Origin of the sequence: Frigoribacterium sp. CG_9.8 (assembly GCF_015751965.1) — a bacterium.
Lineage (GTDB): Bacteria > Actinomycetota > Actinomycetes > Actinomycetales > Microbacteriaceae > Lacisediminihabitans.
Window position 1 is genome coordinate 1 of sequence record NZ_JADOVH010000001.1, and the last position, 111,953, is coordinate 111,953.

113 protein-coding genes, 4 tRNA genes and 2 pseudogenes are annotated in these 111,953 nt (G+C 63.6%); 83 read left to right on the top strand and 36 right to left on the bottom strand.

Features of this window, described 5'->3' with window-relative positions; genetic code table 11:
* The first annotated feature begins 317 nt into the window (after positions 1 to 317).
* Positions 318 to 620, top strand: coding sequence for a hypothetical protein (locus IWX88_RS00005; RefSeq protein WP_196826376.1), 303 nt, complete (start codon positions 318 to 320; stop codon positions 618 to 620).
* A 76-nt stretch (positions 621 to 696) separates the two neighbouring features.
* Here the strand turns inward: IWX88_RS00005 and IWX88_RS00010 are convergent, their stop codons facing one another.
* Positions 697 to 1,479: a winged helix-turn-helix domain-containing protein gene (locus tag IWX88_RS00010; protein WP_196826377.1), complete on the bottom strand. Its 783-nt coding sequence runs from the start codon at positions 1,477 to 1,479 to the stop codon at positions 697 to 699.
* 350 nt (positions 1,480 to 1,829) lie between these two features.
* Complete coding sequence (upp, locus tag IWX88_RS00015) at positions 1,830 to 2,462, bottom strand: uracil phosphoribosyltransferase (RefSeq protein ID WP_196826378.1); 633 nt, start codon at positions 2,460 to 2,462, stop codon at positions 1,830 to 1,832.
* 50 nt (positions 2,463 to 2,512) lie between these two features.
* Between upp and IWX88_RS00020 the strand changes: the two genes are divergently transcribed.
* Entirely contained in the window at positions 2,513 to 2,977 is a 465-nt protein-coding gene (locus IWX88_RS00020) for a nucleoside deaminase (protein ID WP_370568110.1), read from the top strand.
* A gap of 20 nt (positions 2,978 to 2,997) precedes the next feature.
* Here IWX88_RS00020 and IWX88_RS00025 read toward each other — a convergent pair whose 3' ends face one another.
* A complete protein-coding gene (locus IWX88_RS00025; RefSeq protein WP_196826379.1) occupies positions 2,998 to 3,684 on the bottom strand; it encodes a glutamine amidotransferase in 687 nt (228 codons plus the stop codon).
* Between the two features lie 2 nt (positions 3,685 to 3,686).
* A complete protein-coding gene (locus tag IWX88_RS00030; protein WP_196826380.1) occupies positions 3,687 to 4,649 on the bottom strand; it encodes a cation diffusion facilitator family transporter in 963 nt (320 codons plus the stop codon).
* A gap of 23 nt (positions 4,650 to 4,672) precedes the next feature.
* On the opposite strand from IWX88_RS00030, the gene proC reads away from it, so the two are divergent.
* Positions 4,673 to 5,497: a pyrroline-5-carboxylate reductase gene (gene proC / locus IWX88_RS00035; RefSeq protein ID WP_196826381.1), complete on the top strand. Its 825-nt coding sequence runs from the start codon at positions 4,673 to 4,675 to the stop codon at positions 5,495 to 5,497.
* Between the two features lie 108 nt (positions 5,498 to 5,605).
* On the opposite strand, the gene IWX88_RS00040 is transcribed toward proC, so the two are convergent.
* Both IWX88_RS00040 and IWX88_RS00045 read right to left on the bottom strand, forming a co-directional pair.
* On the bottom strand, positions 5,606 to 6,277 hold the full coding sequence (locus tag IWX88_RS00040) for a TrkA family potassium uptake protein (protein ID WP_196826382.1): 672 nt from the start codon (positions 6,275 to 6,277) through the stop codon (positions 5,606 to 5,608).
* A complete protein-coding gene (locus IWX88_RS00045; RefSeq protein ID WP_196826383.1) occupies positions 6,270 to 7,694 on the bottom strand; it encodes a TrkH family potassium uptake protein in 1,425 nt (474 codons plus the stop codon). The genes IWX88_RS00040 and IWX88_RS00045 overlap by 8 nt, the downstream gene beginning before the upstream one ends.
* Positions 7,695 to 7,753: 59 nt before the next feature.
* Here IWX88_RS00045 and IWX88_RS00050 point away from each other — a divergent pair, with 59 nt between their 5' ends.
* The 5 genes from IWX88_RS00050 to IWX88_RS00070 all read left to right on the top strand — a co-directional run bounded on the left by IWX88_RS00050 (position 7,754) and on the right by IWX88_RS00070 (position 9,679).
* Entirely contained in the window at positions 7,754 to 8,287 is a 534-nt protein-coding gene (locus IWX88_RS00050) for a helix-turn-helix transcriptional regulator (RefSeq protein ID WP_196826384.1), read from the top strand.
* A 219-nt stretch (positions 8,288 to 8,506) separates the two neighbouring features.
* Positions 8,507 to 8,701, top strand: a complete 195-nt coding sequence (locus tag IWX88_RS00055; RefSeq protein WP_196826385.1) for a helix-turn-helix domain-containing protein — start codon at positions 8,507 to 8,509, stop codon at positions 8,699 to 8,701.
* A 148-nt stretch (positions 8,702 to 8,849) separates the two neighbouring features.
* Positions 8,850 to 8,948, top strand: a complete 99-nt coding sequence (locus IWX88_RS00060) for a 30S ribosomal protein bS22 (RefSeq protein WP_003792170.1) — start codon at positions 8,850 to 8,852, stop codon at positions 8,946 to 8,948.
* Positions 8,949 to 9,109: 161 nt separating this feature from the next.
* Positions 9,110 to 9,376: a glutaredoxin family protein gene (locus IWX88_RS00065; RefSeq protein ID WP_196826386.1), complete on the top strand. Its 267-nt coding sequence runs from the start codon at positions 9,110 to 9,112 to the stop codon at positions 9,374 to 9,376.
* A gap of 3 nt (positions 9,377 to 9,379) precedes the next feature.
* Positions 9,380 to 9,679 (top strand): Dabb family protein, encoded by a 300-nt coding sequence (locus IWX88_RS00070; protein ID WP_196826387.1) that lies wholly within the window; start codon positions 9,380 to 9,382, stop codon positions 9,677 to 9,679.
* A gap of 50 nt (positions 9,680 to 9,729) precedes the next feature.
* Here the strand turns inward: IWX88_RS00070 and IWX88_RS00075 are convergent, their stop codons facing one another.
* On the bottom strand, positions 9,730 to 10,290 hold the full coding sequence (locus IWX88_RS00075; protein WP_196826388.1) for a hypothetical protein: 561 nt from the start codon (positions 10,288 to 10,290) through the stop codon (positions 9,730 to 9,732).
* Positions 10,291 to 10,570: 280 nt separating this feature from the next.
* Here IWX88_RS00075 and IWX88_RS00080 point away from each other — a divergent pair, with 280 nt between their 5' ends.
* The 5 genes from IWX88_RS00080 to ccsB are packed head-to-tail and all read left to right on the top strand — an operon-like array spanning position 10,571 to position 15,191.
* A complete protein-coding gene (locus IWX88_RS00080) occupies positions 10,571 to 11,209 on the top strand; it encodes a histidine phosphatase family protein (RefSeq protein WP_196826389.1) in 639 nt (212 codons plus the stop codon).
* Positions 11,206 to 11,802: a TlpA family protein disulfide reductase gene (locus IWX88_RS00085; protein ID WP_370568111.1), complete on the top strand. Its 597-nt coding sequence runs from the start codon at positions 11,206 to 11,208 to the stop codon at positions 11,800 to 11,802. Before IWX88_RS00080 ends, IWX88_RS00085 begins: the two co-directional genes overlap by 4 nt.
* Entirely contained in the window at positions 11,802 to 12,557 is a 756-nt protein-coding gene (locus IWX88_RS00090) for a cytochrome c biogenesis CcdA family protein (RefSeq protein ID WP_196826390.1), read from the top strand. The genes IWX88_RS00085 and IWX88_RS00090 overlap by 1 nt, the downstream gene beginning before the upstream one ends.
* Positions 12,541 to 14,226 carry a cytochrome c biogenesis protein ResB gene (locus tag IWX88_RS00095; protein ID WP_196826391.1) on the top strand — a complete coding sequence of 562 codons (1,686 nt, stop codon included), beginning with the start codon at positions 12,541 to 12,543 and terminating at the stop codon, positions 14,224 to 14,226. Before IWX88_RS00090 ends, IWX88_RS00095 begins: the two co-directional genes overlap by 17 nt.
* The gene (gene ccsB, locus IWX88_RS00100; RefSeq protein ID WP_370568172.1) at positions 14,226 to 15,191 is read left to right on the top strand and encodes a c-type cytochrome biogenesis protein CcsB; all 966 of its coding nucleotides are present in this window, start codon (positions 14,226 to 14,228) and stop codon (positions 15,189 to 15,191) included. The genes IWX88_RS00095 and ccsB overlap by 1 nt, the downstream gene beginning before the upstream one ends.
* Before the next feature lie 37 nt (positions 15,192 to 15,228).
* Here ccsB and IWX88_RS00105 read toward each other — a convergent pair whose 3' ends face one another.
* Both IWX88_RS00105 and IWX88_RS00110 read right to left on the bottom strand, forming a co-directional pair.
* Positions 15,229 to 15,762, bottom strand: coding sequence for a MarR family winged helix-turn-helix transcriptional regulator (locus IWX88_RS00105; protein ID WP_196826392.1), 534 nt, complete (start codon positions 15,760 to 15,762; stop codon positions 15,229 to 15,231).
* Between the two features lie 145 nt (positions 15,763 to 15,907).
* On the bottom strand, positions 15,908 to 16,891 hold the full coding sequence (locus IWX88_RS00110; protein WP_196826393.1) for an o-succinylbenzoate synthase: 984 nt from the start codon (positions 16,889 to 16,891) through the stop codon (positions 15,908 to 15,910).
* A 149-nt stretch (positions 16,892 to 17,040) separates the two neighbouring features.
* On the opposite strand from IWX88_RS00110, the gene IWX88_RS00115 reads away from it, so the two are divergent.
* From IWX88_RS00115 to IWX88_RS00130, 4 genes are all read left to right on the top strand, one after another.
* On the top strand, positions 17,041 to 17,325 hold the full coding sequence (locus tag IWX88_RS00115) for a Fe-S cluster assembly protein HesB (protein ID WP_196826394.1): 285 nt from the start codon (positions 17,041 to 17,043) through the stop codon (positions 17,323 to 17,325).
* A gap of 48 nt (positions 17,326 to 17,373) precedes the next feature.
* Positions 17,374 to 17,742: a hypothetical protein gene (locus tag IWX88_RS00120; protein WP_196826395.1), complete on the top strand. Its 369-nt coding sequence runs from the start codon at positions 17,374 to 17,376 to the stop codon at positions 17,740 to 17,742.
* Positions 17,739 to 18,911, top strand: coding sequence for an AMP-binding protein (locus IWX88_RS00125; RefSeq protein ID WP_196826396.1), 1,173 nt, complete (start codon positions 17,739 to 17,741; stop codon positions 18,909 to 18,911). Before IWX88_RS00120 ends, IWX88_RS00125 begins: the two co-directional genes overlap by 4 nt.
* Positions 18,912 to 18,984: 73 nt before the next feature.
* Positions 18,985 to 19,923: a 1,4-dihydroxy-2-naphthoate polyprenyltransferase gene (locus tag IWX88_RS00130; RefSeq protein ID WP_196827716.1), complete on the top strand. Its 939-nt coding sequence runs from the start codon at positions 18,985 to 18,987 to the stop codon at positions 19,921 to 19,923.
* Between the two features lie 39 nt (positions 19,924 to 19,962).
* Here IWX88_RS00130 and IWX88_RS00135 read toward each other — a convergent pair whose 3' ends face one another.
* Positions 19,963 to 20,229, bottom strand: a complete 267-nt coding sequence (locus tag IWX88_RS00135; RefSeq protein WP_370568112.1) for a DUF4229 domain-containing protein — start codon at positions 20,227 to 20,229, stop codon at positions 19,963 to 19,965.
* Between the two features lie 71 nt (positions 20,230 to 20,300).
* Between IWX88_RS00135 and IWX88_RS00140 the strand changes: the two genes are divergently transcribed.
* Genes IWX88_RS00140 through IWX88_RS00150 form a run of 3 tightly spaced genes read left to right on the top strand, consistent with a single transcriptional unit; the run spans position 20,301 to position 23,240 of the window.
* Positions 20,301 to 20,657, top strand: coding sequence for a PLDc N-terminal domain-containing protein (locus tag IWX88_RS00140; protein WP_196826398.1), 357 nt, complete (start codon positions 20,301 to 20,303; stop codon positions 20,655 to 20,657).
* Positions 20,658 to 20,707: 50 nt separating this feature from the next.
* Positions 20,708 to 22,357, top strand: coding sequence for a 2-succinyl-5-enolpyruvyl-6-hydroxy-3-cyclohexene-1-carboxylic-acid synthase (gene menD, locus IWX88_RS00145; RefSeq protein ID WP_196826399.1), 1,650 nt, complete (start codon positions 20,708 to 20,710; stop codon positions 22,355 to 22,357).
* A 31-nt stretch (positions 22,358 to 22,388) separates the two neighbouring features.
* On the top strand, positions 22,389 to 23,240 hold the full coding sequence (locus tag IWX88_RS00150) for a polyphosphate kinase 2 family protein (RefSeq protein ID WP_196826400.1): 852 nt from the start codon (positions 22,389 to 22,391) through the stop codon (positions 23,238 to 23,240).
* A gap of 6 nt (positions 23,241 to 23,246) precedes the next feature.
* Here the strand turns inward: IWX88_RS00150 and IWX88_RS00155 are convergent, their stop codons facing one another.
* Positions 23,247 to 24,473, bottom strand: a complete 1,227-nt coding sequence (locus IWX88_RS00155; RefSeq protein ID WP_196827718.1) for an isochorismate synthase MenF — start codon at positions 24,471 to 24,473, stop codon at positions 23,247 to 23,249.
* Between the two features lie 102 nt (positions 24,474 to 24,575).
* Between IWX88_RS00155 and IWX88_RS00160 the strand changes: the two genes are divergently transcribed.
* Genes IWX88_RS00160 through IWX88_RS00170 form a run of 3 tightly spaced genes read left to right on the top strand, consistent with a single transcriptional unit; the run spans position 24,576 to position 27,917 of the window.
* Entirely contained in the window at positions 24,576 to 25,388 is an 813-nt protein-coding gene (locus tag IWX88_RS00160; protein ID WP_370568113.1) for a class I SAM-dependent methyltransferase, read from the top strand.
* Between the two features lie 36 nt (positions 25,389 to 25,424).
* Positions 25,425 to 26,507 (top strand): polyprenyl synthetase family protein, encoded by a 1,083-nt coding sequence (locus tag IWX88_RS00165; protein ID WP_196826401.1) that lies wholly within the window; start codon positions 25,425 to 25,427, stop codon positions 26,505 to 26,507.
* Between the two features lie 57 nt (positions 26,508 to 26,564).
* On the top strand, positions 26,565 to 27,917 hold the full coding sequence (locus IWX88_RS00170) for an FAD-dependent oxidoreductase (RefSeq protein ID WP_196826402.1): 1,353 nt from the start codon (positions 26,565 to 26,567) through the stop codon (positions 27,915 to 27,917).
* A gap of 46 nt (positions 27,918 to 27,963) precedes the next feature.
* Here IWX88_RS00170 and cls read toward each other — a convergent pair whose 3' ends face one another.
* Positions 27,964 to 29,439, bottom strand: coding sequence for a cardiolipin synthase (cls, locus tag IWX88_RS00175; protein WP_196826403.1), 1,476 nt, complete (start codon positions 29,437 to 29,439; stop codon positions 27,964 to 27,966).
* Positions 29,440 to 29,460: 21 nt separating this feature from the next.
* Complete coding sequence (locus IWX88_RS00180) at positions 29,461 to 29,949, bottom strand: YajQ family cyclic di-GMP-binding protein (RefSeq protein ID WP_196826404.1); 489 nt, start codon at positions 29,947 to 29,949, stop codon at positions 29,461 to 29,463.
* A 41-nt stretch (positions 29,950 to 29,990) separates the two neighbouring features.
* Between IWX88_RS00180 and IWX88_RS00185 the strand changes: the two genes are divergently transcribed.
* From IWX88_RS00185 to IWX88_RS00200, 4 genes are all read left to right on the top strand, one after another.
* Entirely contained in the window at positions 29,991 to 30,761 is a 771-nt protein-coding gene (locus tag IWX88_RS00185) for a lytic transglycosylase domain-containing protein (RefSeq protein WP_196826405.1), read from the top strand.
* Between the two features lie 135 nt (positions 30,762 to 30,896).
* Positions 30,897 to 30,981: transfer RNA gene (locus tag IWX88_RS00190), tRNA-Tyr, on the top strand.
* Positions 30,982 to 31,250: 269 nt separating this feature from the next.
* Entirely contained in the window at positions 31,251 to 32,240 is a 990-nt protein-coding gene (locus tag IWX88_RS14130; protein ID WP_196826406.1) for a M23 family metallopeptidase, read from the top strand.
* A gap of 238 nt (positions 32,241 to 32,478) precedes the next feature.
* Complete coding sequence (locus IWX88_RS00200; protein ID WP_196826407.1) at positions 32,479 to 33,339, top strand: M23 family metallopeptidase; 861 nt, start codon at positions 32,479 to 32,481, stop codon at positions 33,337 to 33,339.
* A gap of 62 nt (positions 33,340 to 33,401) precedes the next feature.
* Here IWX88_RS00200 and IWX88_RS00205 read toward each other — a convergent pair whose 3' ends face one another.
* Positions 33,402 to 35,150, bottom strand: coding sequence for a glycoside hydrolase family 13 protein (locus tag IWX88_RS00205; RefSeq protein WP_196826408.1), 1,749 nt, complete (start codon positions 35,148 to 35,150; stop codon positions 33,402 to 33,404).
* 133 nt (positions 35,151 to 35,283) lie between these two features.
* Between IWX88_RS00205 and IWX88_RS00210 the strand changes: the two genes are divergently transcribed.
* Positions 35,284 to 35,355 (top strand) — tRNA-Thr (locus tag IWX88_RS00210).
* 26 nt (positions 35,356 to 35,381) lie between these two features.
* Positions 35,382 to 35,455, top strand: a tRNA-Met gene (locus tag IWX88_RS00215).
* On the opposite strand, the pseudogene IWX88_RS00220 reads toward IWX88_RS00215, so the two are convergent.
* Positions 35,415 to 35,717: pseudogene (locus IWX88_RS00220) on the bottom strand (tyrosine-type recombinase/integrase); the annotation flags it as partial. The gene IWX88_RS00215 and the pseudogene IWX88_RS00220 sit on opposite strands and share 41 nt — an antisense overlap.
* A gap of 91 nt (positions 35,718 to 35,808) precedes the next feature.
* Positions 35,809 to 37,097 (bottom strand): IS3 family transposase gene (locus tag IWX88_RS00225; protein ID WP_196826409.1). Its coding sequence is split into 2 segments (ribosomal slippage): positions 35,809 to 36,827 and positions 36,827 to 37,097, totalling 1,290 coding nucleotides; the frame shifts between segments, so codons are not numbered across the junction.
* Positions 37,098 to 37,281: 184 nt separating this feature from the next.
* Here IWX88_RS00225 and IWX88_RS00230 point away from each other — a divergent pair.
* From IWX88_RS00230 to IWX88_RS00270, 9 genes and pseudogenes are all read left to right on the top strand, one after another.
* Positions 37,282 to 37,587 (top strand): annotated as a pseudogene (locus IWX88_RS00230) (transposase); the annotation flags it as partial.
* A gap of 130 nt (positions 37,588 to 37,717) precedes the next feature.
* Complete coding sequence (locus IWX88_RS00235; RefSeq protein WP_196826410.1) at positions 37,718 to 38,029, top strand: rhodanese-like domain-containing protein; 312 nt, start codon at positions 37,718 to 37,720, stop codon at positions 38,027 to 38,029.
* A 103-nt stretch (positions 38,030 to 38,132) separates the two neighbouring features.
* Complete coding sequence (locus IWX88_RS00240) at positions 38,133 to 38,402, top strand: metal-sensitive transcriptional regulator (RefSeq protein ID WP_196826411.1); 270 nt, start codon at positions 38,133 to 38,135, stop codon at positions 38,400 to 38,402.
* A 284-nt stretch (positions 38,403 to 38,686) separates the two neighbouring features.
* Complete coding sequence (locus IWX88_RS00245) at positions 38,687 to 39,436, top strand: sulfite exporter TauE/SafE family protein (protein ID WP_370568114.1); 750 nt, start codon at positions 38,687 to 38,689, stop codon at positions 39,434 to 39,436.
* Between the two features lie 239 nt (positions 39,437 to 39,675).
* Complete coding sequence (locus IWX88_RS00250) at positions 39,676 to 39,939, top strand: SHOCT domain-containing protein (protein ID WP_231368704.1); 264 nt, start codon at positions 39,676 to 39,678, stop codon at positions 39,937 to 39,939.
* The gene (locus IWX88_RS00255) at positions 39,939 to 41,423 is read left to right on the top strand and encodes a multicopper oxidase family protein (protein WP_196826412.1); all 1,485 of its coding nucleotides are present in this window, start codon (positions 39,939 to 39,941) and stop codon (positions 41,421 to 41,423) included. The genes IWX88_RS00250 and IWX88_RS00255 overlap by 1 nt, the downstream gene beginning before the upstream one ends.
* A 55-nt stretch (positions 41,424 to 41,478) precedes the next feature.
* A complete protein-coding gene (locus tag IWX88_RS00260) occupies positions 41,479 to 41,889 on the top strand; it encodes a DUF302 domain-containing protein (protein ID WP_196826413.1) in 411 nt (136 codons plus the stop codon).
* A gap of 186 nt (positions 41,890 to 42,075) precedes the next feature.
* Positions 42,076 to 43,299 carry a low temperature requirement protein A gene (locus IWX88_RS00265; protein ID WP_196826414.1) on the top strand — a complete coding sequence of 408 codons (1,224 nt, stop codon included), beginning with the start codon at positions 42,076 to 42,078 and terminating at the stop codon, positions 43,297 to 43,299.
* Between the two features lie 180 nt (positions 43,300 to 43,479).
* A complete protein-coding gene (locus IWX88_RS00270) occupies positions 43,480 to 43,623 on the top strand; it encodes a GPGG-motif small membrane protein (RefSeq protein WP_196826415.1) in 144 nt (47 codons plus the stop codon).
* Between the two features lie 52 nt (positions 43,624 to 43,675).
* On the opposite strand, the gene IWX88_RS00275 is transcribed toward IWX88_RS00270, so the two are convergent.
* Positions 43,676 to 44,557, bottom strand: a complete 882-nt coding sequence (locus tag IWX88_RS00275; RefSeq protein WP_196826416.1) for a hypothetical protein — start codon at positions 44,555 to 44,557, stop codon at positions 43,676 to 43,678.
* Positions 44,558 to 45,021: 464 nt separating this feature from the next.
* On the opposite strand from IWX88_RS00275, the gene IWX88_RS00280 reads away from it, so the two are divergent.
* On the top strand, positions 45,022 to 46,569 hold the full coding sequence (locus IWX88_RS00280) for a S1 family peptidase (RefSeq protein ID WP_196826417.1): 1,548 nt from the start codon (positions 45,022 to 45,024) through the stop codon (positions 46,567 to 46,569).
* 81 nt (positions 46,570 to 46,650) lie between these two features.
* On the opposite strand, the gene IWX88_RS00285 is transcribed toward IWX88_RS00280, so the two are convergent.
* Positions 46,651 to 48,366: a dihydroxy-acid dehydratase gene (locus IWX88_RS00285; RefSeq protein ID WP_196826418.1), complete on the bottom strand. Its 1,716-nt coding sequence runs from the start codon at positions 48,364 to 48,366 to the stop codon at positions 46,651 to 46,653.
* 47 nt (positions 48,367 to 48,413) lie between these two features.
* Between IWX88_RS00285 and IWX88_RS00290 the strand changes: the two genes are divergently transcribed.
* From IWX88_RS00290 to IWX88_RS00310, 5 genes are read left to right on the top strand one after another with little or no spacing between them, the layout of a single operon-like run.
* Complete coding sequence (locus tag IWX88_RS00290) at positions 48,414 to 49,247, top strand: IclR family transcriptional regulator (protein WP_196826419.1); 834 nt, start codon at positions 48,414 to 48,416, stop codon at positions 49,245 to 49,247.
* Positions 49,244 to 50,167: an SMP-30/gluconolactonase/LRE family protein gene (locus IWX88_RS00295; protein WP_196826420.1), complete on the top strand. Its 924-nt coding sequence runs from the start codon at positions 49,244 to 49,246 to the stop codon at positions 50,165 to 50,167. The genes IWX88_RS00290 and IWX88_RS00295 overlap by 4 nt, the downstream gene beginning before the upstream one ends.
* Before the next feature lie 2 nt (positions 50,168 to 50,169).
* On the top strand, positions 50,170 to 51,030 hold the full coding sequence (locus tag IWX88_RS00300; protein WP_196826421.1) for a fumarylacetoacetate hydrolase family protein: 861 nt from the start codon (positions 50,170 to 50,172) through the stop codon (positions 51,028 to 51,030).
* On the top strand, positions 51,030 to 52,043 hold the full coding sequence (locus IWX88_RS00305) for a zinc-binding dehydrogenase (protein WP_196826422.1): 1,014 nt from the start codon (positions 51,030 to 51,032) through the stop codon (positions 52,041 to 52,043). Before IWX88_RS00300 ends, IWX88_RS00305 begins: the two co-directional genes overlap by 1 nt.
* A 14-nt stretch (positions 52,044 to 52,057) precedes the next feature.
* Complete coding sequence (locus tag IWX88_RS00310; RefSeq protein WP_196826423.1) at positions 52,058 to 52,810, top strand: SDR family NAD(P)-dependent oxidoreductase; 753 nt, start codon at positions 52,058 to 52,060, stop codon at positions 52,808 to 52,810.
* A gap of 151 nt (positions 52,811 to 52,961) precedes the next feature.
* On the opposite strand, the gene IWX88_RS00315 is transcribed toward IWX88_RS00310, so the two are convergent.
* Positions 52,962 to 54,701 (bottom strand): L-aspartate oxidase, encoded by a 1,740-nt coding sequence (locus IWX88_RS00315; protein WP_196826424.1) that lies wholly within the window; start codon positions 54,699 to 54,701, stop codon positions 52,962 to 52,964.
* Positions 54,702 to 54,873: 172 nt separating this feature from the next.
* Positions 54,874 to 56,853, bottom strand: coding sequence for an aconitate hydratase (locus tag IWX88_RS00320; RefSeq protein ID WP_196826425.1), 1,980 nt, complete (start codon positions 56,851 to 56,853; stop codon positions 54,874 to 54,876).
* Positions 56,854 to 57,065: 212 nt separating this feature from the next.
* On the opposite strand from IWX88_RS00320, the gene fdxA (IWX88_RS00325) reads away from it, so the two are divergent.
* Complete coding sequence (gene fdxA / locus IWX88_RS00325) at positions 57,066 to 57,389, top strand: ferredoxin (protein WP_196826426.1); 324 nt, start codon at positions 57,066 to 57,068, stop codon at positions 57,387 to 57,389.
* Positions 57,390 to 57,461: 72 nt separating this feature from the next.
* Here fdxA (IWX88_RS00325) and IWX88_RS00330 read toward each other — a convergent pair whose 3' ends face one another.
* The 4 genes from IWX88_RS00330 to mvaD form a co-directional block, all read right to left on the bottom strand.
* A complete protein-coding gene (locus IWX88_RS00330) occupies positions 57,462 to 57,794 on the bottom strand; it encodes a cupin domain-containing protein (protein ID WP_196826427.1) in 333 nt (110 codons plus the stop codon).
* Positions 57,795 to 57,930: 136 nt separating this feature from the next.
* Positions 57,931 to 60,255 (bottom strand): hydroxymethylglutaryl-CoA reductase, degradative, encoded by a 2,325-nt coding sequence (locus IWX88_RS00335; RefSeq protein ID WP_196826428.1) that lies wholly within the window; start codon positions 60,253 to 60,255, stop codon positions 57,931 to 57,933.
* 5 nt (positions 60,256 to 60,260) lie between these two features.
* Entirely contained in the window at positions 60,261 to 61,349 is a 1,089-nt protein-coding gene (locus IWX88_RS00340) for a mevalonate kinase (protein WP_196826429.1), read from the bottom strand.
* A complete protein-coding gene (gene mvaD / locus IWX88_RS00345; protein ID WP_196826430.1) occupies positions 61,349 to 62,362 on the bottom strand; it encodes a diphosphomevalonate decarboxylase in 1,014 nt (337 codons plus the stop codon). The genes IWX88_RS00340 and mvaD overlap by 1 nt, the downstream gene beginning before the upstream one ends.
* A 157-nt stretch (positions 62,363 to 62,519) precedes the next feature.
* On the opposite strand from mvaD, the gene IWX88_RS00350 reads away from it, so the two are divergent.
* Positions 62,520 to 63,977 (top strand): hypothetical protein, encoded by a 1,458-nt coding sequence (locus tag IWX88_RS00350; protein ID WP_231368705.1) that lies wholly within the window; start codon positions 62,520 to 62,522, stop codon positions 63,975 to 63,977.
* 20 nt (positions 63,978 to 63,997) lie between these two features.
* Here the strand turns inward: IWX88_RS00350 and IWX88_RS00355 are convergent, their stop codons facing one another.
* Both IWX88_RS00355 and IWX88_RS00360 read right to left on the bottom strand, forming a co-directional pair.
* A complete protein-coding gene (locus tag IWX88_RS00355; RefSeq protein WP_196826432.1) occupies positions 63,998 to 64,405 on the bottom strand; it encodes a hypothetical protein in 408 nt (135 codons plus the stop codon).
* 3 nt (positions 64,406 to 64,408) lie between these two features.
* Complete coding sequence (locus tag IWX88_RS00360) at positions 64,409 to 64,828, bottom strand: organic hydroperoxide resistance protein (protein WP_196826433.1); 420 nt, start codon at positions 64,826 to 64,828, stop codon at positions 64,409 to 64,411.
* 154 nt (positions 64,829 to 64,982) lie between these two features.
* Here IWX88_RS00360 and IWX88_RS00365 point away from each other — a divergent pair, with 154 nt between their 5' ends.
* The 11 genes from IWX88_RS00365 (at position 64,983) to IWX88_RS00415 (ending at position 76,053) form a co-directional block, all read left to right on the top strand.
* Complete coding sequence (locus tag IWX88_RS00365; protein ID WP_370568115.1) at positions 64,983 to 65,741, top strand: helix-turn-helix transcriptional regulator; 759 nt, start codon at positions 64,983 to 64,985, stop codon at positions 65,739 to 65,741.
* A 25-nt stretch (positions 65,742 to 65,766) separates the two neighbouring features.
* Complete coding sequence (locus tag IWX88_RS00370) at positions 65,767 to 67,167, top strand: cysteine desulfurase (protein ID WP_196827728.1); 1,401 nt, start codon at positions 65,767 to 65,769, stop codon at positions 67,165 to 67,167.
* Positions 67,164 to 67,484, top strand: a complete 321-nt coding sequence (gene fdxA / locus IWX88_RS00375) for a ferredoxin (RefSeq protein WP_196826434.1) — start codon at positions 67,164 to 67,166, stop codon at positions 67,482 to 67,484. Before IWX88_RS00370 ends, fdxA (IWX88_RS00375) begins: the two co-directional genes overlap by 4 nt.
* A gap of 108 nt (positions 67,485 to 67,592) precedes the next feature.
* Complete coding sequence (gene sufB / locus IWX88_RS00380) at positions 67,593 to 69,056, top strand: Fe-S cluster assembly protein SufB (protein WP_196826435.1); 1,464 nt, start codon at positions 67,593 to 67,595, stop codon at positions 69,054 to 69,056.
* The gene (sufC, locus tag IWX88_RS00385; protein ID WP_196826436.1) at positions 69,056 to 69,829 is read left to right on the top strand and encodes a Fe-S cluster assembly ATPase SufC; all 774 of its coding nucleotides are present in this window, start codon (positions 69,056 to 69,058) and stop codon (positions 69,827 to 69,829) included. The genes sufB and sufC overlap by 1 nt, the downstream gene beginning before the upstream one ends.
* Positions 69,826 to 71,163 carry a Fe-S cluster assembly protein SufD gene (sufD, locus tag IWX88_RS00390; protein ID WP_196826437.1) on the top strand — a complete coding sequence of 446 codons (1,338 nt, stop codon included), beginning with the start codon at positions 69,826 to 69,828 and terminating at the stop codon, positions 71,161 to 71,163. The genes sufC and sufD overlap by 4 nt, the downstream gene beginning before the upstream one ends.
* Before the next feature lie 23 nt (positions 71,164 to 71,186).
* Positions 71,187 to 71,642: a Fe-S cluster assembly sulfur transfer protein SufU gene (gene sufU, locus IWX88_RS00395; RefSeq protein WP_196826438.1), complete on the top strand. Its 456-nt coding sequence runs from the start codon at positions 71,187 to 71,189 to the stop codon at positions 71,640 to 71,642.
* 6 nt (positions 71,643 to 71,648) lie between these two features.
* Positions 71,649 to 72,200, top strand: coding sequence for a putative Fe-S cluster assembly protein SufT (sufT, locus tag IWX88_RS00400; protein WP_196826439.1), 552 nt, complete (start codon positions 71,649 to 71,651; stop codon positions 72,198 to 72,200).
* Between the two features lie 101 nt (positions 72,201 to 72,301).
* Positions 72,302 to 72,949, top strand: a complete 648-nt coding sequence (locus IWX88_RS00405) for a TetR/AcrR family transcriptional regulator (RefSeq protein WP_196826440.1) — start codon at positions 72,302 to 72,304, stop codon at positions 72,947 to 72,949.
* Between the two features lie 99 nt (positions 72,950 to 73,048).
* Positions 73,049 to 75,625, top strand: a complete 2,577-nt coding sequence (locus tag IWX88_RS00410) for an MMPL family transporter (RefSeq protein ID WP_196826441.1) — start codon at positions 73,049 to 73,051, stop codon at positions 75,623 to 75,625.
* 47 nt (positions 75,626 to 75,672) lie between these two features.
* Positions 75,673 to 76,053, top strand: a complete 381-nt coding sequence (locus IWX88_RS00415) for a DUF1801 domain-containing protein (protein WP_196826442.1) — start codon at positions 75,673 to 75,675, stop codon at positions 76,051 to 76,053.
* Between the two features lie 172 nt (positions 76,054 to 76,225).
* Here IWX88_RS00415 and fgd read toward each other — a convergent pair whose 3' ends face one another.
* Entirely contained in the window at positions 76,226 to 77,272 is a 1,047-nt protein-coding gene (gene fgd / locus IWX88_RS00420; protein WP_196826443.1) for a glucose-6-phosphate dehydrogenase (coenzyme-F420), read from the bottom strand.
* 118 nt (positions 77,273 to 77,390) lie between these two features.
* Between fgd and IWX88_RS00425 the strand changes: the two genes are divergently transcribed.
* Complete coding sequence (locus IWX88_RS00425) at positions 77,391 to 78,410, top strand: MBL fold metallo-hydrolase (protein ID WP_231368707.1); 1,020 nt, start codon at positions 77,391 to 77,393, stop codon at positions 78,408 to 78,410.
* A gap of 64 nt (positions 78,411 to 78,474) precedes the next feature.
* On the opposite strand, the gene IWX88_RS00430 is transcribed toward IWX88_RS00425, so the two are convergent.
* Positions 78,475 to 79,104, bottom strand: coding sequence for a C40 family peptidase (locus IWX88_RS00430; protein WP_196826444.1), 630 nt, complete (start codon positions 79,102 to 79,104; stop codon positions 78,475 to 78,477).
* Between the two features lie 531 nt (positions 79,105 to 79,635).
* On the opposite strand from IWX88_RS00430, the gene IWX88_RS00435 reads away from it, so the two are divergent.
* Genes IWX88_RS00435 through IWX88_RS00445 form a run of 3 tightly spaced genes read left to right on the top strand, consistent with a single transcriptional unit; the run spans position 79,636 to position 81,622 of the window.
* Positions 79,636 to 80,082: a MaoC family dehydratase N-terminal domain-containing protein gene (locus IWX88_RS00435; protein ID WP_196826445.1), complete on the top strand. Its 447-nt coding sequence runs from the start codon at positions 79,636 to 79,638 to the stop codon at positions 80,080 to 80,082.
* Entirely contained in the window at positions 80,079 to 80,498 is a 420-nt protein-coding gene (locus IWX88_RS00440; protein WP_196826446.1) for a MaoC/PaaZ C-terminal domain-containing protein, read from the top strand. The genes IWX88_RS00435 and IWX88_RS00440 overlap by 4 nt, the downstream gene beginning before the upstream one ends.
* Positions 80,499 to 80,500: 2 nt before the next feature.
* Positions 80,501 to 81,622 carry a UDP-N-acetylmuramate dehydrogenase gene (locus tag IWX88_RS00445; protein WP_196826447.1) on the top strand — a complete coding sequence of 374 codons (1,122 nt, stop codon included), beginning with the start codon at positions 80,501 to 80,503 and terminating at the stop codon, positions 81,620 to 81,622.
* 15 nt (positions 81,623 to 81,637) lie between these two features.
* Here IWX88_RS00445 and IWX88_RS14135 read toward each other — a convergent pair whose 3' ends face one another.
* The 5 genes from IWX88_RS14135 to IWX88_RS00470 all read right to left on the bottom strand — a co-directional run bounded on the left by IWX88_RS14135 (position 81,638) and on the right by IWX88_RS00470 (position 86,787).
* A complete protein-coding gene (locus IWX88_RS14135; RefSeq protein WP_196826448.1) occupies positions 81,638 to 82,402 on the bottom strand; it encodes a M23 family metallopeptidase in 765 nt (254 codons plus the stop codon).
* A gap of 191 nt (positions 82,403 to 82,593) precedes the next feature.
* On the bottom strand, positions 82,594 to 84,174 hold the full coding sequence (locus IWX88_RS00455; protein WP_370568173.1) for a phytoene desaturase family protein: 1,581 nt from the start codon (positions 84,172 to 84,174) through the stop codon (positions 82,594 to 82,596).
* The gene (locus IWX88_RS00460; RefSeq protein ID WP_196826450.1) at positions 84,090 to 84,932 is read right to left on the bottom strand and encodes a UbiA family prenyltransferase; all 843 of its coding nucleotides are present in this window, start codon (positions 84,930 to 84,932) and stop codon (positions 84,090 to 84,092) included. Before IWX88_RS00460 ends, IWX88_RS00455 begins: the two co-directional genes overlap by 85 nt.
* An 83-nt stretch (positions 84,933 to 85,015) precedes the next feature.
* Entirely contained in the window at positions 85,016 to 85,858 is an 843-nt protein-coding gene (locus tag IWX88_RS00465) for an ABC transporter permease (RefSeq protein ID WP_196826451.1), read from the bottom strand.
* Positions 85,855 to 86,787, bottom strand: a complete 933-nt coding sequence (locus IWX88_RS00470) for an ABC transporter ATP-binding protein (RefSeq protein WP_196826452.1) — start codon at positions 86,785 to 86,787, stop codon at positions 85,855 to 85,857. The genes IWX88_RS00465 and IWX88_RS00470 overlap by 4 nt, the downstream gene beginning before the upstream one ends.
* 213 nt (positions 86,788 to 87,000) lie before the next feature.
* Here IWX88_RS00470 and IWX88_RS00475 point away from each other — a divergent pair.
* The 3 genes from IWX88_RS00475 to nusG all read left to right on the top strand — a co-directional run bounded on the left by IWX88_RS00475 (position 87,001) and on the right by nusG (position 88,563).
* Positions 87,001 to 87,073: transfer RNA gene (locus IWX88_RS00475), tRNA-Trp, on the top strand.
* 55 nt (positions 87,074 to 87,128) lie between these two features.
* Positions 87,129 to 87,395 (top strand): preprotein translocase subunit SecE, encoded by a 267-nt coding sequence (gene secE, locus IWX88_RS00480; protein WP_196826453.1) that lies wholly within the window; start codon positions 87,129 to 87,131, stop codon positions 87,393 to 87,395.
* 115 nt (positions 87,396 to 87,510) lie between these two features.
* Positions 87,511 to 88,563 (top strand): transcription termination/antitermination protein NusG, encoded by a 1,053-nt coding sequence (gene nusG, locus IWX88_RS00485; protein WP_196826454.1) that lies wholly within the window; start codon positions 87,511 to 87,513, stop codon positions 88,561 to 88,563.
* 63 nt (positions 88,564 to 88,626) lie between these two features.
* Here nusG and IWX88_RS00490 read toward each other — a convergent pair whose 3' ends face one another.
* On the bottom strand, positions 88,627 to 89,886 hold the full coding sequence (locus tag IWX88_RS00490; RefSeq protein ID WP_196826455.1) for an HNH endonuclease signature motif containing protein: 1,260 nt from the start codon (positions 89,884 to 89,886) through the stop codon (positions 88,627 to 88,629).
* 136 nt (positions 89,887 to 90,022) lie between these two features.
* Between IWX88_RS00490 and rplK the strand changes: the two genes are divergently transcribed.
* The 4 genes from rplK (at position 90,023) to IWX88_RS00510 (ending at position 92,579) form a co-directional block, all read left to right on the top strand.
* On the top strand, positions 90,023 to 90,454 hold the full coding sequence (rplK, locus tag IWX88_RS00495; RefSeq protein WP_196826456.1) for a 50S ribosomal protein L11: 432 nt from the start codon (positions 90,023 to 90,025) through the stop codon (positions 90,452 to 90,454).
* Positions 90,454 to 91,143 carry a 50S ribosomal protein L1 gene (rplA, locus tag IWX88_RS00500; protein ID WP_196826457.1) on the top strand — a complete coding sequence of 230 codons (690 nt, stop codon included), beginning with the start codon at positions 90,454 to 90,456 and terminating at the stop codon, positions 91,141 to 91,143. Before rplK ends, rplA begins: the two co-directional genes overlap by 1 nt.
* 100 nt (positions 91,144 to 91,243) lie before the next feature.
* Positions 91,244 to 91,768, top strand: coding sequence for a GNAT family N-acetyltransferase (locus tag IWX88_RS00505; RefSeq protein WP_196826458.1), 525 nt, complete (start codon positions 91,244 to 91,246; stop codon positions 91,766 to 91,768).
* Positions 91,769 to 91,883: 115 nt separating this feature from the next.
* Positions 91,884 to 92,579 carry a DUF998 domain-containing protein gene (locus IWX88_RS00510; RefSeq protein ID WP_196826459.1) on the top strand — a complete coding sequence of 232 codons (696 nt, stop codon included), beginning with the start codon at positions 91,884 to 91,886 and terminating at the stop codon, positions 92,577 to 92,579.
* On the opposite strand, the gene IWX88_RS00515 is transcribed toward IWX88_RS00510, so the two are convergent.
* Positions 92,576 to 93,181, bottom strand: coding sequence for a YqaJ viral recombinase family protein (locus IWX88_RS00515; protein WP_196827732.1), 606 nt, complete (start codon positions 93,179 to 93,181; stop codon positions 92,576 to 92,578). The genes IWX88_RS00510 and IWX88_RS00515 overlap by 4 nt on opposite strands.
* A gap of 315 nt (positions 93,182 to 93,496) precedes the next feature.
* On the opposite strand from IWX88_RS00515, the gene IWX88_RS00520 reads away from it, so the two are divergent.
* From IWX88_RS00520 to rplL, 9 genes are all read left to right on the top strand, one after another.
* Positions 93,497 to 94,294 (top strand): sugar phosphate isomerase/epimerase family protein, encoded by a 798-nt coding sequence (locus IWX88_RS00520; protein ID WP_370568116.1) that lies wholly within the window; start codon positions 93,497 to 93,499, stop codon positions 94,292 to 94,294.
* Positions 94,291 to 95,391, top strand: a complete 1,101-nt coding sequence (locus tag IWX88_RS00525) for a Gfo/Idh/MocA family protein (protein ID WP_196826460.1) — start codon at positions 94,291 to 94,293, stop codon at positions 95,389 to 95,391. Before IWX88_RS00520 ends, IWX88_RS00525 begins: the two co-directional genes overlap by 4 nt.
* A 43-nt stretch (positions 95,392 to 95,434) precedes the next feature.
* Positions 95,435 to 96,568, top strand: coding sequence for a Gfo/Idh/MocA family protein (locus IWX88_RS00530; protein WP_196827736.1), 1,134 nt, complete (start codon positions 95,435 to 95,437; stop codon positions 96,566 to 96,568).
* Positions 96,565 to 97,581: a sugar phosphate isomerase/epimerase gene (locus IWX88_RS00535; protein ID WP_196826461.1), complete on the top strand. Its 1,017-nt coding sequence runs from the start codon at positions 96,565 to 96,567 to the stop codon at positions 97,579 to 97,581. The genes IWX88_RS00530 and IWX88_RS00535 overlap by 4 nt, the downstream gene beginning before the upstream one ends.
* A gap of 88 nt (positions 97,582 to 97,669) precedes the next feature.
* Positions 97,670 to 98,422, top strand: a complete 753-nt coding sequence (locus IWX88_RS00540) for a response regulator transcription factor (RefSeq protein ID WP_196826462.1) — start codon at positions 97,670 to 97,672, stop codon at positions 98,420 to 98,422.
* Positions 98,419 to 99,954 (top strand): HAMP domain-containing sensor histidine kinase, encoded by a 1,536-nt coding sequence (locus IWX88_RS00545; RefSeq protein ID WP_231368709.1) that lies wholly within the window; start codon positions 98,419 to 98,421, stop codon positions 99,952 to 99,954. Before IWX88_RS00540 ends, IWX88_RS00545 begins: the two co-directional genes overlap by 4 nt.
* A gap of 68 nt (positions 99,955 to 100,022) precedes the next feature.
* Positions 100,023 to 100,868, top strand: a complete 846-nt coding sequence (locus IWX88_RS00550) for an NAD(P)-dependent oxidoreductase (RefSeq protein ID WP_196826463.1) — start codon at positions 100,023 to 100,025, stop codon at positions 100,866 to 100,868.
* 440 nt (positions 100,869 to 101,308) lie between these two features.
* Positions 101,309 to 101,824 (top strand): 50S ribosomal protein L10, encoded by a 516-nt coding sequence (gene rplJ, locus IWX88_RS00555; RefSeq protein ID WP_196826464.1) that lies wholly within the window; start codon positions 101,309 to 101,311, stop codon positions 101,822 to 101,824.
* Positions 101,825 to 101,880: 56 nt separating this feature from the next.
* Entirely contained in the window at positions 101,881 to 102,264 is a 384-nt protein-coding gene (gene rplL / locus IWX88_RS00560) for a 50S ribosomal protein L7/L12 (protein ID WP_196826465.1), read from the top strand.
* Between the two features lie 138 nt (positions 102,265 to 102,402).
* On the opposite strand, the gene IWX88_RS00565 is transcribed toward rplL, so the two are convergent.
* Entirely contained in the window at positions 102,403 to 103,422 is a 1,020-nt protein-coding gene (locus IWX88_RS00565) for a LacI family DNA-binding transcriptional regulator (RefSeq protein WP_196826466.1), read from the bottom strand.
* Between the two features lie 307 nt (positions 103,423 to 103,729).
* Between IWX88_RS00565 and IWX88_RS00570 the strand changes: the two genes are divergently transcribed.
* From IWX88_RS00570 to IWX88_RS00595, 6 genes are all read left to right on the top strand, one after another.
* Positions 103,730 to 105,103, top strand: coding sequence for an ABC transporter substrate-binding protein (locus IWX88_RS00570; RefSeq protein ID WP_196826467.1), 1,374 nt, complete (start codon positions 103,730 to 103,732; stop codon positions 105,101 to 105,103).
* A 137-nt stretch (positions 105,104 to 105,240) separates the two neighbouring features.
* Positions 105,241 to 106,374 carry a carbohydrate ABC transporter permease gene (locus IWX88_RS00575; protein ID WP_196826468.1) on the top strand — a complete coding sequence of 378 codons (1,134 nt, stop codon included), beginning with the start codon at positions 105,241 to 105,243 and terminating at the stop codon, positions 106,372 to 106,374.
* Positions 106,371 to 107,348, top strand: coding sequence for a carbohydrate ABC transporter permease (locus IWX88_RS00580; RefSeq protein ID WP_196826469.1), 978 nt, complete (start codon positions 106,371 to 106,373; stop codon positions 107,346 to 107,348). The genes IWX88_RS00575 and IWX88_RS00580 overlap by 4 nt, the downstream gene beginning before the upstream one ends.
* 94 nt (positions 107,349 to 107,442) lie before the next feature.
* The gene (locus tag IWX88_RS00585; protein ID WP_370568174.1) at positions 107,443 to 109,314 is read left to right on the top strand and encodes an ABC transporter ATP-binding protein; all 1,872 of its coding nucleotides are present in this window, start codon (positions 107,443 to 107,445) and stop codon (positions 109,312 to 109,314) included.
* Positions 109,315 to 109,357: 43 nt separating this feature from the next.
* Positions 109,358 to 110,722 (top strand): cystathionine beta-synthase, encoded by a 1,365-nt coding sequence (locus tag IWX88_RS00590; protein ID WP_196826470.1) that lies wholly within the window; start codon positions 109,358 to 109,360, stop codon positions 110,720 to 110,722.
* Between the two features lie 58 nt (positions 110,723 to 110,780).
* Positions 110,781 to 111,932, top strand: coding sequence for a cystathionine gamma-synthase (locus tag IWX88_RS00595; protein ID WP_370568117.1), 1,152 nt, complete (start codon positions 110,781 to 110,783; stop codon positions 111,930 to 111,932).
* Positions 111,933 to 111,953 lie beyond the last annotated feature (21 nt).

Here is a 111,953-nt window from a genome sequence, read left to right on the forward strand (position 1 = left end):
CAAAACGCCAACCGAACAGCCAACGGCGAAACAGGTCTTGCCATCGAAAATACCCACTAGAACTCAGGGTGTTGCACTCACCACCTGAATTCGCCGCGCTTCGGTCGCAAGATCTTTGCCGGCCGCTATAAACCCGCGTATTTTCCTGGCGTATTGCTCATTGTTGCAATCTGAGGGCATAGCGTCACACGCTCACACCGACGGAGCGACGTTCGGGTGATCTTGGAAGCACCCAGTCGAAACCCGTTGAGCATCCGTGATCCCGTTTCACAATTGGGCTTGCAGTCTATTTACCTTCATGCGCGAGAATGAGGGTCATGTCCCAGAAAATCGATGCAGCGCTCAAGGATCTGATCAAGGCCCTCCGCAAGCACGCGGAGGCCGTCGGAGGCAGCCACGTCTCACTCAAAAGATCCCAGAGGACCGCGGCGAAATTGCAGATTGCCGCGTCGGCCTACGCCGCAGCAGTGTACTCCAGGACTGGGCTGGACAGTCCATTCAGCGACGTGGTTAGCCCCGGTTTGGAGAACGTGACGCTCAATTCCCTCCTTGCCGAGCGCGACTGGCTGGCGAGCCACTCGAAGAAGGCGAAACCCGACGCGCCAACGCCTGCCCTCTAACTCGCTCCCAGAGCAGTCCCACTGTGAGAACAGCCCGCGATCGTGTAGCGCAGCCCACCGTTAGTGCGGGTCAGTCTTAGAACAGATCGGGGCTCGGAGTTCCGGTGTGGCGGATGGCGACATCCGCATGCCGATCAAAACGGTAGCCCACCCCACGCACCGTGCGCACGATGTCTTCGTAGGCTCCGAGCTTCGAGCGCAAACGGCGAACGTGAACATCGATGGTGCGTTCGTTGGGGGTCTCGTCATCGCCCGCTGACCACAGTGATGAGATGAGCTCGGCGCGGTCGATGGTGCGGCCTTCACGAAGCACGAGATACTGCAACAGCTCGAACTCTTTATAGGTGACGGCAGCGGGTTCGTCATCGAGCACGACACGCTTGCGGGAGAGGTCGATCACCACACCCCCGCGGGTCTTTTCCGTCGGCTCGGGCTGCTGGCGATGCTTGGCCAGGGCAGAGGGATCCTGCAGCGCAAGCCGCACGACCTCCACATCACGCCCACCGGCACCCTGTGGTGCGAGTGCAACCGCGGCGTAGGTCTCGGAGGAGGGTACAAGATTCTTCGCGAGACCGCGCAGCGCCTCGACGATACTTCCGAGGTCGGTTCCTGCGGCCGCGGCCTTCAACTCGTCGACTCCCACGTACAGCACAAAGCCGCGTGCCTCGGTGCCTCCGGGAACGGCGCGGATGCGCACGGGAGCATCCGGCAGCGCGGCAGCGGGTGCTGCGGAGAGGGGTATTGCTCCTACGGGTGTGAGGCTGCGCCCAGAAGACGGGTGGTCGAGATCGATGGTTGCAAGAGACGTGGTTGCAAGAGACGTGGTTGCAAGAGACGTGGTTGCGAGAGACAGAGACATGGGTCGAGAATCCTTGAGAGGGGTGAAGGGCCTCTAATGATGAGGGTGTGATCCTTCGGGATACTTCAGGTGATGCACTACGGGGTGTCGCTCGCTATGAGGAGCGCACATCCGGGGATTCTCGACTCGTAACGAGCAGAATCCGACTCAGGGGTGGACCGTCAGGCACACATTCGACAACACGCCACCACGCTGGAGCATCCGGATGCCGCACGGGCGGCCGGAGCAAGCGTGGAGAACGACATATTCCAACTATCTGGCAGTGGTCGGCCAAAAGTCAAGCCAGCCCGCAGGATCCGCAGCTAGTTGTGCAGCAGGATCCGCAGCGAGATCTTCCGCTAGATGCGCAGCTAGACCAAACCGTAGAGGCGATCTCCTGCGTCTCCGAGGCCGGGCACGATGTACCCCAACTCGTTGAGCATGTCGTCAACCGCGCCGAGCACGATCGTCACCTCACGACCCTCCATCGCGGCCTCGACCGCGGCGAGACCCTCCGGTGCGGCAATGAGGCAGACCGCCGTGACATCCACCGCACCGCGGGCGAGCAGAAAGTTTATGGCCGCGATGAGCGAACCACCGGTGGCCAGCATCGGGTCGAGTACGAAGCACTGGCGGTTGGAGAGATCCTCGGGGAGGCGCTCGGCGTAGGTTGTGGGCTGCAGGGTCTCTTCGTCGCGCACCATCCCGAGAAAGCCGACTTCGGCCGTGGGGATCAGCTTGACCATGCCTTCGAGCATGCCGAGACCGGCTCGGAGAATAGGAACGACGAGTGGCCGTGGGTGGCTGATGGCGAGGCCGGTGGCGGTGGCAACTGGCGTCTGCACGGTCACTGTTTCGACCCGCACATTGCGGGTCGCCTCGTAGGCCAGCAGGGTCATGAGCTCTTCGGCGAGGGCCCGAAAGGTGGGTGACGGCGTGTTCTTATCACGCAGCACGGTGAGCTTGTGAGTGATGAGCGGGTGGTCGGCTACGTGTACTCGCATAGGCTTAATCTAGCCGAGGACCGAGCTGGGCGAGAGGAGTGTGTGCCGTGATGGCCGTGCCCGAGATTTATCGCACGCGGATGCTCGAGGCCCTCGCACACGCGACGCTGGCTCTCGAGCACGGTGATGTTCCCGTCGCGGCGCTCGTGCTCGACGCCTCCGGGGCTGTGATCGGAGCGGGGCGCAACGAGCGCGAGCTGCGCCAGGACCCGACAGCCCACGCCGAGATTCTGGCGCTGCAGTCCGCCGCTGCTGCAACAGGGGATTGGCATCTCACCAACACGACACTGATTGTGACCCTCGAGCCCTGTGCGATGTGCGCCGGGGCGATTCTGGCGGCGCGAGTGCCGGTGGTCGTTTTTGGAGCCTGGGATCCCAAAGCCGGCGCAGCCGGATCGGTTTACGACCTGCTTCGTGACCGGCGGATGCCGCACCGCGTGGAAGTGTATGCGGGCGTCGAACAAGAGCGGTGCGCTGCAATCCTGCTCGACTTCTTCGAGGGTAAGCGCGGCTGACGGCCCGCTACCGCAACCGGCTACAGGGCTCCAAGCCATTCGCTGAACATCGCAGCGGACGCCGCCTGCATCGCGCGCCCTTTCGTGAGGGCATCCCGGCGCAGGTCGTCGGGGTCAATCTCGAGTCCGGCCAGTTCGGGGAGCCCGTCGAGTACCCAGCGTTCGTGCATGTCGGCGGTGAGCTCCGGATGAAACTGAACCGCAAGCGCATAGTCGCCAAGAGCGAAGGCCTCATTGCTGTACGCGCTCGAACTCGCCAACCGTACTGCCCCGCTCGGCAGTGCGAAGGTGTCGCCGTGCCATTGCATCACCGGCACCCCGACAACATGCCTCAGCGGCGAGTCGAGGCCGGCTTCGGTCGGAGTCACTTCGCGGAACCCGATCTCTACGGTCGAACCCCTGCGCACAGTTTCACCGAGCGCCTCCGCCATCAGTTGCGCGCCGAGGCAGATACCGAGAGTGGGTCGTTCGGCCGTGAGTCGGTCGCGGAGATACTTCACCTCGTCGACGAGATAGGGATGCGCCTCCTTTTCGTAGACGCCCATATCGCCGCCGAGCACCACGACCAGATCCGGCTCCGGGTGATCGTGCAGTGACTCCGTCGCGACATCCACGTAGCGGATCTCGTAGCCGTGATCGCGCAGCACCGCCTCCAAATTGCCCAGATGTGCAATCTCAAGGTGCCGCAGAACAAGGGCGAGTGGCATGCTCAGTCCGCCGCTCGAATGATGATCGCCTCGGTCGAGGGGTTGCCCTCGCCGGGCGCGACGTAGACGTCGGGCTCGATATAGATGATCCGGGCGATGGGAACCTCGGCCCGCACGCGTGCCTCGAGGGAGTTGATTGCTGCCGCGACCTCCGCGAGCTTCATCTTCGTGGGAAAGGCGACCTTCGCTGCGACCAGCAACTCCTCCGGTCCGAGGTACAGGGTCTTCATGTGGATGAGGGACTCGACATCGGAATCGGCGTTGATCGCATCGCGGATCCGCTCCGTGTCACCGGCCGACGCCCCTTCGCCGACGAGCAGGCTCTTGGTCTCGATGCCGAGCACGATCGCCACAAGCACGAGCAACACTCCGATGCAGATGGTGCCGATCGCATCCCACACCCCGTTGCCGGTGATGATCGTCAGCATCACGCCGAGGAAGGCGAACACGAGGCCGGCGAGAGCGGCGACATCCTCCAACAGCACGACCGGGAGTTCGGGTGCCTTAGCGCGGCGGATAAAGGTGATCCAGCTGTCTTTACCGCGAACGCGATTTGACTCGCGCATCGCAGTGCGCAGCGAGAAGCCCTCGAGCACCATCGCGATGAGCAGCACGACAATGGGAATCCAGACGTTCTCGAGCGGGTGCGGATGCTGGATCTTATCCACGCCCTCGTAGAGCGAGAAGACACCGCCGACGGTGAACAGGATGATAGAGACGACGAAGGCGTAGACGTAGCGCTCTCGACCGAAGCCGAACGGATGGTCGGCATTCGCCCTCTTCTTCGAGACCCGACCCCCGCGCAGCAGCAGCACCTGGTTGCCGGTGTCTGCCAGGGAGTGCACTGCCTCACCGAGCATCGAGCTCGACCCGGAAACCGCCCAGGCAATGAACTTGGCCACGGCGATACCGAGGTTCGCGGTCAGTGCCGCGACAATCGCGCGATTACTGCCTTCGGTACTCATGCGCTCAATCCTAGGATGATGTGATGAGCACCCTTCCAACCATCGCGATTATCGGAGCCGGTTCGATGGGCGTGGCGATCCTCAGCGGACTGCTCGCACCTTCGGTCACCGTCGAGGGCGGCATCCGCGTCACCAATCGCACCGAGGCCAAGGCTGCGGCTCTGAGATCGGATACCGTCGCCTCGTATGCCCTCGAGAACGATCCTGGCGCGAATATCACTGCCGTCACCGGAGCGCGAATCGTGATCATCGGGGTCAAACCGGCGATGGTATCTGACCTGCTGCGCGAGATCGGCCCGGCGCTCGCCGAGGACGCCATCGTGGTGAGTGTGGCTGCCGGAGTGACCATCTCGACCATGGAGGCGTTGGTGGCACAGGTCGTGCTGAGAGCCATGCCGAACACGCCAGCCCTGGTGGGCAGGGGTGTCACCGGCGTCAGTCCGGGATCGCGCGCGACACCGGAGGATGTCGCACTCGCGCTCACCGTGTTCGATACGGTCGGGCAGGTGCTCGAGATCCCCGAGTCGAAGATCGACGCGCTCAGCACCATTTCGGGATCCGGCCCCGCCTACGTCTTCTACCTGATCGAGCAGTTGACCAAGACGGCGGTCGCACTCGGTTTCACCTGGCAGGAAGCCGCGACCATGGTAAACGGCACCTTCCTTGGTGCCGCCGAACTGCTCGAGGCATCCGGCGAGGAGCCCGCGGAGTTGCGCCGTCGAGTCACCAGTCCGAAGGGCACGACCGAGCGCGCGATCTGGGAACTCGAAAAGGCTGATCTCTCGGCCGTCTTCGACCGGGCAACGGCCGCGGCACTAGCGCGGGCCAAGGAGCTTGCTGCCGGGTAGGGCCCGCTGGTCGAGTAGCGCGGGTTGCCGCAGATATTGAAACCCGGCTGCGCGTATCGAACCCCGCCGCGCGTATCCAGCCCTCGCCGCGCGGTGCACGACCGCCCGCTAGGCCTGAAGGTTCGCGAAACGCTCGATGTTGGCCGAGTTGCCGCTCACGATGATGAGGTCCTGGTCGGAGACCACGGTGTCGGGAGTGGCATAGGTGAACTCCTGGCCGGGCGATTTCACGCCGACGACCGTGATCCGAAACTTTTTGCGCACACCTGACTCGGAGAGCGGAACACCCCGGATCGGCTGTGGCGGATGCATTTTCACGATCACAAAATCATCGTCGAATTCGATGAAGTCGAGCATCCGTCCGGAGACCAGGTGAGCGGCCCTTTCCCCGGCCTCGGCCTCCGGGAAGACCACGTGATGCGCTCCGATCCTCTGAAGAATTGTGCCGTGTGACTTGCTGATCGCCTTCGCCCAGATCTGCGGGATCCCCAGGTCCACCAGGTTTGCGGTTATCAAGACGCTGGCTTCGATCGAAGAGCCCACCGCGACGATCGCGATTGAAAAGTCCTGCGCTCCGATCTGCCGCAGCGCGTCGATGTTGCGGGCATCCGCCTGAACGGCGTGGGTCACGACCTCTGACCAGGTCTGCACGAGTTGAGCGTCGTCGTCGATCACGAGCACATCGCGATCAAGCCTCGTGAGTTCCCCGGCGGTCGCGGCGCCGAAGCGACCGAGTCCGATCACTAGCACGGCGGCGTCCGCCGCAATTGGATCAGCCAACGATGGGCCTCTCTTCCGCTCGGTGGAACAGCTGGCGACGGGTGCTCGCTGCGAGGGCTGCGGCGAGAGTCACTGTACCAACGCGCCCAAGGAACATCGTGGTTGCCAGCACATACACCGCTGAGTCCGGAAGGTTGGCGGTAAGCCCAGCGGAGAGGCCACAGGTGGCGAATGCGGAGACCACTTCGAACAGCACGAAGTCGAGGCGCTCCCCCGTGAGTTGAAGAACAACGATGGTGGCAATGGCGACAGTGGTGGCACCCCAGAGCAGCACACTCACGGCGATTCGCACCACGTCCGTCGGGATGCGGCGCTCGAATGCCTCGACTTCGCTTTTGCCGCGCGCTTCGGCGAAGGCAGCGAGGAACAATACCGCGAGGGTCGTCACTTTGATGCCGCCTGCGGTGGAGGCCGAGCCGCCTCCGATGAACATGAGAATGTCGGTGACGAGGAGGCTCGACCCGTTGAGCTCGCTGATGTCGATGGTCGCGAAGCCGCCCGACCGGGTCATCACCGAGAGGAAAAATGACTGAAGTATCCGCTGTCCGCCGTCAAGGCTGCCGAAGGTGCGTGGATTGCTGAACTCAAGCCCGAAATAGGTGGCGGCTCCGAGAACGAGAAGGATCCCGCTCGTGACCAGGGTGAGCTTGGCATGAAGGGACCAGCGCCGTGGTGTGCGAAGAGAGCGGGAGAGCACGTAGATCACCGGGAAGCCGATGCTGCCGAGCAGCACGCCGACCATGAGCACCCCGAGAAACCAGATGTCTTGTGCGTAAGGGGCGAGACCGGTCGCGATGGGAACGAAGCCGGTGTTGGTGAATGCCATCGCCGCAAAATAAATCGACTGCCAGATCGCGTCGGGGAGGGCGACCCCGCCGAGCAGAATGCGCGGAAGCAGCGCAAGTGCGATCACCGCTTCGATCACGAGCGTGCTGATGGCGACAGTGGCGAGCAACCCTCCGATCTCCCCCAGCCGCACGGCCTGCCCCTCGGCGACCGGGCCGCGCTGAATTCGTAGCGGATTACTGTCGCTCGCGGCCATCAGCTTCGCCCTCAAGCCGACCTTGCGGGAGATCACGAGCCCCAGGATGGACGCGAGAGTGAGCGCGCCGACGCCGCCGATCTGCACGCCAATAAGCACGACACCGTTGCCAAATACGCTCCAGTTCGTCGCCATATCCACCGTGGAGAGACCGGTGACGCAGATCACTGAGACCGCGGTGAATAACGCGTCGGCAAAACTGGTTCCGGATGGCGCGGCCGTAGCGATTGGCAGCGACAGCAGCAGCGTGAAGACGGCGATCAGCGCGATGAATACGCCAACGGCGAAGCGTGCGGGCGAGGCGAGAACGAATCTCCGAAAGGATCCGGAGGCTCCACCGAAGCGCACGCCGCGCTCATCCGATCTGGTGGCCATCGATCCCCTCGCAACAGGATGACATGGTACCCGTGTGCCGTGCCCGGTAGCCTGTTGGGATGGCTGATATTTTCGATGTCGTCGCCGATGCGACCCGACGTGACCTCCTCCAGGTGCTGCTCGACCGGTACACAGCTTCCGACATCACTCGCGGGCGGGCTAATGCAGGCGAGATCAGCGTCGGAGAGATCGTTGAGAAGCTCGGGCTGAGCCAGCCGACGGTGTCGAAGCACCTCAAGGTGCTGCGCGACCACGATCTGGTTACCGTGCGCGAGGAGGGCCAGCACCGCTATTACAGCCTCGACACCAGCCCGCTAGAAGATCTCGAGGACTGGCTCATTCCCTACCTCAGCGCGGATTTCGATAGTGGCAGCGATGACGGTTCGACGGTGTTTGCGGCGTGGTCGGGCGCGCAGGTGCCGAAGCCGTTCCGGCGCGCGGCAGAGACGCTGCAGCATCCCACTGATGCGGGCACTGCGATCGGTCGGCGAGCCGCCGAGGCGAGCATCCGACTGCAGGATGCCCAGCACGACCTCGAGCGCCGAGTGATCGAACCGATCAAGAAGAAGCTTGCACGGCAGAGCGATCGATAGGCGTGCGTTGGATAGGCGTGCATCCGATAGGCGTGCGTTCGATAGGCCGGTGTGCGTTGGGCGTGCGTTCGATAGGCGTGCGAAAAGGCGCCCGCCCGAACGGGGATGTTGCCAGCGAGTCACATTAGCCCCTACAGTTACCGCTTAGCACTCCAGTAACACAGGCGATCGAGTGTGTCTGTTCCCAATATCGCTGGAACCTGACAAGGAGTACCCGACATGGCACGCGATCTCTCTGAGGTGCGTTTTCTCACGGTGGCGGAAGTCGCCGACATGATGCGGGTCTCAAAAATGACGGTCTACCGGCTTGTGCACTCCGGAGAATTGCCTGCCATCCGCTTCGGTCGTTCCTTCCGGGTTCCGGAGTCCGCTGTCGTCGCAGCCATCGACACAACGATCTCCGACGTCGGATAGCCCGCTTTCGGCAGGGTTCGCTCTTCGCGCGGTGGCCTGCGATAGCCCGGTTAGCAGGGCGAGACCCGGGCGGCTAAGCTAACGGAAGGTATTTTTTCCGCGGTTCTGATTGGACCCGGTCGTCGTCCGAACAATAGTTGAGGTCTTTATGGGTTCAGTAATCAAGAAGCGTCGCAAGCGTATGGCGAAGAAGAAGCACCGCAAGCTGCTTCGTAAGACCCGTCACCAGCGCCGCAACAAGAAGTAGCGCCGCACCAAGATCCTCCCTCCGGCACCGCCTCGACCAGGGCGTTGCCGGAACACCAAGCGCCAAGCCCTCCAGCTTGGCTCTTCGTTTTTGCTCCTGGACGCAACGCAGTTCGCACGCACCCCATGCGCCGCACCAGACAACGCCGATACTGTTGTCAGGTGTCCACGGCAATCATCACCCTGATCGGCAAACCGGGCTGTCACCTGTGCGACGCAGCCCGCGAGACGATCACCGCTGTCGTGCAGCAGCTCGATTCCGAGGCATCCGCTCCCACCGTCACGGTGGAGGAGCTCTCGATCCTTGAAGATGCTGCCCTGCTTGATCGCTACGCGGACGAGATTCCGGTCGTGCTCATCAACGGGCGCGTGCACAATATCTGGCGCGTCGACCCCGCTCGATTGCGCGCCGCCCTAATGGAGGTCTAAAAAATGCTCATACACGTCGTCTCATGGAAGATCGCGGATGCCGCAGGTCCCGAAGGCCAGCAAAAGATCGCGTCGATCGTCGCGGGGCTCGAATCGCTGGTTGGCGCTGTGCCATCGATCCGCTCCTTGCGCGTCGGGCCGAGTGTCGTCACCGGCCCGAACCACTGGGATCTCGGCCTGGTCGTGGAATTTAACGACGAGGTGGGGCTCGAGGCCTACCAGGTTCACCCCGAGCACCAAAAAGTGGGGGCACAGATCCGCTTGCTGGTCAGCGGGCAGGCTGTGGTCGATTTCTTGGTTTAACGCTCTGGTCTGGCTTTCCCCGGGCTGGTGATGACCGGGCTAGCCACTGATCAGCGGTTCTTTGCAGCGGCTTCCGCTTCGAGGCGCGAATCGTAGACAGGCTCGTCCAGCACATACACGAGGTCTTCGTTGGGAGCCACGAGCAGTAGGTCGGTCTCTTCGTCTGCGGCCTGGAAGTCGGCTGACACCAGCAACTCCCGGTTGAGATGCACGGTGAGGATGCCGCTACCCGTCTCGAGTGACGCCACCTCGAGTGCGCTCACCGGCTTGCCGCCGGCCCGTTCGAGTAACGCAGAAACTGCGGCCCCCACCCCCGCACCCGCGGCGAGAAAAGCTTTTTCATCGATGACCGTGTAGTCGTAGCGGGTGCGCACGGTGAAGGTCAGCTCCTCCGCGTCATCCTCTTCCGCGTCATCCTCATCGTCGTAGAGATCGTCGAGTGCTTCGCCGTAGGCACCCACCGCCTCCCAGAGCTCGCGGTCGACCTCGACCGCAGCATCATCCTGGTCGGTGCCGGCGGCGAGTAGCGCGATGTGATTCTCGAGAATCGTCTGCAACTCCCGGCCGGCTTCGATCGCGGCCGCGCGGGGGTCAGGGGAGTCGTTGTTCATGGAGGTCACGGTACCAGTGCTCGAGGCGCACGGCGCGAATGCCTGCGGCGGGCCTTGGCGCCTGCGTGGCCTCGCCTCGACCTCGCGCCTCGACTGCGGCCATCCGCTGCCTGATTCCGGGCGATTGCGGACATTCCGGGCTGGCACGCCGGCCCGGAGTGACCGAACTGGCCCAGTATTGCAGCAGGCAGGCAGGCAGGCAGGCAGGCAGGCAGGCAGCAGCAGCAGCCCGACCCCCCTCACGGGAATCCCGCAGCACCGCAAAACGTAGAATAGAACAGTGGCTGCAACACTGATTCACCTCGTTCGGCATGGCGAGGTCTACAACCCGAAGGGCATTCTTTACGGGCGGCTTCCGGGCTACCATCTTTCGGAGCTCGGGCACCGGATGGCCGCGGCCGCGGCTGGCGAGCTCGCCGGGCATCCCATCACGGCCTTGTATGCCAGCCCATTGCAGCGCGCGCAGGAATCCGCCGCTCCCTGGAGCGCCTCATTCGGACTCGACATCGTCACCGATGAGCGCCTGATCGAGCCGACCAATCGGTTCGAAGGGGAGAAGTTCGAGTTCGGACCGGCCGTTCTCACCAAGCCGCGTGTCTGGCGCTGGGTGCTCAATCCCTGGAAGCCGAGCTGGGGCGAGCCCTACGTGAGCGTGATCGACCGCATGATGAGCGTGATCGGCGATGCCTGGAATGCCGCGGATGGCGGTGAGGTCGTCATGGTGAGCCATCAGATGCCCATCGTGATGGTGCAGCGATTCGTCGCCGGCGCCAAGCCATTCCACGACCCTCGCCACCGCCGCTGCCACCTGTCGAGCATCACAACGCTCCGCAAAGAGGGCGATCGTTTCGTGGAGGTCTGCTACCAGGATCCCGCTGCAGAACTGCTCGCCGCGTCAATCGACACAGGTGCCGTGTGAGAGCGCGCACAGCCATCGCACTGATCGCCGTAACACTCTCCGGGATACTCGTCCTGAGCGGCTGCTCAACCGATTCCCTCGCCAAGGACTACGGAAGTGGCGGCACCAATTTCACCGACAATTCGGGTCTCCCCGTGGTGATTTCTGCTGCCAAGCGCATCGCGGCCATCGATTTCACCGGCACGACAGTGGATGGCAAGACCCTCACGGCATCCGAGCCCCGCGGGCCGGTGACCGTCGTCAATTTCTGGTACGCGAACTGCGCGCCCTGTCGCGCCGAGGCACCTTTTCTGCAGGGGCTGTATGAGAAATACCAGGCCGACGGAGTGAAGTTCATCGGCGTCAACATCTTCGATCAGCCGGAAGGTGCGCTGTCGTTCGAGAAGAATTACGGGATCACCTATCCCTCGGTGATGGATGTCGACAGCGGTGCCGCGAGGATCGCCTTCGCCGGTGCGGTGGCCCCGACCGCCACTCCCACGACCTTCGTGCTGGATGCCAAGGGCCGCATCGCCGCCCGCATCGTCGGTCAGCTCGAATCGCAATCGATCCTGAACACGCTCATCTCCGACACGCTTGCCGAGAGCAAGTAATGGATATCCGCAATCTGATCCTGGACGGTAACCTCGCCCTCGCGCTGCCGATCGCGCTGCTGGCCGGCCTGGTCGCATTCGCGTCGCCGTGCGTGCTTCCTCTCGTGCCCGGGTATCTCGCCTACATCGGCGGATTCGCTGGCAGCGCGGAGAAGAATATCCGCGGTGCACGCCAGCGCGGGCGGCTACTCACGGGAGTTGCACTGTTCGTGCTCGGGTTCAGCGTCGTCTTCATCGCCCTCAATGTGGTGGCGGCGGCCGCTGGTGCCCTGCTGATTCCGTGGCTGGGGCTGATCACCCGCATCGCCGGCGGGCTGCTCATCCTGATGGGGCTCGTGTTCATCGGGCAGTTCACTTTCCTGCAGCGCGACTTCAAGCCGCAGTGGCGCACCACCACCGGTCTCGCCGGAGCGCCGCTGCTCGGCATCGTGTTCGGTCTCGGCTGGGCTCCGTGCATCGGTCCGACCCTCGCTGCGGTGCTCTCCTTCAGCATGGGGAGCGGAAATGCCTGGCGGGGAGTGCTGCTCGGTGTGGTCTACTGCATCGGCCTCGGTATCCCGTTCCTGCTCGTTGCGCTCGGTCTCAACTGGGTTACCGGCTCCGTCGCGTGGCTCAAGCGGCACATCCGGGTTATCAATATCGCGGGCGGTTCATTCCTGATCCTGATCGGACTGCTCATGGTCTCCGGCATCTGGCAGATTCTGATCAACCAGCTCCAGGGGGCGGTGATCGGCAACTTTGTCCCGGCCCTCTGATCACATCGACTCCCCGGCGCCCTCGACTCGCGAAAGCATCTCCCAGCCGAAGCTCGGCCCGATTGGCTACATCCGCTTCTTCTGGCGTCAGCTCACAAGCATGCGCACCGCGCTATTCCTGCTGCTGCTGCTTGCGATCGCCGCGGTGCCCGGATCTGTCTTTCCGCAGCGCAGCTCCGACCCTAACGGGGTGACTCAGTACTTCGCCAACAATGCGAGCGCGGCTCCCGTGCTCGACAAGCTCCAGCTCTTTGACGTCTACACCTCTGCCTGGTTCTCGGCCATCTACCTGCTCCTGTTCATCTCGTTGATCGGGTGTGTCATCCCGCGCACGATCCATCACGCGAAGGCGCTCACCTCGCCACCCCCGAAGACTCCGGCACGCCTCGAGCGGCTTGGTTCGTTCAGTGCCTTCGAAATCGAAGCGGATGCTGCTGGCTCGACCCTCACTTCGGCCTCTGCCGTCGATTCCGGCCGTGCGGTGCTGCGCAGGGCGGGATATCGGGTCAAGCTGTTTGACGGCCGAGGCCTCGATGGACCGGAGTTCTCCGCCTCCGCGGAGCGTGGATACCTGCGCGAGACCGGCAACTTGGTTTTCCACATCTCGCTGATCGGTATCCTCGTCGCCGTGGGAATCGGGGGCGGCGTCGGGTACACCGGCAATAAGGTGCTGGTTACCGGGCAGGCGTTTGCCAATGTGCGCCTCACCTTCGACTCCTTCACCAAGGGGCGGTTCTTCACCGACAGCGACCTGCAGCCCTACCGACTGAAACTCGATAAGTTCGCCGTGAACTACGAGGAGAAGAACCGCAACGCCCTCGGCCAGCCGATCGACTACACGGCCGACGTCACCACCTTCGATGCTTCGGGCACGGCGACCAAAGCGGTGATCAAGGTCAACGACCCGTTGCGCATCGGTGGCAACAATGTCTACCTCCTCGGAAACGGCTACGCCCCCTGGATCACCGTCAAGAATCCGGCGGGTAAGACCGTCTACTCCGAGCCGGTGCCCTTTCTCGCCCAGGACGCCAACCTCACCTCACTCGGCATCATCAAGGTGCCTGACGGACTCGCCTCCCAAGTGGGTATGCGGGCATTCTTCTACCCGACTGCGAATGAGAATGCGGATGGCGTGCTCGGCTCGGTCTACCCCGACCTGCGCAATCCAGTGCTTTCCCTCGTCGTGTTCACGGGGGATCTCGGCATCAATGCGGGCGTGCCCAAGTCTGTCTATGTGCTCGACACCGACAAGATGACGCCACTGGCTGGCCCAGGCACCGCCGACGGCACGATGGCACTTCGCTTGAAGCCGGGGGAGAGTGCGCAGATCCCCGGCGGCCTCGGATCCGTCACCTTCGAAAATAAGGCGCCAGCATCTGATGGCGCGGATCTGTCGCAGAGCGTGCAGCGCTTCGCCTCGTTTGACGTGCACCGCGATCCGACCCAGGGCTGGGTGCTGTTCTTCGCCATCACCGTGCTCGCTGGGCTGCTCACCTCGCTGTTCATCCCCCGCCGCCGCCTGTGGATCAAGGTGGTCGAGCTTGCAGGAGGCCGACTGCGGATCGAATACGCGGGCCTCGCTCGCGGGGAGGATCCGACCCTGGACGCTGCCGTCGCAGCCATCGCCCAGCGTCACTCACAGCAACTCGGGCTTAGGCTAAATTCGTGATATCCGCTGCCCTTGCGTCCTACTCCCTCACCGCGATCTACTCTGCGATGGGCGTCTACCTGTTCGCCTTTATCGCCTTCACCCTCGACCTGGCGAAGCGCTCTGCCGAGAGCCCGCTAGCGACCGTGAATTCCGCTGCGCGCGTGGGACAGATGACTCGGGTTGGGGGCACGGCAGTTCTCGATCGCGAACCTGTGGTCGCTGCTCCGCAGCGGGCCTCGAACCGGTTCGAGCGGGCTGCGTTTGCACTGACCATCCTCGGCTGGGTGCTTCATGTCATCGGCACAGTGCTGCGTGGTGTTGCAGCCAACCGTGTGCCGTGGGCCAACATGTTCGAGTTCTCGCTCACCGCATCCGCAATCATCGTCGGGGTCTTCATCGCCATTCAGGCGTGGCAGAACCTGCGCTTCCTCGGCGCATACATCACCGGCTTCTGCCTCATCGTGCTCGGCTTTGGCACCGTCGGCTTCTACGTGAACGTGGTGCCGCTTCCGCCGGCACTGCAGTCGTACTGGCTCGTGATCCACGTGTTCGTCGCGACTCTCGGCACGGCATTCTTCGCCATTGGCGCTGGCTTGTCCCTCGTGCAACTGATTCAAGCGCGCCGCGAGGCGAAGAGTATCGCAGGGCTCAAATTCCTGGATACGATGCCGGATGCCGAGAAGCTCGAGACGCTCGCCTACCGGGTGATCGTGGTCGGTTTCATATTCTGGACCTTCACCCTCATGGCTGGTGCCATCTGGGCCGAGCACGCCTGGGGACGCTACTGGGGATGGGACACGAAGGAGGTCTGGACCTTCATCATCTGGACCATCTTCGCCGGATACCTCCACGCACGGGCGACACGAGGCTGGCGCGGCGCGCGATCCGCCTACCTCGCCATCGTCGGTTTTGCCGCAGTGATGTTCAATTTCACCATCGTGAACCTGTTCTTCAAGGGCCTGCACGCCTATAGCGGACTGTAAACCGGGCTGTGAACCCGGGCCGAGCACTGCGGCCAGTTCAGTCGTCTGGGGCCAGTACAGCGGCGCAGACGGCAAGGTCAGTACGAAAGCGTGCACGGCGTTTGTCCGGTATCGCCGCGAGCATGCGCTTCTCGACAGAGCGGGTGACCACGTTGGCGGAGTTGAGAGCTTCGCGGCCCTCAGCGGTGAGCTTTGTCGGCAGCGCTCTGCCCTGTGGTGCGATTTCGGGCCGGGTCACCAACCCGCGATCCTGCAGCCCGCGCAGTACGAGGTTCATCGATTGTCGGCTTACGAATGCGCCTCTGGCGAGTTCGGAACTCGACAGTCCGGGGCTGCGCCCGAGCAGTTCGAGGCACGCATGCTGGGCAGTGGAGAGGTCGAGCGGCCGCAAAGCCTCGGCCATCGCACCGCGAAGCGATGCTGCCGCATGACGGAGGACGTAGGTCAATGCCTCGTCGAGCACTCCGATTTGGTGTGCACGAGCGTCAGACTTGTTCGGTGCGTCTTGTTCGGCGGCGGCAAGAGACTTGGCGTCGGAGTGACTTTTTGATTTCTTGCCGTGTTTTGCCATGTCAGCAGTCTGACACCATGGCCCGTTCCGGTCTAGAGGAGAGTCCTGTTAGCTGGGTGCCGGATGGGCGCGGTTCAGCATTGGCGGAGGGCGTTCACCCCGGTGGATGAAAACTGAGTTCAGTCCCCTTCTCGGCCGCTAAAAGCTAGGGTGCGCTCAGCAGTGCGAGGCAGCGCTCGAGGCGCGCATTCCACCACTGCACTCGATCGGCATCCGCGGCGAAGCGGTCGAGCAGGGCGGCATCCGGAGTCACCCGGCGCACATCCACGAGCCCGCGCTCGGCGACGAGCGAATCGATCATGATGTCCGAGCTGAGCAGACTCACCGTGGCAAGCCCGCAGTCGTAGGCCAGTTCGGGGATTGCGGCGGCAAGATGAGCGCCCATCGAGATGCCGACCGAAGTCTCGAGGGCGCTCGAGACGACGATGGGCAGGCGTGCAGCATCCACGATCCGCAGCGCGGCACGGATGCCTCCGAGCGGCTGTGCCTTGATCACCAGCAGGTCCGCGGCCTTCGCGGTCACGACTTCGAGCGGATCTGCGGCCTTGCGCACACTCTCATCGGCGGCAATCGGCAGCCCCATGTACTTGACTCGACTGCGGATGTCGGCGAGCTCATCCACTGTGGCGCACGGCTGTTCGACGTATTCCAGGTCGCTTGGGGCGAGGGCATGGATCGCGTGCTCCGCCTCATCCACATTCCACCCGCCGTTGGCATCCAACCGGATGCGCCCCTCCGGCCCGAGATACCGACGCGCGGCGGCGACCCTGGCGACATCATCGCTGAGTTGTTGCCCAGGCTCGGCGACTTTGACCTTGACAGTGCGGCAGCCGGGGAATCGGTCGAGGATCTCCCGCACGGCATCCGGAGCCACGGCGGGCAGGGTGGCATTCACCCGGATCTGGCTGCGAAAGAGCGCGGGCGCCTGGAGCCATCCGAAATCAATCGCCGCTGCCAGCCAGGCGGATGCTTCGGCATCACCGTATTCGAGGAACGGCGAGAATTCGGTCCAGCCAGCCGGACCCTCGAACAGCATCACCTCACGATGCTCAATGCCGCGAAACCGCTGGCGTAATGGCAGCGTGACGACACGTGCACAGGAGAGCATGTCAGGCAGCGTTGGCAACATGTCTCCAGTCTGTCGTAATGCGCGGCAATGACTGTGCTCGACTTTCCGGGAGGTGGGAGGACCCTCCGTGTCTGGGCGCGGGGGTTGTGCTCAGCACCGAAGTGCGGAAGCGTGGCCGACTTCCATTCGCACTATCGAAAGGACTTCTCATGCTTACACTCACCGATTCCGCGTCCACCGTTGTCAAGACGCTCATCGAGCGCACTCCTGATGCAGCGGATGCCGCGCTGCGCATCAGTGCCTCCGAGGCTGGCGCAACCGATCTATCGCTCGCTGTCGCAAACCAAGCCGAACCGAATGACACCGTGATCGAGAGCGCGGGTGCGAAGGTCTATCTCGAGCAGAACGCTGCACTGGTGCTTATCGACAAGGTGCTCGATGCCCAAATCGACGACGAAGGTTCTGTGCGTTTCTCCATCGACATTCAGAAGTAGCCTGCCGCCGCCGTCGTTTGAGCGAGCTGGCTCGATTAGCCTTAACCCATGTCACTGGACTCGGCTACGGTCTTTCCCGAGTCGTTGCGACCAGAGAGAGCTCGTTGGCCCTTACAGCGTGCCGGGATCTCGGGCCTACTGCTCGCACTCAGTGCCGTGCTGCTCGAAGTACTGGCAATCGGCATCGGCAGTGCTCGCACCAGTGCTGGCGGCAGTGGGACCGCGTGGATCACCGCCACGGTGATCGCTTGGGTGGTCATCAGCATGCAGGCCGTCTCATTCACGCTTGGCTCGGTCGCGATCTTCAGGGGTCGCGGCCAGGCCCGACGCTTCGGGGCTGCCGCCGTCCTGGTGAGCCTGCTCACCAATCCGCTGCTGTTGATTGCGCTGTTCTCGCTGCTGCGGGACACCCCATGAGCCGCGAGTTGAGGGTGATCCCAGACGCCGTTCCTGCCGCTGCGCTCGTCGCCATTCGGGAGGCTCTTGCAGGCGGGCCCGCGATCCTGCCAGGAAATCCGCGCACCTACCCTCCGCAGACCGGCCTTCCGCAGACCGGCCTTCCGCCCACCGTCGAACAGCGCGTCGCGGTTGTGATCGAGACAAGCGGGACAACCGGTGTGCCGAAACGCGTTGCGCTCAGCGCCGATGCGCTACTGGCAAGCGCCGCGGCATCCGAATCAGCCCTCGGCGGCCCCGGGCAGTGGATGCTCGCGCTGCCGACCCACTACATCGCCGGCATCAACGTGCTCGTGCGCTCGATCGCCGCGGGGTCTGAGCCGCTGTTTTTCGGCGGCGGCCGTTTTGACGCGATGGAGTTCGCCGCGGCATCCCGCGCGATGGATGCTCCACTGCGGTTCACCTCGCTGGTTCCTGCCCAACTCGCCAGACTCGTGGATGCCGCAGATGACGACCTCGACCTGCTCGCTGCGGTGCGGCGATTCGACCGCATCCTGGTGGGAGGTCAGGCCACCCCACCCGCTCTGATCGCGCGAGCCATCGAACTCGGTCTCAACGTCACGCGAACCTACGGATCAAGTGAGACGTGCGGAGGATGCGTCTACGACGGCATCCCGATCGGCACCGCAGTGGCACGCATCGTCGACGGGCAGGTCGAACTCGCCGGGCCAATGCTCGCCGAGGGTTACCTTGGCGATCCCGCTTTGACGGATGCCGCCTTCGTCGCACGAGACGGCGTGCGCTGGTACCGCACCGGTGACAGCGGCGAGGTCGTCGACGGAGTACTACGGGTGACCGGGCGGCTCGACAACGTGATCATCTCCGGAGGTGAGAAGGTGTCCCTTGATGCGATCGAACGGGTCGTTCGTGCCATCGACGGTCTTGCGGATGCCGTGGCCGTGAGATCCCCGAGCGGCGAGTGGGGGGAAGTGCCCGTGATCTTTACTTCCGGGCACGCAACCCTTGCCGAGGTGAAGGCGACCGTGGTCGCGGCCCTGGGGCGGGCATCCGCCCCGGTTGCCCTGGTGAGAGTGGAAAGCGTGCCCCAGTTACCCAACGGCAAACCCGACCGAAGGGCACTCACCGAATTCGCGGCAGCACGGGGTGGGCATCCCGGCACCGGTCGGTAGAATCGCACGCGTGGCTAACCCAGGAAGACCCGTCCAGAAGCGCGTCGATCCGCGCAGCGTGAATGACCGCAGCATGGGCAACGTCAGCACCAAGAGCGGTCGCCCGGGCGGCAAGCTGCCGAGGGTCGTTATTCGCAAGGCCACCGCTCGTGACTGGATCGGTGGGGCGCGGCTGCGAACACTCCCCTTGGCGATCGCGCCAGTTGCGCTCGGTACCGGTGCGGCGCAGCTTCTTTCGGACGGCGGCTGGCACTGGGTACGGGCACTGCTCGCCCTCGCCGTAGCAGTGTGTCTCCAGATCGGTGTCAACTTCGCCAACGACTATTCAGACGGGGTTCGCGGCACCGATAAGAATCGTGTTGGCCCCTCGCGGCTCACCGGGTCAGGCGCCGCCAGACCCCGCACCGTGCTCACCGTTGCGCTGGTCTTTTTCGCCCTCGGCGGGCTGGCCGGCCTCGCCTTGACGATCACAACGGGCTACTACTGGCTGCTCGCCGTTGGCGCGGTCAGCATCGTCGCCGCCTACCTCTACACCGGCGGCACTCGGCCCTATGGCTACAACGGTCTCGGCGAACTCTTCGTCTTCGTATTCTTCGGACTCGTCGCCACTGCCGGCACCACTTTCACCCAGGTGGGCACCGTCAATGTCGAGAGTTGGCTCGGAGCTGTCGCGGCCGGATTTTTCGCCTGCGCGGTGCTGATGGTCAACAACATCCGGGATATCGCCCAGGACACGCTCTCGGGCAAGCGCACCCTCGCGGTGCTCGTCGGCAATCGTGCCGCGCGCATCCTGTTCGCCGTCTTTGTCGCAATCCCGTATGTGATCCTGATCTTCTTCGCGATCTTCTACGTGAAAGCGCCGCTCGTGTACTTCTCGCTGCTGTCGGGGTTGCCCGCTGTCGTGATTACCCTCACCGGCAGGACCGCGCCCGAATTCATCCTCGCGCTCAAGCTCACAAGCTTCACCGCTCTGGTGTTCGGCGTGACGCTGGCTGCGGCGATCGCGTTCTAGGCACCACGATCAATGCGAAGGGGTGAAAAACGGATGGGATCAGCGCGGCTCGTCGAAACGATCGAGTGCCTCGTTCTCGACGTCGTTGTCGCGATCCCGGTCCTTGTTCGCCCGCAGATTGCCGATGCTGGTCGACACCGCCTCACGCTGCTTGCGCAGGAAGATGTACGACACGCAGAATCCGATAGCTGCCGCACCGATGGCCGACACGATCACGTTCAGCCCGGTCGACAGCAGTACTGCGAGCGCCACGGCGAAGGTGCCAACCCTGATGAGGGAGAAGACGATCCACTGGCGCGAGTACACGTTGTCAAGTCTAGGCATCTGCGCCTGAACGCTCATGCTCTGCTTGCAGGATCCCGGCTTAGGCTCTATACATGGCCAGGTTCTACGTGATACTCACAGTGCTTTTCGTGGCATTCACGATCTTCTCCCTCATCGATTGCATCCGCACCGAACAGTCTCGGGTGCGCGCGCTCCCGAAGGCCCTCTGGGCAGTGCTGATTGTGCTTCTGACTCCCTTCAGCGGCATCCTGTGGTTCGCCCTCGGCAAGGAGCGGTCGGGGCGAGCGCCGGTTTCGGCCTCCAGAGGTGGTGGGCCGAAAGCTCCGGATGACGACCCGGAATTCCTGCGCCAGCTGGGTGCGGACACCCAGCGCGATGAGCGCATCCGCGAGTTGGAAGCGCGTCTGGCCGAATTGGATGACGACCAAAACAACTCGACAAGCAAGTGAGCAGCCCGGCTGCTGACCAGGCTCCCGTCAGCACAGCCGCTGCTGGAGCGATGTCTGAAAGTAACGCCGCTACCTTGTTTTCGGTTGCCCTGATCGGTGAACTCATCGGCAGGGGTATGCGCGACATCGTGCTGTGTCCCGGTGCCCGGTCGCAAGCGCTCGCCTTGGCCGCCGCCGCCTGGGAGCACGACGGGCGGGTTCGACTTCGGGTGCGAATCGATGAGCGGGTCGCTGGCTTCCTTGCCCTCGGTATCGCCGTGGAGACCGGGCTTCCGGTCGCGATCATCACGACCTCGGGAACGGCAGTTGCCAACCTGCACCCCGCGGTGCTTGAAGCGCATCACTCCGGCGTTCCCCTCCTGCTACTGACTGCGGATCGCCCGGCCGAGCTTCGCGGCATCGGAGCCAACCAGACCACCGATCAGCTGGGAATCTTCGGAAGCTCGGTTGGTTGGGTGCGGGACGTGCCGCCGCCGGTGGATGTGTCTGGCGCAGAGTCGCTGGCGCGCGAGGCTTTCGCAGCCGCATCCGGTACGCCCGGCCCGGTGCAGCTCAACCTCGCGTTCCGTGAGCCACTGTCGGGAACTATCGAGGCACTTCCCCCGCTCCCGGTCTACGACATCACCGCGGGCTCGGCTCTTCCGCCACGTCAGATCGAGCACGCCCCGCACACGGTTGTCATAGCCGGGCATGACGCCGGCCCCGATGCGGAGGCCTTCGCGCGGTCGCTCGGGGTGCCGCTGCTCGCCGAGGTCTCGAGCGGATCGCATTACGGCCCGAACCTCGTCGTCGCCTATCGGCGGTTGCTCGACGACCCTGAGTTCGGCGGACTAATCGAGCGCGCGGTCGTGTTCGGACATCCCACGCTCAGTCGCCAGATACCAGCCATGCTCAGCCGCTCGAACGTGGTCGTGCACGTCGTGCGCGGTGTCACCGCTCACGCCTACAACCCCGGCCATCGTGCTGCGACCATCGATGAGTCAGTGGTCCATGACGGGGAATCAGACGAGTCCCCAGCCGCACGGGCATGGCTCGGCAGCTGGGTTCATGCCAGTCGCGGCATGCTCGCCCTCGAATTGGCACCGGCCTCGAACGTTCCAGAGCGTGCAGGGGATTTTGCTCGCGAACAGCTCGCCGTATTCCGGGAGCCGGTGACCCGACGCATGCTCGTGGAGGCAGTCTGGCGCGTGACCTGGCCACACGACCGGCTCGTGCTCGGGGCATCCCGGCTCATTCGTGAGGCAGACACCTATGTTTCGGGCAAGCGCATCCGCGTGCACGCCAACCGTGGGCTCGCAGGTATCGACGGAACAATTGCGACGGCCACCGGGATCGCACTTTCGAGCCAGGATGCCGAGGGCGGCGGCGCATCCGGAATCACCCGCGTGCTCGTTGGTGACCTGACCGCGCTGTACGACGTCGGTGCACTGCTGTTCGGCCGAGGCGAGGTGAGGCCGCGAATTCAGGTGGTGGTGGGCAACGACGGCGGTGGCACTATCTTCGACGGGCTCGATGTCGCCGCGACGGCTCCGGCAGTCTTCTTCGATCGGGTGCAATACACGCCGCAGTCTGTGGACCTGCGAGCGCTGGCGGCTGCGTACGGGTGGGAGTATCGTGTGGCGCGAAACCGGGGCGAGCTGGATGAGGCGCTCGCCGCGTCCGAGGCCCCGACGCTTGTCGAGGTGGTACTGCCTCGCTGAGTGTTGCAGACCCGCGAGTAGCATCTGGCCTATGGCGAAAACTGCATGGTCCGAGGATCCGGGAGCCCTCCTGAAAGTGGGTGCCGGTTTCTCGCTCGCGAGCGTCGATTCGTCGTCGACACCCGGTCTCGACTGCGACAAAGCCGGCGGCAAGGCACTGCTCGATGAGGGCCATGCCGAGCTGGGTGATTTGCAGGAGCGGTTATGGGCGGAGAGTCGGTTCGGCGGCATCCGCTCAGTGCTGCTTGTGCTCCAGGCGATGGACACCGCTGGCAAGGGCGGCATTGTCGAGCACGTCGTCGGGGGCGTCGATCCACAGGGTGTCGCGGTGCACGCCTTCAAGAAACCGACGCTGGAGGAGCTCTCGCACGACTTTCTCTGGCGGATTCGCACACGGCTGCCGGCCCCGGGATTGCTTGGCGTTTTCGACCGTTCACACTACGAGGATGTACTTATCGCGCGGGTTCACAGCCTGGCTGACCCCGCAGTGATCGAGCAACGCTACGACGCGATCAACGACTTCGAGAAGCGGGTCGCTGCGAGCGGCACGACTATCGTCAAGGTGATGCTGCACATCAGTCCGGATGAACAGAAAGCCCGCCTCGCAGCCCGGCTCGCCGACCCGAAGAAGCATTGGAAGTTCAGTCCGGGTGACTTGGACGAGCGGGCATTCTGGGCACAGTACCAAGAGGCGTATCAGGTCGCGTTTGAGAAGACTTCGACGGCGGATGCTCCGTGGTTTGTGATCCCCGCAGATCACAAGTGGTACGCCCGAGTGGCGGTGCAACACCTGCTGCTCGACGCGCTTCGCGGGTTACGCCTCGACTGGCCGATCGCGCGGTACTCCGTATCGGAGCAACTGGCGCGGCTCGCTGACGGTTGATGCGCCTCAGTCCAGCGCCTCCACAAGGGGACGGAACTTCATCCGCGTCTCGAGCAGTTCCCGTTCGGGCACTGACTCGGCGACGATGCCGGCACCGGCATACGCCGTGATCCGACCGTCCGCTTCGAACTGAGCACTTCGCACTGCTACTGCCCACTCGCCGTTGCCATCCGCCCCCACCCAGCCGACTGGACCGGCGTACCGGCCGCGGTCGAATGGTTCGAGCTCGCCGATGACGCGCAGGGCATCCGTGGTCGGTGTTCCGGCAACGGCGGCGGTGGGATGCAGAGATCGAATCAGGTCCAGCGAAGTCGAACCGTCGATGAGATCCCCCTCGATATCACTCGCGAGATGCCAGACATTGGGCAGCTTGAGGGTGAATGGCATCTCGCTGGCCATAACGTTCGGACTGTGCGTTCGCAATGAGGCGAGCACATTTTGCACGGCGTACCGGTGCTCATCCTGGTCTTTGGTCGAGGTGGCGAGCGCGGTCGCCGCCTCTTCGTCCGATGCGGCGTCACACCCCCGGGCAGCGCTCCCGGCGAGAACTCGAGCGGTCACCGAGCCGGCATCCACGGTAACGAGGGTCTCCGGACTCGATCCGATGAAGCCATCGACGGCAAAGGTCCAGCAGTCAGGATAGCCGGCGGCGAGTGCATCGATGACCCGGCGGATGTCCGCGCCATCCGGTAGCCGACCTACCAGTTCGCGGGCCAGCACGACCTTGCTGATCTCTCGGGACTGGATGCGCAGCACGGCGGCTGCAACCGCGTCTCGGTAGTCGGCATCCGGCATTGTTCCCGGCTGGAGATCGACACGGTAGTTCGAACCCAGGGGGCGGATCGTCGGCAGGACCAACGGTTCGAGTTCTCCAACAGAGATGCGGGTCAGCCAGCTCTGACCCTTATCGCGACCGATGATGATCGACGGCACGATGAGAACGCTCGTCGTCGCCGAGGTGTCGGAGAAGGCAAAAGTGCCGAAGGCGAGCAGTCCCGTGCCGGTGCGGTTCAGCGGATCTGTCACGGCCGCAGCGGCACCGATATGTTGCCACGCGATCGCGGCATCCCGCAGGCGGTCGGGGCCCGAGAACTCGAGCCTGAGCGCTTCGCCATGCCCGGCAACACCGAATCCGCGGCGCATCCAGAGCAGCGGGTGCTGCGGCGCGAGGAGCGGAACAAGGGGGCCGAGATCGGCCGTCGCGGTTGTCTCAACTGTAAGCGATGGCACCATCGCACCATTGTCGAAAGGCCCGAGTGCGGTCACGGTGCCAACACTAGCTGGGCCTCGCTGAGAGCCGCAGATGCACAGGAACGCTGAACTAGACTTCTCGGCGTGGCAAAGGCAGATCTGACTAAGCAACCCAAAGAGGTCGCTGAGATGTTCGACGGGGTCGCTAAACACTACGATCGCACCAATGACGTCCTGTCAATGGGCAATTCGTTTATCTGGCGTCTCGCTACCACCCGTGCCGTCGCGCCTGTGGCGGGTGAGCGGATTCTCGACATCGCAGCGGGCACGGGGACGAGTTCCGCCGCGCTCGCCAAGAGCGGGGCCGACATCGTTGCCGCAGACTTCTCACCTGGAATGATCGAGGTCGGAAGGCAGAGGCATTCGACCATCACCTTCGTTGTCGCGGACGCGATGGATCTGCCATTCGCCGATGGCGAATTCGACGCAGTCACCGCGTCGTTCGGGCTCCGCAATGTGGAGGTACCCAAGCAGGCCCTCGCGGAGATGTATCGGGTGCTCAAACCCGGTGGTCGCCTCGTGATCTGCGAGTTCAGCACTCCGTCGCGAGCCATTTTCCGTGCGGGCTATGGTGCCTACATGCGCTACCTGATGCCGTCGATCGTGGGAGCGGCCAGCTCAAACCCAGAGGCCTACACCTACCTCGCCGACTCCATCCGGGAGTGGCCCGATCAGGTGACGCTGAGCCAGTGGATCCGGGGAGCGGGGTTCACCCGCGTTGCCTATCGCAACCTCACAGGTGGGGTAGTCGCCCTGCACCGCGGGCATAAGCCGGCTCGCATGGTCACCCGCCGTGCGGCGCGCAAAACAGCAGCGCCGAAGAAGCCGGTGATCGAAACTATCGTCGACACCGATGTCGTCACCAACCCGGACAACCCGTCGGCTACGAAGCCCTAGGGCTTCGTATCCGCCACCGATGGTAAGGCCGACTCCGTGACCCCCAGCGTGCCCATCACCCGACGCCGTGTCTCCCTCACTTCCGCGTTGGGACTCGGCGACAAGCTCTTCTCGTCCGCGGACGAGCGCAAGTTCGCCTCGGCGATCGATGACGGCCTCAACCAAGTCGAAACCGGGCTGCTCAACCAAGTCTCCTTCGCAGACGATCTGGCGGATGTCACCACCCGGTACCTGCTCAATGCGGGCGGCAAGCGGGTACGTCCCACCCTCGCGCTGCTGACCGCCCAGCTCGGTGCGGGAAATACTCCTGAGGTCGTGATCGCGGCGCAGGCCCTTGAGATCACGCACCTCGCGTCGCTGTATCACGACGATGTCATGGACGAGGCGGGCATGCGCCGCGGGGTCCCGAGCGCCCAGAATGTCTGGGGCAACTCGGTGGCTATCCTCACCGGCGACCTTCTGTTCGCGCGGGCGTCCAAGCTGATGTCCGGGCTCGGAGAACGCGCCATCATGCTGCAGGCCAACACTTTTGAGCGGCTCTGCCTCGGTCAGCTTCACGAGACCATTGGCCCGCGGATTGGCGAAGATCCAATCGACCACTACATTCAGGTGCTCGCCGACAAGACCGGCTCGCTCATCGCCGCTGCGGCGGAGATGGGGGTGATCTTCGGCAACGCTCCCGAGGAGTACCGCACCCCGGTCAAGGTATTCGGGGAGAAAATCGGCATCGCATTCCAGCTCATCGATGACGTGATCGACCTGTCGGGTGGCGAGGACGGGACGGGTAAAACACCCGGAACCGATTTGCGATCGGGAGTGGCCACGCTCCCACTGCTCTACCTGCGTGACCTCGCAAAAACCCACCTCGATGCCGCCGACTTGCTGACCCGCATCGAGCGCGATGTGAATGCGGCGAAGTATTCGCCCGAGAATCCGGATGAAGCGGAACTGGGCCGCGCAATCGCCCAGCTGCGCGGTCACCCGGTGACGCAGAAGACCCTCGACGAGGCTCACCGCTGGGCACGCGAGGCTGTCGAGGCGCTTGCACCGCTGCCCGATGGGCCGGTGAAGAAAGCCCTCACCCGCTTTGCGGACAGCGTCGTCGAACGCTCCAAGTAACCGCACCGCGCCGGTGGTCGTGATTTTCGTGATGCCCGCAGACGAACCGAGGAACCCATGACAAAACTGAGACTCGCCATTGTCGGCGCTGGTCCCGCGGGAATTTACGCGGCCGACCTCCTCCTCAAGGCGGAGAAGAACTTCGACGTGTCGATCGATCTGTTCGAACAGCTTCCTGCACCGTATGGACTTGTTCGTTACGGCGTCGCACCCGACCATCCGCGCATCAAGGGCATCATCACTGCGCTGCGGGATGTGCTCGACACCGGACGCATCCGCCTCTTCGGTAACGTGCTCTACGGTCGGGACGTCACCCTGGATGACTTGAAGTCGCACTACAACGCGGTGATTTTCTCTACCGGTGCCGTGCGCGATGCCGACCTCGACATCCCGGGTATCGATCTGGACGGCAGCTACGGTGCCGCTGAATTCGTGAGCTGGTATGACGGACATCCTGATGTGCCGCGTGACTGGCCGCTGACGGCGAAGGAAGTTGCGGTAATCGGCAACGGTAACGTTGCCCTCGACGTGGCACGGATTCTCGCCAAGCACGCGGATGACTTGCTGCCCACCGACATTCCGGGCAATGTCTACGAAGCGCTCGTCGCCTCACCGGTCACAGACGTACACGTCTTTGGACGTCGTGGGCCGATGCAGGTGAAGTTCACCCCGCTCGAACTGCGCGAGCTCGGCGAGCTTCGCGATGTGGATGTCATCGTGCACGATGAGGACTTTGACTACGACGAGGCCTCGACGGCCGCCATCGCCAGCAATAAGCAGGTGTTTGTGATCAACAAGGTTTTCACCCAGTGGCGCGCGCGCGAGGCGGGTACGGCATCCCGACGGCTGCACCTGCACTTCCATGCGAGGCCACTGGAGGTCACCGGAGATGGACGGGTCGAGGGCTTCCGCTATGAACGCACCGCCCCGGATGGACAGGGAGGGATCGTCGGTACCGGCGAAATCCGGCAGCTGCCGGTGCAGGGCCTGTATCGCGCGGTCGGATACTTCGGGTCGCCGCTGGCCGGGATCCCCTTTGATGAGAAGCGCGGGGTTATCCCTAATCGCGAGGGCCAGGTGCTCGATGATACGGATCACCCGCTACCCGGCGTCTACGCCACCGGCTGGATCAAGCGCGGCCCGGTCGGACTCATCGGTCACACCAAGAGTGACGCGATGGAGACCGTCAAGCATGTGGTGAACGACCAGGCCAACTGGTGGGCTCCGGCTCATCCCGACGAGGGGTCGATCGTGGACTTGCTTCGGGACCGGGGGGTCGAATTTACTGATCTCGGCGGTTGGCACCGACTCGATGCACACGAAAGGTCGCTCGGGGAACCAGCGGGACGTATTCGCATCAAGCTCGTGCCGCGTGACGAGATGGTGTCGGTATCCCGTCAGTCCGACTGAGCGCGTGTCAGAGGGGTTTCGCACCTGCCAGCACTGAACACCGGACTTATTGCACCGCGGCCGTCAACCGCGCCGTGTTATCGAGCACCTTCGAACGCAGCGGGCGGGTGAGCCACTCATCGAGCATGAGCTCGGTGCACTGCGTGCGGTAGGTGTCTTCGATTTCCCGAAGCTGCGCGACGAGGTGGCGACCGCGCAGCATCACCGAGATTTCGTAGTTGAGGCTGAACGAGCGCATGTCCATATTGCTCGAACCGATTACTGCCACCTCATCGTCGATGGTGAAGTGCTTCGCGTGCAGCACCGTCGGCGACTGGTACAGCCAAATGCGCACGCCCGCCCGCAGCAGCGCTTCGTAGTAGCTGCGCTGAGCATGGAACACGACGGGCTGGTCGGACACCGCGGAGCAGAATAGCTGCACGTCGAGCCCACGATAGGCGGCATTGGTGAGGGCGTACAGCATCGAGTCGTCAGGGACAAAGTACGGGCTGGTGATGATCACCCGATGCTGCGCGCTATACAGGAGCGAGTTGAAGAGGCGCAGGTTGTTCTCGAGATCGAACCCCGGACCGCTCGGCACCACCTGAGCATCCAGCGCATCCAGGATCTTTTCCTCGGGCATGCGGTCGGTCTCACGCATGAGCAACTCGTCGGTCTCGCTGTACCAATCTGTGACGAAGAGTGCGTTGATACCTGCGACGATCGGCCCCTCGAAGCGCACCATCAGGTCTTTCCACTGCAAGCCACGGCGAATATTCCCCCGCTTGTTATAGCTGCGGTCGATCATGTTCTGCGACCCGGTGAAGGCCACAGTGCGATCGATCACCAGCAGCTTGCGATGATTGCGCAGGTCTGGTCGCTGCCAGCGGCCACGCCACGGCTGCACCGGCAGCATGGGGTGCCACTGCGCCCCGATTCGCTTCAGCTGACGGACGGTGCGCAGATAGCCGGGGGAGCGGATGGATGCGATGTGGTCGAACAGCACCCGCACGGTCACCCCGCGCGCCACCGCGGCTTCGAGCGCGTCGAAAAACGGCTTGGTTGTCGCGTCGAACGACAGGATGTAGAACTCCGCGTGCACGAAGCGTGTGGCGGTGCCGACGGCAGCGGTCATTGCCGCCAAAGAGTGTGAATACTCGGTGTACAGGGTGGCGGTGTTGCCCCCGACGAGAGGCATCGAGCCGAGCGCGCGGTTCTGCTCCACGATCGGCTCGAGCCAGGAGGGGAAGCCGTCTTCCTTCTCGACCCGATCCATCCCCTCGGTCGTCTCGAGGAGGAAGGTGTTGATTTCCTCCTGCTTTTCCCGTCGGCGCCGCGGCAGCTTTGTGCTGCCGAAGAGCAGGAAGAGCAGGATGCCAATGTAGGGAATGAGGAAAATCGCCAGCAGCCAGGCCATCGCGGTCTGCGGCTTGCGGTTCTGTGGCACCACGATCACGGCGACAATACGAATCGCGATATCCACAATCAAAGCGATCGTTGCGAAGACCGAACTTGCAAAAAAGTTGACGACGAACGAGACCATCGGGTCGGTAACGAGGCCGGATTAGCGAAAATTGACGAACTGAAGGTCGAGGTCGAGATCTGCACCTTTAAGCAGTGCCATCGTCGACTGGAGGTCGTCCCGGCTCTTGGAGGTGACCCGCAGTTCGTCACCCTGGATCTGGGCCTTCACACTCTTGGGGCCCTCATCGCGAATGAGCTTCGAGACCTTCTTCGCATCCTCGCTCGAAATTCCGTTCTTGAGCGAGACGTCGATCCGGTGCTCCTTCCCCGAGGGATAGGGCTCTCCGGTGTCGAGACTGCGCAGTGAGATGCCGCGCTTGATGAACTTGGCCTCCAGAACCTCCAGCACCGCCTTCACACGATCTTCGGATGAGGCCTTGAGCAGCAGTTTCTCGCCGCTCCAGTCCACCTCCGCCCCGACGTTCTTGAAGTCGTATCGCTGGGCGATCTCCTTCTGCGCTTGGTGGAGTGCGTTGTCGGCCTCCATTTTGTCGACCTTGCTCACGATGTCAAAAGTTGGGTCAGCCATGTCAGCAGCTTAACGGGCGTGTTGGTCGAAGATAGAAGCCGATGTCGAAACTGCGCGTGATCTTGATCTCCGCGGCTGGCCTGGTGGCCACTGTGGTTGTGGTCAGCGCCATCATCGTGTTCGCGGTGCCGGGCGGCCGCGATCTGTTCGGGCTTCCGGATACCGCGGGCCCGCCGACGCCGCTCGCTCGGTTCGCGACCGCCGCGCCGGTCACAGCGGCCGCTATACCTGCCGGCCCCGCTCTTTCCGCGCGTGCAGACCCAGCCTGGGTCGCGGCCACTGCGAAGAAGACTGATATTCCCCCGCGTGCATTGGCCGCCTACGCAGGGGTCGCGATCTCATTCGAGAGCCGCCAGTGCGGGATCGGCTGGAATACCCTCGCCGGCATCGGTGAGATCGAGTCGCGCCATGGCACGATCTTCGGCGGAAGAATCGCCGCGGACGGCACCGCTACTCCGGCGATCTTCGGGGTGCCGCTCGACGGGGGAGCTGTCGCCAACATCCCGGATTCTGATCAGGGTGTGATTGACGGAGATCCGACCATCGACCGGGCTGTCGGACCGATGCAGCTCATTCCCGAAGCCTGGCGAAACTGGCATGCGGACGGCAACGCCGATGGGGTCGAGGATCCGCAGAACATCGACGATTCGACGCTTGCCGCGGCGGCTTATCTCTGTCGAGCGGGAGATAAGGCGGTCGATACCGAAGGCGGCTGGCGGCAGGCAGTGCTGGCCTATAACGGGTCTGGGCAGTATCTCCGTGACGTAATCCGCTATTCCACCGGCTATGCGACGAAGGCGGCCGCACAGTAGCGGTTGGTGCGCTGCGTATCGGGCGGTGGATGACGGCAGGATGGGCTCGGACTGCATCAGTGAATCCGACGATTTCTTCGGAGTGATTCACCCTGTATTCTTTACCTGCGCGTCGGAGCAGTGGATGACGCGCATGGCAAGTTACCCAAGTGGCCAAAGGGATCTGACTGTAAATCAGCCGTCTAAGACTTCGTGAGTTCGAATCTCGCACTTGCCACCACCGCAAAACCGCACAAACCACTGGTCCGTCGTGGCTTGCGCAACGCCCGAGGCACTCGTCGCAATTGCCGTTTGCCCGACAGTGACGTAATCTGTAGCCATTCGTTATAAACCATTCGGGCCTCGGCTCGGGGTTTTCGCACGCAGCTACTGACCTACAGACGTACTCGAGTTCTCCTTCTCGTTGTATTCGTTGTTGGAGGACCACCAGTTTGAACACCCGTTATCTATCCACGCGCGCACGGCTGGCGACTCCGGAGGCCCGGTAGCGTGGGGCAACTCGACGGCAACATCGACTTCAGCGGCAGCGGCGGCCACGGCTCGACGGGCGCGGGCCGACCGATTTCTGCGCCAACGACGCGCCGTGCCCTGCGAGAGCAGGAGACATCGGCATCAGCACTGGCATCGGCGTCCCGCGTGCGACGCACGAAAGCCTCTCGCAGCCTGAGGGCTGCCCCGACCCGAGGCGCAGCGCGAGGGGCGAAGTCTGCCCCGCAGCCGCGTGTTGTCCGCACCCCGGCAGCCCGCACCCCGGCAGCCCACACTCCGGCAGCCCGCCGCACCCCGCTCCTGCGTAAATTCATCACCATCAGCGCGATGTTCGGCGCGGGTGCACTACTCGTAGCGACCTCGCTTCCAGCCGTGGCGCTGCAGCTGAATTCAGCGAGCGCCCTTGCCCCACAGCTGCCCACTGCCTCGACCTCGGAAGTGCAGAGCCTGGCGGTCGATGGGGATGCCACGGATGTTGCCCCCACGCGCGATCGCTACACCGTGGTCAATACCATGCAGCAAGCCCGCATGAAGTTCGGACTCCAGAACTTCGCCTATACCAATAACCCGAACGGCACCATCCAGTGGCCGTTCCCCGCGCCGGTACCGATCAGTTCTGGGTTCGGCAGCCGCGTTTCACCCTGCGGCGGGTGTTCCTCGTTCCACGAGGGACTGGACTTCATCCCCGGTGTGGGGACCCCGATCGGCGCGATCGCCCCCGGAACAGTCACGTATGCCGCATATGACAGCAACTTCGGGTATCACGTGATTGTCGACCACAACATCAACGGCCAGAAGGTGCAGAGCATCTACGCGCACATGATCGCCGGATCGATCAAGGTTGTCGTCGGCCAACAGGTGACCGTGGCACAGGAGCTCGGCGAGGTGGGAAATACGGGGCATTCCACCGGCGCACACCTGCACCTCGAGGTGCACCTCGACGGAACACCGGTCGACCCGTTCGCCTGGCTCAAGGCAAACGCAAACTGACGTCCCCCCGCACTCGGGGGCTGGCGTTCTCTGGGCCGCGTGGCTAGTCTTAGCGAGTTCCTAAGCATCGCATGCTCATTGTGATATTTTGAACCCGAAGCAAAATCGTGGTGGTGACCGTTTACGGGTGCCACGCATTGCCGCAAGGAGCAGCCTTCATGTCACTACCGACAAGTGACGGCGTTCGCGTGCGCGGACACGCTCTACCTCAAGTCTCTGTCCCCCAACGCGGAGTCGCGTGAACGGCGAGCTCCCACTGCCGCCGGCCAGATCTCGGCGTGAGTTGGCGGAGCGTCGCCGGGTCGAGCCGCGTGAGCGCATCCGCCGGATCGGTGCAATCCAGACAGTGGACCGCCCGGCAGCACTGCGCCGAAACATCGTGCGTCGCGTACTGCGCAAGCTGATGACCGCGGGAGCGATGGTGGGAGCAGTGGCACTGCTCATCTCCACCTCCCTGCCGGCAAGTGCTTTTCTCGGCATGCCATCTGTGTCCGCAATCGGGCTGGCGCAGACCGGGCTGGTGCAGACTGGGGGTGCCCAGAACCTGCGGGTGGATGGTCTCGCGACCTCCGCCGCACCCACTCGCGACGCCTACACGGTCGCCTCTCTCGTGCAGCAGATTGCCACTCGGTACGCGTCGGCGGCCCGAAGCACCGAGTACACCAACGACCCGAACGGCACGATCCAGTGGCCATTCCCGGTGGCGGTGCCGATTAGCTCGGGGTTCGGTCCTCGCGTCGTTCCCGGATGCGGATACTGCTCAACCTTCCACCAGGGACTCGACTTCACGCCCGGCTCAGGGGTCGTCATCCAGGCCATCGCCGACGGAGTGGTAAGCAGCGTCAACTTCGACCGCGGTGGACTCGGTAACAGCGTGACCATCGACCACAACATCAACGGCCAGAAGGTGCAGAGCGTCTACGGGCATATGCTCGCGGGCTCAGTGCGGCTGGTTGTCGGCCAGATAATCAAAGTGACGGATGAGGTTGGCCAGGTTGGCAATTCAGGCACCTCAACCGGCACCCACCTCCATCTCGAGATCCACCTCAACAACACGCCGGTTGACCCGTTCGCCTGGCTGAAGGCCAACGCGAACTGACTGCGAACTGACTGCGCTGGTGGTCGAGTAGGTCGCTCCGCGACCGTATCGAGACCCCGCACCTACGAGCGGATCCAGACAGAGGTGTCTCCGGGTAGCAACCGCGTGTCGAAGGCCTCGGACGCCACGATGATCTCGCCAGCCGGGAGTGCCACCGCAGCGGCGCCAGTGTTGGCGATCACGGTGACGGAGCCATTGCGGAACGCGACCACGGCATCCGGGTAGCCGGTGAGCCACTCGATATCGCCGAGTCCGAGATCTGCTGCCGCCCGCTCGGCCAGCAGGGCACGGTAAAGCTCGAGAGTCGAGCCGACGACACCGCGCTGGCAGTCCCGGGCGTAGGGTGCCCAGTCTGCGGGCTGCGGGAGCCAACTCTTGCCGCTGTCACCGAACCCGTAGGACGGCGAGTCGGCCTCCCAGGGGAGCGGAACGCGGCATCCGTCCCGCCCGTATCGCTCGCCGTTGGTGCGGAACCAGGTTGGATCCTGTCTGGCATCATCGGGAAGGTCGATGACCTCGGGGAGGCCGAGTTCCTCGCCCTGATACACGTAGGCGCTTCCGGGAAGCGCGAGCATGAGAGTGGTGGCGGCGCGGGCTCGACGCAGGCCGAGCGCACGCTCCGGCTGCCCGGGCGACCGCGGCCCGATTCCGTGGCCCTGCGGATTTTCTGCGGTGAGCGCGAGGCGTGAGGCATGCCGCACGACGTCGTGATTCGACAGCACCCACGTGCTCGGGGCACCCACTCCGGTGAATGCGGTGAGCGATGAATTTATGACCGCCCGCATGGTCGGGCCGCTCCAGGGCGTCTCGAGATAGGAAAAATTGAAGGCCTGGTGCATCTCGTCCGGGCGCACCCAGCGCGCGAGCGTGGTGAGCGGCTCCACCCAGGCCTCGGCACACAGCACGCGGTCACCCTCGTATTCCTCGAGAACAGAATGCCAGTCGCGATAGATCTCGTGCACGCCGTCTTGCGCCCAGTAGGGCGGTGTGGAGGGTTCTGTGCCGGCGTGCGCGCCGATCTCCGGCTCCAGGCCGAGAGAGCCGCTACCACCCATGCTGCCGCCATCGGCCGGCGGCGTGTAGTCGGGAAGCCCTGCCGCCTTGATTAGACCGTGGGCGACATCCACTCGGAAACCGTCGACGCCACGATCGAGCCAGAAGCGCAGGATGTCGCGAAACTTTTCGCGCACCCACGGGTTTTGCCAGTTGAGGTCGGGCTGGGAAGGGTCGAAGAGGTGCAGATACCACTGGCCTGCTGTGCCGTCGGCGTTCGTGAGTCGGCTCCAGGCCGGCCCGCCGAATACGGATTCCCAGTTGTTGGGCGGCAACTCGCCATCGGTTCCGGTGCCCTCGCTGAACATGTAGCGGTCACGTTCGGGACTTCCCGCCGGCGACACGAGGGCGGCCTGGAACCAGGCGTGCTGGTCGGAGGAGTGGTTAGGCACGAGGTCGACGATGAGCTTGAGGCCGAGTTCGTGTGCCCGCGCTTGGAGGGCATCAAAATCGGCAAGGGTGCCGAAGATCGGATCGACGTCGCAGTAGTCGGCCACGTCGTATCCGGCGTCTTTCTGCGGCGAGGTGTAGAACGGCGAGAGCCAGATCGCGTCCACTCCGAGTTCAACCAGCGCGGGCATCCGCTCGGTGATGCCGATGAGGTCGCCGAGCCCGTCATCACCCATGCCGTCGGCAAAGGACCGTGGATAGATCTGGTAAATCACAGCGGAGCGCCACCACTCGGATCCAGAAGAACGAAAGGGGACAACGGATGCGGGGGCGGGCGCAGATATACCCTGCAGAGTGTCGGAGTTCATTCGAAAACCCTATTGCATCACCAACAGACAACGTGCGGATCGAGGTGCGGACGGATGCTAGTCTCGTGTGGTGCCGGGCGGCGCCATATTGTTCGAACTGCATGCCGCCAGTTGTGCGTGATTGACAGGTCACGCCCCCTTAGCTCATTGGTAGAGCACTTCCTTGGTAAGGAAGAGGTAGTGGGTCCGATTCCCACAGGGGGCTCTCGCAGCCCCATTCGGCGGCGTCCCGGCGGGGTAGCTCAGGTGGTTAGAGCACACGGCTCATAATCGTGGTGTCGCGGGTTCAAGTCCCGCTCCCGCTACATCCCATTGTCTGTATGGACAAATGGTCATCAGCGAGAGATGGTCGTCCCCATTTGTTGGGCTTCTGACCACATTTGAAGGGATAGTGGCCTCATTCAGGCGCACTGCAACTGTGTTGAGATCGTCATCGAAGAGATCTGCATAGGTATCCAAGGTCATTTCCGCTGATGCATGACCAAGCATTTTTTGGACCGCCTTCACGTTCGCGCCTGCGGAAATAGCTAGGCTCGCAGCGGTGTGTCTGAGGTCGTGAATCGTCATCTGCGGCAAAGACGCAGATTTAAGCGCCCGATCGGACCACGACCACGGCTTAATCGTGGGGGTAATGGGGAAAGCTGAACCGTCCCGGTTTTCATGCCGCCGTTTTGTTGGCGGCGTCACCGGTTGATGCGCCGTGTCTTTGAGCGTAGTAGTTCCGCTCGTACTCCTCGGGTGGGATGTTCCCGAGGTAGCCGTGGAGTCGTTCGTTGTTATACCAAGTCACCCACTCGAAGGTGATCTCCTCAACATCCGTGATCGTCTTGAGCGGACCAACACGGAAGGGTGAATTCTTCGCGATAGCTTCGTTCTTGAACAGCCCCATCACGGTCTCAGCGGCCGCGTTATCGTATGCGTCGCCGACCGATCCGATCGACGCGGTGAGGCCCTCGAGGGCCACGGTCTCGGTGAATCTGACTGATGTGTATTGGGACCCGGCATCGCTGTGATGGATCATCCCAGGCTCGATCGGGCGGCTCGTTTGATCGCGCCGCCACAACGCCATCCGCAGGCATGCCTCCACGAAGCTGGTGTCTTTCACCGTGGAGACCTGCCAGCCGACGATCGCCCTCGAGAACAGGTCGATCGCGAACGCCACATAGACGAACCCGGCCCAGGCGGCGACATAGGTGAAGTCGGTCACCCAGGAATGGTTCGGGAACGGGGCGGTGAAGTCCCGGTTCAGCAGATCACCGGCGCGTTTGCCATCCTTCGCAGGGACCGTGGTCCTGGTTTTCCTGCCGCGGACCAGTCCGTTCATCCCGGCCAGACGCATGAGACGGTCGACCGTGTGCTTAGACACTCCGGGGAACCCGTTGCGGGACAGCCACGCCGTCATCTTCCGCCGCCCATAGAGGACCTCGGGTTTGGGCCGGCCCTTCGCGTCCCGCTGGTGGAGCCGGTGGAACACGTCGAGGATTCCGGCGTCGCTGAACGCGCGCGGCGGCGCGGCACGTCTCTTCCACGCCCGATATGTTCGCGCAGCGACCCGGACGCCCTGCATGCGCAGGACCTCACAGGCCGACTCGACCGCGCGACCATCCGCTTTCATCTGGTCGATGAACGCGACTATCCGTGGCGGCGAGGGTCGAGTTCCCTCGCGAAGAAAGACGCAGCAGCTTTGAGGATCTCGTTTGTCTCTTTCAACTCACGAACCTCCTTCTTCAGCCGGCGTATCTCCTCCAGCTCCACGCTCGAGGGCCCCGACTTCGTCCCGGCATCGACTTGAGCCTGCCGAACCCACTTCCGCAGCGTCTCCGGACCCACGTTCAACTTCTCACCCAAGTCTCGGCATGCTGCCCACGGGGACGGGTAATCAGGCAGACGATCCAGGGCCATCCGGGTCGCACGCTGACGAACCTCGAGGGGATATTTGTTGGGCATAACCAAATCCTTTCAAAGAAAGAAAACGGCACGAAACCCGGGACGGTTCACTGTCTCGGCGGCCGCGCTGTCGTATGCGTCGCCGACGGATCCGATCGACGCGGTCAGACCTTCGAGGGCAACGGTCTCGGTGAAACGGATGGATGTGTATTGGGATCCGGCGTCCGAATTAAGCCAAATTCGGCTTAACAGCGACCGCGGCTCCCAATTCCGCTCCAACGCGTTCGTGCGGGTGTTGAAGAACAACGGCATCACCGAGTCGATGGGCCGCGTCGGCGCGTGCGGCGACAACGCCGCGATGGAGTCATTCTTCGCCCTCCTGCAGAAGAACGTCCTCGACCGGCAACGATGGTCGACCCGGGAAGAACTACGCCTCGCGATCGTGGTCTGGACCGAGAAGACCCACCACCGGAAGTGTCGACAACGCCGCCTCGGTAAGCTCACCCCGATCGAGTTTGAGACCATAAACATGGTCCTCAACGCCGCATAAAACCACTAACCCAACGAGTCAACTGAACTCGGGGCGATCCCAACATGCCATCCGGGATCTGTCGCGGATCGGCGTCGACGGCGTCGAGGTCGCAGACGGCGAAGACCCAGCCGATGCGGCTCCCGGGGCGTTGACGCGCTCGTATCCGCGCGTCGACTGGCCGACCGCCGCCGGTATGCGGACCCGGGAGGATGTCGTGCTCGACGTGCGCCGCGCTAATGAATTCACGACCGGCCACCTCGAGAGCGCAGTGAATGTGCCCTTGCATGAGCTGCTCCGACGTATCGACGAGGTGCCCGTCGGGCGGGTTCTCGTGCACTGCGCGTCTGGGTACCGGGCCGGTATTGCATCCAGCATCCTCGATCGCGTCGGCCGAGACGTCGTCCACATTGACGCTGCCTACGCGGATGCCGTCGCGGCTGGCCTATCCGTTTCGGCGTGAGGATCCAGGGTGTCGCTGCCGCGCAGGCGCCAGATCGCTCACTCGGTGCTTTATTATAAGAATACCACCGGGGGTATCTTCGGCGAAGCTAAAAGGGGCCCAAATGAGTGAGAGTGTCGATGCCACGCAGAAGCTGGTTCTGAACCGTCTGCGCCGGGCGCACGGCCAGTTGAACGCGGTGATTGCTGCGATCGAGAACGGCGGGAAGTGCCGCGACGTCGTCATCCAGCTCGCGGCCGTATCGAGTGCCCTGGATAAGGCTGGGTTCCAGATCATCTCGACTGCGATGCAGAAGTGCATCACCGACGAGCAGGACGAGTCCGACCCGATGACGGTGAAGGATCTCGAGAAGCTGTTTATGGCCCTCGCCTGACCGGTGAGGCCGACATCCGTCCGGGCTGTTGGCCGCCAACGGGCATCGGAAGGTGCCGAGAAAGGAGCCGGCCATGTGCCGAGCTGTGACATGCCGCACGTGCGGGAAGACGACCTGGGCGGGCTGTGGCCAGCACGTCGACCAAGTGATGCGTGCTGTCCCGAACGCGCAGCGCTGCCCAGGCCACGAGAACAAGCCGTCGACCGGGTTCTTCGCAAGGCTGTTCAGGATCGAGAGATGACTTATACCCGAATAGTCCTCATCGCCCAACAGCGCGTCTGATCGTGTTCGCAGGGATTATTGGTTTCGGCCTCCTCGTCGGGGCGGTGCTCGGCTTGGTCGGTGCCGGCGGAGCGATCATCGCTGTGCCCGCATTGGTCTACGTCCTCGGAGTCCCGGTATCCGAGGCGATATCGACGTCGCTGGTGATGGCAGCATCCTCATCGGTCGCGGCCGTCGTCCCGCGCCTCCGAGGCGGCGTGGATTGGCGGATCGCCGCCGCGGTCGGTACCGCTGGCATCCCGGCTGCGTTCGTGGGGACCGCCGTCAACCAGCTACTTCCGCAGCACGTTGTCCTGCTCGCGTTCGCGCTGCTCATGATCGCGGCCGGTATCCAAATGCTCCGGCCCCGCCCGCAAGGGCCGCAGCTGCCCGAACGTAGACCCCGATGGGTGCTCCATGCGGTACTCGTCGGTGTGGGTGCCGGCTTCCTCACGGGCCTGCTCGGTGTCGGTGGCGGGTTCGTGATCGTGCCCGCACTGGTGCTGCTGCTCGGCCTTCCGATCGGCGCTGCGATCGGAACGGCGCTGCTCATCACTATCGTCAACTCCACCGCAGGATTCCTGGCTCACGCCAGCTCAGGAAGCGTCGACTGGGCTATCACCCTGACATTCGCCATCCCCGCCTTCATCGCCTCCCTCGTCGCCGCCCGCTTCGCAACCAGGATCACCGGCCGTGCGCTCCAGAGAATGTTCGCTGCGCTGGTTCTCGTGGTCGCCGCGATCACTATCGCCCGAACGGTGCTCGCCTGCTGAAGGGAGAGGCCCTCGATACCGGGGACGGTGGCGGTGGCGTCATCGTCATCGTCATCGCCACCGCATCGAGAGTTGTCCTGCCCGGGAACTTTCGTCGACATCAAAATTTTGATCGGCTAAGGGTTCGCCAGACCGCCTGCCCTCTGTATTTGTTTGGCATTCTCAGTCTGTTAGATACCTAGGGGGGTATCCTGAAGTACCGTCTGAACTTAGTCGGTGAGAAACGAAGGAGATACCCAATGATGTGGGGAGATAGTTTCGGGATGGGGTCAGGGTGGATTTTCGGAGCCCTCATCGTGGTCGGTGTCGTTCTTCTGGTTGTCCTTCTTGTTCGAACGTCCGGCCGATCCCGACGAGATAACACCGGTAGCGCTGCGGAGTCCCAGGCCGTGCGCGGTGCAGACAAGACGGCTCGACAAATCCTGGACGAGCGGTATGCGGCTGGAGATCTGAACACCGAGGAGTACACAGACCGTCTTCGCGTTCTCGGATCCGGTTCCTGATGGAACCGATCACCAGGCGCAACGCGCTCATGCTGGGCGGTGTCGGAGCCGCCGCGATAATCGCCGGCGGCACAGGCCTCACCTCGGCCTGGAATTCAGGGCCCGGCCACGCCGCGGGCCCGGCGCTGTCCGAGCCGGAGATTTTGCGCAGCGCGAACGGAAGACTCTCCGTCCGACTCACCACGGCCGAAGCGAGAGTACCTATCTCGGGCACACCGGTGGCCGCGTTGACCTACAACGGCACCCTCCCCGGGCCCACTCTGATGGTGCGGGCCGGCGACCGGATAGCGGTTTCTTTAGAAAACCGGCTCCTCTCGGCAACGAATCTTCACACTCACGGTCTTCACGTCTCCCCACAGGGCAACAGCGACAACCCTCTGGTCATGATCCGCCCTGGCGAGACGTTCGACTACGAATTCCAGCTTCCCGACTCGCACCCGGCCGGGGTGTATTGGTATCACCCACACCATCACGGGCTCGCCGCGGACCAGGTCTTCGGTGGCCTCTACGGCGCGATCATTGTGGAAGACTCCGCTCCCATCGAGACCACCCGTGAACGGATACTGATCATTTCCGATATGAGTTTTGACTCCTCCGGACAGATCGCCCGGGCGACACAAATGGATCGGATGGCCGGGCGCGAGGGAAACATGGTCTTGGTCAACGGACAGGTCAACCCTGGACTGACTGCGAAGCCGGGCGAGCGAGAACGGTGGCGAGTGATCAACGCCTGCACGTCACGCTACGTGAAGCTTCGACTTGACGGCCAGAAACTTGAACTCCTCGGAAAAGACTCCGGTCGCTTCCGTTTCCCGGAACCGGTCGAGGAGGTGCTTCTTACTCCGGGCAATCGGGCGGATCTGCTGGTGACAGCATCGGCTGGAACATCCATCCTTCGCACTCTTTCCGCGGACCGTGGAAGCGCGGGAGCGATGATGGGCTCCCGCGCTTCGACCGACGCAAACCTAGCGACCCTCACCGTCGCTGGCGCTTCCGCAGCTGCCGTGCCAGCAGTCCCGCGCCAGCCGGCTCCCCGAGACCTGCGCGCGGCACCCCTGTCTGGTCGTCGCACGCTCACTCTCGCCATGGGTGGCGGCGGAATGGGTGGCGGCGGAATGGGCGGAAGCGGAATGGGCGGAATGGGCGCGGGCTCCGGAATGATGGGTTTCACGATCGATGGAAAGTCCTTCGACCCGGCCCGGGTGGACACGGCTGTGGCAGCGGGTGCAATTGAAGAGTGGACCGTGCGCAACACCAGCCCGATGGACCACCCCTTCCATCTTCACGTGTGGCCCATGCAGCTCATCGAGCAGAGTGGCCGGAAAACAGCTACTCCGCTCTGGCAGGACGTGGTCAACGTTCCGGCGCGCAGCAGCGTGCGGGTCCGGATCGCCTTCGACGACTTCACCGGGAAAACCGTTTACCACTGCCACATCCTCGACCACGAAGACAACGGGATGATGGGCCTGATCGAAGTCCGCTAAAACCCCGGCGCCGCGGCCCGTGCGCGCCTGAGAAAACCGATAGAGGAGCACAACAATGAGTTACGCACACACCATCACCGTCTCCCTGCCCTACGAAGAAGCTGTGATCCGCACCCGGGAAGCCCTCTCGGGGCAGGGCTTCGGAGTGCTGTCCGAAATCGATGTCCGTGCCACCCTTGAGACCAAACTCGGGTCCGATGCCGGGCAGAGCCTCGGCGACTACCTCATTCTGGGGGTCTGCAATCCTGCGCTCGCGCAGAAAGCTCTCGCCGCGGACCCGGACATGGGACTGCTCCTGCCCTGCGACGTCGTCATCCGACGCGGGCCGGATGCCAGCACCACCGTCGTGCAGACCATCGATGCACAGACCATGGTGCAGCTGAGTGCCGCCCCGGCCGTCTCCGAAGTTGCCGCAGACGCCGACCAGAGGCTCCTCGCCGCCCTTAAAGAACTCGAAACCGCCTGAGACCCAGCCAAGATTCGGCCATGGGCCGACCGCGGAAAGGTCAGCACGGCCGAACGCGTTACAGAGATGTAGCCCGCCCGCCCACTGGCACGACGGTTCACGTCGTGCGGCTACCGTCGCGCACATGATCTCTGTCGCACGAAGGATCACTGTCGCGCAGCCCAGCCGCTCCTGCAGAATGGGGTAGTGACCACGACACCGAAGCCTTCCCGACTGCCCCGTTTCGGGTTACACCGCAACCTGCTTCGACCCGATGCTGGCGAGCAGAGTGACCGGGTTACCTATATCGAGTTGCTGTTCGACCTCATCTTCGTTTTGGCTCTCACCCAGTTATCGCGCTACCTGTATGACAACCAGTCGCTCACCGGTGCCCTCCAGTCCGCAGTGCTCGTACTGGCTTTGTGGTGGGTCTGGGTCTACACGACATGGGTGACCAACTGGCTTGACCCGGCTCGTCTTCCGGTGCGCGCCGCTGTCATCGGGCTCGCACTTGTCGGACTCATCCTGAGCGTCTCAATTTTTGAATCGTTCGGATCTCGCGGCCTGACCTTCGCGATCGCATACGTCGTACTCCAGATCGGCCGCACGGTATTCATGATCGCTGCCGTCGCCCGCCACGATCGCGATCTGTCCCACGATTTCATCCGCGTGCTTATTTGGCTTGCGGCGTCCGGTGTCTTTTGGATTCTTGGTGGAATCCTGCCAATCGAATTCCGGATCTGGTTCTGGCTCATCGCGCTGGGGATTGAATACCTGTCCGGTGCGGTGGGATTCAGGCTCCCCGGGCGCGGTTCGGCACGGATCGAGGACTGGGACATCTCCGGTGCACACATCGCCGAGCGCAGCGCCCTGTTCGTCATCATCTCGCTCGGTGAATCGTTTCTCGTTACCGGCTTCGCCTTCGTCGCTCAAGAGTATTCCGTCGTCGGCGCCGCCTCAGTGTTGCTTGCATTCGTCAACGCGGTGACTCTGTGGTGGCTCTATTTCGATCACGCTCAGCACGCGGGGACGAAAGCGATCGCCCGTGCTGACAAGCCGGGTCGAATTGGGAATCGCGCTTACACCTACACTCACGCCATTATTGTCGCGGGGATCGTGCTCGGCTCGGTGGCAGACAAAGAGGTGCTCGGGCATCCGGATGACGCAATGAAGGTCTCGACCGCCATCGTGATCGGAGGTGGGCCATTCCTCTATCTGGTCGGACTCACCGTGTTCCGCTGGATAGTTGTGAAGGAAATGCTCCCGTCGCACATCGCGGGAGCCGTCCTTATCGTTGTTGCGTGTGCGACATCCGCAGGAATGACGCCGTTCGTACTCTTCGCCATCATGACCGTGATCCTGGTGGCGACGGCGGCATGGGAGACCGTCACCCGCGTGCGCGCAGGGGGAGACGACGAACAGGCAGGGTAGGGAGAGTTCTCGGGATCGACTCACGGGGTCATGCGTGTTCAGGCGAACCACTGGTGCCTGGGTGGAAAACGGCAACGCGAGTCCGGTCGGAGAGTACGGTTGAAAGAACACCTCCGAACGCGGCTGCGTGTGCGTGTGTGCGTGTGTGGCCGACGGAGCGAAACGAAACGGAGCAACATCATGGCAACACTTCTCTGGATCATTGCGGTAATCCTCGTTGTTTCAGGCATCGTCGCGCTCTTTCGTCGCCAGTTCCTCTGGGGCGTTGTGCTTATTGTCGTGGGATTGTTGGTTGGGCCAGGTGGTGTGAGTCTCTTCACGTAAGGTCTCGGACCGCGTGGTCGATTGCGGCAGAGCCTGACCATGCGCTACCGCGTTATGCGTCGTCGCTGGTGTGGGTGCGGATTTCCCGTGTCGTGACATCGGTGCCGTCGCTCGGCATAGAGTCACGTCCAATACGTGTGATCGGCCCGGTTGCTGCGCTGACATAGGGGGTTTCAGCGGGGAAAGGGTCGGCCACTACGCCTCGTGAAGGGGGCCCTGCGGTTCGCGTTCTGCCTGTCGGGCGCAGCAGCGCGGGGCGGGTGTGGCGGGCACGGCTGTTGCGGGTACGGCTGTTGCGGGTACGGAGGCGGTGAGCGCTGAATGTCGATGGCCCGTGCCGTACCTGGTCATCGGTGGGTGCGAGCAAGTAGATGATGGCAGCGGCGCTGACAATGAGCAGTAGCGGCACGACGGCGGTGACGAGTGCGAGATCGGTGGTGGCGACGGCATAGATGAGCCAGACGCTCTGGCAGAGCACGTAGATCACCATTCCGCCGAAGGACAGACCGGCGGGTCGCCCGGTCTTGCGGATGCGTGCCACCTGTATCAACCATCCGGTGATGCTCGGGATGGACGCTGCTAGGCCGAAGAGCGCCGGGATGGGCAGAGTGAGCAAAATAACGCTGGCAACCAGAACGGTTATGACGATCTGGATGATCGCGGAGCGTGCGGTGGCGCGGCAGATCATGATGATGACCGCGCCGGTGATGACCGCTGAGATCGAGCTTTGGATGATGATCGGCATTCGGCCGGCGAGGGATGCGTAGACGGCCCAGGCCAGGTTCGAGGCGAGAAGTGCTTGCCAGGGCAGCAGTGACACCCCGGCCGCAGTGGGGGAGCGACGGAGGGCGAGAGCCTGCGGCAGAGCGAGGATCGAGGAGAGCCCGCAAGCGAGCCAACCGCACAGCATCGCGAGGTCGTGCCACCAGGTCATACGTGCCCTCTTGCGTGGATATGGATCGGCGGAAATCTGCGGGTTGTGCGGCGGCTGACGCCGATCCGGTCTATTGCTTGGCTGGCCCAATGAACTGAAGCGCCTACGGGTCTCACGGCACCTCCCACCGCGTGACTTCGGCCAACTTCGAGTCGGCATGCAGTCGATCATAGACGCAGCTGCGAGCCAGCCGCGTCGACTCGCACCGGTGCGTTTTGCCCGGGCGAATATCGGCGTCTTTGCGTGGAGGAGGTGGGTGAACGGCAGCGGGAGCACCCCAGCGGGAAATTCACCGAAAGTTGCATGTAGGACCCCTCGTTTCACGACCACTCCCGGCTATGCTCACACATAGTTGCACAGCCCCTCGGCTTTGGAGCAAAACAATGAGGTTGATGCAGGCTTTCATCTGGCACACGATTGGATGTAACCCTGCGCTGACTAATTCAGCTCCGGAAGGGCATGCCGTGAACAAGCTATTGTTGTCTGCTCCACTGGTCGCCGTGCTGCTCGCCGGAGGACTGGTCGTCGGCACGTCAGCGAATGCGTCTTCACCGCAACCACCATCGAGGGCGAGCGCGTTCACACTCGACCGCTACAGCGCGGCGGCGGCGAACCTCCCCCCGGCAATGATCGCGGCCATCACCCGCGATCTGCGGCTTTCCGGTGCGCAATTTCTGGCGGATGGTGCGGCTGCTGCCGACGCTGTGGCCCTGGTCGGCACGCTCGAAAAATCTGGTGTGGCGGTGCAGGGGTCCCGGATCGATGGGGCGACCGTGACGGTATACGTGAAAAACGAAGCGGACGCCGCGCGAGTGACAGCATCCGGTGCTGTTGCAGCGATCGGAACTCCACCGAAACCAGTACTGCCAGCGGCGCCGCTGCGACCGGTCGCCGGCACCCTCTACGACGGAACCGGCGTGTACTGGCAAACATCCTCCACCAGCGGCCGCCAGTGCTCCGTCGGCTTCAACGGATTTGCGATTTCATCCGGTGCAAACCAGCTTGTTACCGCCGGCCACTGCGCCGCAGCGATGACCAGCAGCACCCCTGTTTACGCGCTGGTGCAAAACGCTCCGCAGGCCGGTGGATCACGAGGATCGCTGATCGGTTCGGTCGTTTCTGGATCGGCGCGATTTGGCAACGGGCAGGATGCTGGCCTCGTCTCGGTGACCGGGATGACGCCCGTTCCTGCAGTAGCCACCTGGAACGGTGGGCAGGGCGCACCACTGGCATCAGCCCCGCAAGCTGTCACCGGGGTATCGTCTGCGATCGTCAACGCGAAGATCTGCAAGTCTGGAAGCCGCTCAGGCTGGACCTGTGGCACGGTGACGTCCGTCGACACCACTGTGAACGTTCAGGACGGATCCACTGTGTACCAGGTCAATTCGATCGTCGCGAATATCTGTCTGGTTCCCGGTGACTCCGGCGGATCCGCGCTTATGGGTTCTAATGCCGTCGGCATCAGCTCGGCAAGCAGCAGTTCATCGTTCCCGTGCGCATCGAACGCGATCGGCACCTTCTTCGAGATGTTGTCCGCCCGGGGCTTGCCCGACGTCGCCTCCGCGTTCGCGGGCACCTGGGAGCCGAGTGTGACGGTGGCTGCCCCAGTGGTCACAGCGTCGACTAATGGCACGACGGCGACACCGGGAACCCTCTCTGGAACCCTGACCAACGCTTCCGCGAGCAGCACCGTGCGACTCTATGTCGATGGGTCGACTACGGCTGCTGCCACCGCATCTGCCAGTAGCGGAAGGTGGTCGCTCACTTTCCCTTCACTGTCAGCGGGCACCCACTCCTACAAGGTCATCGCATCCTGGGGCGTCTGGTCCAGGTCGGCACCGACATCCGGGTCGGTGACCGTGGCGCAGGCGTCGTCGGCACAATCGACACAACCTTCGAAAACGCTACTCTCACCCACGCCGTCGCTGACGCCGGTCCCCACCACTTCCTCGAGTCCTTCGACGGTGGGAAAAACATCGCAGAGCCTCATCGGCAGCCTTCTCGGCCGATAAACGCCAGCCCGCGCTTGGGGCAAGGGGAGACGTGCACAGGGGAAACGCGCACGGGCAACTCGCGCACGGGCAACTCTCGCACTAGTGCGATTCCCGGGACACCCGGTGCCCACTTGTCCCCTGCAGGAAGTCGAGGTCGGCACCCGTATCGGCGCCCATCACGTGCTCAACGTAAAGCCGCTCCCAGCCGCGCGCCGGTCGGGCGAATCCGTCGACGGTCGCCTGGTTGGGCACGCGCGAGTTGAGTTCGTCCTGCGTCACATCGAGGGTGAGGCGGCGCTTCGGCACGTCGAGGATTATCCAGTCGCCGTTCTTTACGATGCCAAGAGCCCCGCCCGCAGCGGCCTCTGGAGTGACATGCAGCACGACCGTGCCGTACGCGGTGCCGCTCATGCGCCCGTCGCAAATGCGCACCATGTCGCGAATCCCCTGCTCGAGAAGCTTCTTCGGCAGAGGCATGTTGGCGACCTCTGGCATGCCCGGGTAGCCCTTCGGCCCGCAGCCGCGCAAGACGAGGATCGAGTCAGCGTCGACGTCGAGGTCTGGGTCGTCGATGCGGGCATGCATGTCTTCGATCGTGTCGAAGACGACTGCCCGTCCACGGTGGGTGAGCAGGTGGGCGGATGCTGCAGCCGGCTTGATGATCGCCCCTCCCGGAGCCAGATTTCCGCGCAGCACCGCGATTCCGGCATCCGCAATCATCGGCGTCTCGCGCACGGTGATGACCTCGTGGTCCCAGATGCGCGCGGAATCGAGGTAGTCGACGAGCGGCTTTCCGGTAATCGTGAGGGCGGTCGGGTCGAGCAGATCCTTCACCTCGCGAAGCACGGCGAGCAGTCCACCGGCTCGCTGAAAGTCATCCATCAGAAATCGGCCGGCCGGCTGCAGGTTGACCAGCAGCGGCACGCCGGAGCCAATCGCATCGAAGTCGTCGAGGGTGAGGGTGATGCCGAGTCGCCCGGCGATCGCGAGCAGATGGACCACGGCGTTGGTCGAGCCACCGATGGCCGCGAGGGCGACGATCGCGTTCTGGAACGAGCCTCTGGTGAGGAAGGTACTCGGCCGACGCTCGGCCTCGATGAGCTCGACGATCAGCCGACCGGTCTCGTGCGAGTTCTCCAGCAGCCGGCTGTCGACCGCGGAGGTTCCGGCGAGCCCGGGGATGATCATTCCGAATGCTTCGGTCACGAGTGCCATGGTGGACGCGGTGCCCATGGTGTTGCAGTGCCCCTGGCTCGAGATCATCGAGGATTCGCTCCTCAGAAACTCCTGCTCGCTGAGGGTTCCGCCGCGCACCTCCTCGCTGAGGCGCCAGACATCCGTGCCGCAGCCGAGGGCGACACCCTGGAAGGTGCCGGTCTTCATCGGCCCGCCCGGAACGACGATCGCCGGAATATCGACGGATGCCGCAGCCATCAACAGCGATGGGATCGTCTTGTCGCAGCCGCCGAGTAGCACAACGCCGTCGATCGGGTTGGCGCGAAGCATCTCCTCGGTGGCCATCGCGGCCATGTTGCGCCAGAGCATCGCGGTGGGACGCATCTGGGTTTCACCGAGGGAGACGACCGGGAGGTTGAGGGGGATGCCTCCCGCCTCATAGATTCCGGCTTTGACGCTCTCCATCACGGCATTCAGGTGCGAATTGCAGGGTGTGAGGTCCGACGCGGAGTTCGCGATCGCAATGTGCGGTCTGCCGTCGAAAGCATTCTCGGGGAGCCCGCGTCGCATCCAGGCACGGTGGATGTACGAGTTGCGGTCGGTGCCGGCGTACCACTCGGAGCTCCGTTGCTCAGTCACGTGTTCTCTTCCGTTTGTTGAAATATATGTCTAACATGTGGAACACCATGAGTGCCGCAGAAACACACGTCGATCTCAGTACGGAAGATCGCGCAAATACGGACGATCATGTCAGTGCCGACGATCGTGTGGTCGGCTCCGATCGGGTGCTCGCCGTGCTGGTCGAACTCGCGAAGTATCCAGATGGAGTCAGCCTCGATGAGATGGCGCGGGCGGTGAGCAGTTCGAAACCGACCGTGCATCGCGCTCTGGCCTCTCTGTGCAGAGCGCGACTGGCGGCAAAGGATGGCAGGGGGCGCTACCTGCTCGGAGACGAATTTCTGCGTCTGGCCTTCGCGAACCACGAGTTACGCCCCGATCACCTGCGCGTGCAACCGATCCTCGACCGGCTGGCGGAGCGCTACGGCGAAACGGCGCACTACGCGGTTCTCGACGGTGAGGACATCGTCTATCGCTCGAAGGTCGATCCGGCGATCGGGGCGATGCGACTCACATCCACAGTTGGTGGCCGTAACCCCGCGCATTCGACAGCGGTCGGCAAGATGCTGCTCTGCCTCACACTCCCCGACCTCCAGGCGGTGGAGCGCTGGGTGGGCAATCGGGTTCTGGCTCGTCAGACATCCCGAACTGCCACCACCGCTCTCATGCTTCACGAGCAGCTCGAGACGGTGCGGGAGCGCGGATACAGCGTTGACGACGAGGAGAACGAGTCGGGTGTCAACTGCCTCGCCCTGCCGATCTACCTCACCTCGCCGACCGAACCGAGCGGCGCGGTGAGCATCAGTGCGCTGGCCTACCGCACCCCGCTGACGCGGCTCGTCGACGAACTGCCGGTCATCCGCTCGATCATCGAGGGCACCTTCGATGAGCACTCATCGTGACCGTATTCGACGCGGTGCGGGCATCCTCCGAGCGTCATGTTCTCGCTGAGGGTCCGGTCTGGGTGGCGGACTCATCACAGCTGATCTGGATCGATGTCGAGGAGGGCACGGTCTTTCTCGGCCGAATCAGGGGTGCGCAAATAGAGCAGACTCAGCGGTTTGATTTCGACGGACGAGTAGGTGCCGCCGTTCCCGGCACCGACGGCAGCCTGCTTGTCGCAGCGCAGGATCGCCTCGTGGTCATCGCGGCCGATGGCAGTCGAATCGACGGCCCACTGATCGTGGCGGATGGCGTCGACAGCCGATCCAACGACGGTGCTGTGGATCCGGCGGGCCGGTTCCTCGTTGGTACGCTCGCCCTGGATGGTCGTGAGGGGCAGGAATCCCTGTATCGCTGGGAGCGCGACGGGTCGCTGACGACGATCGACTCCGATTTGACCCTCTCGAATGGCCTCGTCTGGTCTCCCGACGGAACCCTGATGTACAGCACCGACACCGTCCCTGGCATCATCTGGGTGCGAGATTACGATGCGGTATCGGGTGTGTGTGGCGCTCGCCGCCAGTTTGTGCACATCGAGCACGGCTATCCCGACGGCATCTGTGTCGACGCGCGCGGTCATCTGTGGGTGGCGATCTGGGGAGCAGGGGAAGTGCGGTCGTTTGACCCGTACGGCGTGGCTGGCAACACCGTCACCGTGCCGGTGCCACATGTCTCGAGCGTTGCGTTCGTCGGCGACGATCTCGACTGGCTGCTGATCACCACGGCATCTCGCGACCTGAGCCCGGTTGAGTTGGCAGACTATCCCGGCGCAGGATTCCTCTTCCTCGCCAATGTCGGTGTCACCGGCACCCCGACCACACTCTGGGATTGTGCCGCCCTCCGCGGCCCCAGCACGCAAAAACCACTCAACAGGAAGTAGCCATGTACCTCATGCGCATCGGGCCGGCTGGCTCAGAGAAGCCCATCGCCCGCCTCGACGAGACCACCTATGTCGACCTCTCGGATGTCACCCCGGACTTCACCGAGGCGTTCCTGGCCGCAGACGGCCTGGCATCGCTGCCCGTGCTCATCGCCGAGCGGGTGGCGCGTGGTGCGGTTTCGACCTTCGCAGGGGAGCGCATCGGGGCACCCATCACCCGCCCGCACCAGATCCTCTGTATCGGTCTCAATTACAGCGACCACGCGGCCGAGACGGGGCAGGCAGTGCCGGCCGAGCCGATCCTGTTCACCAAGTCACCGAACACCCTGATCGGGCCCAATGACGACGTGCGCACCCCGCGCGGCTCGACCAAACTGGACTGGGAGGTCGAACTCGGTATCGTCATCGGCAGACGCACCAGCTATCTCGATTCGGTGGAGGATGCCCGCGAGGCCATTGCCGGATTCACGGTGGTCAACGACGTGAGTGAGCGTGCATTCCAGCTGGAGCGCAGCGGGCAGTGGTCGAAGGGCAAGTCGGCCGAGACCTTCAATCCGACCGGCCCGTGGCTCGTCACTCCCGACGAGATCGATGATGTGCGGCGGCTCGGCATGTGGCTCGACGTCAACGGCGTGCGCAGGCAGACTGGGTCGACATCCACCATGATCTTCGACCCGTACGTCATCGTGCACTACCTCAGCCAGTTTCTCGTGCTCGAACCGGGCGACCTCATCAACACCGGCACCCCGCCCGGAGTCGGACTGGGCTTCACGCCCCCGATCTGGCTTCAGGTCGATGATGTGATGGAGCTCGGAATCCAAGGACTCGGCTCGCAGCGACAGCGCGTCATCGCACCGCGCTGATGAGAGCGTTCGTACTCACTGCACCTCGCGAGTTCGAGATTCGGGATGTCGCCCCACCGGTCGCTGTGCCGGGCGGTGTCGTCATCGACGTGCAACGGGTCGGAGTCTGCGGCACCGATGTCGAGTTCTACACCGGTGAAATGCAGTACCTCCACGACGGCCACGAGAAGTTTCCGCTGCGCCTTGGGCATGAATGGATGGGTACCGTCGCCACGGTCGGGGAGGGTGTGGATGCTGCATGGATCGGCCGCCGGGTCACCGGTGACACGATGCTCGGGTGTGGAGTCTGCCGGCGATGCCTGCACGGCAACCAGCACGTCTGCGAGTTTCGCCGGGAGGTCGGGATCCGTGGGGGCTTCGCCGGGGCTCTCGCGGAGCAGCTGGCGATGCCGGTGAGCGCACTGCACGCTCTGCCCGACGCCATCGACGACACTGCCGGTGCGCTGGTCGAACCGGGCGGTAACGCCATCCGTTCCGTGTCGGCGGCCAATCTGGCCCCCGGAGATCGCGCGCTCGTGCTCGGTGCCGGCACCATCGGGCTTCTCGTGGCTCTGATTGCGCGTGCCGAGGGTGCGGAGGTGCATCTGATGGGCCGCTCACCCGGTCCACTGGAGTTCGCACGCAGCCTCGGATTCGAGGGTGCCTGGACGCAGGATGAGCTTCCGCCACTGCCGTGGGATGCCGTGATCGACGCATCCAATGCGCCTCGGCTTCCCGCGTTGGCACTCGAACTCGTTGAGCCGGCCAAGCGCGTTGTCTACGTCGGATTGGCGGGGAGCCCGAGTCTCATCGATACCCGCATGATGGCGCTCAAGGATGTGACCGCAGTGGGAATCCTCAGTGCCTCACCCGGCTTGGCTGGCACCATCGAGCTCTATGCGTCCGGCACGGTCGACCCTCGCCCGCTCGTCGCGGCAACCGTCGGGCTCGACCGGGTCGGTGCCATTCTTGCCGGTGAGCGCTTCGAGGGTGCCGGAGCCGGACCGAAGATGCACGTCGATCCCAGAATCTGAGAAGGAGAACAGCAATGAGTGAATTCAACAACCTCGTCGCCATCGTCACCGGAGGAGCGAGCGGACTGGGAGCCGCGACGGCCGCGCTCCTGCACGAGCGTGGAGCGCGAGTGGCGGTGCTCGACCGTTCGATCAAGGCACTGCCCGAACACTACTTCTGCGTGGTCTGTGACGTGACGGACACCGCGCAGGTCGATGACGCCGTCAACGCCGTCGTCGCTCACTTCGGTGCACTCGACATCGTGATCAATAACGCGGGGATCGGGGCATCCGGCGATATCTCTGCAAACGACGATGATGAATGGCACCGGGTGCTCGACGTCAATATCGTCGGGCTTGCTCGAGTGAGCCGTGCGGCGCTTCCTCACCTCCGCAAGTCGACTGCCGCATCCATCGTCAACACCTGTTCGGTGGCGGCTACCGTTGGCCTACCCAACCGTGCTCTCTATTCAGCAAGCAAAGGTGCCGTTGCGGCAGTCACGCTGGCAATGGCGGCCGATCACGTTCACGAGGGGATTCGTGTGAATGCGGTCAACCCCGGTACGGCAGACACCCCCTGGGTCGGCCGGCTTCTGCAGAGTGCGGATGATCCTGTCTTAGCAGCCGCGGCGCTGCGTGCACGACAACCGATGGGCCGGCTAATCACCGCCGAGGAAGTCGCGAACGCGATCGTCTACCTCGCCTCCCCGCTCTCGTCGTCGACCACTGGAACGCTGCTCGCCGTAGATGGGGGAATGGCGGGCCTCCGTGTGCCGGAGCGCCGCTGAACCGCTCAGCCGCTGAACCGCTGTTCCGCTGTTCCGCGCCTTCCGCGCCTCGGTGCTGCGGTAGTTCACCTGGTCTGACTTGGCGCACACAGAACGGGCAAGCGTCCCGTGACACTTGCCCGTTCCGGTGAAAATCATTGCCCCGCTGCCACTACTCCAGCAGCTTGCCGGCCTGGCTGACATCCTCCATGAGTGCCGCGATCTCGTCCCGCACCGGCGGGATCTGCTCGTGCGCAATCGAACCATCGGCTGACCAGACGAGGTTCACCTGAAGAGCGGGATCCATGTCTGGATAATCGCTGCGGTTGTGAGCTCCGCGGCTCTCCCGGCGCTCCAAAGCACAGGCGAGGGTCGCACGCGCAGCCATGAGAGAGGCGCGAAGGTCGAAGGCATGCGCGAGGCCGGAGAAGCCGGCGACATCCGGATGCACTCCGATACTCTTCTGGCGTTCGTCGAGGTCGTCCAACTTGCGCAACCCTTCCGTCAGGCCAGCCTCGTCGCGTACCACTCCGCCGAAGTCCGTCATGATGTTGCGGATTTCGCGCTGCAACGCCCGCACATTCTCTTCGCCGTCCGAGTTGAGAGTGTCGGTCACCTCTTTCTCGGCCGCGTCGATCACGTCCTGTGATCGATTCTGGGAGACGATTCCCGCGCTGTATTCGGCCGCAGCCTCACCGACGATCCGACCGAAGACGAGCAGTTCGATGAGCGAGTTGCCGCCGAGCCGATTGGCCCCGTGCAGCCCGCTGGATGCTTCGCCGATGGCATACATGCCGACCACATCGGTGGAGTGGTCATCCGGTCGCACCCACACGCCACCCATGGAGTAGTGCGCGGTCGGGGCGATCTCGATGGCGGTGGTGGTGACATCCAGCACCTGCAATTCGAGCATGGTCTGGTAGACGCGGGGCAGGCGCGTCATGATCGTCTCGCGAGGCAGGTGGGAGATATCGAGCAGCACACCGCCCTTCGCGGTGCCGCGCCCCTCCTTGATCTCGGTATATGCGGCAAGGGCGACCCGGTCACGGGTGGACAACTCCATGCGCTCGGGATCGTAGTTGGCCATGAACCGCTCGCCGAGTGCGTTCCGCAGAACTCCACCCTCACCGCGTGCGGCTTCGCTGATCAGGGTGCCCGCGGCGTTTTCCGGCTCGAGGATGCCACTCGGGTGAAATTGCACCAGCTCGGCGTCGCGCAGTCGGCCCCCGGCATCCACCGCCAGCTTGAAGGAGTCGCCCGTGTTCTCGTCGCGGCGGCTGGAGGTGCGACGCCAGATGCGGTTGTGACCGCCAGCGGCGATGATGACCGCGTCGGCTATCACCGTCACGCGGCTGCCGTTACGCAGGTCGAAGCCATACGCACCGAACACCACGTTGTCGCGCACCAGGATGCGGGTGATGTAGACCGAGTCGAGGATGGGCACCTCGAGTTCGGTGGCGCGGGCGATCAGGGTGCGCTGGATGCCGAGACCGGTGTAGTCCCCTGCGAAAGCGGTGCGGCGGTACTTGTGAGCGCCGAAATAGCGCTGGCTGATGCGCCCGTCACTCTCGCGTGCGAACGGCATGCCCCAGCGCTCGAGGTCCTCGATGCCGCGGGCAGCGTTCTTCGTCACAATCTCGGCCGCGTGCGGATTGGAGAGAAAGTAGCTCTCCTGGATGGTGTCCGCCGCGTGCTGCTGCCAGCTGTCTTCGGAGTCCATTGTGGCAAGGGCCGCGTTGATGCCGCCCGCCGCCAGCGACGTGTGCGCGTCGTTCTTGGGACGCTTGCCGACAGCGAGAACGTCAACTCCGCGCTCGGACAATTCGATCGCGGCGCGCAGGCCCGACCCTCCCGTGCCGATAACGAGAACGGAGGTAGAAATACGGCGACCAGTGACGGTGGCGTTCGGCATGAGAAGGCCTTTCCGGGGCGACAAGATGGAGCCGCAGCAGCGCGGCACCTCTTCGACGCTAGTTCGCGTTACTGGACTTTTGCCCCACTCATGCAGGGAGTCAGCCGCGAGGAGTAAGCACCTCCCGCGAGGCTGCCCTTCCCCGACAATCGTCAGCCTGCCCCGCCCCTGGTCAGCCGTTCTCGACGGCTTCGGCTGTTCTCTGCGCGCGGAGCCAGGGGATGAGACCGCCCGCGAGCAGCATGCCGACCTGCCGTGGCGAGAGTCGATGGCGCGCGGCGTAGTCCTCGTTTCGGGTCGCGTTGTGCACCGTGATCTCGGTACCGGCGACGAGCGCGTCGCGGATTCCCTCCAGCACGAGCACATCACCCCTCTGGACGCGATCGTGGTCGCTTGCATCCGCGAACTCGATGGCCAGCACGCCGAAATTGGCGAGGTTCTGCCAGTGGATGCGGGCGAAGGACACCGCGAGTACCGCGCGCAGCCCGAGGAAGCGAGGGGTGATCGCGGCATGCTCGCGGGAGGAACCCTGACCGTAATTGGCGCCGGCCACCACAATGTGGCCCGTAGTATCGCGGGTTTCGATGGCACGAGAGGGGTAGGTCTCGTCCACCTGGTCGAAGGTGAATTCAGCCAGCTTGGGGATGTTGCTTCGATAGGGCAAAACCCGCGCGCCGGCCGGCAGAATTTCATCCGTCGAAATATCGTCACCGACCACCAGGATGACCGGTGCCTCGATCCGATCTTCCAGAGGGGTAGAGCCGGGCAATGAAGAGATGTTCTCGCCCTTCACGAGCTCGACCGCTGCGGCCTCTGCGGGGGGCAACGGCCCCTCGAGCATCGCGAGGTTCACGCTGGATGTCGTGGGGAGTGCAAGCGCGGGATAGCTCAGGTTATACAGCTCTTCCAAATCTCGCGGGTCGGTGATCTTCCCGGTGAGTGCCGCAGCGGCGGCTGTCTCCGGTGAGCACAGGTAGACCGAATCTTCCTTGGTTCCGGAGCGGCCCGGGAAGTTTCGTGGCATCGTACGCAGGCTGATGCTGCCGTTCGCCGGGGCCTGTCCCATGCCGATGCAGCCCATGCACCCCGACTGGTGCAGCCGTGCACCGGCGCCGATCAGATCCAGCGTGGATCCCATCCGGGTCAGATCCTGCAGAATCTGCCGGGAGCTCGGGTTGACGTCGAAGGAGACTCCCGCGTGAGACTGGCGTCCCTTCACGATTGCACCCACCATCGCGAAGTCACGGAGTCCGGGATTTGCCGACGAGCCGATAACGACCTGCGCAACCGGGCGACCAGCGACCTCACTCACCGGTACGACGTTGCCTGGCGAGCTGGGAAGCGCGATGAGCGGCACAATCGTCGACAGGTCGATCTCTTCGTACACGTCGTAGCTGGCACCCTCATCGGCGAGCAGTTCGACGAAGTCGCCCTCGCGCTGCTCGGCAGCCAGAAACGCGCGCACCTGCTCATCCGCCGGAAACACGGTTGTCGTTGCGCCCAGTTCGGCGCCCATGTTCGCGATGACGTGTCGATCCATCGCCGTAAGGTTCGCCAGTCCGGAGCCGTAATACTCGATGATACGGTTCACGCCGCCCTTGACGCCGTGTCTGCGAAGCATCTCGAGGATGATGTCTTTTGCGCTCGTCCATGGGGGCAACTGCCCGGTGAGGCGCACGCCCCAGATTTCGGGCATCCGGATGTAGAGCGGCTCGCCGGCGATGGCGAGGGCTACCTCGATACCGCCAACGCCGATTGCCAGCATCCCGAGCGACCCAGCGGCAGGCGTATGGCTGTCCGAGCCCACCATCGTCTTGCCGGGGATGCCGAAACGCTGCATGTGCGTCGGATGGGATACACCGTTCCCGGCCTTCGAAAACCAGAGGCCGAAACGTTGACAGGCGGAGCGGAGAAAATCGTGGTCCTCCGCGTTTTTGCTGTCGGACTGCAGCAGGTTGTGATCGACGTACTGCACGGACACTTCCGTGCGCGCACGGTCGAGCCCCAGAGCCTCCAACTCCAGCATGACCAGAGTTCCCGTTGCATCCTGGGTCAGGGTCTGATCGATGCGCAGGCCGATTTCGGTTCCCGGGCTCATCTCCCCGCTGAGCAGGTGAGACGAAATGAGCTTTTGAGCGACGTTGTGTGCCACGGTGGGCCTCCTTGCTCGAATGCCGCCGAGAGAGTCTCGATCCGCAGTCATTGGCCAGGAGTTGTGCGGCATCTCTCAACCTAGGCCACCGCCCCACAGCGTGTCACCTGCCAGACGCCAACCGACCGGTCCCGTGCGGTCCAGATCTGGATTTAATTACCTCAGTTGTCGTACCCTTGCAAATTATCCGCCCAGACAGGGAGCCTGCCACTGTGACCTACGTCATCGCCCTTCCCTGTGTCGATGTGAAAGATCGGGCCTGCGTCGAAGAGTGCCCGGTCGACTGCATCTATGAGGGTGACCGGATGCTGTACATCCACCCGGATGAGTGCATCGACTGCGGCGCCTGTGAACCGGTGTGCCCGGTCGAGGCGATCTATTACGAGGATGACGTACCAGAAGTGTGGGCCGACTACTACACGGCCAACGTCGAGTTCTTCACCGACATCGGATCCCCTGGCGGAGCGGCAAAAGTAGGTCCGTTTGCCATGGACCACCCCCTGATCGCTGCGCTGCCGCCACTGCTCACTATCTGAGGTCGAGTATGGGATCTCGCGACTCCGTTCGCTCCACTCGAAATCCCATGCGTGATCGCCTTCGAAAACTCATCACCGGGTCTTTGCCACCGTGAACAGCACCGCCGCGTCCTCCACCGCTTCGAGTGAGTGGCGGCCCTCCGACATGATCAGCAGGTCGCCCGGTGACCCACTCCAGGAGTTCTCTCCCGCGATCAGCGTGACGCGTCCGTACAGCACAAAAACGGTCGCATCACCGGGATTTTGGTGCTCGTTCAACGCGGCACCGGCACGCAGGGCAATCACTGTCTGTCGCAGCGTACGCTCAGTGCCCCCGTACACGGTCTTGGCACTGCGACCGCTGCTCGCCTGCCGAGCATGATCGAGCTCGTGACGCACTAGGGCAATTAACGACGCCTTCATCATGAGGTGACTCTTTTCGCACTGAACTGGGCTAGCGGACACTCAGTGTACTGACGCCACTCCAGCTTCGTCCATGCACGCGGCAGTACTTGCGCGGCAGGTCTTGCGCGACAGTTCCTGCGACGGAGTAAACCGCGAGCTATCCGGTCACAAGATCGGTCGCCGGCGGCTGGCTCGGCGCACGAATTTCGGTCACGTAGGTGGTGTATCCGGCTTTGCGCATCGTGTCGGCGACCGCTGCTGTGCGGTCCTCTTCGGCAATGGCGATCATCGCGCCGCCGCCGCCGCCACCGGTCAGTTTCGCTCCGAGAGCACCGGACCGGCGGGCGACATCCACAAGGGCTTCCAGCTGGGGACTCGACACCTGCAAGGCGTTCAGCAGGCCGTGGTTGATATTCATGAGGTCGCCGAGCTCGGCGATATCGCCGCGCTTCAGGGCATCGACGCCGGCAAGGGCCAGTCCGTCGATTTGCTCGAAGATCGCGTCGTAACGCGTCGGGCTCTTCATCCAGGCGCTCCGCACCAGGCCGACGGTGTGTGCGGTCAGCGAGCGTACCCCGGTCAGCCCGATGATGACGGGAATCGGATGCGGCGGCGATACGACCGAGAACTCCGCAGCCCGTGCCCCGTTCGCCTTGCGAAAGAGAATCGGTAGGCCGTAAGTGGCAACGGTGTTGTCGATGCCAGAGGGGGTGCCGTGCACGATTTGTTCGCATTCGAACGCCAGCGCACTCACCTCCCTGTCGGTCAGAGTGATGGAGAAGCAGTGCGCCACGGCGCGAATGACCGCCACGGCGAGGGCTGCGGATGCACCGAGTCCGCTGGCCCAGGGGATGCTGGGAATGACCTCGATGCGCATCCCCTGCTTGCTCGTGCCAAGGCGCTCGGTGATCAGGGCGGCCACGTGCATCAGCATGTCTGACTCGGCGGATGCGAGGGAATCAGAGCCGGGGGTGATCAGCTGTGTCCCTGACTCCTGACGAGTCACCTGCGCGCGAATCGACAGACCGATCGGTGCCGCGATGGCGTGGTAGCCGTAGACCACGGAGTGTTCGCCGAACAGAATGATCTTGCCGAAACCGGTGGTCTTCGCGTCAGATCCGACGTCAACGACCGGTGCGTTTTCGGCGCCGGACGGGCCTGGGGCATCGGGAGGGAGAACCTCGATGGTCTCGGAGGGAGCCGCCGTGCCGCCCAGCTCCTCGAGTATGCGCCGCGCATTCCAGATCTTGACATCACCGCTTGCAACCAGTTCGTTCACGACTTCTTCGAAGTTCTCGCCCTGCGCACCAGCGGCCACAGCCACACTCCGGGCATGCAGGCGCATGTGGCCGCTCTGGATGCCCTCTGTCGACAGGGCCTTGAGCGCGGCGAAATTTTGCGCGAGTCCGACAGCGGCCATCACTTGTGCCAGCTCGGCCGCCGAGTCGACTCCGAGGATGGCGTGGGAGATGGACACGAGGGTATTGGACTCCACCTGTCCGCCGACGATCCCGACTTTGAGCGGGATCTCCAATTCGCCGACGAGGTCGCCGCGGTCATTTTTCGACCACGAGGTAAGCGGCCCATATCGGCCACTGCGCGCGGCATAGGCGTGTGCGGCGGCCTCGATTGCCCGCCAGTCATTGCCGGTGGCGATCGCGACAGCATCGATGCCGTTCATGATGCCCTTGTTATGCGTGGTTGCCCGGTACACATCCATCGCCGCAAATTCGTTCGCGCCGATGATGCCATCCCGAACCTGCTCTGGCGCGAAAGTGCCTGTCGCCAACCGAGCGAGGGGAATCACGGCGCGTGCGCGCACCAGCGCCCGGTCGGTGAAATTCGAGAGGATGCGCAGGGAAACCTGCCCACCGGTGATGTGTGTCACCAGCGGCGCAACTGCTTCGCACATCGTGTTGACCAGATTGGCGCCCATGGCATCACGAGTGTCAACGATGAGATGCACCACGAGCAGCTCGCCGCGCTCGGCAGTTTCGCCCCGAAGAAACACTTCGAGATCGGTCGCCCCACCGCCGCGCGCCATCATCTTTGGATGTTGCTGATTGGCCAGAGCTAAAATCTCACCCTTGCGCCGAAGCAGCTCGACTCGGGCCGCATGGGGGTCAGCGAGGTCAAGCACCTGCACTTGCCCGATCAACAGAGGAGTCTCGGCAACGCTCGTGAACCCGCCAGAGCCCCGAATCAATTGGGCCGCCGAACTTACGGCAGCGATAATCGAGGGTTCTTCGACCACCATGGGAACCAAATACTCCCGTTGGTTGACCTGAAAATTGAGGCCAAGCCCCATCGGCATCGAGAACACACCGATGACGTTCTCGATGAGGCGATCCGCCGTCTCGACGTCGAGACGGTAGCTGCCGGAGTTGAGAGCGGAAAAATCTTTGTCACTGAGGATTCCGCGGTCGTGAAGCAACTGCAGTCGCTCGGTAACGGTAAGCCGATAGAACTTCGGCAGGTGCATGTTTTTCACACTGGACCCCTCATGCTGCCAGTTGCGTTGGCCCCCGAGTCGAACGTCATGTCGGTGTCGACCCCGGCAGTGCAGATTCCGAGCGGCACGATCTGTGCCTTCGCGCTGGAGATAGCTGCCGCTAATGCTCGTGCCGGCGCGCCGCTGCGCGCGAAGGCCAACCCGACATCGCCGCCACCCGCACCAGAGGATTTGAAGACACCCCCATGATGGGCAGCCAGGGCGTGCAACTCGCGGTGTCGGTCGCTGATGATTCCCGCGTGGGCGTGAGCATCAAGGGTCGCCAGCGCATCGAAGTACCGCGACGCGAGGGCAAGGAACGTTTCGGCTGAAGCGAGTGCCGACGCGGCCTGCTCGGCAAGCGCAGCCAGCCGTGCCAGATCGGCGCGGTGGCCAGCTGGATCGCGCGTCGCGTATTCGGTGACGCGGCCGACCAGCTCGGGAGTGCTGCTGCCGTCTCCCGTGACGATCACCATCATGGTGAGATCGTGCGGCCAGATGAGCGTGGTCAGCGGAGGAAGCGGGGCGTTCGTCGCGCCGCGCGAATAGCTGATGAGCCCACCATTGACCGCAGTCGAGACGTCGCCACCACTGCCGACACCGCCCTGTGCGTGCCGGTGAGCGTCGAACGCGAGAGTAAACAGTGCACTGCGATCCAGGTTGATTGACCGAACCTGCACCAGTGCCGCGGTGAGGGCGACCGCAACTGCCGCACTCGCGCCGAGACCCAGCTTGTGACCCCGCAGGGAGAGCGCGCTGCTGTCGATACTGATCGAGAGTGCGGTGCCGCTCAGAGGAGTGCCGCCTGATCGCTCCGCAACCCTCTGACGCACCGCATCGAATACCCGAAGCTTTTCACGGGTGGGCTGATCCAGGTCACTTGGCAGTGTTCCGTCCGGGTCCAAGCTGAGGTTTTCGATGCCGAGACCCGGGGCGTTCAGCCGCCAGCGGTCGCCATCCGCGTCCTCAATTCTCACTCGCACCCGCCGGTCGACAGCGGTGAGAAGTGCCGGGGCGCCCTCGAGCACCGCGTACTCGCCGAGCAGAAAAAGCTTTCCGGGAGCGGATGTGCGGATCACCACCATCACGCCTCCACGAGGTGGGCGCCCCGGCCGAGAGAACTCGTTCGAGTCTCGTTGACTCCCGGGGTGGCCGCCAGCGCGTGCGCCACCGCAGCAGCATCCTCCGGGGCGCAGAGCGCTTTTACCTGCGGACCGGCGTCGATCGTGAAGTAGACGGCGATGCCGGTCTCGCGCAGCATCCGCACCGTGTGCATCGCCGCGATGGTTCCGGCATTCCAGTAGATCAGGGCTGGTCGGCTGGTCAACATCAGCGCGTGGAGCTTCATACAGCTGTGTTCGGCGAGTTCGCCGAGTTGGCAGAAGTCTCGGGTAGTGATGGCGGCACGCATTGCGGTGAGGTCGTCTTCGGCAGAGTCAACCCAGGCCGGGTAGAACGGTGACGTTGCTCTACTCCCTGCCATCCCGTGCGTGGATGACACCGTTTTCGCGTCGTGCGTGGTGATGGCAACGACCACACTGAGCGGCCAGTCGGATGCATTCAGGACGGGCTCGGCGAAGGCGTCCAGGCCGTCCTTTTGGGTTCCGCTGTGCAGTGCAACGTATCCGCCGAAGATCGAGCGCGCCGCCGATCCCGACCCGCGACGGGCGAGCACTGAGAGTTCGCGAGCGTTCAGTATCAGCCCTGCTGCCGCGCTGGAGGCCAGAGCGAGGGCGGCGAAGCCGGATGCTGATGAAGCCAGGCCAGCACCGGTCGGAAAGTCGTTGGTCGAGGTGACGACGGCTGGCGAAGTGAGCCCGGCTTGTTCGCGCACGAGGTCGAGGACGCCGAGCACTCGAGTCGATTCGGTCAGTACACCGTTGAGCCAGAATTCGTCGTCGGCTGCCCGACCACCCTCACCCGCAGTCGCATCAAACGTCACCGTGGTGGTGGTTGAGAGAGCATCAAGAGTCACTGAGATCGACCCGACGGCGGGGATGTTGAGCGTCTCGTCTCGCTTCCCCCAGTACTTGATGAGGGCGATATTGCTGTGGGCGCGAGCGGTGGCGCGGGCATGATCGTGCACGGTTATGTCCACTGCAGTGCTCCGATCGGGTCTGCAAAATCTTACCCGTCGCCGAGTGTGCTTCCCCCAAGCGCACGCCCGCAGCCCAGGCGGGGGTCGCTAAAGTGAGGATGATGATGGGGACCCCATCGCAACCGAACACACTTCAACCATTCGAAATGGGCCCCTGTTGGCATCTGGAATTAGCGGACTCTCCCTGTATCTGCCGCAGTATCGCGTGCAGCTCGAGGACTGGAGCCGGTGGAATGACGAGCCGTGGAACAAGATCCGCGCGGTCGTAGGTCGCTCCTTCCGCATGCGAGGCCCACAGCACAGCGTCTACACGCTCGCCGCCAATGCCGTCTGGCGGTTGATTCAGGACTACGACATCGATCCGACGCAGGTGGGGTTTCTGGCGCTTGGAACGGAATCCTCCAGTGACAACTCTGCCGGAGCGGTGATCATCAAGGGCATGATCAACGAGGCCCTGGTCGCACACGGCCAAAGTGAGCTGGCAAGGGACTGCGAGGTTCCCGAGTTCAAGCAGGCCTGCCTGGGTGGTGTGTACGGGCTGAAGGCCGCCCTGCGCTTTCTGGCGACGGACGGCGTTGGTCGCCAAGCCATTGTCGTGAGCGCCGATATCGCCGAATACGCGATCGGCTCAACCGGTGAGCCGACGCAGGGCGCCGGCGCCGTAGCCATGCTCGTGAACGGCGACGCCGACCTGCTCGAAATCGACCTCGCCGAGTCCGGCAGCGATTCCCAGTACCGCGTGGCCGACTTTCGCAAACCGTTTGCTCGGTTCCGACAGCCCGAGCGGGAGGACGGCCAGCTGCAGGACCTTCCGGTCTTCAACGGGCGGTATTCCACGACCTGCTATATCGACGCCACTCGCCACGCGGTGGCTGCCATGCTCGCGAAACGCCCCGGCCAGAGCATCGACTACTTCACCGAGGTGGATTCCGTCTTCATCCACCGCCCCTACCACCGGATGCCAGCGACCGGCTGGGTGATGTCGTATCTGTTCACCCTCGCAGCCGATGGCCCGATCGGTCAGGCCCAGCTGCGCGGCTACTGCGCGGACGCCGGGCTCGATGCAGAGCCGGTGCTGGCAGAACTGCTGGCCGACAGCCCCTTCGAGGGTCAAGAGCTTGGAGATGGCGAAGGCTACCCGTGGTCGCGGAAGCTGCGCGGGCACCTCCTGCACACCGAGGTATGGGACCGCATCATCAGCACCAAGCTGGGGTTGGGGGCTGAGGAAATGAAGGACCTCGGCAACCTCTACACCGCCGCGCTTCCTGCCTGGCTGGCCGCCGGCTTGGTCCATGCGCACCACGAGGGCATCGAGCTCGCCGGCAATCACTGGCTTGCCCTCGGATACGGCAGCGGCGACGCGGCCGAGGCCATTCCGATGCGGGTCGCAGTCGGCTGGAAGCAGGCCGCTGCCAAGATCAACTTCGAGGCGGCGCTACGTGGCCCCATCGACCTGACACAGGAGCGCTACCTCGCGTTGCACGAAGGCCGACGCAGCGACCTACCCCCGCTCACACCGCATGACGAGTTCGTCATTGATCGGGTCGGCATCGAAAACGGCCCCGATTTCTACGACCTCGGCATCGAGTACTACCGTCACGTGGGCGGGGCTTAGCGCGGCCATCCGGCACGCAGCTATTCGGTCGTCTCCCCGGCGGCCAGCCGCACCTCGTGCAGGACTCCTTCGAAGAATTCCACCTCTTTTTCGATGCTGGTTACCTCCCGCGGGCTGTATCCGGCCTGCGCCAGTTCGCGCTCCAGGGCTGAGTAGGCCTGCAGATACGTGGCGCCTGCGTTGTAAAAGCTTCGTCTCCTCGGCTCATTTTTCTGGATCGCCTCGATTTTCTTTGCCTCATCGACGTTGGCGGGAAGGCGGGCGCAGAAATAATCCACGTAGTCACGTGCGAGCTTCGGCGGGTTGACCGGCCCGCATACCGCCCAAAATGCCTCCCGCGTGAATTCGAGCGCTTCGCGATCAGCGGCCAACTTCTGATCCGCTGGCGTCATCACGCCGTCCGTTTTGGCGACTTCCTCCGCTGACACGGGTTACTCGACCCGGGTCAAGGTGACCACGATGTTGCCGCGGGTGGCGTTCGAATATGCGCAGGTCTGGTCGGTTGCTGTCATGAGCTCGTCGAAGCGATCGGCCGGCACATTGGGCGCGTAGATGACCAGCTCAACGGCGAGACCGAAACCACCGGAATCGTCAGCACCGATTCCCACGCTCGATGAAATCTCCGCATCCGTCGTATTGAGGCCAAGCCCCTTGCCGGATCGGTGCAGCGAACCGAGGAAGCAGGTCGCGTAGCCCATTCCGAAGAGCTGCTCCGGATTCGTTCCCTCGCCCGATCCGCCCATTTCCTTGGGCGCGCGAGTGTCGAGGTCGAAGCGATCGTCGTCGGTGCGAACGTGCCCATTGCGGCCATTCCCTGAGGCGTGGGCGATAGCGGTGTACTGAATTTCCATGCTTCTGTCTACCATTTTTCGCGTGCGCTGACGTTTGGGGCCGTGGGCTGTGCCCGGTCGTGCGGTCTCGAGCGGAGCCCTGAGATGCGGCGAGCTGGCCTCGGTAAGGTGACCCTTGCTAGACCGCGAAGGCCAATTAGCACACACTTGTGTTGTGTTATTGACTGACCGCCGCACATCCGCTGCCGCCCACTCGTCCAATCCAGCCCCACCTGGCTCTGAGGCGCGAACCAGGGACCGGGTTCAGCAGACGATCGCCGAGGATGGTCCCCTCACCGCCGCCGACCTCGCCTCACGCTTGGGGCTGACGCCTGCCGCAGTCCGCCGACACCTGGAGTTGCTTGCCGAGAACGGCATCATCGAGGAACGTGAACCGTCCGCCGATGCCGGTCGCAGTCGCGGGCGGCCCGCCCGTGCCTACGTTCTCTCCGAAGCCGGTCACGCGGGCATGGAGAGCGACTACGCGCAACTGGCTGCCTCGGCATTGCGCTTCCTCGCCAAGCACGCCGGCGTAGGCGCCGTCGACGAGTTCGCTCGCGAACACAGCGCCCAACTCGAAGCTCGGTACACCACCCAGCTTGCCACGGCGGGTGCGGATGTCGCCGCCCGCGCGCAATTACTGGCTGCGGCCCTGAACACCGATGGTTTTGCCGCGTCGATCCGACCCGGGGGTGTGGATCTCCCGGTGCCCGTCGGAACGGATGTTCCCGTGCCCGGTCTGCAGCTGTGCCAAGGGCACTGCCCGATTCAGCGCGTCGCGACCGAGTTTCCGGCGTTCTGTGATGCTGAGACCGACGTGTTCTCGCAACTGCTCGGGGTTCGAGTCGAACGCCAGACAACGCTCGCCAATGGGGAACACGTCTGCACGACGTTCATTCCCCTTGACGCCGTAACCGTGACGCCGCGACCGTGACGGCGCTATCGTGACCGCGCCGTCGTTGCCGACCAGCCGTGATGGCAAGTCCTCATCAGTAAGAGTCGTTGGCGGGGCGTTCAGCACAACGGAGTCGGCTGCGATCCGTGGCGACTTCGCGATCCTGTCCCGCTCCGTTCGTGACGGCAAGCCGTTGGTTTACCTCGACTCCGGGGCGACGTCACACAAACCACGCCAGGTTCTCGATGCGGAGCGTGCGTTTTACGAACAGCACAACTCCGCTGTTCATCGCGGTGCTCACCAGCTTGCCGAAGAGGCCACCGACGAATTCGAATCTGCTCGCGAGAGCGTGGCCACGTTCATCGGCGCTGCGGCCGAGGAGGTCGTATTCACCAAGAATGCCACCGAGGCCATCAATCTTGTGGCCTACGCGTTCAGCAATGCTGCGGCAGCCGGCGCGATGGATGGCGTTGACCCGTTGATCGCTGCGCGATTCGCCCTCGGCCCGGGCGACGAGATCGTGGTCACCGAGATGGAGCACCACGCCAACCTCGTACCGTGGCAGGAGCTCGCCCGACGCACCGGGGCAACTCTGCGCTGGATCGGCGTCACCGACGATGGCCGCCTCGACCTCGCCGATCTCAACACGGTGATCACCGACCGCACCAAGGTCGTCGCGTTCACCCATATCTCCAATGTTCTCGGCACCATCACCCCGGTTGCCGCCATCGTCGACCGGGCCCGCGAGGTCGGTGCGCTCACAGTCCTGGACGCCTGCCAATCCGTGCCGCACCTCGCCGTGGACGTGGTCGATCTCGGCGTCGATTTTCTCACCTTCAGCGGTCACAAGATGCTTGGCCCGATGGGGGTCGGCGTGCTCTGGGGCCGATATGAACTGCTGGCAGCCATGCCTCCGTTCCTCACGGGGGGCTCGATGATTGAGACCGTTCGGATGGAGGGCTCGACCTATGCGGCCCCACCGCAGCGCTTCGAAGCGGGTGTGCCGATGGCAGCCCAAGCCGTCGGTCTTGCGGCAGCCTGCGACTATCTGACCCGCGTGGGGATGTCGCGGGTGACGGCCCACGAGCATTCCCTTACCGAGACTCTGCTTGCCGGTCTCGCGGAACGTCCCTGGGTTCGGGTCATCGGGCCGGTCGACGGCCACGATCGTTCCGGCGCCGTGTCCTTCGTCGTCGAGGGAGTCCACCCGCATGACGTCGGGCAGATTCTCGACGATGCCGGGGTCGCTGTGCGGGTGGGTCACCATTGCGCTCGGCCGCTGCATCAGCGGATGAACGTGGCCGCGACGACGCGAGCCAGCTTCGGTTTGTACAACACGCGTGCCGAAGTCGAGGCGCTGCTTACCGCTCTCGATCGGGTACCTGTGGTGTTTGGCCTGACCGAGCTCGCCTCCGCGGCGAACCAGCCCGGACCGATCGTGCCTGAACGGGAGGGCGTTTCATGACCTATGTCATTGCACTGCCATGTGTCGATGTCAAAGACCGGGCCTGTGTCGATGAATGCCCGGTCGACTGTATCTATGAGGGTGACCGGATGCTGTACATCCACCCGGATGAATGCATCGACTGCGGCGCCTGTGAACCGGTGTGCCCGGTCGAGGCGATCTATTACGAAGATGACGTACCGCAAGTGTGGGCCGACTATTACACGGCCAACGTCGAATTCTTCACCGAGGTCGGATCGCCCGGCGGAGCGGCAAAGGTAGGTCCGATAGCCGGAGACCATCCGCTGGTAGCCGCATTGCCCCCGCAGGGGAGTTGATCGGCGCAGCGCCAGGCACGCCACTCGACACGCCGCTTCACACGAGGCTTCGCACCCAGCCTCGCCCTCGGCGCGGAAAAACTGACAGCAACCGAAATGGAGACGAAGATGAGTGCACCCACCACCACGACCGGTATTTCCGATGAGGTCCGTGAGCTCGCCAACCAGGAATACCAGTACGGGTTCACTACGGATCTCGAAACAGAAGTTGCTCCCAGGGGCCTTAGCGAAGACATCATCAGGCTGATCTCGTCCAAGAAAAACGAACCGGATTGGCTCCTCGACTGGCGGCTGAAGGCGTACCGGCACTGGATAACCCTGACGCCTCCCACCTGGCAGCACGTCACCTACGGGCCCGTTGACTACCAGGACATCATCTATTACGCCGACCCCCGCCCGAAGAAGCAAGTGTCGAGCATGGATGAGGTCGATCCTGAGCTGCGGGCGATGTTCGACAAGCTCGGCATTTCTCTGGGAGAGCAAGAGCGACTGAGCGGCGTGGCTGTGGACGCGATCGTCGATTCAGTATCTGTCGCCACGACGTTTACGAAGAAGCTGGCCGAGGTCGGTGTGATCTTCTGCTCCTTCTCCGAGGCCGTTCAGAACCACCCCGACCTGGTGCGGCGATACCTCGGCTCGGTGGTGCCGCACAACGACAACTTCTTTGCCTGCCTGAACTCCGCGGTATTCACCGATGGGTCGTTCTGCTATATCCCCAAGGGCGTGCGCTGCCCGATGGAGTTGTCCACCTATTTCCGCATCAACGCCGCCGATACCGGTCAGTTCGAGCGCACACTGATCATCGCCGAGGAGGGTGCGTATGTGAGTTACCTCGAGGGCTGCACCGCGCCGGTGCGCGATAAGAACCAGCTGCACGCCGCTGTGGTCGAACTGGTGGCCCTCGATGATGCCCAGATCAAATACTCCACCGTGCAGAACTGGTACCCGGGAGATGCGGATGGCAATGGTGGTGTCTACAACTTCGTCACCAAACGCGGCATGGCATCCGGTCGCAATTCGAAGATTTCCTGGACGCAGGTCGAGACCGGCTCGGCAATCACCTGGAAATATCCCGGCGTCGTGCTCAAGGGGGACAACTCGGTCGGTGAGTTCTACTCCGTGGCGCTGACCGCGAGGCGCCAGCAGGCGGATACCGGAAGCAAGATGGTGCACATCGGTAAGAACACCACGAGCACCATCATCTCGAAGGCGATTTCGGCCGGCCACGGCGAGAACACCTATCGCGGACTGGTCGATATCCGGCATTCCGCAGTCGGTGCCCGGAACTTCACGCAGTGCGACTCGCTGTTGATCGGTAAGGACAGCGGGGCACACACTCTCCCGTATATCGATGTGAAGAACCAGACCGGGCAGGTGGAGCACGAGGCATCGACCTCCAAGATCGGCGAGGAGCAACTGCTGTACTGCCGCCAGCGGGGCATTGACGAGGAAGAAGCCGTGTCGATGATCGTCAACGGATTCTGCCGAGAGGTGTTCAAGATGCTTCCGATGGAATTCGCCGTCGAAGCCCAAAAGTTATTGACCGTGAGCCTGGAAGGAAGTGTCGGCTAATGCTGAAAATTACAGAATTGCACGCCAGTATCGAGAACACAGAGATCTTGCGGGGAGTTAATCTTGAGCTGAAGGCGGGTGAGGTTCACGCCATCATGGGGCCAAACGGATCGGGCAAGAGCACCCTCGCCAGTGTGCTGATCGGCCGCGACGGCTATGACGTCTCCGGCAGCGTTCAGTATGAGGGCCAGGATCTGCTCGCTCTGTCGCCCGAGGAGCGCGCCGCGGCGGGTGTTTTTCTGGCCTTCCAGCATCCGGTCGAAATCCCCGGCGTCGGCAACATGTACTTCATGCGAACAGCACTGAACTCCCTGCGCCGTGCGCGTGGGCTGGAGGAGCTGGACGCGGTGGACTTCCTGTCCTTGGCTCAGGAGAGCATGAAGTTGGTCGAGATGGACCAGACGTTCATGAGTCGGTCGGTCAACGAGGGATTCTCCGGCGGTGAGAAGAAGCGGAACGAGATCTTGCAGATGGCGATCCTCGAGCCCAAACTCGCGATCCTCGATGAGACCGACTCCGGCCTGGACATCGACGCGCTTCGGGTCGTAGCGAGCGGAGTAAATGCTCTCCGCAGTGAGGGCCGCGCGATGCTGGTCATCACACATCACCAGCGACTGCTGGACTACATCGTTCCCGACTACGTGCATGTCATGGCAGCGGGTCAGATCGTACATTCCGGCGGTAAGGACTTGGCCCTTGAGCTCGAAGCCAACGGGTATGCGGGTCTCACGCCCCGCTCGGAGAGCACGGCGCAGGTCGGGGCAACCGTATGACTGCGGTGAGGGTACCGGTGCGCTCCGCGGGGGGTGCGCTCGCAGACCTGACACCGAAGCGGAATGGTCGCGATCTCGGCTGGCTCGCCGATGCGCGGCTGGATGCACTCGAATGGGTGGGAAAGCATGGCTTTCCGTCCCGTAAAGACGAGGACTGGAAGTACACCGCGCTCGATGGAATCCTGGCGGTACCCTTTGAGGCTGCCGCTGCTGGGGCCGGCCCACGGGTCACAGCGGATCTCATCAACGCCGCCGCAATCGATCTCGGCGGCCCTCGCCTGGTATTCGTTAATGGACATTTCGCCGCGGAGTTCTCGCGACTGGCCGGATTGCCGACCGGTGCCGTTGTCACGACGCTTGCCTCGGTTCTGGACGCGAGCCCTGATCAGCTCAAACCGTTCTTTGAGCACACGCCTGGCGAGCATCATGCCTTTGCCGCATTCAATGACGTGCTCGCCGAAGACGGGGCCTACATCCATCTGACACAGGACACGATCGTCGCGCAACCGATCCAGTTGGTCTTTTTCTCCGACACCGAGGGCGTGCCCCTGATGTCGAGCCCACGATCGGTGATCGTCGCCGATGCTGGGAGTCGTGCGACGATCATCGAGACCTATGCCGGCATCGAGAATGACATCTATTTCACGAATGTCGTCACCGAGGTCGTCTTGGCAGAGAATGCCCAGATCGACCATTACAAGGTTCAAGACGAGCAAACCACCGCCTTCCATCTGGCATTACTGGATGTGCGGCAGGCTCGCAACAGCCGGTTCACCTCCCGCTCGGTGATGCTCGGGGCACGCGTCGCCCGCCACGAAATACGGGTGCTCCTGGACGGCGTGGAGGCCGAGGTCAGCCTGGACGGCATTTACCTTCCCCGGGGCGAGCAGGTTCACGACAACACGATCTTCGTCGACCACCTCGCCACCAACTGCACCAGCCACCAGCTGTACAAGGGTGTGCTCGACGGTCATGGGCACGGAGTCTTCAACGGGCACATCATGGTGCGCCACGGTGCCGATGGAACTGACGCGAACCAGAAGAATAAGAACCTTCTGCTCTCCGACCGCGCCCAGGTAGACACCCGGCCCAGGCTGGAAATCTACACCGATGATGTCAAGTGCACGCACGGTGCAGCGATCGGGCAAATGGATGATGAGGCTCTGCTCTACTTGCGCACGCGCGGAATACCGCTGGATGCTGCCCGCGGTCTGCTCGTCTACGCCTTCGTGCAGGAGATGGTGGATCGAATCGAACTGGAGCCCCTGCGAGCGCAGCTGGAGGCGTTGGTCGCCGGCCGGTTCGCACAGGGTGACTCCCCGGTTTCGGCATGAGTGGCGGGCCGCGGGGAGCTGCGGTGAGTGACGACATCGCAAGTCTCTACCAGGAGGTGATCATCGATCATGCCCGCAGTCCACGAAACTTTCGTGTGGTCGACGGTGCGACCCGCACGATCGAGGCTCTTAACCCGCTGTGCGGCGACCAGCTCACGCTCTACCTGACCCTCGCCGAGGGTGTTGTCACCGATATTGCCTTCACGGGCAACGGATGCGCCATCTCCCAGGCCTCCGCGTCGCTGATGACGATGGCGGTGAAGGGCTTGCACCACGACGAAGCGCTCGCCATGTTCACCCGGGTACACATCATGCTGACCACAGAATCCGAGGGCGGTGCACCCCCTGCCGAAGTCGGCAAACTCGCGGTTCTCTCGGGAGTGTGGGAGTACCCGACGCGTGTCAAATGCGCCACTTTGGCCTGGCAAGCACTGCGCAGCGCTCTCCAACAGGCTGGCAACCGAGATGGCACGGAGTAGAAAATCATGGGTTCAGGCCAGTATCTGAAAATCGAACTCCCACAGAGCTGCCAGGCGACAGTCATTCCTGGCGGGCAACCGATGCTGCTGCAGCGTGGTGAGCAGGTTGTCGTGACGCAGACCCTCGGCGGCAGCGTCACGGTGCAAACCCAGATGGGATATCTCGTGCGGATCAGCGCCGAAGACTCCGCCGCGCTCGGACTGAGCGACAGCGCCGCGGATGTTGCACTTGCGCACGAGGGGCCGTTCGACCTTGATCAGGTGATGGCGCAATTGCGTAACGTCTTCGATCCGGAAATCCCGATCAATGTCGTGGATCTGGGCTTGATCTACGGCTGTGAGGCTGAGGCTCTTGCCGACGGCACTCACCGGGTCGAGATCAAGATGTCCATGACCGCCCCGGGCTGTGGCATGGGTGACGTGCTCAAGGAAGACGCCCGCGCCGCGGTGCAATCCGTGGCCGGTGTCAGCGACATTGACATCGAACTGGTCTGGGATCCGCCGTGGGGTCAGGACCGGATGTCGGATGCCGCCCGGCTCCAACTCGGAATGTTCTGATCGCCACCGACCACCTCGGCGATGCTGGCAGTTCGATGGTAAAGCTGCACCCGAGTCAATAAAGGTGCACTAGATGCAACCATGCACTTAGTGTTTAACACATGACCGCGTCGACCACCCCCGACCGACGTGCCGCCCTCAAGGCGCGACATCGCGCGGCGATCCTGGCGGCAGCACACGATCTCGTGCAGGAGCACGGAGGCCCGAGGTTCAACGTCGACGAACTCGCCGCCCGGGCTGATGTGGCCCGACGCACGGTCTTCAATCACTTCGCATCCGTTGACGAAGTGCTGCTCGCCCTCTCCGCTGATGTCCTCGATGTCATCATTGACGAATTCATTGGCGCGGTCGCGTCAAGTCCGGTCGGGGACGGCAGCCGATCCTCGATGTTTACCGAGCTTGCCGAGACGCTTCGGCACGTCGATCTGCCCTCGGTGATCGCGTCTGTGGCGGGAATCCTCGGCGGCCCGGATGGCGATGATGCCCGGGGCCGAGCACTCACCAATGAGACCTTTACGCGCGCTGCAGAAAGGCTGCTGCACGAGGTCGCCCGGCGCTATCCGGAGGCAGACACTCTCGATACCGAGGTGCTCGTCGGTTCACTGATGAACGGCCTCGTCGTGATTGCCAAGCGGTGGCTGGGGCAATCATGCGATCGCACGGTCGACGCCGCTGCTCGAGCAGACTGGGATCATCTTCTCGCGCGACTCACCGACACCGTTAGGCGCGGGTACCTGCCCGCCGTCTGATCACTGCCGGGCTCACCGGCGCACGCTGAATTGCATCACCACACCACCCTGCACGCTCAAAAACATCCCACGCACCACGGAAAGGAACGGGGTTTCGACATGGCCGGCCTCCTCTATCGCCTCGGACGATTCTCTGCACGACGGCACTGGACCGTCATCGTAAGTTGGGTGCTGATCATCGCGCTCGCAGGAGTGGGTTACGCCATGTTCGCGGGCGTGCCATCCCCGTCCATCAGCATTCCGGGCACTGCGACAGCCAAGGTTCAGGATGAGCTGGCGGCAAAGTTTCCCCAGGTAAGCGGTGGAAGCGGCAGCCTGGTGCTGGAGACGACTTCCGGCACCTCCTTCACGGACACGCAGAAGGCCGACGTGCGGAAAATGCTCGCCGACATCGCCGCCATGACCGGCGTGAAGATGGCCAACGATCCGTTCACCACGCAGGCGGATCTGGACGGCAAGCGCCAGCAGGTCACCGACGGTCGGGCGAAGATTGCCGCTGGTAAGGAACAGATCGCCAGTGCCCAGGCCCAGCTCACGGCTGGACAGAAGCAACTGGACCAGGGCCAGCAGCAACTCGATGGGGCGAAAGCTGCCGCGACCGCCGCCGGCCAGCTCGCTGCAGCCCAGGGCAGACTCGACGCGCAGCAGGCGGGGATCACCGCTCAGCAGGCGGCCATTACCGCCAACCAGCAGACCATCGATGCCAACGCGAAGACGCTCGACGAACAGAGCACCAAGCTCGAGCTCGGATCCCAGCTTCTCGACCTGTCCGCGAACATCCGATTCGTTTCGACGGATTCCAGCAGCGCCGTCGCGAACATCCAGTTCACCAAATCCACCAACCTGGTGTCGCCAACGCTGAAGAGCGCGGTCGTGGCCAAGGCTGATGCGGGTGTCGCTGGGGTGAAGGTCTACGTCTCCCAGGACATCGCCCAGGGGGTGCCGAGCATCCTCGGAGTGGGTGAGATCGTGGGCGTGATCGTCGCGGCAATCGTGCTGCTGGTGATGCTCGGCACCGTCATCGGGGCAGCCCTTCCGCTGGTCGGCGCGGTGGTTGGCCTCGCCGCCGCTGTGCTTGGCGCAATGGCATTTTCCGGCATCGTCCAGTTCAACTCGGTCACGGTCGTCCTCGGTGTGATGCTCGGGCTCGCGGTCGGAATCGACTATTCCCTCTTCATTCTCAACCGGCATCGCACCCAGTTGAAGCGGGGGATGCCGCTGCACGAGTCGATCGGGCTGGCCAACGGCACCTCCGGTAACGCGGTCGTGTTCGCCGGCACAACGGTGATCGTCGCGCTGCTTGCGCTCAACATCACCGGCATCCCGTTCCTCGGACTGATGGGCACTGTGGGTGCCGCCGCCGTCGTGGTGGCGATTCTGGTGGCGATCACACTCACCCCGGCAATGCTGTCCCTCGTCGGGCTGAAGATCCTGCGCAAGAAGGAACGTCTGGATATCGGGCACGCCCGCACCAAGCGGATTCCGAACACGCCGATGAAGACCTGGCGGGCGATCGTCACCCTGGTCGCCGGTGTCGCGGTTCTCGCCGTCATCGCTCTTCCGGCAATGAGCATGCGTCTCGGACTGCCTGTCGGGTCGTCGGAGTCGACCTCGTCGAGCCAGTACAAGGCCTACAAGACCGTCGAAAACAAGTTCGGTGCGGGCCAAAACAGTCCGCTTCTCGTTGTTGCCGACCTGCCGGCTGCGGCAACCGGTGACGAGCTGCTGCGCCAGGAGATCGCCATCGGTACGACGATCACCTCCGCGGGCAACGTCGCAGCAGTCGCACCAATCGGCGTCTCACCGGATGGCACGGTAGTCGCCTTCCAGGTGATTCCGAAGGGGGGGCCGACGAGCATATCGACGGAAACCCTGGTCAACGACCTCCGGAACATGTCTCCGATCGCTTCGGATTCCGGCACGATCGGGCTGGGAGTGGCCGGCAACGCCAGTGCCAACATCGATGTATCCGAGAAGTTGTCGGCGGCACTTCCGCTGTACCTGGTGGTGGTGGTCGGTTTATCGCTGCTGATCCTCATCCTGGTGTTCCGCTCGATCCTTGTGCCGATCACTGCGACGGCAGGCTTTGTGTTGTCGTTGCTGGCGACCTTCGGCGGCATTACCGCGATCTACCAGTTCGGATGGCTCGGCAGCGTGTTCGGCGTGCACGATCCGGCGCCCATCCTGAGCTTCCTTCCCGTGATCGAGGTCGGAGTGCTGTTTGGCCTCGCGATGGACTACCAACTCTTCCTCGTCTCGGGTATGCGGGAGGCCTACACCCACGGAGCCACGGCGAAGGTCGCGGTACAGCGTGGTCTGCACGCCGGTCGAGCGGTCGTCACGGCCGCCGCCATCATCATGATCGCGGTGTTCTCCGGTTTCGTGTTCTCTGAGTCGACGGTGATCCGCCCGATCGGCTTCGGTCTTGCCTTCGGCGTGCTCTTGGATGCCTTCATCGTGCGGATGTTGCTCATCCCGGCGGCGATGCACCTGCTCGGGAAATCGGCCTGGTGGCTACCGAAATGGCTCGACCGTATCCTCCCTGACGTCGATGTGGAGGGCGCCAAGCTCGAGCGCACGCACCCGATTTCGCCCGAGGGGGAGAGCATGGAGTCTGCTGGAGGCGAATCAGTGGCCGTGGGAACTGCCGCGACTCACCCCGCGCATCGAGGCTGATGCCATAGTTGAGTCATGAATTTACGGAGCGTAGACGCGGTGCACCGGTGACCCCCGGTGAAGAGATCGATGCCTACATTGCTTTTCTCACCGATTGGCGCGGCGCGATGCTCGCGAGGTTCCGCGAAATATTCCACGAGGCTGACCCGGAGGTCGTGGAGGAGTGGAAATGGAGGGGCTCGCCAGTGTGGGAGCACGACGGCATCATCGCGGTCGGCATGGCGTTCACAACCAGTGTGAAACTCGGCTTCCTGTATGGCGCCAGCCTGCCCGATCCGCAGGCGATCTTCAATAACGAACTCGCGGGCAACCAGAGGCGGGCAATCAAGCTCGGCGAAGGCGACACCGTCGATGAGGAGGCGCTGAAGGCCATCATTCGCGCAGCAGTCCTGCACAACACGGCGAAGCGGGCGACATCCTCTACGTGAGTGACTCGAGGAAGTCTTGCGCGGTGACGCTATCGGCGATGGTGCACGCTCGGGTGTCAACTTCGCCTGTTCGGCAGGCTCAGGAACCTGCGAAGGTGACACCCGCGAGCCCACACCCGCCCGCAGCCGCCGACACCCGCGCGCCCACACCCGCAGCCCACACGTGCTGCGCTTAGCTGCGCGCGCGCAGCCGCGGTGCGAGGTCGCGCTCGAATGACTCGAGGAAGCGGCGCTGGTCGTGGCCAGGCGCGTGGAAGACCAGGTGATTGAAGCCGGCGTCGATGTATTCGCCGATCTTCGCGGCCACCTCATCGGGATCGGAGCCCACGATCCAGCGCTTCGCGACCTGCTCGATTGCCAGGGCATCCGCCGCCTTCTCCATCTCGATCGGGTCGGTGAGGTCGTGTTTCTGTTCGGCGGAGAGCGACAGTGGTGCCCAGAAGCGGGTGTTCTCGAGCGCGAGGTCGGGATCGCTATCGTAGGAGAGCTTGATCTCGATCATGTGATCGATGGCTGCGGCATCCCGTCCCGCCTTCTCAGCGCCTGCCGCAACCGCGGGAATCAGCTTCTCGGTGTACAGGTCCATCCCCTTGCCCGAGGTGCAGATGAAGCCGTCGCCCGCCCGACCCGCATACCCGGCCACGACCGGGCCGCCCGCGGCGATATAGACCGGAATGCCGCCCTCCGGCCGGTCGTAGATGCTCGCGTCGTGCGTCGAGTAATACTCACCCTCGAAGTTGACCCGGTCGGCGGTCCACAGTTCGCGCATGAGGGAGACGGCCTCGCGCAGCCGGGCGAAGCGTTCCTTGAACTCGGGCCAGTCCTGCGCGCCGGCTCCGCGGAAGCCGGTTGCAACTTCGTTGAGCGCTTCACCAGTGCCGACCCCGATCATGATTCGGCCGGGGTAGAGGCATCCGAGGGTCGCAAAGGCCTGTGCGAGCACAGCCGGGTTGTAGCGGAACGTCGGCGTCATCACCGAGGTACCGATCTGGATCGACGAGGTGCGCTCGCCGACCGCCGCCATCCAGGCCAGCGAGAACGGTGCGTGACCGCCGGTGTGGCGCCAGGGCTGGAAATGGTCACTCACCGCGACACTTTCGAAACCATGCGCCTCTGCCGCTACGGCGATCTCCACCAGCTCGCGCGGTTCGAACTGCTCTGCGGATGCCTTGTAGCCGAGTTTCAGGGGAAGGTTAGGTGCGGACGTCAGTGCAGACATGGGGCTCGATTCCTGAGGTCGGTAAGAGTTGCCCCTATTATCGCGGTCACGCCCGGGAGGGTGCGCCGCACGTAGGGTTTGTCACGGGGACTATTGCCCCGCAGCAGGAGAGGGCGCAATGCATCCCACCAGTCCGGCGCAGTTCGAGGCGTCGAAGGCCGGCACGATCCCCCCGCCCGAGCAAGTGCGGGACGACGTGTGGGCTATCGCCCAGCGGATGCCGGGTGGCTACCTCCCGTACTCCCTGCTGTACCTGCTGCGAGACTGTGATGGCGCATTCCACGTGATCGATCCCGGATGGGGTTCGACCGCGAACTTCGAGGCTGTCACTGCGACGCTCGGCAGCCTCGGCGCTTCGATCGAGGATGTGCGCTCCATCACCGCGACGCACCTGCACCCCGATCACATCGGGCTCGCCGCACGGTTGCGGGAGGCATCCGGAGCGTCGTTGCAGCTGCACGAGACGGAAGCCGCCGCAGTCGGCTCACCATTCGATGCTCCCACCATCGCGAACTCCGCCACCAACCCCGCCACGCTGCAGCTCGACGCCTGGGGTGTACCGGATGATCGCCGACCCGAGATCCTGCGCATTGTCACCGTGGCTTCACACTTCTCACCGCCGATCACCGACCGCCGGCTGATCGACGGTGAGCGACTCGATATTCCGGGTTTCGACCTGTACGCGATGCTCACGCCCGGGCACACGTCTGGACATCTGTGCCTGCGCGACGACGAACGTTCTATTCTTTTCACCGGAGATCACCTCCTGCCGATGATGTACGCCGGGCTCGGGCTCGGTGCACCAAGCGACACCAACCCGCTTGCCGACTACCTCGCGAGCCTCACGCGAGTGAGTGCTTATCCCGACTACGAGGTGTTACCCGGCCATGGTTACCGCTTCATGGGAGTGGCCGACCGCGCCGCAGAAACGGCTGAGCATCATCTGCGTCGGTCGCGCGAGGTCGCGGCTGTGCTCGTGGACGCGCCGCACGCGAGTACGTGGCAGATCGCGTCTCACCTCACCTGGTCAGCAGGCTGGGCACAGCTGGTGGATTTCCATCTTGTTTCAGCTCTCGCGCAAACCGATATGCACCGGGGTTATCTGACGGACACCGCTCATTTGGCCGGCCAAAGGTGAGCTGCCCTCGCTGACAGGACCGTATGAGTAGAGACGCCCCGTCCAGTACTGGCCCGTCTAGGTACTAGACGGTCAGGCGGATGAACAGCGGCGAGCCCCAGAGGCTGCCAACATGCTCTACGTAGCGCCCCGGTCGCGGCGAGTTGTACATGCCGCCCGCGCCGTCGTAAATGCCGATGTGCTGTCCGGGCCAGTAGACGAAGTCGCCGGCGACGGCATCCGCCTTGCTGATGCTGATCCCCAGGCGCGCCTGTGAGTCGGCTGTGCGCGGGAGACTAATGCCGAACCCAGCAAAAACATACTGGGTGAACCCGTCGCAGGAGAAGCTGGTGTCCGGGCTGTTTCCGGTGCCGTAGGGCACAACGCCTACGAACTGGGCCGCATATTCGAGCACTGCGGCGCCGCTGTAGGACGGAGCCGGGGGGTTCACAGTGACAGCGCTGAAGCGGTTGGCTACCGGAGCTTCTCCCGCAGCGGCGACGGCGGCCACCGGCCGTGGCTTGGTCACTGAGTAACCGTCGCGCGAGGGGGTCTCGAGCGTCACTGTGGTGGCGAGTGAGAGCGTCTGCACCGCTGCTGTGCGGCTGGTGACCGTGGCAGGTGGAGCTGCGACGGCGTAGGCGGGGATGGCCACTGTGGCGATAAGAGCACCCGCTGCCACGAGGGCGCCAAGCTTCGCAGCGTAAGAAGTCATCGGCTCAGGCTAACAAGCCGTTCCCGAAAAGTCTCAATCGGGTAACGGAAACCCCGCGAACTGGGGTGTACTGGCGTGGAGTGGACGCCGTCGAACCGCTCGATTCCTGAGAAAAGTCACGACACACCGAAAACACTAGATGTAGTGGAATGACAGGAGTGTCATTCCGGTTATATAGTGGGGAACCACAACGGCACCGATCGCAAACGCGCGGTAACCAGATGCCAAACTTTTGACGCACCAACCCAGGAGGACCCCATGGACAACGACAACAGCTTCATCGGCGGATACGCGGTGCCGGTCGACCCGATGGACGACCTGCAGTGCGACAGCTGCCAGTAACCTAAACGCCGCAACGAACCAAGCGCGGCAATTCACCGGCCTCACCCGAATCAGCCTCAGTTCTATGAGGAGGCCCCGGACACCGCAATGGTGCCGGGGCCTTCCTTATTGCCGGGGCCTTTATTATTCGTGGGCTCGCTGCATTGGCAAGTTCGGTCGTTAGGATTTTGCTGTGCCAAAGGAATCAGAGTGATTGTGAACCCCGAGCTCGTCGGCCGTGTCTTTGTGCCGACCGAGCCCTATCTTGTCGGGCGGGAGAAAATCCGTGAGTTTGCGAGCGCCGTCTTCGCCACCAGCCCGATTTGTTTTGACGTCGCAGCGGCGCAGGCTGCCGGTCATCGCGATATTGTGGCGCCGCCCACCTTCCCCGTGGTGATCCAGGAGCTCACGCTGCGCCAACTGCTGTCTGAGCCGGATGCTGGCATCGACTTCTCCCGCGTTGTGCACGGCGACCAGCGCTTCAGTTTCACGCGCCCAATAGTCGCGGGGGATGAGCTCACGGCGACCCTGACCGTCGCGAGCATCAAGTCGCTCGGCGGCCACTCGATGGTTACGGCGCAATCCTCGATCGTCGGTGCCGATGGCGGGCACGTCGTCACGGCCACTTCCACCCTCGTGGTTCGAGGCGACGAATGACCGGAATCACGGCTGCGTCCCTCGAGCTCGGGCAGATTGTGGCCGAAGCCGAATTTGCGCTCAGCCGGGACTCGCTCGTGCGCTATGCCGGGGCATCCGGTGACTTCAACGCCATCCACTATCGCCACGACGTGGCCCGGTCGGTGGGTTTGCCCGGCGTTCTGGCGCACGGCATGCTCACCATGGGACTCGCGGTTCAGCCGGTCATCGACTGGATCGGCGACCCGGGACGAGTGCTGGACTACCAGGTACGGTTTACCCGCCCGGTGCCGGTGGATGCTGCGGATGGCGCGCTCGTGACCGTTATCGCGAAAGTCGGCACCCTCGATGGTGATGTCGCGCGGATCGATCTCACTGTCACCTTCGACGGCTCAACGGTCCTCGGAAAAGCCCAGCTGCGGGTGAGCGTGGCCTGATTATGGATCTTCGAGAGCTCACCACCATGCGGGTCGGCGGTGCCGCTGCCCAATTCTTCGCACCCGAGACGCGCGAGCAACTCATCCAGACGACACGTTCTGTCTGGGCAACCGGCGGCGACTGGCTTGCGCTCGGTGGCGGTTCGAACCTGGTGGTGGCGGATGAGGGAGTGCCTGGCACGGTCATCCATGTGGTCACACGCGGTATCGAACGCCTGCCCGGCGATGCCCTTGTGCTGCGTGTCCAGGCGGGAGAATCCTGGGATGGCCTCGTCGCTGCCACAGTCGACCAGGGCTGGGCAGGAATCGAGGCGCTCTCGGGGATCCCCGGCTCGTGTGGAGCAGCTCCGATCCAGAACATCGGCGCATATGGCCAGGAGCTTGCGTCAACACTGGTCTCGATCGAGTTTCTCGACTACCTGAGCGGCGAACTCATTCGGCTGCCGGCCGACGAACTCGACCTCGGCTACCGGCGCTCCGCTCTCAAAGGCGGTCGCCCGGGCATCGTCATTTCCACCGATCTTGCGTTGTCGCACAACGACGGTGCGCTGAGCGATCCGATCGACCATTCCCAGCTCGCGACCGCCCTCGGTGCCTCTGTCGGCGATCGACTGCCGGTTGCGGAGGTGCGCGCGGCGGTGCTCGCCCTCAGAGGGGCGAAGGGCATGCTGCTTGATCCCGCCGATCCGGATTCGGTGAGTGCCGGATCCTTTTTCACTAACCCGATCGTGAGCCACGAATTTGCGCGCTCACTGCCGGCGGATGTTCCCCGCTGGCCGGTGACAACTGGCTCGATCGTCGGCCCGTCTCCTGCCGTGACCCCGACAGTGACGCCCCTCGAGGCGTACGACCCTGGCCGTCTCTCGCCGGCTGCCGTCGCAGCGTCGGGCGGTGTGAAGCTGAGCGCGGCCTGGCTGATCGAGCACTCCGGTGTGACGCGGGGCTTTCGTCTCCCGGGATCGCGCGCGGCGATCTCGAGCAAGCACAGCCTCGCGATCACGAACACCGGGGGAGCAACTGCCTCACAGGTCGCCGAACTGGCTCGCTACATCCAGACCCGCGTGCTCGGGGCGTACGGCGTCATGCTGCAGCCGGAACCTGTGCTGGTGGGCGTGCACGTCTGAGAGACGGACTGGCCCCTAGTTGGCGTTTGCGATGAGCCAGGCGTACGGGTCGATGGACGCTCCGTCGAGGGAGAGTCCGAGGTGAAGATGGGCACCGGTCGAGGCGCCGGTGCTTCCGACCAGGCCGATGATCTGGCCTACTGTCACCGTCTGGCCGACCGAGACCGTGGTGGACCCGGCGATCATGTGCGCGTAGAGGCTCTTCACTCTCTGGCCGTTGACCACATGCTCGATTGTTACCCGGGTGCCGTAGGCGCCCCCGTCATCACCGGCGCTCGTGACGACCCCGGGTGCGATCGCACCGATCGGGGCACCGCCTCCCGCAAGCATGTCAATTCCGTCGTGGAACGAGGAACATCCGCCGCAGGGGGCAGAGCGGGCTCCGAAGCCGCTGGCGATCGGCACATAGCGCGTGAACGGCCATTGGATCGTGCCGTTGGGATTCGGCGTGTAGAGCAGGCTCCCCCGCGGGGCGAAGCTTGCCATTCTCGTCACGCGCACCGGTGGTGGTGGCGGTGGTGGGCTGATCGCATAGCCGTCACGCCCAGCGGATGTTGGGGCGGCCAGTGACGCCTCGAAGCTCGCTGCGAATGACTGGGCTGGGGCTGACGCGCGCAGCGCAGAACTGGTGCGGGCGGCTGCCGAATCCGCGTCGTACAGCACCGCCGCAGGCACCGAAGTAGAGACGATGAGCGCCGCAACGCCGAACAGGGCACCGATTGCAGTGATTTTTGAGGTCACCCGTGACCGGGTTGATGCCTGTCGATGTCGCTGTGTCACCAGGTGAGTCCTCCGCCGTGAGTCATCGCTGCGCTGGCAAACGTGACACACGGACCTGTTCTTCGAGCTGCTACAAGAAAGTAACGAATCGGTACAGGCTAGCAAGGGTGCGTGCATTCGGCCAGCTGGGAGCTGGGAGCTGGGAGCTGGGAGCTGAGTGCTGCGAGCCGGGATGCCGTACTCACGCGGGATCAGCCGCGCAGGCTTCGAAGCAGCATGGCGCTGGAGATCATCGCCCCGCCGAGCACCGCCGGGATTCCACCACCGGGGTGCACTGACGCGCCGACGCGCCAGAGCCACCGGCGTCGAGGGTCCCGGTAGGCGGGTGCGTGGAATGGGCCGCTCTGCCACAGCGGACGCGTCGCGCCGTAGAGCGCTCCGCCCGTGGCGCCCCAGCCCGCGAAATACTCGGGGTCGAGAACTGTGTAGTCGCTGAGCAACCGGGTGATGGGCTGGTCGAGTCCCATGACTTCGCTGATGCGTCCGACTTCCCGTTGCACGAAGGGATCGTCGAGGTCGTAGCGTTGGCCGTTGGCCGGGGCGGTCAACAGCACTGCCACGGTGGCCTTCTCGTTGGGGTAGATCTCGCCCGCGCGGTAGTAGTTCACGAAGGCCATCGTCTGCTCGGGCGCCAGCCCTGCCGCGAGGCTGCGGTGCAGGGCGGCCGGATCATCCGGCATCACCACCGAGTGTGTCGCAGTGGTGTCCGGAAGTGGCGTGTCGAGCACCCCGTAAATGGCGACGCCAGAGCAGGTGAGACCCCGCACGCGCGAGGGACGGTCACCAAGGAGCCGGGTGAGCACTCCAGGGTCGAGGGAGCTCACCACCAGGTCGGCCCGGTACTCGGCTGCAATCGTGCGCACCCGCGACCGGTTCACCGACACCACGCTCTCGCCGGTGTGCACCGTCGCACCGGCGTGGAGGGCGAGCCGGTGGAGGGCAAGGGGCAGCTCGTTGATCCCACCCTCGGGAACCCAGACGCCGTCCCGCGCCATTACCGCGGGCATACTCGCATAGAGCGACAGGCTGCGTGTGGGCGGAACCCCAGCGTTGAGTGTGTGAATGGCGATTACTTCGCGCAATCCCTCTGGCATCCAGGTCAGGGAATCGAGAAAGCGTTTGGTCGTGAGTCGGGTTCCGTACAGGCGCGTGAGCGCGCCAACAGCCGGGAGCGTCTTCGGATCGAGCGGATCGGTGGTGAGCAGCGCGGTGATCTGAGGTCCGAGGCCGCCGTGCTCGCGATCGAAGCGATCCCAGGCTGCCCGCCAGGGATGTCCTTCCTCGACCGGAAGGGTGACCGCCTGCCCGCCGTAGAAATAGCGTCCAACCTCGGGCAGGCGCCGCAACTGCAGCCCACTCGCCGACAGATCATCCGCGGAATCGCCCGTATCGCCCGTGTCGCATATGCCACCGCGTGTGCCGCGTGTGCCGCGTGAGCCGAGTGCGCCGCGTGAGCCGAGTGCGTTGTAGCGGCGGATCAGTTCGTCCCACACGGCCGGAAAAGTAACGAGGGACGGGCCGGTATCGATTCGTTGGCCGCCTAACTCGATGCGGCGGCTCTTGCCGCCGACCCAGTCGTTGCCTTCGAGCACCGTGACATCGTGGCCAGCCTGTGCCAGCAGCGCGGCAGCCGCGAGCCCGCCGATGCCGGCCCCGAGTACCACGATCCGACGCGGTGATGGTGTGTTCACCAGTAGCCTCCGAGCAGCAGCGAAGCCACAATCTGCACACCGGCGACCGAACCGGCGGCATAGGGGAACGCGATCGAATATCGGTAGAGACGGCGGGCCCCGTCGGGGGTGGGATCCCGTCGCAAGCGAAGCAGCAGCCAGCCGGCGATCAGTGCGTTCGCCACGGCGACGGGGATGTTGACGAAGGCGAAGCAGATCGTCGACGCCGACCACCAGACGGTGCACCACAGCATTGCCAAGCGTGGACCAAGACGCACTGCGGTGGTGATGATTCCGGCTGCCCTGTCCACGTCGATGTCCTGCACGGCGTCGAAGGTGTGCTTGGCCACGCTCCAGGCCATCAGTCCGATCGCTGCGGCCCAGACCGGGGCCGCTCCGAAGGCGAGAGGCACGAACACGAGGGGGAACGCGTAGGCGGCGTTGCTCAGAGCGTCCAGATAGGACCGGGCCTTGAAGCGCAGTGGCGGCGCCGAGTACTGCACGAAGATGACGATGTAGGCGAGGATCCAGGCGAGCGAATCCAGCGGCAGCGTGAAGAAGAAGAAGGCGACGAATGGCAGATTGGTCAGCACGACAGCGGCAAGGATGCGCCGGGACTCGGTGGAGGCGATCCGGGCTCCCTCGAGCCCGCCCTTGCGCGAGTTCAGAGCGTCGGTCTCCTGGTCGAAGATGTCATTGACGCCGTAGATCAGAAGGTTGAACGGCAACGTAGCCCACAGCAAAAGGGCAATGGCTTCCCACTCCCACAGTGCGCCAGCGAGCCAGAGGGCGATCGCTGTCGTGCCGATGGTATTGACCCACAGCACCGGCCGCGATATCAGAACCAGTCTCAGGAGCACCTCGCCAGAATAGTGGTCCCGGATGACCGCACCGCCACTGTCGCCACCGCCAGTGTTGCTAACGGCTGCGCGATATCGGGCGCTCAGGAGTCCTTCCGGATCCAACGGAAGGTCAGGCAGCAGGCTACGAGTCCCACGACGAGCCAGATCGCTGTCACGATGGCCACGCCACCGAGGTTCCAGGCGCCGCCCATCTCGAGGGCCTTGAACGAGTCGGGGAGAAACACGGAGCGCATTCCCTGGGCTAGCCACTTGAGGGGGAAGATGCTCGCAAAGTTCTGGAGCCAGTCGGGCAGTTGAGAGAAGTTGATGAACACACCCGAGATGAACTGCAGGATCAGCGTGATCGGAATGATCACGGCCGTGGCGGTCTTGCCCGAGCGTGGCAGGGCGCTCAGCGCTATCCCCAGCACCGCACAGGTTGAGACACCGAGGAGGAACACCCAGGCGAAGGTGAGCCACTTGACGGGTTCGGTCGGCAGCGACACCCCGAACGCGAGGGCCGCAACAATAATCAGCAGTGCCGACTGCAGAATGCCGGTCGCGATCACCTGCCCGATTTTGCCGATGAAGTAGCTCAGCACCGGAAGCGGCGATCCACCGAGTCGCTTCAGGGTGCCATCGCTCTTTTCCGTCGCGATGTCGATCGACATGTTCTGCAGGCCGCTGAGGAGCAACCCGACGGCGAGCATGGCGGGGAGGTAGAAATCCGCCGCAGCCACCTTCGCCCCGTCCGCGGTCGTGCCGAAGCTGCCTTTACTAAATGCCACCGAGAAGACCGTGAGCAGGATCAACGGGAACAGGAAGGTGAAGAACACCGAGTCACCCTGACGGAAGTAGGTCTTGACCTCATAGGTGATGCGGCTGGCCCCGAGCCTGAGGGTGCGCCTGAGGCCAAGTTTCTGTGTCGCGGCGGCGGCGGTCACAGTGAGCGCTCCAGCTCTTCCATGGACTTTTCTGCCATGGACTTTTCTGCCGTGGACTTTTCTGCCGTGGACTTCTGCCGCTCGGTGTGAGCGGCGACGAGCTCGAGGTAGACGTCTTCCAGGCTCGGGCGGCGCACCTCGAGCGCGGTGGGTTCAATTCCGGTAGTGGACAAGAGACGTGCGACGACGGAGGCCGGTTCGGTGGTTCGCTCCTCGTGGGCGCCGTTCTGGTCGGTCCAGCGCACCACCGGGATACGGGCATCCGCTCCACCGATCTCGTCGATCGCGCCGATGTCGATGAGCTTCCCGCCGGCGATCACACCGGCACGATCACTCAGTTGGGCGGCCTCATCGAGATAGTGCGTGGTGAGCAGGATGGTCGTTCCCTCGGCTTTGAGGCCCCGGATAAGCTCCCAGAAATCGCGACGAGCCTCCGGATCGAAGCCGGTGGTCGGCTCATCGAGGAAGAGCAGCTCCGGCCGGCCGATCACCCCGAGCGCGACATCCACTCGCCTCTGTTGCCCGCCGGAGAGCGACCTGATTCGCACCCGTGCCTTCTCGGTGAGGCCGACGGCAGCGATGACCTCATCGACGTCTCGCGGATTCGGGTAAAAACCGGCAAAGTGCGCGAGTTGTTCACGCACCGTCACGTTGCCGCTCTCGCCGCTGGACTGAAGCACGATACCGAGGCGCGCCTTCCAGGCGATTCCGCCCCGCTGCGGGTCGACGCCGAGCACGGTCGCCTCACCGCTGGTGCGGTCGCGATATCCCTCGAGAATCTCGATGGTCGAGGACTTTCCGGCACCGTTGGGGCCGAGCAGGGCGAATGTCTCACCCGCGTGAATGTCGAAGCTCACGCCATCAACGGCCGCGAAGTCACCGTATTGCTTGCGCAGGTCGCGCACGCTCACGTGGGGGGAAGTGGTCATACCCAATAGTGGCGTGCGCCGCTGTGTATGCCGCTGGTGCGCCGCTGTGTGCGCAGTGCGGTCGCTGGGCACCGCGGCAGCTTTGCACCCCGCGAAGCCGTCGCCTACACTGAGTGAGGTAGTTGAAATCTGCCATCATTTCGTATGCCCATTTCGCCTCTGAGTCCCTCTGAAGCGCAGTTGGCCGCACGGATGATGTCACTTTCACTGCGAAGGGCGGTGGCTCAATTGGTAGAGCAGCGGTCTCCAAAACCGCAGGTTGCAGGTTCAAGTCCTGTCCGCCCTGCAGTTCGATTCGTGCACCTGCGCGGGTCGGCAGCGATAGCGAAGGTAGCAGCGAAGTGGCGAGAAATATCATCGACGAACCGAGTGAGGATGTCGTCGCGACTGCCAGGCAGGAACGTGGCACCAGCCGCGGCCCGTTCGGCCGTCTCGTGCTGTTCCTTCGGCAGGTAATCAATGAACTGAAAAAGGTCGTCACCCCGACCCGCAGAGAGCTGTTCAGCTACACCGGCGTTGTGCTGGTCTTCGTGGTAATCATGATGGCCGTGGTTTACGGACTGGACTGGGTTTTCGCACTCGGCGTGAATACCGTTTTCGGCAAGTAGCGATCTGAAACACGATCGGGCCGCACGATCTGATCAAGACGAGCCGGAACTCGAAGAACCGGCGGAGGCACGCGACGTGCCGAATTCGCCCCAAGAAATGGAAATGGGATTCACAGTGTCAGGAACAAACCGCGAAGACATCGACCTCGCGACTGCTGCCGAGCAGTCATCCGAGGAGGACGAAGCGCAGGAGGGCAACGAGCTGGCCGCGGACGAATCGTCCGCGATGTCAGTCGAATCCGAAGCACTCCACGTTGTCGACGCGAACAGCGACGAGGATGACACCGACAGCGATGTCGAGGCAAACCTCGACGCCGCGCTCGATGCGGTCGCGCTCGCCGCAGACCCGGAGGCGGATGCCGTCGTCGCCGATGCGCTGGAAGTCGACTCCCTTGATGAGGCCGATGCCTCCGTCGACGCCACCGAGGATGAGACCGGATCCGCCGAGGGTGACGCTGAAGCAGTCGTGCCATTCGACGCCGCATTCGAAGCCGAGATTGTCTCCGAACTCGCTGAGCAGGCATCCGCAGACGAAGCAGAAGAAGAAGTCGAGGTCGACCCGTACGACGAGTTCCGCAGGGAGCTCAAGGCCGCCTTCGGTAAGTGGTACGTCATCCACTCCTATGCCGGTTTTGAGAAGCGAGTCAAGCAGAACATCGAGAACCGCAAGGTCTCGATGGCGATGGAGGATTACGTCTTTCAGGTCGAGGTGCCGATGGAAGACGTCGTCGAGATTAAGAACGGCCAGCGGAAGCTCGTGACCCGTGTGCGCATTCCCGGCTATGTGCTCGTGCGCATGGATCTCAATGAAGACAGCTGGTCTGTCGTGCGTCACACTCCGGGCGTCACCGGCTTCGTCGGCAACTCCCACAACCCGACGCCCCTGCGTTTTGAGGAGTCCTTCAACATGTTGAAGAGCCTCGTGCAGATCGTCGAGGCTCCCGCGAAAGCCGGCGCAAAGGGCGGAAAGACCATGGGCCGCTCGATCCCCCAGGAAGTCGACTTCGAGATCGGCGAGACCATTACGATCAAGGAAGGCTCGTTTGCTGGCCTGCCGGGATCGATCAACGAGATCAAGGCGGAGAGCGGCAAACTCATCGTGCTCGTGTCCCTGTTCGAGCGCGAGACGCCGGTAGAGCTGAGCTTTGACCAAGTCAGCAAGCTCTAGCAGCCTGTTGGTCGAGTAGCGCCGTAGTTTCGATCAACGCCGGAAACTGACAGACCGGGCCAGCTAAAACGGCGGCGGATCAGGCGCGGCCACATGCCCGGTCGGGCTAGTCCACTCGATTCGTCCCGCATCATCCTGCGTGATCGTCCACTTCGTGTTGTGTTTGTTGCGGTGATGACTACGGCAGAGGTGCGACAGGTTCATGAGGCTGGTTCGGCCACCGAATTGTCGGTCGATCGTGTGGTCAAGGTCGCAGTGAACCGCCCGTTTGCCGCAGCCGGGGAAGGTGCACGTCTGGTCGATGAGCTGTCGCATCCGCCGAAGCCCCGTCGGGATGTGCTTTGTCGGCTGATCGATGTCGAGAATCGCGCCGGTGACGGGATCGGTGAGGATGCGGTAGATCGAGGTCGCGTCGCCCGCCAGCGTGCGGGCGGTTTCGGCGTCAATCGGGCCGTAGCCCTCGAGAGAGGCCGGCATCTCCGACTTGCCGAGCAGGGTGAGCATGGGGATGAGCACACCGACACGTACCGCGACAGATCCGGCACTGCCAAATCCGGCGCTGCCAGACCCGGCACCGCCAAATCCGGTGATCATTCCGCCCAGGACATCCGCTCGCAGCTGCGGCATGGTGCGCGTTTCGCCGGGCACTGCCGAGAGCCTGAGCGCCTCGGAATCCACCAGTGAAAGGGCCGCAGTGGCGACCTCGGCGGGCAGATAGGCCGAGATCCAGGCCATCCCGTCGATATCGGGCTCGAAGACGACGCGGCGCTGGGAGAGTTGGGACTCGTGTCTTTCAGCCGCGGTATCGGCGACGATCTGCTCGCGAAGCTTCCTGGCGGATGCGCGGAAGCGCGCCGGCGCAAGCTGTGTCGCGTGCTCGGCAACGGCGGCATCGAACGCGGCGAACATGCCATCATCGCCATCCGGTAGCGACGCGGCCAATTCTGAAACCGTGCGGGCATTGGCCGCCGACACCTCGCCCCAGCGGAACTTCTGCCAGGTCAGGGGTGTGCGGCCGATCATCGTGACGGCCTGGTGCTCGTGCGCATGAATAGTGGTTTCAGAAAGAGACAGTCGCACGGCGAGGTCGGCGATCGCAGACCGCTCCGAGAACTCGACGTCGTGACTCGAGTGCCGTGACGCGTGGTCGCCGACGAAGACTTCTGGGCTGAACCGGGCCTCGCTCAACACCTCGTGAATGGCGACCAGGGTTGCCGCATGATGGGAGTTGACCGCGCGCTGTTCGTACTCGGCGGCCGCGATCGCGGTGTCGATGCGCACGTCGGATCTGGTCTGATCCGAGTAGTAGCCGAGTGCTTCCATACCCTTATTCAATAGGCAACCACTGACATTTCGCGTAAGGTAAAGAGGTTGCCTTTCGAGGCGACCGCACCGCATCCATCCGGATGTCGGGAGAGCCGGCCAACACGGGTCGACTCGATAAAGAAAAGGAAAAATAATGGCACCGAAAAAGAAGGTCACGGGTCTGATCAAGCTTCAGATCAAGGCCGGCGCCGCTAACCCCGCACCGCCCATCGGGCCGGCGCTCGGACAGCACGGCGTGAACATCATGGAGTTCTGCAAGGCCTACAACGCCGCGACCGAGGCACAGCGCGGCAACGTCATCCCGGTCGAGATCACCGTCTACGAAGACCGTTCGTTCACGTTCATCCTCAAGACCCCGCCGGCCGCGGAGCTCATCAAGCAGGCCGCCGGAGTCGCCAAGGGATCCGGCACCCCGCACACCACCAAGGTGGGACGACTCTCGAAGGATCAGCTGCGCTCGATCGCCGAGCAGAAGATGGTCGACCTCAACGCCAACGACGTTGAAGCGGCAGAGAAGATCATCGCGGGCACCGCTCGCTCTATGGGAATCACGGTGGACGCATAATGGCTACGAAATCCAAGGCCTACCGCGCCGCTGCCGAGAAGATGGAAGAGGGCCGGTTCTACACGCCCAACGAAGCCGTCGGACTCGCCCGTGAGACCGGTTCGAAGAACTTCAACTCTACTGTCGAGGTCGCCCTCAAGCTCGGCGTCGATCCTCGCAAGGCGGACCAGATGGTTCGTGGAACGGTGATCCTCCCGCACGGAACCGGTAAGACCGCCCGCGTTATCGTGTTCGCAACCGGACCGGCCGCTGACGCCGCGATCGCTGCGGGTGCCGACGAGGTCGGTGGCGATGAGCTCATCGAGAAGGTTGCCGCTGGCTACACCTCGTTCGACTCCGCTGTCTCCACTCCGGAGCTCATGGGCAAGGTCGGTCGTCTCGGAAAGGTGCTCGGCCCGCGTGGCCTCATGCCCAACCCGAAGACCGGCACCGTGACCACCGACGTGGCGAAGGCTGTCACCGAGATCAAGGGTGGAAAGATCGAATTCCGCGTCGACAAGCACTCCAACGTGCATTTCATCGTGGGCAAGGCGGCCTTCCCGGTTGAGCAGCTCGAGGAGAACATCAAGGCGGCGCTTGACGAGATCACGCGCGCCAAGCCAAGCTCCGCGAAGGGCCGCTACATCCAGAAGGGCACTGTGACGACCACCTTCGGTCCGGGCATCCCCCTGGACGTCAACGTCCTCTAGCAAGAATCGCCTGATCGGAAGGGGACCACTTCGGTGGTCCCCTTCCGCATTCTGGCGGCGGCTATCGAGAGTAAACGAGTATGGGGAATGAGGAGAGCGGATGATCGTTCGCCGAGCAGAAGCGGGTGAAGGTCAGCTCATGCACGAGCTTCCCGCCGCAACCTTCGGACTCGCCTGCCCTCCCGGTACCACCGGATTCGAGATCGCCAATCATGTCGCGATGCACCTCTCCGCCGAGATTTTCGAGGGCTATCTGTCCGACCCAGATCGCGAAATCCTGGTGGCGCTTTCTGCTACCGGCTTTGTCGGTTACACGATGCTGGTGTTCGGTGATCCCGAGGATGCGGATGTCGCGGCAATCGTCACTGCCCGCCCCACAGCTGAGCTCAGCAAGTGCTACGTGCTGGCCGACGAGCACGGTGGCGGTGTGGCATCCGAACTGATGATGGCGACGATCGCGGTCGCGCGGTTGCGTGGTCCAGCGACCATTTGGCTCGGAGTGAACGACAAGAACGATCGGGCGAACCGGTTCTACGGCAAGCACGGTTTCGAGCACGTTGGCTTCAAGCGATTCGCGCTCGGTGATCGTTTCGAGGACGACTTCGTGCGCGAGCTGACCCTCTAGCCCAATTCGCACATGCTCAGCATGATCGTGCCGCGGGTGTTCCCGGTTTTGATCGCGTCTGGGCCAATCAGTATTGTGTGCCGGAGCGTGCCGCGGGAAGACGTAGCATTCAACAATGACCGCGCCAAAATCCCCGCATCTGCGGTCATTCGAATCCTGGGGCGCCGTTTTCGGTTCTGCACTCGTTCTCGCCGCGCTCGTGATCATCTGGGGTGCCCGGCTGTCCCAGGGTCGCGACCTCTACGTGAGTGCACTCGGTGCTGCAGGTGAACCGACCGCGCGCTGGTTCGAAGGCGCGCTGCTGCTCATCGTCGTTGGTGGGAGCCTCATCGCGTATGCCGCTCGTCGCATCCGATCGCGGATCCCCATCCTTGCCCTGTGGGCTCCTGCAGTATCTCTGTGGATCGGCTGCGGCTTCTTCTTCGTCGCCTCACAGGTCAGCTGTACGCCCGGATGCCCACTTCCGGTCGGAGCGAGCTTCAGTTGGCAGGACCTCGTACATACCGTGGTCGCCGTGCTCGCCTTCGCTGCTGCGTGTGTCGCAATGCTGCAGATGTCCTTCGCCGTTGGCCACCGATCCCTCGCCCGGTTCTCGTTTGGGGCCGCGGTCGCCGTTGCAGTGATCGCCGGCGCCGGAGGAATCCTCTCGCTTGCACGATTCGAAGCAGACTTCGGCAGCCGACTTGAGCTCACGGCCACCACGATTGCGCTCGGCTGGCTGCTCACGCTCGGCCTGGTGACCGCGCTGCGTCCCGCATCCTCGGTCGCCATCCAGCCCGCCGAGCTCGCCGCGCCGCTGCTGGTGCGCTAACGAGCGCGGGCGGCGGCCACGATGCGCAGCACCTGGTCGGCGAGCTGCACGAGCAGGTGTATCTGGCTCTCGTCGCGGTCGATCCAGCGGAATTCGGGCTCCGCGTTGGTGGGAACAAAGTGATCATGCTGCTCCCAGACAAGTAGCGTGCGCTCGGCGCCGAGCACGTACTGCTGCCACCACACCTGCCGCAAATAGGAGCGGGGAATGGATCGCCACGCTGAGCTCGTGGTCTTGATCTCGGCAAGCTCAAGGTGCCCGGATGCGGTGACACCGACCCCATCGGGAGTGGCAAGATGAGTGGTCTCCCCGGCCGCGTGGAAGAGGCTGTCGCTCGCGCTAATGCCGTAGTTGCGCTCTACCCAGCGGGCGATCTCGGGCTCGCGGGCCCTGCCGTGATCCGTGTAGGCGTTGCCGCCGAAGCCGCTCCCATTGATCTTCTCGGAGGCGACGGTCTGAACCGAGGCACTGCCCGAGAGCCGCGCGACATCGGTAGCGGTCACTCCGCGACTGCGGGCTCTCAGCCAGGCCACCCGGTCTGCGGCCCGCGCAACAATGCGGTCACGGTGATCGGCAGCCGGCTCATCCCAGAGGGAAAGCATGGGCTGGATTACGGTCACCACTCCATTCTGTACCGCGGCACTGTCTCTCGTTCGCACCACACCGCTGCTTTCCTCGCGCCAGGCTCGGCACGACTTGGGCAGAGGGGCGCGGGTGCGATCGTCACCACCAGGTCCCAGTGAGACCTGTTGTTCTTCGCATTGTCACACCAGTAATAGATGTCGATATACATATAACTTATTCTTGACTTTCGACAAAAGTCAGCTTAGTTTGATCATCGTATATACGAAGACTCCCCGGTCCGGGGGTAGAACGTATGACCGTGACCAGCATCGCCGCTCGATCAAGGAGAACCAGTGCCAACGACGCCCCCGCTTTCACTCCAGCTGTACACCGTGCGCGAGGCCCTCGATGCGGACTTTGCCGGCACGATGCAGCGCGTGTCGGACATCGGGTTCACCCGCGTCGAGCCCTACGACTTCCTGGCCCGCGCCGATGCCCTCGCAACCGCTCTCGCCGCAACCGGTCTCACCGCGCCGAGCGCGCACTTGCGCTTCCTCGACGCCGACAGTCGTGCCGGCGCCAGCCTCGATGACGTGTTCGCAACGGCCGCTCAACTCGGCATCCCGACGGTCATCGATCCCTTCGTCGACCCTGCGAAGTGGCTTTCGGTCGCTGACATCCAGAGCACCGCGGATGCCCTCAACGCCGCCGCAGAAGTGGCCGTTAAACACGGCATCCGCATCGGATACCACAACCACTGGTTCGAACTGGAGTCCGTGATCGGCGGGCGCACCGGCCTCGAGATCCTCAGCTCACACCTCAATCCGGCCGTGATCCTCGAACTCGACACCTACTGGGCCGCGGCCGCGGGCCAGGACCTGGTTGCTCTTCTCGGCCGCCTCGGAGACCGTGTTCGCCTCCTGCACATCAAGGACGGCCCGATCGAACCCGATCCGGCCTCGCAGCAGGCGGTCGGCCACGGCAACATGCCAGTGTGGGAGATCATCGCCGCGGCGACGAGCCTCGAACTGGCGGTCGTCGAACTCGACGACTTTGCCGGCGAGATGTTCGACGCAGTGATCGACAGCTTCGCGTACCTGACCGGCGGAGCCGTCAACGCTGGAGCCGTCAACACCGGAGCATCCGCATGAGCGGCCCGATCGGGGTCGGTCTTATCGGCGCAGGCACCATCAGCACGCAGTACCTCGAAAACCTGATGACCTTCCCTGACATCGTGGTGCACTCGATTGGCGACGTCTACGAGCCGGTTGCACAGCAGCGGGCTGCAGAGTTCGGCATCGAGACCTGGGGCGGCGTCGATGCCACGCTCGGGCATCCCGATGTGGAGATCGTGATCAACCTGACCATTCCGGCCGCGCACGTCGAGGTAGCCCTCGCCGCCGTCGCCGCTGGCAAGCATGTGTGGAGCGAGAAGCCGTTCTCCCTCGATCGCACCAGTGGCCTCGCGCTGCTCACCGCCGCGAAGACCGCCGGAGTGCGTCTCGGGTGCGCGCCGGACACCTTCCTCGGCGTCGGTCTTCAGACTGCGCGTCGCATGATCGAGCGCGGGGATATCGGAGTGCCGCTCACCGCGCTCACACTGATGCAGTCCCCGGGGCCGGAGTCGTGGCATCCGAACCCTGCGTTTTTATTTCAGGAGGGGGCAGGCCCGCTCTTCGACATCGGACCGTACTACCTCACCGCCCTGATTCAGACCTTCGGATCGGTGCGCCGCGTCGCTGCGCTCGGCTCGAAGTCGCGCGATACCAGGGTCATCGGCTCCGGTCCGAAGGCCGGCGAGCGGTTCGACGTGACCGTGCCGTCGCATGTGAGTGCGCTTGCCGAGTTCGAGGGCGGCCAGTCGTCGCAGAGCATCTTCAGCTTCGACTCCCCAATGGATCGACACGGCTTCGTTGAGGTGACCGGGACCGAGGGCACGATGTCGTTCCCCGACCCCAACAATTTCGACGGCGAGATTCGGGTGAAGCATGCCGGCGACGAGGAATGGACCTCGTACCCGGCGGTCGGATCCACGAGTTCGCGCGGTTCCGGCGTGCTCGAGATGGGTCGCGCCATCCGTGCCGGGCAGCCGCACCGTGCTTCCGGTGAGCTTGCGTACCACGTGCTCGACACGATGGTGTCGATCAGCGAGTCGATCGACAGCCGCAGTTTCGTCGAGCTCGCAAGCTCAACCCCCTCGGTTCCCGCCCTTCCAGAGGACTGGGATCCGACGGTGGCGACGCTGTAGAGGCCGGAACGTGAGCACCTCCGCGAGACCCTTACGCATCGCCATGATCGGCTACGCCTTTATGGGTCGCGCACATTCAACGGCCTGGGCGCGGGTCGGCTCGTTCTTCGTGGTGCCCGCGTTCGAACAGCGTGTGCTGGTGGGCCGGGATGCCGTCGGCGTCGAAGCTGCGGCGCGCACGTTCGGGTGGAGTGAATCCGCCACCGACTGGCGGAAAGTCATCGAGCGCGACGACATCGACATCGTAGACATTTGCGCTCCCGGCCACCTGCACGCCGAGATCGCAACCGCCGCACTCGCCGCAGGCAAGCACGTACTGGTCGAGAAGCCACTGGCTAACACGCTGGCAGAGGCCGAGGCGCTTGCGGATGCCGCGGCGGCAGCATCCACCCGTGGCGTCGTATCAATGGTCGCCTTCAATTACCGGTGGATACCTGCCCTTGCGCTTGCCCGCCGCATCATCGCTGATGGGCGCCTCGGCGAGATCCGCCAGGTGCGTGCCTCCTACCTTCAGGACTGGCTTGCGGATGCCGCGGCGCCAATGACCTGGCGGTTGCGTCGGGAGACCGCCGGCTCCGGTGCGCTCGGTGATCTCGCCTCGCATGCCATCGACCAGCTGCAGTTTCTTCTCGGTGACCTGGTGACGGAAGTGTCGGCGCGAACCCACACCTTCGTGACCGAGCGGTCGGGTAACGACGGCGCGGAGCCGGTCACCGTGGACGATGCGGTGTGGGCGGGCCTCACTTTCGGCTCGGGAACGCGGGGAAGCCTCGAGGTGTCACGGGTAGCCACCGGGCGCAAGAATGCCCTGTCGATTGAGCTGTTCGGCTCGACCGGGGCGCTGCGATTCGATCTGGAGGAGCTCAACGAGCTCTGGTTCCTCGACGCGACGGAAGCGATCGAGACGAGGGGCTTTCGCCGCATCCTCGTGACCGAGCCCGAGCATCCATATCTCGCCGCCTGGTGGCCGCAGGGTCACCTGCTCGGCTGGGAGCACTCCTTCGTGCACGAGGTGCGCGACTTCCTGTGCGCCATCGAATCGGGCACGCCGGCGAGTCCGTCGTTCGAGGACGGTCTCGCCGTTCAGCGCGTACTCACCGCGATCCAATCCAGTGCGGCCGCGACTGGAGCTAGTGTGACCATCGGCAGCGTTCAGGCATCAAAGGAGACCGTATGACCGGATCGACTCACCCCGTCACCCTGTTCACCGGACAGTGGGCTGACCTCACCCTCGAGGAGGTGGCCAAGCTCGCATCCGAGTGGGGCTATGACGGTCTCGAGATCGCGGCATCCGGGGAGCACCTCGACATTGCTCGCGCCGCCGAGGACGATGCCTACCTGCAGGGGCGGCTCGATATCCTCGACCGCTACGGCCTGAAGGCGTGGGCCATCTCCAACCATCTCACCGGCCAGGCGGTCTGCGACGATCCGATCGACTTTCGTCACCAGGCCATCATCCGTGCGGCGGTCTGGGGTGATGGTGACCCGGAGGGTGTGCGCCAGCGGGCAGCCGCGGAGCTGAAACTCACCGCGGTGGTGGCCCGCAAGATGGGGATCGACACTGTTGTGGGCTTTACCGGCTCGAAGATCTGGCAGTACGTGGCGATGTTCCCGCCGGTTCCCGCCGCAGCGATCGATGCTGGCTACCAGGATTTTGCCGACCGGTGGAACCCGATCCTCGACGTGTTTGACTCGGAGGGGGTGCGATTCGCTCACGAGGTGCATCCGTCGGAGATCGCCTACGACTACTTCTCTAGCGTGCGGTCCCTGGAAGCGATCGATCACCGGGCGGCCTTCGGATTCAACTGGGACCCGAGCCACATGATGTGGCAGGGCATCGACCCGGTGTCGTTCATCACGGAGTTCGCCGACCGCATCTATCACGTCGACTGCAAGGACACCCGCTTGCGCACGCCCAACGGACGCTACGGAATTCTCGGTTCGCATCTGCCTTGGGGTGATCCGCGTCGCGGGTGGGACTTCGTCTCCACCGGGCACGGGGATGTTCCGTGGGAAGACTCGTTTCGGGCGCTGCGGTCGATCGGCTATGCCGGGCCGATCTCGGTGGAGTGGGAGGATGCCGGCATGGACCGGCTGCACGGCGCGGCCGAAGCCGTCGGCTTTGTGCGGTCGCTGCTCTGGGAGCTGCCGACGGCATCTTTCGACGCAGCCTTCAGCAATCAGGGCTGACCCGGCGCACCCTCGGTCTGGGGAAGGGCACAGGCACGGTTGGGGCGAATCATAGGCAGTTCATAGAAATGCAGCGATAGTAGAGAGGGTGACCTCTACTAACCACAGTTCTGCCGCGACCGCCGCGCCCAAGCTCCGCCGCGCCGACGGTTCGCCCGTGCGTGTTGTCGTCGTCGATGATGAAGCGTCGCTCAGTGACCTGCTCAGCATGGCACTGCGCTATGAGGGCTGGGAAGTGAAGACGGCCGCCGAGGGGCGCACCGCCATCAAGCTGATCCGCGAATTCCAGCCCGATGTCGTCGTGCTCGACGTGATGCTGCCGGATATCGACGGCCTCGCCGTGCTCAAGCGCCTTCGGGATGACGGCCAGGACACCCCTATCCTCTTTCTCACCGCGAAAGATGCCCTCGACGACCGCATCGCCGGGCTCACGGCGGGCGGTGACGACTATGTCACGAAGCCGTTCAGCCTCGAAGAACTCGTCGCGCGTTTGCGCGGGCTCATTCGCCGCTCGTCCGTGGTGGTCGCGGACTCGACCGATCCACAGCTGCGTGTCGGCGGCCTGGTGCTCGACGAGGAGAGCTATGAGGTGCATCGCGATGGCCGCCTCATCGAACTCACCGCAACCGAGTTCGAGTTGCTGCGTTTTTTGATGCGCAACCCGCGACGGGTCATGAGCAAGGCACAAATTCTCGACCGGGTCTGGAGTTACGACTTCGGTGGCCGGTCGAGCATCGTCGAGATCTACATCTCCTACCTTCGCAAGAAGATTGATGCGGGCGAGGCCCCGATGATCCACACGGTGCGCGGAGTGGGCTACCTGATTAAGCCCGCCGGATGACCATTCCACCGATTCGCCCAGCCGGCCCCCGTTGGTCCCTGCGCAAGCGCCTCGTGCTCGCGGTCGTCGGGCTGCTCGCGATCGTCGCGATCGTGATTGGCTCGATCAGCGTTCTCGCGCTGCAGGGCTTCCTGGTGAATCGCTTAGACGACCAGCTCAATCAGGCCAATGGGCGCTCGCAGAAGGGTTTCGGGCTTCTAGGGCAGGAGTCCGGAGACTCGACCTCGCAGGTTTTCTCCCAGGAGAGACTCAACGAGATCTTCAATCGGCAGGCTCCGGATACGGTCGTCGCGGTGGTGTCGCCCGCGGGCAATGCCGCCGCGCGCAAGGACGAGCGTGGTGACCCACAGCTGCTCTCGACGTCACAGAGCGCAGCGTTCGCGGCTGTGCCATCGACGGGCAAAGCCACAACCGTCTCGGTCGGCGGATCTCTCGGCAGCTATCGCGCTGTGGCAGTCGAGTATGGCGGCGGCGTGCGCGTCATCACCGCACTTCCCCTCGGTGACGTGCAGACCACGCTCGTTCAGCTTGGCCTCATCATTGCCATCGTCACCGCTGCCGGGCTCGTACTTGCGGCATTCCTCGCGCTCTGGATCGTGCGAGTCGCCCTTCGGCCGCTCGAGCGCGTCGTCTCTACGGCCACACGCGTAGCCGAGTTGCCGCTCGACCGCGGCGAGGTCGCCCTCGGAGTGCGTGTGCCCGACGACGACTCCGACCCGCACACCGAGGTCGGCAAGGTCGGGGCGGCACTCAACCGCATGCTCGGTCATGTGGCATCCGCTCTCACCGCCCGCCAGGCCAGCGAGAACAAGGTGCGACAGTTTCTAGCGGATGCGAGCCACGAGCTGAGAACACCGCTCGCGGCGATCCGTGGGTACGCCGAGCTCACCAGGCGAGGCAATCACGACCTGCCAGCCGACGTCGTTCATTCTCTCGGCCGGGTCGAGTCGGAAGCGATCCGAATGACCTCCCTCGTTGAAGACCTGCTTCTCCTCGCCCGACTCGATGAGGGACGCGACCTCGAGAGCGCCCAACTCGACCTCTCCCGCCTGCTCATCGACGCGGTGAGCGATGCCCACGCCGCTGGTGCCGAACATAATTGGTCCCTCAACCTGCCCGACAAACCGGTGATGATCGACGGTGACAGTGCTCGCCTGCATCAGGTGTTCGCCAACCTGCTCGCCAACGCGCGGGTGCATACCCCCGCGGGAACCGACGTGATGACCGCCGTCTCAATCGACGGTGCGAACGCAGTCGTGACCGTGACGGATGACGGGCCAGGCATCCCGGCAGATCTGCAGCCTGTGCTGTTCGAGCGTTTTGCCAGAGGTGACAGCTCGCGCTCGCGGGCCGCCGGCAGCACCGGTCTCGGTCTGGCAATCGTCGCCGCGGTCATCGGGGGTCACGGTGGCACGGTGGAGGCGCAGAGCGAGCCGGGTGACACCAGCTTCCGTGTGATCCTTCCGCTCACGGCCGGAGTGGATCGTGGGTCCAAAGCTAAGCCGCGTGGCAGCGAGTCGGTCGCGCGCTGAGCATGCGGTGCCCGCGACGATCGTGGCAAGGATGACAGACTGGAAGTCCCACGAGGTAAGGAAAAAGTGTGCGAATTGCTGTAACAGGTGCAAGCGGAAAGCTCGGACGTGCGGTCGTCGAGCGCCTCCGGGCCTCCGGGAATGCCGTCCATGCCCTCGATGTGGTCGGCGAACGTGGTCCCGGATTCACGCGGGTCGACTTCACGGACTACGGCCAGACCATTGATGCGCTGTTCGGAATCAACGACCGTCACGACGGCCTCGACGCGGTCGTGCACCTCGCGGCGGCACCGGCCGGTGGCATCCTGCCCGACTCCCAGACCTTCCACAACAACATGTCGGCGACCTTCAACGTGTTTCAGGGTGCCCGTCGCGCGGGGATCACGACAATCGTTTATGCCTCGAGCGAGACGGTGCTCGGCATCCCGTTCGAGACGCCGCCGCCCTACATTCCCGTCGATGAGGACTACGACACCCGGCCCGAGAGCATCTACTCGGTGACCAAGCACCTCGAGGAGCAGCTCGCCCAGAAACTGGTGCGCTGGGATCCGAAGCTGAGCATCGCCGCACTGCGCTTCTCCAACGTGATGGAGGTTGCTGACTACGCGCCGTTCCGAAGCTTCGATGCGGATGCCGGCATCCGCAAGTGGAATCTCTGGGGGTACATCGATGCCCGGGATGGCGCACAGGCGGTCGAGCGTGCGCTCGCTCTCGCGAAGCCTGGCTTCGAGGCCTACATCATCGCCGCGGCCGACACCGTGATGTCGCGGTCGAGCGCGAGTCTCGCGGCAGAAGTTTTCCCCTCCACCGCCGTCACCCGGGAGCTCGGGGAGCACGAGACCCTACTCTCGATCGAAAAAGCTCGACGGGTGCTTGGATTCGAGCCGGAGCACTCCTGGCGCGACCACGCGTAACTCGGAGACTCCCGAGAACGTCGCCCATGCTTCGCCCTGAGTGACGCGAACTGCGGCAGATTGTCGCTTCGATCGGGGTAATAGCGACCAAGTGGCGCAGTTCGCGAGAGTTGGCCCCGGATCCAGCGGATGCGACTCGCGTCCAGAGCGTGCCGTCACGATTTGCACCGGTCCGGCGCATCCCGTACGCTTCAGGGAGCCACAGACCGCCGGTTATCGGTGCGCAGAGATTCAGAAATGATGATCCGCCCCGATCGAAGGTCCGCAGCATCCGATTCGGGTGCGACGGAAACCTGCGCAGGTGTATTGAGAACTCCTTCGGGGTCACCCCGAAGAATTTGCTCCGTGCGCCAGCGCCGGAGCCCTTTTTTGTTTAACGCAAAAAGACGACGCGGTCCGGGTCGAAGACATAACGCATCACCAATCCACCTAGGAGCCACATGGCGAACAAGGAAGCTTCGGTTGCCGAGCTCACGGACAAGTTCCGCGACTCGACCGCCGTACTGCTCACCGAGTACCGCGGGCTCACTGTTGCTCAGCTGAAGACGCTGCGCACCACCCTCAGTGAGCACGCCACCTATGCCGTGGTGAAGAACACGCTGACCAAGATTGCGGCCAACAACGCGGGGATCTCGTCATTCGACGAGGAACTCGTCGGTCCATCCGCAATCGCATTCGTACACGGTGACCCGGTCACCGTTGCGAAGGGTCTTCGCGACTTCGCCAAGGCAAACCCCCTGCTCGTGATCAAGGGTGGTTACTTCGACGGTAACCCCCTCACACCCGCAGAGGTCATCAAGCTCGCCGACCTCGAGACCCGAGAGGTGCTGCTCGGCAAACTTGCCGGCGCCTTCAAGGCTTCGCTGTTCGGTGCTGCCTACATGTTCAACGCACCGCTCGCCAAGGCCGTTCGCACGGTCGACGCGCTGCGCGAGAAGCAGGATTCCGCGTCCTAATTCCCTCACCGGGATTGGCAACGCGGTTCACACACGAAATAACAAGGAGAAAAATCATGGCAAAGCTTTCAGGCGACGACCTCATCGAAGCATTCAAGGAGCTCACGCTCATTGAGCTCAGCGAGTTCGTCAAGAAGTTCGAAGAGGTCTTCGAGGTCACCGCGGCCGCGCCCGTCGCAGCTGCCGCTGCCGGTGGAACCGCCGCCCCCGTCGAAGAGGTCGAAGAGAAGAACTCCTTCGATGTCGTCCTCGAGTCCATCGGTGACAAGAAGATCCAGGTCATCAAGGAGGTCCGTGCCCTCACGAGCCTCGGCCTCGGCGAGGCCAAGGCCGTCGTAGACAACGCCCCCGGCGTTGTGCTCGAAGGCGTCAACAAGGAGACCGCCGAAAAGGCGAAGGCTCAGCTCGAAGAGGCCGGCGCAACCGTCACCCTCAAGTAGTCGATAGCGGGATCGTTCGTCCCATGGGGTGATCGTTCTCGCACGATTCCCTCGGCCCCCGCGCCTGCCCTCGAGGCAGGCTCGGGGGCCGTAGTCATGCTCGGGGCGGATGAGTGCGGGCTAATCAGTGTGGGTGAATCAGTGCGGCCGAGGAGGGGCAGTCGTGCTGCGGCGCACGACGAAGTCGACAGGAATCCCGATTCGCTCGTTGGCGAGCACCCCGGCTCCAGGTCCGAGCCGGCTGAGGATGAGCTGAACCGCACGCTCACCCTGAATGCTCGGATGCTGTTCAAGGGTCGTCAGACCGAACAATTCGGCGAGATCATGACCGTCGATTCCGACGACCGATAACTGCGCAGGCACTGAAATACCGAGCTCGCGGGCGGCGAGCATCACGCCGATTGCGATCTCATCGCAGCCGGCGACGATGGCCGTTGGCCGGGTCGATGGATCGGACAGTGCCGCGAGCGCACCGGAGTGTCCGCCGGGGATCGAGTACGCAACCGCGCGGAAGTCGTTGTTGTGCGAGAGCCCCGCAGCGGCGAGGGCCTTCCGGAAACCGTCGAGGCGCTGGGTGTGCACGGCGAAATCCATCTGCTCGTTGGGGTCCCCACCGAGATGCATGATTCGGGTGTGTCCCAGGCTGATGAGGTGCTCGGTGAGAAACCGCGATGCGCCCGTATCGTCGATACTCAGGGTGGAGATCTCGGGGATATCTCCTCCGATTCCGACGATGGGCTTACCGAGGGCATTGAGCGATTGCACCTCGTAAGCGCTGAGCGAGATGGCAACGGCAATCACCGCATCCACGCGTTTGCGTGCCAAAAAGTAGTCGAAGACGCGCTGTCGCCGAACGGCATCATCGTGTAGCCGGTAAAGCGTGAGGTCATAATCGGCCGAAATCAGCGCGCTTTCGATCCCTTCGAGCACCTCGGCAAAGAACCAGCGGTTGACGAACGGGATGACGACTCCGATATTGCGTGTGTGCCCGGTCGCGAGGCTGGAGGCGATCGATGACGGGATGTAGGCAATTTCTGCCGCAGCGTTCTTCACCCGGGCCCTGGTCTGCTCTGAGACATAACCGTTGCCGCTGAGCGCACGGGAGGCCGTGGACTTCGAGACGCCAGCGAGGCGAGCGACATCGGCGATTACGCTCACGGGCACCTCAGATTCGACAACGTTGACGGGCGATGGTTCATCCTATGCATGTCTGAGGCATTGTGGGAAATGCACCACATTTCCGGGTGGTGCGCTCTAGCGGTTTGCCCTTCCGGAGTGGGCACATGCGAGCGATGTAACGAAAACGTTAGACGATACCTCAGAATAAGTGCTTGCAGAATGAGTGGATCACCCGTACGTTGTCCTATGGAACCGGTTCCCTATTTCGAGCGGCAACCCGTCAGGCTCGATGTGTACTAATTCCATTCCTATGCCCCAATCCCAACCCTCAACGAGGAGGAGTCACATGAGTTCGACCCCGCTCCGCAGCTCAACACACGGCAAGAAGCTCCACCGCAGGTTCACTGCACCGATCGCCATCTTCACCATCGCCGGGCTCACACTCGCGGGTTGTTCGGCATCCGGTGGTGGCAGCACCTCCGCCAAGGGCCCCGGTGACGCCGGCAAGGCCGACGGCGTCGTGACCATTTATGGCACCATCGTTGACACCGAATCAGAACTTCTCCAAAAGTCGTGGGCCGACTGGGAGAAGAAGAACAAGATCACGATCAAGTACGAGGGATCGAAGGAATTCGAGACGCAGATCAGCGTTCGCGCCCAGGGTGGCAATGCCCCCGACATCGCGATCTTCCCGCAGCCCGGACTCCTCAAGGATCTCGCCTCGCGTGACCTCATTCAGCCGGAGCCTGCCGCGGCAGCAGCCAACGTGAAGAAGTACTGGTCGGCGGACTGGGCCGGGTATGCCTCGTCCGGCGGAACGCTCTACGCCTCGCCACTGATGGCGAGCGTGAAGGGCTTCATCTGGTACTCGCCGGCAAAATTCACGGAGTGGGGCGTCGAGGTTCCCAAGACCTACGCTGAGCTCCTCACCCTGACGAAGACCATCCAGGAGAAGACGGGCAAGGCCCCGTGGTGCGCGGGCTTCGGATCGGATGCGGCAACGGGCTGGCCGGGCACGGACTGGGTCGAAGACCTCGTACTCCGCCAGGCCGGTGCCGAGACCTACGACAAGTGGGTCACTCACAAGATCCCGTTTACAGACCCGGCAATCAAGAAGGCGTTTGACTCCGTTGGCGAGATTCTCAAGAACCCGGCCTACACGAACGCCGGTCTCGGCGACGTGAAGTCGATCAACGCCACGCCGTTCGGTGATGTTGCCCGCGTCATCGGAAACGGCAGCTGCGCGATGACCCATCAGGCATCATTCTTCGATGGATTCATCCAGGACCCGAAGAATGGCAACGCGACTGTCGGACCGGATAAGCAGATTTGGGCCTTCATCACCCCACCGACCGACGCGAGTGCCGGCCCGGCCGTCACCGGTGGTGGCGAAATGGTCGCCGCGTTCTCTAATGACGCCGACACCCAAAAGGTGCAGGCGTACCTGTCCAGCCCCGAGTGGGCGAACAGCCGCGTCAAGCTCGGTGGTGTGATCAGCGCCAACAATGGTCTCGATCCGGCCAGCGCATCCAGCCCGATCCTGCAGTCTGCGATTAAGACCCTCCAGGACCCGAAGACGACGTTCCGTTTCGACGGGTCTGACCTCATGCCCGGGGTTGTCGGTGCCGGCTCGTTCTGGACCGGCATGGTCGACTGGATCAACGGCAAATCGACGGACGAGGTACTGAAGACCATCGACGCGTCCTGGCCGTCAAGCTAGCGGTGCAGGCACCGAGATAACATCCCAGCGTGGCTGGCCGACAGGAGAATTTCCCTGTCGGCCGGTCACGCCCATTGCTACGGTAGCTAATGCAACTGCAGGCTCCTGAGTCCATTGACGTACTCGAAAAGGGCACGATGTCAGATTTCTTTCGCTGGATTGCGACGCTCCCCGCGTTGGCTCAGATCCCCCTCGTGGTCGGCGCGTTCGTCGCTGTCGTCGCGGTCATCCTGTTCTTCGTCGAGATCGCTCCGCGTTCCGGACGGCGCTACACGGTCATCCGCCTCGCAGTGTGCGTTCTCACGCCGCTCGTCATGTTCCTGTTTCTCGGCTCGGTGCTGTGGGCAGCCGCGGTCGCCGCAGTGCTCGGCGGAATCTTCTTCATCCTCGACTACCGCGCGAAGAAGGGGGCGGGCTACCTCATGCAGTTGGTCGGTTTTCTCGCCCCGGCCCTGATCCTGCTCCTTGTTGGCCTGGTCTACCCGACGATCTTGACGACGATCGCCGCGTTCCAGAACAACCGCGGTAATCGATTTGTGGGTGTCGAGAACTTTGTCTGGATCTTCACGCAGCCGACCGGCATCCGGGTCGTGCTGAATACGGTCATCTGGGTGCTCATCGTTCCGGCGTTCTCCACGGCGATCGGGCTCGCATACGCCGTCTTCATCGACAAGTCGCGCGGCGAGAAATTCTTCAAGATCTTGGTGTTCATGCCCATGGCGATCTCGTTCGTCGGGGCCAGTATCATCTGGAAGTTCGTCTACACGGCCCGCCCCGAAGGACAAAACCAGATCGGCCTGCTCAACCAGATCGTGGTCGCCTTTGGCGGTCAGCCCACCGACTTCGTCTCGAACTCCCCGTGGAATACCCTCTTCCTCATCGTCGTACTCGTCTGGATCCAGACCGGGTTCGCAATGGTCGTGCTTTCGGCGGCCATCAAGGGCGTGCCGACCGAGCAGCTGGAGGCCGCGGAACTGGATGGTACGAATGCCTGGGAGCGGTTCGTCAATGTGACCGTGCCGGGCATCCGCTCTTCCCTCATAGTCGTGCTCACCACGATCTCGATTGCGTCTTTGAAAGTGTTCGACATCGTGCGCACTATGACGGCCGGGGCCAACAGCACGAGCGTCATCGCCAATGAGATGTATACGCAGTGGAAGGGCTTCGAAAACGGGCGCTCGGCCGCGTTCGCGCTGGTGCTCTTCGTGCTGGTCTTACCCATCGTCATCTACAACGCACGGCAGATTCAGAAGCAGAGGGAGATCCGATGAGCGCTGTCACCCCCATCGACCTACCGATCGACGCAGCAACCCGACGCGCCCTCGGGAGGGGCGAACTCGCGGCAGAGCGCAGCGTGACCAAGCGCACCAAGAGACGCCTCACCAGTCGCGGGGCGACCATCGCGTCTCTCATCATCGCCGTTCTCTGGACGGTGCCGACTTTCGGGCTCTTCATCTCCTCCATCCGTCCGGCTGCGCTGATCAACACCACCGGGTGGTGGACCATCTTCCAGAATCCCGGGCTTACCTTCGACAACTATTCGCAGGTTCTGAAGGCAGGCAACAGCCAGCTGAACCTCGCACAGGCGTTCATCAATTCGATCGCCATCACGCTGCCGGCGACCTTGATTCCGCTCACCCTCGCGAGCCTTGCCGCCTACGGGTTCGCCTGGATGAATTTCCGTGGCAAGAACTGGATGTTCATCGGGGTGTTTGCGCTGCAGATCGTGCCACTGCAGATGGCCCTTGTTCCCCTCCTGAGCCTGTTTTCCCGCGGCCTCAGCATCGGCGATGTCCAGGTGTTTTCTGGATTGAATGCGGGCGGCTCCTACACGCAGGTCTGGATCGCACACACGATCTTCGGACTTCCTCTCGTCATTTTCCTGCTCCATAACTTCATCGCGGAGTTGCCCGCAGAACTGATCGAAGCGGCGCGCGTGGATGGGGCGGGGCACGGGCAGATCTTCTTCCGAATCGTGCTTCCGCTCACCATGCCGGCCATCGCCTCGATTGCGATATTCCAGTTTCTTTGGGTCTGGAACGACCTGCTGGTGGCACTGGTCTTCGCCGACGGTCAAGTGGCCCCGATGACCAAGTTGCTCGCGGAGATCACCGGTGGTCGCGGCCAGGACTGGCAGCTACTCACCTCGGGGGCGTTCATCTCGATACTCGTTCCGCTCCTGGTGTTCTTCGCGCTCCAGCGGTTCTTCGTGCGCGGCCTGCTCGCGGGCAGCACCAAGGGCTGAGGCATCCGCAGCTCCCTGAAGCGGTCAAGTTGCGCCGAGGGCGAATGCGCCACGGATTATCAGGGTGCCTGCGTACAGTAATTGAGTGAGTGGAATGCGTGGCGGTAGCACCCCAGTGGGGCGGATGGGTAAGCAGCGCACCCGCATAAGCGGCTCCGATGCGGAGGCCCAGAAGGCCGCGAATGAGGATGCCCCGAGTATTCCCAACTTGCTCGGCCGCATCACGGAGCTGTTCCAGCCTCACCGCCGGGCACTGATCATCACCGCAATACTCGTGATTATCGGCGCTGCACTCTCCGTGCTGCCCCCCTTGCTCACCCGCCAGGCGTTCGACGTCGGGCTCTTCCCGCCCGTGGGCCGACCGAACTTCTCGGTGCTGCTCGAGATCGTCGGGCTCATGATCGTGATTTACGTCACTTCTGCGGGGCTCGGGGTCTGGCAGACCTTCCTCACCGCCACGGTCGGCAACAGGGTGATGGGTGCGCTGCGGGTGCGGCTGTTCGGGCACCTCCAGAAAATGGAGCTGGCGTTTTTTACCCGCACCAAGACCGGCGTGATTCAGTCCCGTCTGCAAAACGACGTCGGTGGTGTGTCGAGCGTGCTCACCAACACCGTGGCGAGCGTGCTGGGTAATACGGTGACAGTCGCCGCCGCATTCGTGAGCATGCTCGTGCTGTCCTGGCAGCTCACGATTGTGGCCGTGATCCTGATGCCGATCCTGGTGATCGCCCAGCGTCGGGTGGGTCGAGTGCGGGCGAAAATCGCGACCAAGACCCAGGAATCGCTCAGTGACATGACCGCGATCACACAGGAAACCCTGTCGGTGTCGGGCATCCTGCTCGCCAAGAGTTTCAACCAGCAGGGAACTGAGGTCGCGCGGTACAGCGGCGAGAACGACAACCAGGTCCGGCTGCAGGTGCGCGAGCAGATGAGCGGCCAGTGGTTCTTTGCCATGGTGCAGATCTTCCTCGCCATCATCCCGGCCGTCATTTACCTGTGCACCGCGTGGCTGCTCTCCAACAGCGTGCCGGTCACCGCCGGCACGATCGTTGCCTTCACGACGGTGCAGGCTCGGCTGATGTGGCCGCTTCTCGGACTCATGCGAGTCGCGCTTGACCTGCAGACCTCGCAGGCGCTGTTTGCTCGAATCTTCGAGTATCTCGACCTGCATCCCGCGATCTCGGATGCCCCGAATGCGCACCCGGTCAACGCCGCAAAGCTCGGTCACGTGCAGTTCGACAACGTGGTGTTCGCCTACCCCGACTCCGGGGATGACACACCTCCGACCCTCAAGGGGGTCTCCTTTGCGATTGAACCGGGAAAATTCGCCGCCTTTGTCGGGCCGTCCGGAGCGGGTAAGACCACGGTGTCCTACCTCATCCCCCGATTGCACGATGTGACGGGCGGCCGAATCCTGTTCGCCGGGGACGACGTGCGCGAGCTTGAGCAGGATTCCCTGGTGGCCAACATCGGCATCGTCAGCCAGGAGACCTATCTGTTCCACGCCACGATCGCCGAGAACCTGCGCTATGCGAAGCCGGGCGCGACGGATGCGGAGCTCGAGCGCGCGGCGCGCGCCGCGAACATCCATGACACCATCGTGTCGTTCCCGCTGGCCTACGACACCGTCGTCGGCGAACGCGGATACCGCCTGAGCGGAGGTGAGAAACAGCGCATCGCTATCGCGAGGGTCTTGCTCAAGGACCCGCGGGTTCTCATCCTCGATGAAGCTACGAGCGCCCTGGACTCCATCTCTGAACGGATCGTGCAGGAAGCCCTTGATACGGCTTCAGCTGGCCGCACAACCATCGCCATCGCACACCGTCTCTCGACGATCGTGGCTGCGGATGTCATCTTCGTGGTCGATGCCGGGCGCATTGTGGAGCAGGGCAGCCACGCCGAGCTCACCGCGCTCGGCGGCGTGTACGCCCGTCTCTACAGCCAGCAGGTCACCCAGCGCGAGTAGTTACCCAACTGTGCCCGGACCTCGCTGGTAGATTGGGATCACTATGAAGTTTGCCAATAGCGTGATCGACCTGGTCGGAAATACGCCCCTCGTCAGGCTCAATCGAGTCACGGATGGCATCGCGGCCACCGTGCTCGTCAAGGTGGAGTATCTCAACCCCGGCGGATCGTCAAAAGACCGCATTGCCACCCGAATCATCGATGCCGCGGAGCGCGACGGACTTCTGAAGCCGGGCGGCACCATCGTCGAACCCACGTCGGGTAACACCGGCATCGGGCTCGCGCTCGTCGCGCAGCAGCGTGGCTACCGCTGCGTCTTCGTGCTGCCCGACAAGGTGGGCGAAGAGAAGCGCAACGTGCTGCTGGCCTACGGTGCTGAGATCGTCGTCACCCCCACTGCCGTCGCGCCAGACAGCCCGGAGTCCTATTACTCGGTCTCGGATCGGCTGGCCCGCGAGATCCCCGGGGCGTTCAAGCCCAATCAGTACGCCAACCCCAACGGTCCGCTGAGCCATTACGAGACCACCGGGCCGGAGGTCTGGCGCGACACGGAGGGGGAGATCACCCACTTCGTCGCAGGAGTCGGCACCGGCGGCACAATCAGCGGCGTCGGCAAGTACCTCAAGGAGGTCTCGGGCGGTGCGGTCACTATCATCGGGGCCGATCCGGAAGGGTCCGTGTACTCCGGCGGCTCCGGTCGCCCGTATCTGGTCGAGGGTGTCGGGGAAGACTTCTGGCCGGCGGCCTACGACGGATCCGTTGTCGATGAGATCATCGCCTCGTCCGACGCCGAATCATTCGAGATGACCCGGCGCCTCGCGCGCGAGGAAGGCTTACTCGTTGGAGGGTCGAGCGGCATGGCCGTGGCATCCGCCCTCAAAGCCGCACGCCTACTGCCGGCCGAGGCGGTAATGGTGATCCTGCTTCCGGACGGTGGCCGAGGCTACCTCAATAAGATCTTCAGCGAGAAGTGGATGCAGTCCTACGGCTTCACGCAGGTCTCGGACGAGAAGACGGTCGCTGATGTCGTCGGCCACAAGTCCGGGTCGCTGCCAGCCCTCGTGCATGTGCACCCCTCTGACACGGTTCGTGACGCCATCCAGATCATGACCAAATACGGCGTTTCGCAGCTGCCAGTGCTCTCCGCCGAACCGCCGGTCGTGATCGGTGAGGTGGTCGGCGCGATCGAAGAGAAGACACTGCTCGAGCAGGTGTTCAGCGGCGACGCGAGCATGACCGATCCGGTGGGGAAATTTATTGGAGCTCCGCTGGGTTTGATAGGAGTGTACGAACCGGTGAGCAAAGCGCGAACTGCCTTCGGCACAGCGGATGCCCTGCTCGTTACCGAGAATGGAAAACCGATCGCTGTCGTCACGCGGCACGATCTGCTCACCTATCTCTCTGACTGACCGCATTCCTCAGACAAGCCCCGGCAACAGAAAAGCTCCCGTAACAGGAAAGACCACCGTGACCGACTTCTCTACCCGCGCCATCCACGCAGGCCAGGCCTTCGACCCGAGCACCGGCTCGGTCATTCCGCCGATCTACCAAACCTCCACGTTTGTGCAGAAGAGTGTCGGTGACCTGCGTGGTGGCTACGAGTACGCCCGTAGCGCGAACCCCACCCGAGACTCCCTGCAGCTACTTCTCGCCGATCTCGAGGGGGCGAAGCACGGGTTCAGCTTCGCATCCGGCCTCGCCGGGGAAGACACTCTGCTGCGGTCGATCCTGACTCCTGGCGACCACGTGATCATGGGCAACGACGTCTACGGTGGCACGCACCGGCTGGTCAACCGGGTCTTTGTGCCGTGGGGCATCGGACTCGACACGGTGGAGATGACCGACCTCGACGCGGTGCGCGCGTCGATCCGTCCGAATACGCGGGTGCTCTGGGTGGAGACGCCGAGTAACCCGCTCATGAAGATCAGCGATATTGCCGCGCTCGTGGATATCGGGCACGCCGCCGGCGTGATCGTTGTCGTCGACAACACGTTCGCGTCCCCCTATCTGCAGAACCCCCTGGCTTTCGGAGCCGATGTCGTCACGCACTCGACCACCAAATACCTCGGGGGGCACTCCGATGTACTCGGCGGTGGCGTCGTGCTCAACGACGACGATCTCGCCGAGAAGATCGGCTTCCTGCAGTTCGCCATCGGACCGGTCTCCGGCCCGATGGATGCCTGGCTCACCGTGCGCGGCATCAAGACCCTCGCCGTACGCATGGAGCGCCACACGGCGAACGCGCACGCGATTGCGGAGTCACTGGTGGGACATCCGGCGGTCGAGCGCGTCTACTACCCGGGCCTTCCGGGCCATCCCGGCCATGAGCTTGCCGCTCGACAGATGCGTGGGTTCGGTGGCATGCTCTCCGTTTCTCTCAGCGCCGGCCCGCATGCCGCGCGGGCATTCGCCGAGTCGACGGAGCTGTTCCAGCTCGCAGAGTCTCTCGGGGGCGTCGAGTCACTTATCGGGTACCCGTCAGAGATGACACACGCTTCGGTGCGCGGCACGGCGCTCGCCGTGCCGGAGAACCTGGTGCGACTCTCGGTGGGGATTGAGGGCGTCGATGATCTTCTCGCGGATGTGCACAGCGCGCTGGATCGGGTTGTCCGCAGCTGAGGTGCAGCTGGGCAGCGATCG

What these genes read in the sequence shown, in the direction of transcription:
- IWX88_RS00590 (WP_196826470.1), top strand. Translation starts at nt 109,358, where the DNA reads ATGAAGTTTGCCAATAGCGTGATCGACCTGGTCGGAAATACGCCCCTC.
- fdxA (WP_196826434.1), top strand. Translation starts at nt 67,164, where the DNA reads ATGACCTATGTCATTGCACTGCCATGTGTCGATGTCAAAGACCGGGCC.
- IWX88_RS00525 (WP_196826460.1), top strand. Translation starts at nt 94,291, where the DNA reads ATGAGCGGCCCGATCGGGGTCGGTCTTATCGGCGCAGGCACCATCAGC.
- IWX88_RS00405 (WP_196826440.1), top strand. Translation starts at nt 72,302, where the DNA reads ATGACCGCGTCGACCACCCCCGACCGACGTGCCGCCCTCAAGGCGCGA.
- IWX88_RS00430 (WP_196826444.1), bottom strand. Translation starts at nt 79,104, where the DNA reads ATGACTTCTTACGCTGCGAAGCTTGGCGCCCTCGTGGCAGCGGGTGCT.
- IWX88_RS00530 (WP_196827736.1), top strand. Translation starts at nt 95,435, where the DNA reads ATGATCGGCTACGCCTTTATGGGTCGCGCACATTCAACGGCCTGGGCG.
- IWX88_RS00335 (WP_196826428.1), bottom strand. Translation starts at nt 60,255, where the DNA reads ATGCACCTGCCGAAGTTCTATCGGCTTACCGTTACCGAGCGACTGCAG.
- IWX88_RS00275 (WP_196826416.1), bottom strand. Translation starts at nt 44,557, where the DNA reads ATGACCTGGTGGCACGACCTCGCGATGCTGTGCGGTTGGCTCGCTTGC.
- IWX88_RS00045 (WP_196826383.1), bottom strand. Translation starts at nt 7,694, where the DNA reads ATGGCCACCAGATCGGATGAGCGCGGCGTGCGCTTCGGTGGAGCCTCC.
- IWX88_RS00490 (WP_196826455.1), bottom strand. Translation starts at nt 89,886, where the DNA reads ATGGAAGCACTCGGCTACTACTCGGATCAGACCAGATCCGACGTGCGC.
- IWX88_RS00305 (WP_196826422.1), top strand. Translation starts at nt 51,030, where the DNA reads ATGAGAGCGTTCGTACTCACTGCACCTCGCGAGTTCGAGATTCGGGAT.
- IWX88_RS00120 (WP_196826395.1), top strand. Translation starts at nt 17,374, where the DNA reads ATGTCACTGGACTCGGCTACGGTCTTTCCCGAGTCGTTGCGACCAGAG.
- IWX88_RS00075 (WP_196826388.1), bottom strand. Translation starts at nt 10,290, where the DNA reads ATGAACAACGACTCCCCTGACCCCCGCGCGGCCGCGATCGAAGCCGGC.
- IWX88_RS00205 (WP_196826408.1), bottom strand. Translation starts at nt 35,150, where the DNA reads ATGAACTCCGACACTCTGCAGGGTATATCTGCGCCCGCCCCCGCATCC.
- IWX88_RS00125 (WP_196826396.1), top strand. Translation starts at nt 17,739, where the DNA reads ATGAGCCGCGAGTTGAGGGTGATCCCAGACGCCGTTCCTGCCGCTGCG.
- IWX88_RS00470 (WP_196826452.1), bottom strand. Translation starts at nt 86,787, where the DNA reads ATGACCACTTCCCCCCACGTGAGCGTGCGCGACCTGCGCAAGCAATAC.
- IWX88_RS00425 (WP_231368707.1), top strand. Translation starts at nt 77,391, where the DNA reads ATGCATCCCACCAGTCCGGCGCAGTTCGAGGCGTCGAAGGCCGGCACG.
- IWX88_RS00440 (WP_196826446.1), top strand. Translation starts at nt 80,079, where the DNA reads ATGACCGGAATCACGGCTGCGTCCCTCGAGCTCGGGCAGATTGTGGCC.
- IWX88_RS00070 (WP_196826387.1), top strand. Translation starts at nt 9,380, where the DNA reads ATGCTCATACACGTCGTCTCATGGAAGATCGCGGATGCCGCAGGTCCC.
- IWX88_RS00250 (WP_231368704.1), top strand. Translation starts at nt 39,676, where the DNA reads ATGATGTGGGGAGATAGTTTCGGGATGGGGTCAGGGTGGATTTTCGGA.
- IWX88_RS00290 (WP_196826419.1), top strand. Translation starts at nt 48,414, where the DNA reads ATGAGTGCCGCAGAAACACACGTCGATCTCAGTACGGAAGATCGCGCA.
- IWX88_RS00300 (WP_196826421.1), top strand. Translation starts at nt 50,170, where the DNA reads ATGTACCTCATGCGCATCGGGCCGGCTGGCTCAGAGAAGCCCATCGCC.
- IWX88_RS00515 (WP_196827732.1), bottom strand. Translation starts at nt 93,181, where the DNA reads ATGCTTTCCCTCTGGGATGAGCCGGCTGCCGATCACCGTGACCGCATT.
- IWX88_RS00445 (WP_196826447.1), top strand. Translation starts at nt 80,501, where the DNA reads ATGGATCTTCGAGAGCTCACCACCATGCGGGTCGGCGGTGCCGCTGCC.
- rplL (WP_196826465.1), top strand. Translation starts at nt 101,881, where the DNA reads ATGGCAAAGCTTTCAGGCGACGACCTCATCGAAGCATTCAAGGAGCTC.
- fgd (WP_196826443.1), bottom strand. Translation starts at nt 77,272, where the DNA reads ATGTCTGCACTGACGTCCGCACCTAACCTTCCCCTGAAACTCGGCTAC.
- IWX88_RS00255 (WP_196826412.1), top strand. Translation starts at nt 39,939, where the DNA reads ATGGAACCGATCACCAGGCGCAACGCGCTCATGCTGGGCGGTGTCGGA.
- IWX88_RS00140 (WP_196826398.1), top strand. Translation starts at nt 20,301, where the DNA reads ATGGCCAGGTTCTACGTGATACTCACAGTGCTTTTCGTGGCATTCACG.
- IWX88_RS00585 (WP_370568174.1), top strand. Translation starts at nt 107,443, where the DNA reads ATGCGTGGCGGTAGCACCCCAGTGGGGCGGATGGGTAAGCAGCGCACC.
- IWX88_RS00410 (WP_196826441.1), top strand. Translation starts at nt 73,049, where the DNA reads ATGGCCGGCCTCCTCTATCGCCTCGGACGATTCTCTGCACGACGGCAC.
- IWX88_RS00130 (WP_196827716.1), top strand. Translation starts at nt 18,985, where the DNA reads ATGGGCAACGTCAGCACCAAGAGCGGTCGCCCGGGCGGCAAGCTGCCG.
- IWX88_RS00260 (WP_196826413.1), top strand. Translation starts at nt 41,479, where the DNA reads ATGAGTTACGCACACACCATCACCGTCTCCCTGCCCTACGAAGAAGCT.
- IWX88_RS00185 (WP_196826405.1), top strand. Translation starts at nt 29,991, where the DNA reads ATGTCGAAACTGCGCGTGATCTTGATCTCCGCGGCTGGCCTGGTGGCC.
- rplJ (WP_196826464.1), top strand. Translation starts at nt 101,309, where the DNA reads ATGGCGAACAAGGAAGCTTCGGTTGCCGAGCTCACGGACAAGTTCCGC.
- IWX88_RS00180 (WP_196826404.1), bottom strand. Translation starts at nt 29,949, where the DNA reads ATGGCTGACCCAACTTTTGACATCGTGAGCAAGGTCGACAAAATGGAG.
- IWX88_RS00090 (WP_196826390.1), top strand. Translation starts at nt 11,802, where the DNA reads ATGGATATCCGCAATCTGATCCTGGACGGTAACCTCGCCCTCGCGCTG.
- IWX88_RS00115 (WP_196826394.1), top strand. Translation starts at nt 17,041, where the DNA reads ATGCTTACACTCACCGATTCCGCGTCCACCGTTGTCAAGACGCTCATC.
- IWX88_RS00025 (WP_196826379.1), bottom strand. Translation starts at nt 3,684, where the DNA reads ATGCCACTCGCCCTTGTTCTGCGGCACCTTGAGATTGCACATCTGGGC.
- IWX88_RS00535 (WP_196826461.1), top strand. Translation starts at nt 96,565, where the DNA reads ATGACCGGATCGACTCACCCCGTCACCCTGTTCACCGGACAGTGGGCT.
- IWX88_RS00340 (WP_196826429.1), bottom strand. Translation starts at nt 61,349, where the DNA reads ATGGTGGTGATCCGCACATCCGCTCCCGGAAAGCTTTTTCTGCTCGGC.
- IWX88_RS00270 (WP_196826415.1), top strand. Translation starts at nt 43,480, where the DNA reads ATGGCAACACTTCTCTGGATCATTGCGGTAATCCTCGTTGTTTCAGGC.
- IWX88_RS00580 (WP_196826469.1), top strand. Translation starts at nt 106,371, where the DNA reads ATGAGCGCTGTCACCCCCATCGACCTACCGATCGACGCAGCAACCCGA.
- IWX88_RS00005 (WP_196826376.1), top strand. Translation starts at nt 318, where the DNA reads ATGTCCCAGAAAATCGATGCAGCGCTCAAGGATCTGATCAAGGCCCTC.
- IWX88_RS00310 (WP_196826423.1), top strand. Translation starts at nt 52,058, where the DNA reads ATGAGTGAATTCAACAACCTCGTCGCCATCGTCACCGGAGGAGCGAGC.
- IWX88_RS00575 (WP_196826468.1), top strand. Translation starts at nt 105,241, where the DNA reads ATGTCAGATTTCTTTCGCTGGATTGCGACGCTCCCCGCGTTGGCTCAG.
- menD (WP_196826399.1), top strand. Translation starts at nt 20,708, where the DNA reads ATGTCTGAAAGTAACGCCGCTACCTTGTTTTCGGTTGCCCTGATCGGT.
- IWX88_RS00150 (WP_196826400.1), top strand. Translation starts at nt 22,389, where the DNA reads ATGGCGAAAACTGCATGGTCCGAGGATCCGGGAGCCCTCCTGAAAGTG.
- IWX88_RS00315 (WP_196826424.1), bottom strand. Translation starts at nt 54,701, where the DNA reads ATGCCGAACGCCACCGTCACTGGTCGCCGTATTTCTACCTCCGTTCTC.
- IWX88_RS00155 (WP_196827718.1), bottom strand. Translation starts at nt 24,473, where the DNA reads ATGGTGCCATCGCTTACAGTTGAGACAACCGCGACGGCCGATCTCGGC.
- IWX88_RS00570 (WP_196826467.1), top strand. Translation starts at nt 103,730, where the DNA reads ATGAGTTCGACCCCGCTCCGCAGCTCAACACACGGCAAGAAGCTCCAC.
- IWX88_RS00240 (WP_196826411.1), top strand. Translation starts at nt 38,133, where the DNA reads ATGAGTGAGAGTGTCGATGCCACGCAGAAGCTGGTTCTGAACCGTCTG.
- upp (WP_196826378.1), bottom strand. Translation starts at nt 2,462, where the DNA reads ATGCGAGTACACGTAGCCGACCACCCGCTCATCACTCACAAGCTCACC.
- IWX88_RS00330 (WP_196826427.1), bottom strand. Translation starts at nt 57,794, where the DNA reads ATGATGAAGGCGTCGTTAATTGCCCTAGTGCGTCACGAGCTCGATCAT.
- IWX88_RS00360 (WP_196826433.1), bottom strand. Translation starts at nt 64,828, where the DNA reads ATGGAAATTCAGTACACCGCTATCGCCCACGCCTCAGGGAATGGCCGC.
- IWX88_RS00545 (WP_231368709.1), top strand. Translation starts at nt 98,419, where the DNA reads ATGACCATTCCACCGATTCGCCCAGCCGGCCCCCGTTGGTCCCTGCGC.
- sufD (WP_196826437.1), top strand. Translation starts at nt 69,826, where the DNA reads ATGACTGCGGTGAGGGTACCGGTGCGCTCCGCGGGGGGTGCGCTCGCA.
- IWX88_RS00020 (WP_370568110.1), top strand. Translation starts at nt 2,513, where the DNA reads ATGGCCGTGCCCGAGATTTATCGCACGCGGATGCTCGAGGCCCTCGCA.
- sufT (WP_196826439.1), top strand. Translation starts at nt 71,649, where the DNA reads ATGGGTTCAGGCCAGTATCTGAAAATCGAACTCCCACAGAGCTGCCAG.
- IWX88_RS00030 (WP_196826380.1), bottom strand. Translation starts at nt 4,649, where the DNA reads ATGAGTACCGAAGGCAGTAATCGCGCGATTGTCGCGGCACTGACCGCG.
- IWX88_RS00105 (WP_196826392.1), bottom strand. Translation starts at nt 15,762, where the DNA reads ATGGCAAAACACGGCAAGAAATCAAAAAGTCACTCCGACGCCAAGTCT.
- IWX88_RS00050 (WP_196826384.1), top strand. Translation starts at nt 7,754, where the DNA reads ATGGCTGATATTTTCGATGTCGTCGCCGATGCGACCCGACGTGACCTC.
- IWX88_RS00110 (WP_196826393.1), bottom strand. Translation starts at nt 16,891, where the DNA reads ATGTTGCCAACGCTGCCTGACATGCTCTCCTGTGCACGTGTCGTCACG.
- IWX88_RS00010 (WP_196826377.1), bottom strand. Translation starts at nt 1,479, where the DNA reads ATGTCTCTGTCTCTCGCAACCACGTCTCTTGCAACCACGTCTCTTGCA.
- proC (WP_196826381.1), top strand. Translation starts at nt 4,673, where the DNA reads ATGAGCACCCTTCCAACCATCGCGATTATCGGAGCCGGTTCGATGGGC.
- IWX88_RS00060 (WP_003792170.1), top strand. Translation starts at nt 8,850, where the DNA reads ATGGGTTCAGTAATCAAGAAGCGTCGCAAGCGTATGGCGAAGAAGAAG.
- rplA (WP_196826457.1), top strand. Translation starts at nt 90,454, where the DNA reads ATGGCTACGAAATCCAAGGCCTACCGCGCCGCTGCCGAGAAGATGGAA.
- IWX88_RS00510 (WP_196826459.1), top strand. Translation starts at nt 91,884, where the DNA reads ATGACCGCGCCAAAATCCCCGCATCTGCGGTCATTCGAATCCTGGGGC.
- IWX88_RS00170 (WP_196826402.1), top strand. Translation starts at nt 26,565, where the DNA reads ATGACAAAACTGAGACTCGCCATTGTCGGCGCTGGTCCCGCGGGAATT.
- IWX88_RS00505 (WP_196826458.1), top strand. Translation starts at nt 91,244, where the DNA reads ATGATCGTTCGCCGAGCAGAAGCGGGTGAAGGTCAGCTCATGCACGAG.
- rplK (WP_196826456.1), top strand. Translation starts at nt 90,023, where the DNA reads ATGGCACCGAAAAAGAAGGTCACGGGTCTGATCAAGCTTCAGATCAAG.
- cls (WP_196826403.1), bottom strand. Translation starts at nt 29,439, where the DNA reads ATGGTCTCGTTCGTCGTCAACTTTTTTGCAAGTTCGGTCTTCGCAACG.
- IWX88_RS00055 (WP_196826385.1), top strand. Translation starts at nt 8,507, where the DNA reads ATGGCACGCGATCTCTCTGAGGTGCGTTTTCTCACGGTGGCGGAAGTC.
- sufB (WP_196826435.1), top strand. Translation starts at nt 67,593, where the DNA reads ATGAGTGCACCCACCACCACGACCGGTATTTCCGATGAGGTCCGTGAG.
- sufC (WP_196826436.1), top strand. Translation starts at nt 69,056, where the DNA reads ATGCTGAAAATTACAGAATTGCACGCCAGTATCGAGAACACAGAGATC.